General features: G+C 70.7%; 100 protein-coding genes, 1 tRNA gene and 2 pseudogenes. 44 read left to right on the top strand and 59 right to left on the bottom strand.

What is annotated here, in order from left to right; all coding sequences use genetic code 11:
- Positions 1 to 970 (bottom strand): ADP-forming succinate--CoA ligase subunit beta (sucC, locus tag MMF94_RS35445; protein ID WP_241041837.1); only part of this gene is annotated, 970 nt, incomplete at its 3' end.
- A gap of 137 nt (positions 971 to 1,107) precedes the next feature.
- On the opposite strand from sucC, the gene MMF94_RS35450 reads away from it, so the two are divergent.
- Positions 1,108 to 2,499, top strand: coding sequence for an OFA family MFS transporter (locus tag MMF94_RS35450; RefSeq protein ID WP_241041838.1), 1,392 nt, complete (start codon positions 1,108 to 1,110; stop codon positions 2,497 to 2,499).
- 72 nt (positions 2,500 to 2,571) lie between these two features.
- Here the strand turns inward: MMF94_RS35450 and MMF94_RS35455 are convergent, their stop codons facing one another.
- Entirely contained in the window at positions 2,572 to 2,763 is a 192-nt protein-coding gene (locus MMF94_RS35455; protein WP_241041839.1) for a hypothetical protein, read from the bottom strand.
- Between the two features lie 231 nt (positions 2,764 to 2,994).
- Positions 2,995 to 3,735 (bottom strand): GntR family transcriptional regulator, encoded by a 741-nt coding sequence (locus MMF94_RS35460; protein ID WP_241041840.1) that lies wholly within the window; start codon positions 3,733 to 3,735, stop codon positions 2,995 to 2,997.
- A gap of 201 nt (positions 3,736 to 3,936) precedes the next feature.
- Here MMF94_RS35460 and arfB point away from each other — a divergent pair, with 201 nt between their 5' ends.
- The 3 genes from arfB (at position 3,937) to MMF94_RS35475 (ending at position 5,993) form a co-directional block, all read left to right on the top strand.
- Positions 3,937 to 4,365: an alternative ribosome rescue aminoacyl-tRNA hydrolase ArfB gene (gene arfB / locus MMF94_RS35465; RefSeq protein WP_241041841.1), complete on the top strand. Its 429-nt coding sequence runs from the start codon at positions 3,937 to 3,939 to the stop codon at positions 4,363 to 4,365.
- A 168-nt stretch (positions 4,366 to 4,533) separates the two neighbouring features.
- On the top strand, positions 4,534 to 5,055 hold the full coding sequence (locus MMF94_RS35470; protein ID WP_241041842.1) for a phage holin family protein: 522 nt from the start codon (positions 4,534 to 4,536) through the stop codon (positions 5,053 to 5,055).
- Positions 5,056 to 5,060: 5 nt separating this feature from the next.
- Positions 5,061 to 5,993 (top strand): alpha/beta fold hydrolase, encoded by a 933-nt coding sequence (locus MMF94_RS35475; RefSeq protein WP_241041843.1) that lies wholly within the window; start codon positions 5,061 to 5,063, stop codon positions 5,991 to 5,993.
- A 45-nt stretch (positions 5,994 to 6,038) separates the two neighbouring features.
- Here MMF94_RS35475 and MMF94_RS35480 read toward each other — a convergent pair whose 3' ends face one another.
- Positions 6,039 to 7,142 (bottom strand): glycerophosphodiester phosphodiesterase, encoded by a 1,104-nt coding sequence (locus tag MMF94_RS35480; protein ID WP_241041844.1) that lies wholly within the window; start codon positions 7,140 to 7,142, stop codon positions 6,039 to 6,041.
- A 146-nt stretch (positions 7,143 to 7,288) separates the two neighbouring features.
- Here MMF94_RS35480 and purD point away from each other — a divergent pair, with 146 nt between their 5' ends.
- From purD to MMF94_RS35495, 3 genes are all read left to right on the top strand, one after another.
- Positions 7,289 to 8,584 (top strand): phosphoribosylamine--glycine ligase, encoded by a 1,296-nt coding sequence (gene purD / locus MMF94_RS35485; RefSeq protein ID WP_241041845.1) that lies wholly within the window; start codon positions 7,289 to 7,291, stop codon positions 8,582 to 8,584.
- Positions 8,585 to 8,804: 220 nt separating this feature from the next.
- Positions 8,805 to 9,725, top strand: coding sequence for a hypothetical protein (locus MMF94_RS35490; protein WP_241041846.1), 921 nt, complete (start codon positions 8,805 to 8,807; stop codon positions 9,723 to 9,725).
- Positions 9,726 to 9,851: 126 nt separating this feature from the next.
- A complete protein-coding gene (locus tag MMF94_RS35495) occupies positions 9,852 to 10,970 on the top strand; it encodes a pyridoxal phosphate-dependent aminotransferase (protein ID WP_379660557.1) in 1,119 nt (372 codons plus the stop codon).
- Positions 10,971 to 10,978: 8 nt separating this feature from the next.
- Here the strand turns inward: MMF94_RS35495 and MMF94_RS35500 are convergent, their stop codons facing one another.
- Positions 10,979 to 12,118 (bottom strand): threonine aldolase family protein, encoded by a 1,140-nt coding sequence (locus MMF94_RS35500; RefSeq protein ID WP_277398896.1) that lies wholly within the window; start codon positions 12,116 to 12,118, stop codon positions 10,979 to 10,981.
- Between the two features lie 242 nt (positions 12,119 to 12,360).
- Here MMF94_RS35500 and MMF94_RS35505 point away from each other — a divergent pair, with 242 nt between their 5' ends.
- From MMF94_RS35505 to MMF94_RS35530, 6 genes are all read left to right on the top strand, one after another.
- Positions 12,361 to 12,855, top strand: coding sequence for a SigE family RNA polymerase sigma factor (locus MMF94_RS35505; RefSeq protein ID WP_241041924.1), 495 nt, complete (start codon positions 12,361 to 12,363; stop codon positions 12,853 to 12,855).
- 16 nt (positions 12,856 to 12,871) lie between these two features.
- Positions 12,872 to 13,564 (top strand): hypothetical protein, encoded by a 693-nt coding sequence (locus MMF94_RS35510; RefSeq protein ID WP_241041849.1) that lies wholly within the window; start codon positions 12,872 to 12,874, stop codon positions 13,562 to 13,564.
- A gap of 22 nt (positions 13,565 to 13,586) precedes the next feature.
- Complete coding sequence (locus MMF94_RS35515) at positions 13,587 to 14,159, top strand: TetR/AcrR family transcriptional regulator (RefSeq protein ID WP_241041850.1); 573 nt, start codon at positions 13,587 to 13,589, stop codon at positions 14,157 to 14,159.
- A gap of 25 nt (positions 14,160 to 14,184) precedes the next feature.
- Positions 14,185 to 15,603: an adenylosuccinate lyase gene (gene purB, locus MMF94_RS35520; protein ID WP_241041851.1), complete on the top strand. Its 1,419-nt coding sequence runs from the start codon at positions 14,185 to 14,187 to the stop codon at positions 15,601 to 15,603.
- Positions 15,600 to 16,430: a phosphoribosylaminoimidazolesuccinocarboxamide synthase gene (locus tag MMF94_RS35525; RefSeq protein WP_241041852.1), complete on the top strand. Its 831-nt coding sequence runs from the start codon at positions 15,600 to 15,602 to the stop codon at positions 16,428 to 16,430. Before purB ends, MMF94_RS35525 begins: the two co-directional genes overlap by 4 nt.
- 73 nt (positions 16,431 to 16,503) lie before the next feature.
- Positions 16,504 to 17,307, top strand: coding sequence for a DUF2334 domain-containing protein (locus tag MMF94_RS35530; RefSeq protein WP_241041853.1), 804 nt, complete (start codon positions 16,504 to 16,506; stop codon positions 17,305 to 17,307).
- Between the two features lie 6 nt (positions 17,308 to 17,313).
- On the opposite strand, the gene MMF94_RS35535 is transcribed toward MMF94_RS35530, so the two are convergent.
- Both MMF94_RS35535 and MMF94_RS35540 read right to left on the bottom strand, forming a co-directional pair.
- The gene (locus tag MMF94_RS35535; RefSeq protein WP_241041854.1) at positions 17,314 to 17,940 is read right to left on the bottom strand and encodes an MBL fold metallo-hydrolase; all 627 of its coding nucleotides are present in this window, start codon (positions 17,938 to 17,940) and stop codon (positions 17,314 to 17,316) included.
- Between the two features lie 53 nt (positions 17,941 to 17,993).
- Positions 17,994 to 18,986 carry an NAD-dependent epimerase/dehydratase family protein gene (locus MMF94_RS35540; protein ID WP_241041855.1) on the bottom strand — a complete coding sequence of 331 codons (993 nt, stop codon included), beginning with the start codon at positions 18,984 to 18,986 and terminating at the stop codon, positions 17,994 to 17,996.
- 60 nt (positions 18,987 to 19,046) lie between these two features.
- Between MMF94_RS35540 and purS the strand changes: the two genes are divergently transcribed.
- The 5 genes from purS to MMF94_RS35565 all read left to right on the top strand — a co-directional run bounded on the left by purS (position 19,047) and on the right by MMF94_RS35565 (position 23,303).
- Positions 19,047 to 19,280 carry a phosphoribosylformylglycinamidine synthase subunit PurS gene (purS, locus tag MMF94_RS35545; protein ID WP_241041856.1) on the top strand — a complete coding sequence of 78 codons (234 nt, stop codon included), beginning with the start codon at positions 19,047 to 19,049 and terminating at the stop codon, positions 19,278 to 19,280.
- Entirely contained in the window at positions 19,277 to 19,951 is a 675-nt protein-coding gene (gene purQ, locus MMF94_RS35550) for a phosphoribosylformylglycinamidine synthase subunit PurQ (RefSeq protein WP_241041857.1), read from the top strand. The genes purS and purQ overlap by 4 nt, the downstream gene beginning before the upstream one ends.
- A 96-nt stretch (positions 19,952 to 20,047) precedes the next feature.
- Positions 20,048 to 21,286: a PP2C family protein-serine/threonine phosphatase gene (locus tag MMF94_RS35555; RefSeq protein ID WP_241041858.1), complete on the top strand. Its 1,239-nt coding sequence runs from the start codon at positions 20,048 to 20,050 to the stop codon at positions 21,284 to 21,286.
- Positions 21,283 to 22,863, top strand: coding sequence for a sensor histidine kinase (locus MMF94_RS35560; RefSeq protein WP_241041859.1), 1,581 nt, complete (start codon positions 21,283 to 21,285; stop codon positions 22,861 to 22,863). Before MMF94_RS35555 ends, MMF94_RS35560 begins: the two co-directional genes overlap by 4 nt.
- Complete coding sequence (locus MMF94_RS35565; protein ID WP_379660558.1) at positions 22,863 to 23,303, top strand: response regulator; 441 nt, start codon at positions 22,863 to 22,865, stop codon at positions 23,301 to 23,303. Before MMF94_RS35560 ends, MMF94_RS35565 begins: the two co-directional genes overlap by 1 nt.
- Here MMF94_RS35565 and MMF94_RS35570 read toward each other — a convergent pair.
- Entirely contained in the window at positions 23,281 to 24,780 is a 1,500-nt protein-coding gene (locus MMF94_RS35570) for an FAD-dependent monooxygenase (protein WP_241041860.1), read from the bottom strand. The genes MMF94_RS35565 and MMF94_RS35570 overlap by 23 nt on opposite strands.
- Before the next feature lie 83 nt (positions 24,781 to 24,863).
- Here MMF94_RS35570 and MMF94_RS35575 point away from each other — a divergent pair, with 83 nt between their 5' ends.
- The 6 genes from MMF94_RS35575 (at position 24,864) to purM (ending at position 33,488) form a co-directional block, all read left to right on the top strand.
- Complete coding sequence (locus tag MMF94_RS35575) at positions 24,864 to 25,514, top strand: TetR/AcrR family transcriptional regulator (RefSeq protein WP_241041861.1); 651 nt, start codon at positions 24,864 to 24,866, stop codon at positions 25,512 to 25,514.
- Between the two features lie 32 nt (positions 25,515 to 25,546).
- Positions 25,547 to 27,835, top strand: coding sequence for a phosphoribosylformylglycinamidine synthase subunit PurL (gene purL / locus MMF94_RS35580; protein WP_241041862.1), 2,289 nt, complete (start codon positions 25,547 to 25,549; stop codon positions 27,833 to 27,835).
- A gap of 100 nt (positions 27,836 to 27,935) precedes the next feature.
- Positions 27,936 to 28,292 carry a sterol carrier family protein gene (locus tag MMF94_RS35585; protein ID WP_241041863.1) on the top strand — a complete coding sequence of 119 codons (357 nt, stop codon included), beginning with the start codon at positions 27,936 to 27,938 and terminating at the stop codon, positions 28,290 to 28,292.
- Between the two features lie 126 nt (positions 28,293 to 28,418).
- A complete protein-coding gene (locus tag MMF94_RS35590; RefSeq protein ID WP_241041864.1) occupies positions 28,419 to 30,674 on the top strand; it encodes a putative bifunctional diguanylate cyclase/phosphodiesterase in 2,256 nt (751 codons plus the stop codon).
- A gap of 107 nt (positions 30,675 to 30,781) precedes the next feature.
- Positions 30,782 to 32,326 (top strand): amidophosphoribosyltransferase, encoded by a 1,545-nt coding sequence (purF, locus tag MMF94_RS35595; protein WP_241041926.1) that lies wholly within the window; start codon positions 30,782 to 30,784, stop codon positions 32,324 to 32,326.
- A 67-nt stretch (positions 32,327 to 32,393) separates the two neighbouring features.
- Positions 32,394 to 33,488, top strand: coding sequence for a phosphoribosylformylglycinamidine cyclo-ligase (purM, locus tag MMF94_RS35600; RefSeq protein ID WP_241041865.1), 1,095 nt, complete (start codon positions 32,394 to 32,396; stop codon positions 33,486 to 33,488).
- On the opposite strand, the gene MMF94_RS35605 is transcribed toward purM, so the two are convergent.
- Positions 33,463 to 34,218 (bottom strand): NUDIX hydrolase, encoded by a 756-nt coding sequence (locus MMF94_RS35605; protein WP_241041866.1) that lies wholly within the window; start codon positions 34,216 to 34,218, stop codon positions 33,463 to 33,465. The genes purM and MMF94_RS35605 overlap by 26 nt on opposite strands.
- Before the next feature lie 435 nt (positions 34,219 to 34,653).
- Between MMF94_RS35605 and MMF94_RS35610 the strand changes: the two genes are divergently transcribed.
- Positions 34,654 to 36,003 (top strand): FUSC family protein, encoded by a 1,350-nt coding sequence (locus MMF94_RS35610; RefSeq protein ID WP_241041867.1) that lies wholly within the window; start codon positions 34,654 to 34,656, stop codon positions 36,001 to 36,003.
- 56 nt (positions 36,004 to 36,059) lie between these two features.
- Here MMF94_RS35610 and MMF94_RS35615 read toward each other — a convergent pair whose 3' ends face one another.
- From MMF94_RS35615 to MMF94_RS35650, 8 genes are all read right to left on the bottom strand, one after another.
- A complete protein-coding gene (locus MMF94_RS35615) occupies positions 36,060 to 36,422 on the bottom strand; it encodes a GntR family transcriptional regulator (RefSeq protein ID WP_241041868.1) in 363 nt (120 codons plus the stop codon).
- On the bottom strand, positions 36,416 to 37,387 hold the full coding sequence (locus tag MMF94_RS35620) for a DUF1648 domain-containing protein (RefSeq protein ID WP_241041869.1): 972 nt from the start codon (positions 37,385 to 37,387) through the stop codon (positions 36,416 to 36,418). The genes MMF94_RS35615 and MMF94_RS35620 overlap by 7 nt, the downstream gene beginning before the upstream one ends.
- Positions 37,388 to 37,459: 72 nt before the next feature.
- A complete protein-coding gene (locus MMF94_RS35625) occupies positions 37,460 to 38,470 on the bottom strand; it encodes a Gfo/Idh/MocA family protein (RefSeq protein ID WP_241041927.1) in 1,011 nt (336 codons plus the stop codon).
- Between the two features lie 23 nt (positions 38,471 to 38,493).
- Positions 38,494 to 39,270, bottom strand: a complete 777-nt coding sequence (locus MMF94_RS35630; protein ID WP_241041870.1) for an SDR family oxidoreductase — start codon at positions 39,268 to 39,270, stop codon at positions 38,494 to 38,496.
- A complete protein-coding gene (locus tag MMF94_RS35635; protein WP_241041871.1) occupies positions 39,270 to 40,436 on the bottom strand; it encodes a phytanoyl-CoA dioxygenase family protein in 1,167 nt (388 codons plus the stop codon). Before MMF94_RS35635 ends, MMF94_RS35630 begins: the two co-directional genes overlap by 1 nt.
- Before the next feature lie 41 nt (positions 40,437 to 40,477).
- A complete protein-coding gene (locus tag MMF94_RS35640; RefSeq protein ID WP_241041872.1) occupies positions 40,478 to 41,473 on the bottom strand; it encodes a sugar phosphate isomerase/epimerase family protein in 996 nt (331 codons plus the stop codon).
- Positions 41,474 to 41,486: 13 nt separating this feature from the next.
- Positions 41,487 to 42,482, bottom strand: coding sequence for a PDR/VanB family oxidoreductase (locus MMF94_RS35645; protein WP_241041873.1), 996 nt, complete (start codon positions 42,480 to 42,482; stop codon positions 41,487 to 41,489).
- Complete coding sequence (locus MMF94_RS35650; protein WP_241041874.1) at positions 42,479 to 43,717, bottom strand: cytochrome P450; 1,239 nt, start codon at positions 43,715 to 43,717, stop codon at positions 42,479 to 42,481. Before MMF94_RS35650 ends, MMF94_RS35645 begins: the two co-directional genes overlap by 4 nt.
- Before the next feature lie 135 nt (positions 43,718 to 43,852).
- Between MMF94_RS35650 and MMF94_RS35655 the strand changes: the two genes are divergently transcribed.
- Positions 43,853 to 44,833 (top strand): LacI family DNA-binding transcriptional regulator, encoded by a 981-nt coding sequence (locus MMF94_RS35655; protein WP_241041928.1) that lies wholly within the window; start codon positions 43,853 to 43,855, stop codon positions 44,831 to 44,833.
- A 31-nt stretch (positions 44,834 to 44,864) separates the two neighbouring features.
- On the opposite strand, the gene MMF94_RS35660 is transcribed toward MMF94_RS35655, so the two are convergent.
- The 14 genes from MMF94_RS35660 to iolC all read right to left on the bottom strand — a co-directional run bounded on the left by MMF94_RS35660 (position 44,865) and on the right by iolC (position 59,315).
- Positions 44,865 to 45,038, bottom strand: a complete 174-nt coding sequence (locus MMF94_RS35660) for a hypothetical protein (protein WP_241041875.1) — start codon at positions 45,036 to 45,038, stop codon at positions 44,865 to 44,867.
- A 228-nt stretch (positions 45,039 to 45,266) separates the two neighbouring features.
- Entirely contained in the window at positions 45,267 to 46,139 is an 873-nt protein-coding gene (locus MMF94_RS35665; RefSeq protein WP_241041876.1) for a sugar phosphate isomerase/epimerase family protein, read from the bottom strand.
- A complete protein-coding gene (locus MMF94_RS35670; RefSeq protein ID WP_241041877.1) occupies positions 46,136 to 47,182 on the bottom strand; it encodes a Gfo/Idh/MocA family oxidoreductase in 1,047 nt (348 codons plus the stop codon). Before MMF94_RS35670 ends, MMF94_RS35665 begins: the two co-directional genes overlap by 4 nt.
- On the bottom strand, positions 47,179 to 48,048 hold the full coding sequence (locus MMF94_RS35675; protein WP_241041878.1) for a sugar phosphate isomerase/epimerase family protein: 870 nt from the start codon (positions 48,046 to 48,048) through the stop codon (positions 47,179 to 47,181). The genes MMF94_RS35670 and MMF94_RS35675 overlap by 4 nt, the downstream gene beginning before the upstream one ends.
- The gene (locus MMF94_RS35680; protein ID WP_241041879.1) at positions 48,045 to 49,064 is read right to left on the bottom strand and encodes a Gfo/Idh/MocA family oxidoreductase; all 1,020 of its coding nucleotides are present in this window, start codon (positions 49,062 to 49,064) and stop codon (positions 48,045 to 48,047) included. The genes MMF94_RS35675 and MMF94_RS35680 overlap by 4 nt, the downstream gene beginning before the upstream one ends.
- A 34-nt stretch (positions 49,065 to 49,098) precedes the next feature.
- A complete protein-coding gene (locus MMF94_RS35685; RefSeq protein WP_241041880.1) occupies positions 49,099 to 49,914 on the bottom strand; it encodes an ATP-binding cassette domain-containing protein in 816 nt (271 codons plus the stop codon).
- An 8-nt stretch (positions 49,915 to 49,922) separates the two neighbouring features.
- On the bottom strand, positions 49,923 to 50,909 hold the full coding sequence (locus MMF94_RS35690; RefSeq protein ID WP_241041881.1) for an ABC transporter permease: 987 nt from the start codon (positions 50,907 to 50,909) through the stop codon (positions 49,923 to 49,925).
- A 143-nt stretch (positions 50,910 to 51,052) separates the two neighbouring features.
- Positions 51,053 to 52,042, bottom strand: coding sequence for a substrate-binding domain-containing protein (locus tag MMF94_RS35695; protein WP_241041882.1), 990 nt, complete (start codon positions 52,040 to 52,042; stop codon positions 51,053 to 51,055).
- Between the two features lie 48 nt (positions 52,043 to 52,090).
- On the bottom strand, positions 52,091 to 53,014 hold the full coding sequence (locus tag MMF94_RS35700) for a TIM barrel protein (protein WP_241041883.1): 924 nt from the start codon (positions 53,012 to 53,014) through the stop codon (positions 52,091 to 52,093).
- A 2-nt stretch (positions 53,015 to 53,016) separates the two neighbouring features.
- On the bottom strand, positions 53,017 to 54,513 hold the full coding sequence (locus MMF94_RS35705; protein WP_241041884.1) for a CoA-acylating methylmalonate-semialdehyde dehydrogenase: 1,497 nt from the start codon (positions 54,511 to 54,513) through the stop codon (positions 53,017 to 53,019).
- Positions 54,510 to 56,429 carry a 3D-(3,5/4)-trihydroxycyclohexane-1,2-dione acylhydrolase (decyclizing) gene (gene iolD / locus MMF94_RS35710; protein ID WP_241041885.1) on the bottom strand — a complete coding sequence of 640 codons (1,920 nt, stop codon included), beginning with the start codon at positions 56,427 to 56,429 and terminating at the stop codon, positions 54,510 to 54,512. Before iolD ends, MMF94_RS35705 begins: the two co-directional genes overlap by 4 nt.
- Before the next feature lie 85 nt (positions 56,430 to 56,514).
- Entirely contained in the window at positions 56,515 to 57,423 is a 909-nt protein-coding gene (iolB, locus tag MMF94_RS35715) for a 5-deoxy-glucuronate isomerase (RefSeq protein ID WP_379660556.1), read from the bottom strand.
- A gap of 73 nt (positions 57,424 to 57,496) precedes the next feature.
- Positions 57,497 to 58,372, bottom strand: a complete 876-nt coding sequence (locus MMF94_RS35720; RefSeq protein WP_420852483.1) for a Cgl0159 family (beta/alpha)8-fold protein — start codon at positions 58,370 to 58,372, stop codon at positions 57,497 to 57,499.
- Positions 58,365 to 59,315: a 5-dehydro-2-deoxygluconokinase gene (iolC, locus tag MMF94_RS35725; protein WP_241041887.1), complete on the bottom strand. Its 951-nt coding sequence runs from the start codon at positions 59,313 to 59,315 to the stop codon at positions 58,365 to 58,367. The genes MMF94_RS35720 and iolC overlap by 8 nt, the downstream gene beginning before the upstream one ends.
- A 214-nt stretch (positions 59,316 to 59,529) precedes the next feature.
- Between iolC and MMF94_RS35730 the strand changes: the two genes are divergently transcribed.
- On the top strand, positions 59,530 to 60,249 hold the full coding sequence (locus tag MMF94_RS35730) for a GntR family transcriptional regulator (protein ID WP_277398892.1): 720 nt from the start codon (positions 59,530 to 59,532) through the stop codon (positions 60,247 to 60,249).
- 90 nt (positions 60,250 to 60,339) lie between these two features.
- Here the strand turns inward: MMF94_RS35730 and MMF94_RS35735 are convergent, their stop codons facing one another.
- The 4 genes from MMF94_RS35735 to MMF94_RS35750 form a co-directional block, all read right to left on the bottom strand.
- The gene (locus MMF94_RS35735) at positions 60,340 to 60,552 is read right to left on the bottom strand and encodes a DUF3073 domain-containing protein (RefSeq protein ID WP_241041888.1); all 213 of its coding nucleotides are present in this window, start codon (positions 60,550 to 60,552) and stop codon (positions 60,340 to 60,342) included.
- Between the two features lie 225 nt (positions 60,553 to 60,777).
- The gene (locus tag MMF94_RS35740) at positions 60,778 to 61,974 is read right to left on the bottom strand and encodes an MFS transporter (RefSeq protein ID WP_241041889.1); all 1,197 of its coding nucleotides are present in this window, start codon (positions 61,972 to 61,974) and stop codon (positions 60,778 to 60,780) included.
- Positions 61,975 to 62,067: 93 nt separating this feature from the next.
- Entirely contained in the window at positions 62,068 to 63,153 is a 1,086-nt protein-coding gene (ygfZ, locus tag MMF94_RS35745) for a CAF17-like 4Fe-4S cluster assembly/insertion protein YgfZ (protein ID WP_241041890.1), read from the bottom strand.
- On the bottom strand, positions 63,150 to 63,611 hold the full coding sequence (locus MMF94_RS35750; RefSeq protein ID WP_241041891.1) for a Fur family transcriptional regulator: 462 nt from the start codon (positions 63,609 to 63,611) through the stop codon (positions 63,150 to 63,152). Before MMF94_RS35750 ends, ygfZ begins: the two co-directional genes overlap by 4 nt.
- 189 nt (positions 63,612 to 63,800) lie before the next feature.
- Between MMF94_RS35750 and MMF94_RS35755 the strand changes: the two genes are divergently transcribed.
- The gene (locus MMF94_RS35755; RefSeq protein ID WP_241041892.1) at positions 63,801 to 65,216 is read left to right on the top strand and encodes a hypothetical protein; all 1,416 of its coding nucleotides are present in this window, start codon (positions 63,801 to 63,803) and stop codon (positions 65,214 to 65,216) included.
- A 45-nt stretch (positions 65,217 to 65,261) separates the two neighbouring features.
- Entirely contained in the window at positions 65,262 to 66,347 is a 1,086-nt protein-coding gene (locus tag MMF94_RS35760) for a hypothetical protein (protein ID WP_241041893.1), read from the top strand.
- 193 nt (positions 66,348 to 66,540) lie between these two features.
- Here MMF94_RS35760 and MMF94_RS35765 read toward each other — a convergent pair whose 3' ends face one another.
- The 8 genes from MMF94_RS35765 to MMF94_RS35795 all read right to left on the bottom strand — a co-directional run bounded on the left by MMF94_RS35765 (position 66,541) and on the right by MMF94_RS35795 (position 71,339).
- Positions 66,541 to 67,134 carry a heme-binding beta-barrel domain-containing protein gene (locus tag MMF94_RS35765; protein WP_241041931.1) on the bottom strand — a complete coding sequence of 198 codons (594 nt, stop codon included), beginning with the start codon at positions 67,132 to 67,134 and terminating at the stop codon, positions 66,541 to 66,543.
- Between the two features lie 29 nt (positions 67,135 to 67,163).
- Positions 67,164 to 67,295: a hypothetical protein gene (locus MMF94_RS43465; RefSeq protein ID WP_277398893.1), complete on the bottom strand. Its 132-nt coding sequence runs from the start codon at positions 67,293 to 67,295 to the stop codon at positions 67,164 to 67,166.
- Positions 67,296 to 67,406: 111 nt separating this feature from the next.
- Complete coding sequence (locus MMF94_RS35770) at positions 67,407 to 67,706, bottom strand: DUF1416 domain-containing protein (protein WP_241041894.1); 300 nt, start codon at positions 67,704 to 67,706, stop codon at positions 67,407 to 67,409.
- The gene (locus MMF94_RS35775; protein ID WP_241041895.1) at positions 67,706 to 68,545 is read right to left on the bottom strand and encodes a sulfurtransferase; all 840 of its coding nucleotides are present in this window, start codon (positions 68,543 to 68,545) and stop codon (positions 67,706 to 67,708) included. Before MMF94_RS35775 ends, MMF94_RS35770 begins: the two co-directional genes overlap by 1 nt.
- Positions 68,542 to 69,006, bottom strand: coding sequence for a DUF4395 domain-containing protein (locus tag MMF94_RS35780; protein ID WP_241041896.1), 465 nt, complete (start codon positions 69,004 to 69,006; stop codon positions 68,542 to 68,544). The genes MMF94_RS35775 and MMF94_RS35780 overlap by 4 nt, the downstream gene beginning before the upstream one ends.
- Before the next feature lie 182 nt (positions 69,007 to 69,188).
- Positions 69,189 to 69,626, bottom strand: coding sequence for a thioredoxin family protein (locus tag MMF94_RS35785; protein ID WP_241041897.1), 438 nt, complete (start codon positions 69,624 to 69,626; stop codon positions 69,189 to 69,191).
- Positions 69,627 to 69,684: 58 nt separating this feature from the next.
- Positions 69,685 to 70,473: an LmeA family phospholipid-binding protein gene (locus MMF94_RS35790; RefSeq protein ID WP_241041898.1), complete on the bottom strand. Its 789-nt coding sequence runs from the start codon at positions 70,471 to 70,473 to the stop codon at positions 69,685 to 69,687.
- Positions 70,470 to 71,339, bottom strand: coding sequence for an alpha/beta hydrolase family protein (locus MMF94_RS35795; protein WP_241041899.1), 870 nt, complete (start codon positions 71,337 to 71,339; stop codon positions 70,470 to 70,472). The genes MMF94_RS35790 and MMF94_RS35795 overlap by 4 nt, the downstream gene beginning before the upstream one ends.
- A 141-nt stretch (positions 71,340 to 71,480) precedes the next feature.
- Here MMF94_RS35795 and MMF94_RS35800 point away from each other — a divergent pair, with 141 nt between their 5' ends.
- From MMF94_RS35800 to pstB, 6 genes are all read left to right on the top strand, one after another.
- Entirely contained in the window at positions 71,481 to 72,263 is a 783-nt protein-coding gene (locus MMF94_RS35800) for a winged helix-turn-helix transcriptional regulator (protein ID WP_241041900.1), read from the top strand.
- Between the two features lie 58 nt (positions 72,264 to 72,321).
- A complete protein-coding gene (gene mshD, locus MMF94_RS35805) occupies positions 72,322 to 73,227 on the top strand; it encodes a mycothiol synthase (protein ID WP_277398894.1) in 906 nt (301 codons plus the stop codon).
- 243 nt (positions 73,228 to 73,470) lie between these two features.
- Positions 73,471 to 74,580 (top strand): phosphate ABC transporter substrate-binding protein PstS, encoded by a 1,110-nt coding sequence (pstS, locus tag MMF94_RS35810; RefSeq protein WP_379660550.1) that lies wholly within the window; start codon positions 73,471 to 73,473, stop codon positions 74,578 to 74,580.
- Between the two features lie 96 nt (positions 74,581 to 74,676).
- Complete coding sequence (pstC, locus tag MMF94_RS35815) at positions 74,677 to 75,630, top strand: phosphate ABC transporter permease subunit PstC (protein ID WP_241041902.1); 954 nt, start codon at positions 74,677 to 74,679, stop codon at positions 75,628 to 75,630.
- A 92-nt stretch (positions 75,631 to 75,722) separates the two neighbouring features.
- Entirely contained in the window at positions 75,723 to 76,718 is a 996-nt protein-coding gene (pstA, locus tag MMF94_RS35820) for a phosphate ABC transporter permease PstA (protein ID WP_241041933.1), read from the top strand.
- Between the two features lie 11 nt (positions 76,719 to 76,729).
- On the top strand, positions 76,730 to 77,509 hold the full coding sequence (pstB, locus tag MMF94_RS35825; protein WP_241041903.1) for a phosphate ABC transporter ATP-binding protein PstB: 780 nt from the start codon (positions 76,730 to 76,732) through the stop codon (positions 77,507 to 77,509).
- Positions 77,510 to 77,533: 24 nt separating this feature from the next.
- Here the strand turns inward: pstB and phoU (MMF94_RS35830) are convergent, their stop codons facing one another.
- The 5 genes from phoU (MMF94_RS35830) to dusB all read right to left on the bottom strand — a co-directional run bounded on the left by phoU (MMF94_RS35830) (position 77,534) and on the right by dusB (position 84,156).
- A complete protein-coding gene (gene phoU, locus MMF94_RS35830; protein WP_241041904.1) occupies positions 77,534 to 78,193 on the bottom strand; it encodes a phosphate signaling complex protein PhoU in 660 nt (219 codons plus the stop codon).
- Positions 78,194 to 78,252: 59 nt separating this feature from the next.
- The gene (gene phoU, locus MMF94_RS35835; RefSeq protein WP_241041905.1) at positions 78,253 to 78,909 is read right to left on the bottom strand and encodes a phosphate signaling complex protein PhoU; all 657 of its coding nucleotides are present in this window, start codon (positions 78,907 to 78,909) and stop codon (positions 78,253 to 78,255) included.
- Positions 78,910 to 78,983: 74 nt separating this feature from the next.
- Entirely contained in the window at positions 78,984 to 81,482 is a 2,499-nt protein-coding gene (locus tag MMF94_RS35840; RefSeq protein ID WP_241041906.1) for an LCP family protein, read from the bottom strand.
- Positions 81,483 to 82,070: 588 nt separating this feature from the next.
- Positions 82,071 to 82,877, bottom strand: a complete 807-nt coding sequence (locus MMF94_RS35845; RefSeq protein ID WP_379660546.1) for a GGDEF domain-containing protein — start codon at positions 82,875 to 82,877, stop codon at positions 82,071 to 82,073.
- 130 nt (positions 82,878 to 83,007) lie between these two features.
- Positions 83,008 to 84,156, bottom strand: a complete 1,149-nt coding sequence (gene dusB / locus MMF94_RS35850; protein WP_277398895.1) for a tRNA dihydrouridine synthase DusB — start codon at positions 84,154 to 84,156, stop codon at positions 83,008 to 83,010.
- A 215-nt stretch (positions 84,157 to 84,371) separates the two neighbouring features.
- On the opposite strand from dusB, the gene MMF94_RS35855 reads away from it, so the two are divergent.
- A tRNA-Lys gene (locus MMF94_RS35855) sits at positions 84,372 to 84,444 on the top strand.
- Positions 84,445 to 84,586: 142 nt separating this feature from the next.
- Here MMF94_RS35855 and MMF94_RS35860 read toward each other — a convergent pair.
- The 4 genes and pseudogenes from MMF94_RS35860 to MMF94_RS35875 form a co-directional block, all read right to left on the bottom strand.
- Positions 84,587 to 84,777 (bottom strand): annotated as a pseudogene (locus tag MMF94_RS35860) (transposase); the annotation flags it as partial.
- 288 nt (positions 84,778 to 85,065) lie between these two features.
- Complete coding sequence (locus tag MMF94_RS35865; RefSeq protein WP_241041907.1) at positions 85,066 to 86,445, bottom strand: aspartate aminotransferase family protein; 1,380 nt, start codon at positions 86,443 to 86,445, stop codon at positions 85,066 to 85,068.
- Positions 86,446 to 87,479: 1,034 nt separating this feature from the next.
- The gene (locus MMF94_RS35870) at positions 87,480 to 88,562 is read right to left on the bottom strand and encodes a hypothetical protein (protein WP_241041908.1); all 1,083 of its coding nucleotides are present in this window, start codon (positions 88,560 to 88,562) and stop codon (positions 87,480 to 87,482) included.
- A gap of 58 nt (positions 88,563 to 88,620) precedes the next feature.
- Complete coding sequence (locus tag MMF94_RS35875; RefSeq protein WP_241041909.1) at positions 88,621 to 90,810, bottom strand: Hsp70 family protein; 2,190 nt, start codon at positions 90,808 to 90,810, stop codon at positions 88,621 to 88,623.
- Between the two features lie 426 nt (positions 90,811 to 91,236).
- Here MMF94_RS35875 and MMF94_RS35880 point away from each other — a divergent pair, with 426 nt between their 5' ends.
- Both MMF94_RS35880 and MMF94_RS35885 read left to right on the top strand, forming a co-directional pair.
- Entirely contained in the window at positions 91,237 to 95,442 is a 4,206-nt protein-coding gene (locus MMF94_RS35880) for a Pls/PosA family non-ribosomal peptide synthetase (RefSeq protein ID WP_241041910.1), read from the top strand.
- A gap of 1,124 nt (positions 95,443 to 96,566) precedes the next feature.
- Positions 96,567 to 97,412: an enoyl-CoA hydratase/isomerase family protein gene (locus MMF94_RS35885; RefSeq protein WP_241041911.1), complete on the top strand. Its 846-nt coding sequence runs from the start codon at positions 96,567 to 96,569 to the stop codon at positions 97,410 to 97,412.
- Between the two features lie 696 nt (positions 97,413 to 98,108).
- On the opposite strand, the gene MMF94_RS35890 is transcribed toward MMF94_RS35885, so the two are convergent.
- Positions 98,109 to 99,050: a helix-turn-helix domain-containing protein gene (locus MMF94_RS35890; RefSeq protein WP_241041912.1), complete on the bottom strand. Its 942-nt coding sequence runs from the start codon at positions 99,048 to 99,050 to the stop codon at positions 98,109 to 98,111.
- 576 nt (positions 99,051 to 99,626) lie between these two features.
- On the opposite strand from MMF94_RS35890, the gene MMF94_RS35895 reads away from it, so the two are divergent.
- Positions 99,627 to 99,890 carry a hypothetical protein gene (locus MMF94_RS35895; protein ID WP_241041913.1) on the top strand — a complete coding sequence of 88 codons (264 nt, stop codon included), beginning with the start codon at positions 99,627 to 99,629 and terminating at the stop codon, positions 99,888 to 99,890.
- Positions 99,891 to 100,288: 398 nt separating this feature from the next.
- Here MMF94_RS35895 and MMF94_RS35900 read toward each other — a convergent pair whose 3' ends face one another.
- Positions 100,289 to 100,657: a helix-turn-helix domain-containing protein gene (locus tag MMF94_RS35900; protein WP_241041914.1), complete on the bottom strand. Its 369-nt coding sequence runs from the start codon at positions 100,655 to 100,657 to the stop codon at positions 100,289 to 100,291.
- A 221-nt stretch (positions 100,658 to 100,878) separates the two neighbouring features.
- Between MMF94_RS35900 and MMF94_RS35905 the strand changes: the two genes are divergently transcribed.
- From MMF94_RS35905 to MMF94_RS35915, 3 genes are read left to right on the top strand one after another with little or no spacing between them, the layout of a single operon-like run.
- The gene (locus tag MMF94_RS35905) at positions 100,879 to 101,094 is read left to right on the top strand and encodes a hypothetical protein (protein WP_241041915.1); all 216 of its coding nucleotides are present in this window, start codon (positions 100,879 to 100,881) and stop codon (positions 101,092 to 101,094) included.
- 44 nt (positions 101,095 to 101,138) lie between these two features.
- Positions 101,139 to 101,729 carry an RNA polymerase sigma factor gene (locus MMF94_RS35910; RefSeq protein ID WP_241041916.1) on the top strand — a complete coding sequence of 197 codons (591 nt, stop codon included), beginning with the start codon at positions 101,139 to 101,141 and terminating at the stop codon, positions 101,727 to 101,729.
- On the top strand, positions 101,726 to 103,039 hold the full coding sequence (locus MMF94_RS35915; protein ID WP_241041917.1) for a hypothetical protein: 1,314 nt from the start codon (positions 101,726 to 101,728) through the stop codon (positions 103,037 to 103,039). The genes MMF94_RS35910 and MMF94_RS35915 overlap by 4 nt, the downstream gene beginning before the upstream one ends.
- 196 nt (positions 103,040 to 103,235) lie before the next feature.
- Here the strand turns inward: MMF94_RS35915 and MMF94_RS35920 are convergent, their stop codons facing one another.
- On the bottom strand, positions 103,236 to 104,273 hold the full coding sequence (locus MMF94_RS35920) for a hypothetical protein (RefSeq protein ID WP_241041918.1): 1,038 nt from the start codon (positions 104,271 to 104,273) through the stop codon (positions 103,236 to 103,238).
- Between the two features lie 959 nt (positions 104,274 to 105,232).
- On the opposite strand from MMF94_RS35920, the gene MMF94_RS35925 reads away from it, so the two are divergent.
- Positions 105,233 to 106,435: a cytochrome P450 gene (locus tag MMF94_RS35925; RefSeq protein ID WP_241041919.1), complete on the top strand. Its 1,203-nt coding sequence runs from the start codon at positions 105,233 to 105,235 to the stop codon at positions 106,433 to 106,435.
- Positions 106,436 to 106,570: 135 nt separating this feature from the next.
- Here MMF94_RS35925 and MMF94_RS35930 read toward each other — a convergent pair.
- A pseudogene (locus MMF94_RS35930) lies at positions 106,571 to 106,720 on the bottom strand (IS5/IS1182 family transposase); the annotation flags it as partial.
- Positions 106,721 to 106,899: 179 nt separating this feature from the next.
- Here MMF94_RS35930 and MMF94_RS35935 point away from each other — a divergent pair.
- Positions 106,900 to 107,403, top strand: coding sequence for a VOC family protein (locus MMF94_RS35935; RefSeq protein WP_241041920.1), 504 nt, complete (start codon positions 106,900 to 106,902; stop codon positions 107,401 to 107,403).
- A 102-nt stretch (positions 107,404 to 107,505) separates the two neighbouring features.
- On the opposite strand, the gene MMF94_RS35940 is transcribed toward MMF94_RS35935, so the two are convergent.
- From MMF94_RS35940 to MMF94_RS35950, 3 genes are all read right to left on the bottom strand, one after another.
- Positions 107,506 to 108,429 (bottom strand): aminoglycoside phosphotransferase family protein, encoded by a 924-nt coding sequence (locus MMF94_RS35940; RefSeq protein ID WP_241041921.1) that lies wholly within the window; start codon positions 108,427 to 108,429, stop codon positions 107,506 to 107,508.
- Between the two features lie 372 nt (positions 108,430 to 108,801).
- Positions 108,802 to 110,046, bottom strand: coding sequence for an MFS transporter (locus MMF94_RS35945; protein ID WP_241041922.1), 1,245 nt, complete (start codon positions 110,044 to 110,046; stop codon positions 108,802 to 108,804).
- Between the two features lie 293 nt (positions 110,047 to 110,339).
- A partial coding sequence (locus MMF94_RS35950) for a Rossmann-fold NAD(P)-binding domain-containing protein (protein WP_241041923.1) occupies positions 110,340 to 110,691 on the bottom strand: 352 nt, incomplete at its 5' end.

Below are 110,691 nucleotides of genomic sequence, written 5' to 3' on the forward strand. Positions count from 1 at the left end.
CGCAGGCGGTGATGCCACCGAAGACGTTCACGAACACGCTCTTGACGTCCGGGTCGCCCAGGATGACGTCCAGCCCGTCGGCCATCACCTGCGCGGACGCGCCGCCGCCGATGTCGAGGAAGTTGGCCGGCTTCACACCGCCGTGCTTCTCACCGGCGTACGCCACGACGTCCAACGTGGACATCACGAGACCGGCACCGTTACCGATGATCCCGACCTGGCCCTTGTCGAGCTTGACGTAGTTGAGGCCCTTGGCCTTGGCCTTGGCCTCCAGCGGGTTCTCCGTGGTCTGGTCGACGAGCGCCGCGTGGTCGGGGTGGCGGAAGTCGGCGTTCTCGTCGAGCGTGACCTTCCCGTCCAGCGCGATGACCGCGCCGGAGGCGTCGGAGATCAGCGGGTTGACCTCGACGAGAGTGGCGTCCTCCGCCACGAAGGTCTCCCACAGCTTCGCGATGACCTCGGCGGCGGCGCCCGCCACCTCCTGGGGGAACCCGGCCGCGTCGACGATCGCCCGGGCCTTCTCCACGTCGCAGCCGGTGAGCGGGTCGATGGCCACCTTCACGAGCGCGTCGGGGCGCTCCACGGCAAGCTGCTCGATCTCCATGCCGCCCTCGGCGCTCGCCATGGCGAGGAAGGTGCGGTTGGCACGGTCGAGCAGGAACGAGACGTAGTACTCCTGCGCGATCTGGGACGCCTCGGCCACCAGCACGCGGTGCACGGTGTGGCCCTTGATGTCCATGCCCAGGATCGCCGCGGCCTTCTCATTGGCCTCTTCCGGCGTCTTCGCGAGCTTGACACCGCCCGCTTTGCCCCGGCCACCGGTCTTCACCTGGGCCTTGATGACAACGGCGCCCCCGATGCCGCGGGCCACGACTTCGGCCTCATGGGCCGTGATCGCGACAGAGCCGCGGGACACCGGGACGCCATGCCCTTCGAACAAGTCCTTTGCCTGGTGCTCGTAGAGGTCCACGCTGCGGCATCTCCTGTCTGACGGCCTCGTCACGGAGTGGTCGACTGTATGCAGTATGGAACAACTTTGTCCAGGGCTCTTGTGTTCCAGCTCACGTCGTGGTCATTATTTGGCATACAGTATGGAGGGGAGTCGTCATGGGAGCACCAGAACGCACTGCCGCCTTCCAGGAGGTGCGCGACTGGTACGGCCGTCGGTACCGGGTCGGGGAGGACCCGGTGGACCTCATCGGCCGGCCTCGATCATCGGTGCTACGCATGGCCTGGGTCCCGATGGCCGCTGTGGGCGTGCTGCAGTACGGCTACGGTGCGGCGGTCCCGGCCCTGATGGCGCGCAACGGCTGGGGGCTCGTCGGCGCGTTCTGGGTGCTCGCCGTGTGGATCGTGTTCCAGGCGGGCGTCGGCTTCCCCACCGCTTATCTGCGGGAGCGCAGGCGCCTCGACCCGCGCGCGGTGATGATCGCCGGCGCCGCGCTGAGCGCACTGGGCCTCGTGGCCCTGGCCCACACCACCAGCCTGGCCGCCGCGTTGCTCGGCTACTCGGTGCTCGGGGGAACGGGTGCGGGCCTCGTCTACGCGGCGTGCACGTCCGCAGTGGCCAAGTGGTACCCGGAGCGCATGGCCCTGCGGGTCAGCCGGGTGACCGGGGTCTTCGCGTACGGCTCCGTGCCCTTCATCATCGCCGCAGTGGTCGGGCTCCACGCCGGCAACATCACGCCGGTCTTCGACGTGGCGGCGGTCCTGCTGTTCGTGGTGGTGGCGGGCGCCGGCATCTTCTTCCGCGACCCACCGGCCCGCTGGTGGCCCGCGGAGGTCGACCCACGTGCGTGGGGGCTCGGCGCCACCGTCAACCCGGGACGGCGGAAGAACCCGCCTGCGGTGCGCGAGTACTCGGCGATGCAGGCGATGCGCACGCGCGTCATGCCGGTTCTGTACGTGATCCTGCTCGCCGCCGGAGCGGTCTCGTTGTTCAACGCGGCGTTCGTCGTCGTCTTCGCCTCGGGCTTCCCTGCGGGCATCGGTGTGATCGCCCTCGCCGCAGGTGTGCTGGCCGGGGTGAACGGCGCCGGGCGGGCCGTATCGGTGGGGATCTCCGACAAGGTCGGGCGCTGCCGGACGCTCAACGTCGTGCTGCTCGTGCAGGCAGTGGCCCAGACTCTGTTCGCGCTGGCCGCGAGCACGCAGTCCAGCGTCGCGATGGTGCTGGCCGCTGTGCTCGCCGGCATCGGTGGGGGCGGTTTCTACCCGCTGTTCGCCAGCATCGCGAGGGAGTACTTCGGGGAGCAGAGCGCCTTCGAAGTGCACGGCCTCGTCTACAGCGCCAAGGCTCTCGGCGGGCTGCTGGGAGTGGGTCTGGCCGCGATCGCGGTCAGCTCGTGGGGCTTCGCCGTCACGTTCCTCGTGGCAGCGTTCGTGTCGCTCGGAGCAGCCTGGGCCACCGGCGCTCTGCAGCGGCCGGGGCTGCCCAGCACTTTGCCGTCAGCACGGGTGTCGAAGCAGAGCGCGGTCCCCTCGCGCTATGCCACCTGAGGCTACGGCTACCACCCATCCCTGGGCCGGCTCCGTGCGGGGAGCCGCCCAGGGATGGCCGCTGCGCCACGATCAGGAGGCGCGGGAGAACGGGGTGTCGGCGTGCACGGGCCGCTCCGCGCTGCGGAGCGGCTGTCCGTCTGCACCGGCCGCCCGATGGGCCTTCAGTGCGGCGTCCAGCCCGAGGCCGAGCGCCCGGCCATCGGCGTTGAAGCCGCGCGGCATCGTGGATAGCTCGTCGATGATCTTACGGAACGTGCTCATTCGTATCACCTCTGTTACTCAGTGTTCCCATTCCGCGGCCGAGCTATGCGGCCTGGCCACGGCTGCGCCGTCGGTACGGCGAGCAGGTAGGGCGCGGCTCTGCGCGTGAAGGGGCGATCCACGAACCCGGTGCTGGAGCGCGGGGCGGAGTGGATCCGGACGTCGACGAACTGCTGCTGGTCGTCGACGTGAGCCCGTCGGCGTCGACGGGAGAAGGTGTGGTGCTGCGGCCTAGGGCCGGCGACCCGTGATCGGGCGTGCGGGCGATCCGGCGTCAGCGCCGGACTTCTCGAGGTTCTGCTGCTCGAGGTAGGACAGGCGCGTGTGCTCGGTGTGCGCGTGCATGACCTCGCCTGCGCGATCCCCGTCGCCTGCGGCGATCGCGTCGATCAGCGCCGAGTGCTCGGTCCAGCTCTGTGCGCCACGGTGGCGGGCCACGGGCGTGTAGTACCAGCGCACCCTGCGGTCGACCTGGCTCGCGAGCTCGACCAGCACGTCGTTGCGCGAGAGCCGCATGACCGTGGCGTGCAGCTCGGCGTTGAGGGCCACCATGGTGGCGACATCCTCGGCCTCGAGCGCCGCGAATCCCTGGCGGCACAGCTCCCGCAGGTGCTCGACGCCTTCCTCCGTGGCGTGTTGCGCGGCCAGCCGAGCGGACTCGGTCTCCAGCAGCCTGCGTACGGCCAGGAGCTGATCCGCCTCCTCGACGGTCGGCGTGTGGACGTACGCGCCCAGGCCGGGCCGAAGGTCGACCCAACCGTCGTTCTTGAGCCACTGAAGTGCCTCACGCACCGGCTGCCGGGAGACTCCCAGCATCAGCGCGAGCTCACTCTCGACCAGGTGCTGGCCTGGCTGGAGATTCCGGCTGACGATCATGTCCAGAATCGCGCTGTACACGCTCTCGCGGAGCGGGACAGGCCGGGCGATACGTCGTGCACCGGCGGCGTCGGGCTGCGTCTCGGACAGTGACATCGTGGACTCCAGGTGGGACGGTGAGTCGATCCGGTCCCTTGCGGGGGCACTCCTGTCCGGTCGACTGCTTACAGCATACAAAGTGCCGCGGTACTTTGTCGCACTACCGGCGGTGAAGCTCCTCACGACATCCGCCCGATGTGTCCGTTTGGTGAACAGGTGGTGCCTGTCCGGTCGTGAGCACTCAGGCATGCTAACGGTGTGGCTGACGGCGACCTGCCGGTACGTGGATCACTGGTGCTCCCCGAGCGTGAGCTGCACTGGCGGTTCTCCCGTGCGTCCGGGCCGGGTGGCCAGGGTGTGAACACCACAGACTCGCGGGTGGAGCTGTCCTTCGATCTGGCCCGGTCCCCCTCGGTGCCCGAGCCGCTCCGTGAGCGGGCGCTGGGCAGGCTCGCCGCGCGGCTCGTCGACGGGGTGATCACGGTGGTCGCGTCCGAGCAGCGCAGCCAGCTTCGCAACCGTGAGTCCGCACGTGAGCGGCTGGCAGAGATCCTGAGGAAAGCAGTGGCAGCGGATCCGCCGCAGCGCAGGCCGACCCGGCCCACGGCTGGGGCGAAGCGCCGGCGGCTCGACGCGAAGACCCGGCGGGGCGCCGTCAAGCGGCTGCGCGGCCGACCCGAGGAGTGACGTTCGCGGCACCGCTCCCGCGCACCTCGCACCGGTGCCGGTGACAGATCAGACCCGACCGGTGGAGGGCGCGGCGCGCCCGTGCTCCTGGTCGGGCGTTGACCCCGTGACCGTGGAAGGATGGCGGACCGATCACGGACATGCCGAGCAGCACGTGCAGGAGGACCGGTGGCCAGCCCGACCAGCTCCAGCGGCGCGGAGGTTCCGCCCGTGCTGCCTTCGATCCCGCTATCGCGCGAGCCGGTCAAGCCGGCGTCGGAGCAGTCGATCGGCGAACTCGTCCGTGACGCCACCGCCCAGGTCTCCACGCTGGTGCGGGCCGAAGTGGAGCTCGCCCGCGCCGAGGTGACGGCCGAGGTGAAGAAGGGTGTGCAGGGCAGCGTCTTCTTCATCGTCGCGCTGACGATCCTGCTGTTCAGCCTCTTCTTCGCGTTCTTCGCCCTCGCTGAGCTGCTTGCCCTGTGGCTCAACCGCGCCGTCTCGTTCGCGATCGTCTTCGGGATCATGCTCCTCGTCGCCGGACTCTTCGGTCTCTTCGGCTACCTGCGGGTGCGGCGGATCCGCAAGCCGGAACGCACGCTCTCCAGCCTGAAGGAGTCGGCTCAGGTGCTGTCCCAGCGCGGCCGGGGCGAGCCGGACGGAGCCGCGGCGCACGAGCTGAACGGCCGACCGGCCTCCCGAGCACACTGATCGGAGTGCGCAGGGCCGGCCCGGACCCGTCGTCGGTCCGGCTGCCTGGCCCGTGGACCCACCGCGCGGTCTCGGCCAACGGCATCCGGCTTCACGTCGCCGAATGCGACGGGGGCGGCCCGCTGGTGGTGCTGCTGCACGGGTTCCCCGAGTTCTGGTGGTCCTGGCGCCACCAACTCGTCGATCTGGCTGAGCGCGGCTTCCGGGCCGTCGCGATCGATCTGCGTGGCTACGGCGACTCCGACAAGCCGCCCCGCGGCTACGACCTCTGGACCCTCGCAGGCGATGTCGCCGGCCTGATCCGTGCGCTGGGGGAGTCGCGGGCCCATCTCGTGGGGCACGACTGGGGTGGGCTCATCGCCTGGACGGTCACGGCGCTGCACCCGCGGCTCGTGCGATCCCTGGCCGTGCTCGGGGCTCCGCACCCGCTGGCGGTGCGTGCTTCGGTGCTGCGTGACCTCCACGGCCAGGGCCGCGCGAGCGCGAGCTACGCGCTGGGTTTCCAGCTGCCCCGCTGGCCCGAGCGCTCCCTGCGAGCGGACGACGGCGCTCGGGTGGTCCGGATCATGCGCGCCTGGGCGGGCCCGGAGTGGGCGGCCTCGGACGACTTCGCGGCGGCCACCGCGTGCTACCGGCGCGCGATCCAGGTGCCCGGGGTCGTGCACTGCGCGATGGAGTACTACCGCTGGGCCGCGCGCTCGCAGCTGCGGGCCGAGGGACCGCGGTTCGCCGCGGCTGTGGCCCGGCCGACCGCGGTGCCGGTGCTGCAGGTGCACGGCGCGCTGGACCCGTGCCTGCTCGTCCGCACCGCAGCGGCGTCGCGTCGGTGGACCGGCAGCGGGTACGAGATGCGCGTCCAGCCGGCCACCGGCCACTTCCCCCATCAGGAACGGCCGTCGGAGACGACGGCCCTGCTCACCCGTTTCCTGGCGTCCTGAGACCACCCGCCCGGACCGAGCAACGGGCGACCCGCAGGTGGGCCCTTACAGGGCGGCGCGGGCCACCAGCGCCGTGTCGGGGTTGTCGGCGAAGACCCCGTCGACGCCTGCGGCGAAGAACGCCTCGTACTCGGCGAACGCGTTGCCGTAGTCGGCGGCCGACCCGGCGCTGCGCAGGTTGGCCGGGAGGAACTCGTTCTCGTTGCGGAAGGTGTAGACGTGCACCAGCAGGCCCGCCGAGTGCGCGTCCGCGACGAGTGACGTGGGAGCGCCGAGCGTGCCGTCCGCGTGGCGGGCCACGACCATGTCCTTGGCCGGTCCGATGGCATCCGCGTAGGACGCGATCTCGGCGAGCTCTGCCGGGGTCACGAGGTCCGGGAAGGTACGAGGGTCGCCCGCGGCCGCGAGGTCGACCGGCGCGCCGGCGGCCCCCAGCAGCTGAACCAGCGGCACGTGCAGCTCGGCGCTCAACTGCCGCAGGTTGGTGGTCTCGAAGGACTGCACGAACACCGGCGCGTCCTTCCTGTTGAGTCCGGCGTTCTCCAGCGCGGCGACGAGCAGGGGCTCGAGGGCGTGGCCGATGGAGGAGAAATAGGTCGGGTGCTTGGTCTCGGGGTAGACCCCGATCTCCCGGCCGAGCTGGGCGGACAGGCGCTCGCGGAGCTGGAGCACCTCGTCGAACGTCGGGATCTCGAACCGGCCGTCGTAGATCGTGTTCTCCTGGCGGACGGCGGGGAGACGTTCCTTCGCGCGCAGCGTCTTGAGCTCGGCGAGGGTGAAGTCCTCGGTGAACCAGCCGGTTCGCGTGTCGCCGTCGATGGTCCTGGTCACCTTGCGCTCGGCGAACTCAGGGTGGTCGGCGACGTCGGTGGTGCCGCCGATCTCCGACTCGTGACGGGCGACGAGCACGTCGTCAGCGGTGCTGACGAGGTCGGGCTCGATGTAGTCGGCCCCCATCCTCGCAGCGAGCTCGTACGAGGCGAGCGTGTGCTCAGGGCGGTAACCCGACGCGCCGCGGTGCGCGATGACGAGCACCGTGGCCTCGGCGCTGCGGGTGGCCACCTCGGTGACCGGGACGCCGGTAGGGGCGGTTGTCAGGGTCGCAACGGGGGGAGCGGCCGCGGCGGTGCCGCGGACGGACGATGACATGTGCACCCACGATGCACTGTTCGGACGATGCCGCTGCCACCGGGAGGTGACCGGTGCCGGTCGAGTCGGTGAACGGCACATGCAATGCCGCTGGGCGACCGGCGTCCGCGGGATGGGTGTCTCGGCGGGCGTTACGATTCGAAGTCGTGCGCGTCCTGGTAGTGGGGTCCGGTGCTCGTGAGCACGCCATCGTCCTCGCCCTGGCGCAGGACCCGGAAGTCACGGCGCTCGCGTGTGCCCCGGGCAACGCGGGCACTGCTGCCGTGGCCGAGCAGCGCGGGCTCGATGTACAGGATGTGGCGGCGGCCGCGGCGCTGGCGCTCGACTGGCACGCCGATCTGGTCGTCATCGGGCCTGAGATGCCGCTCGTCGCCGGCATCGCCGACGTCGTGCGCGCCGCGGGCATCCCGTGCTTCGGCCCGACCGCGGCCGCCGCCCGCATCGAGGGCTCCAAGAGCTTCGCGAAGGACGTCATGGCGGCGGCCGGCGTGCGCACCGCCACGTCCGAGATCGTGGACACCCCGGCGCATCTGGACGCCGCGCTCGCCCGGTTCACTCCGCCGTACGTCGTGAAGGACGACGGTCTGGCGGCCGGCAAGGGCGTGGTGGTCAGCGCCGACTTCGACGTGGCGCGCGCGCACGCGAGCACGCTGCTCGACAACGGTCACCCGGTGCTGCTGGAGTCGTACCTGGACGGCCCCGAGGTCTCCCTGTTCTGCCTGGTCGACGGGGAGACGGTGGTGCCGCTGCTCCCCGCGCAGGACTTCAAGCGCGTCGGCGACGACGACACCGGCCCGAACACCGGAGGCATGGGTGCGTACGCCCCGCTGCCGTGGGCGTCGCCCGATCTGGTCACGGAGCTCGTCTCCACGATCGTCGCGCCGGTGGCGGCCGAGATGGTGCGCCGGGGCACTCCGTTCAGCGGCCTGCTCTACGCGGGGCTCGCCCTGACCTCCTCGGGCCCGGCGGTGATCGAGTTCAACTGCCGCTTCGGCGACCCGGAGACGCAGGTCGTGCTGCCGCTCCTGCGCACCCCGCTGGCACGGCTGCTGTACGCAACGGCCACTGGTGCACTGGCGTCCCAGCCTCCGCTGCAATGGGCCGACGGTGCGGCGGTCACGGTGGTGGTGGCGGCTGAGGGCTACCCGGGCCTCCCGCGCGCCGGTGACGTGGTCGCAGGAGCAGACGCCGACGGTGTGCTGCACGGCGGTACGCGCCGCCGGGACGACGGGGCGGTGGTGTCGTCGGGCGGGCGGGTGCTGTCCGTCGTGGGTACCGGAACGGATCTTGTGCTGGCCCGCGAGGATGCCTACCGTCGGCTCGAGGGCGTGCACCTCGCCGGCTCCCACCACCGCACCGACATCGCGCTTCGCGCCTCGCGTGGCGATGTCGAGGTTCCGCGCCGGGCCGAGGTTGTCACTCGATCGGGTGATATTGGGTAGCGCTCCTCACTGCACTGTTCCACCTAAAGTGCGTGCTCGGCGGCCGATCGGGGAGCTTCCACCACGTTCGGTCGCCGTTAAGGGCGGCTTGCGTCCGAACGGGTGGCAGTAGAAGGTTCCGCTGCCCGCCAGATTCACATCGTCGTCGCTCCCCGTGATGGCCGAGGTCGTGGGTCTGCTCCGGGTCATCCGTTCGCTCCCCCGAGAACTGAGGACTCGAATGACGAAGAACGCACGTCCGCGACACACCACTCAGAGCCGCGTGTCGCGCATCGCCGGCCGGGCCGCGATCGGTGTTCTGGGCGCGCCGATGGCCCTGCTCGCGATCGCCGGGCCGGCGGGTGCTGCGGAGGCCCACCTGGCCGACGCGGACGACGACACCGCGGACAGCACGGACGCCGGCTTCGACAGCTTCGCGGCCCTCCCCGGCATCGCCACGCCGGACCTCGCCGCGCTGCCCACCGACGGGCTGCCCACCGACGGCCTGGAGCTGCAGGGGATCGACCAGGGCCTGCTCGACCTCGCCAGCGGGGGCGCCGGCGTCGCCGACCTCCCGGCACTGGGTGCCCCGGACCTGAGCGCCCTCCAGCTGAACCTGCCGGCGGCGTACGCCCTGCCGAGCGTCGACGCGCTGCCGGCGCTGCCCGCGCTGCCGAGCACGGACGACCTCACCGCGCTGCCGGGCACCGACCTGCTCGCCGCGCTGCCCGCGCTGCCGAGCACGGACGCGCTTGCGCTTCCGGTCGCGCTGCCGGCCCTCCCGGTCGAGCTGCCCGCGCTGCCGACGAGCACCGACGACGTGGTCGACACCGTGGCCGGCGTGGCAGGCGACGTGACCGGTCTGGCCGACGACGTGACCGCCGACGTGACCGCCTCCCTGCCGCTCGACCTGCCGGTCGATCTGCCGGAGCTCTCCGAGCTGCCGATCTCCGTCGACCTGCCGGTCAACGTCGACCTGCCGGCGCTGCCCGTCCTGGGGGCGCCGAGCGCCGACGACGAGGCGTCCTCCGACGACGAGGCGACGGACGAGGACTCCGACGAGGCGGACGACGCCGACGACGCGGACGAGGCCGACGTGCCCGACGCCAGCGCGATCAGCGACGTGTTCTCGGCCGCCGACCTGGTGTCCAGCCTGATCTGAGCCGTGCTCGACGGCCGTCCTCCCACGGGGGGACGGCCGTCGGCCGCTTAGGCTCGGAGAGTGACCAACCCAGCTACATCAGAGATTCCGATCGCGACGCGTGCCGCTATCCCGGCGTTCCACGTCATGGACGTGCTCGCCGCCGCTGCCGAGCGCCGCCGCACCCACGGTGACGTGGTGGATCTCTCCGCAGGGCAGCCCTCCACCGCTGCTCCTCCTGCCGTGCGCGCAGCCGCCGTGGCCGCGCTGTCCGGCGATGTGCTCGGCTACACCGTCACGCTCGGGATCCCGGAGCTGCGTTCCGCGATCGCAGGTCACTACGCCCGCCGCTACGACCTCGACGTCCCGCCGGAGCAGGTGGTGGTCACCACCGGTTCCTCGGGCGGCTTCCTGCTGGCGTTCCTCTCCGCCTTCGACGCGGGCGACCGCGTGGCCATGGCCCGGCCCGGCTACCCCTGCTACCGCAACATCCTGACGGCGCTGGGTTGCGATGTCGTCGAGTTGCCCTGCGGGCCGGAGACCCGCTACCAGCCGACCGTCGCCATGCTCGAGGAGCTGGACGACCCGGTGCGGGGGCTGGTGGTGGCGAGCCCGGCCAACCCCACGGGCACCGTGCTGGAGCCTGGCGAGCTCGCTGCGCTGGCGGCCTACTGCGAGCGCAACGGGATCCAGCTGGTCAGCGACGAGATCTACCACGGCATCTCCTACGCGGGCGCCCCGGCGACCTCCTCCGCGTGGAGCACGTCGCGCGAGGCGATCATCGTCAACTCCTTCTCGAAGTACTTCTCGATGACGGGGTGGCGGCTGGGCTGGCTGCTCGTGCCCCCGCGGCTGCTGCGTCCCGCCGATCGGCTGGCCGGAAACTTCACCGTCTGCCCGCCGGCACTCGCGCAGCGCGCTGCGCTGGGTGCGTTCGACCCCACCAGCTACGCCGAGTCCGACTCGCACGTGGCCCGCTACGCGGTGAACCGGGGCCTGCTGCTCGACGGCCTGCCGCGGCTCGGGCTCACGCGCCTCGCCCCGGCCGACGGTGCCTTCTACGTGTACGCAGACGTCTCACACCTGACGGCCGACTCCATGGACCTGACGTACCGTCTGCTGGCCGCGACCGGGGTAGCGGTCGCGCCAGGTATCGACTTCGACCCGGTCGACGGCGGGAAGTGGATCCGGCTGTCGTTCGCGGGAGCCACCGACGACATCGCGGAAGCGCTGAGGCGAATGGCCGGGTGGCTCGGCCAGGCCTGATCCGGCTCTCAGTTCCCGGCTTGACCGAGAACCGCGCGTCCGGGGCGGGCGCCCGCTCCACGCCCCGACACGGCCGGCGCGCTGCCGGCTGCCCGTGAGGGCTCGACCGGCCCGATCCGCTCCAGCGCCGCCGTGATGTCGGCGTCGGTCAGGTCGGCGTGGGTCATCAGCCGGACCTGCCCCGACATCGTGGACGCCCGTACGCCCGCCTCCTCGAAACGGCGGATGGTGCCGTCCAGGTCGGCCACGGCCACCAGCACGATGTTGGTCTGGGGCTCGCCGACGAGCCACCCGCGCTCGCGCAGCCCGGCGGCCAGCCGCTTCGCGCGCTCGTGGTCCTCGGCGAGGCGGTCGATCCGGTCGAGCGCCACCAGCCCCGCCGCGGCGAGCACCCCGCCCTGCCGGACGCCGCCGCCGAGCATCTTGCGCAGCCGCCTGGCCTCGGCGATGAACTCGACGGACCCGGCCACCACCGAGCCCACCGGCGCCCCGAGACCCTTGCTCAGGCAGACCTGCACGCTGTCGACGCCGACAGTGAGCGTCCCCGGGGGGACGCCGAGGGCCACCGCCGCGTGCCAGAGCCGGGCCCCGTCGAGGTGGACCCGCAGCTTCGCGCCCCGGGCCGCGGCGACCACCGCGGCGTGCTCCTCGGGTGCGGTGACCGTGCCCCCGGCGGCGTTGTGCGTGTTCTCCAGGCACAGCAGGGTGGTGCGGAGCGTGTAGTAGGGGCCGATCGAACCCGCGGCGCGACGGACCGCGGTGGGCGAGACCTTGCCGGGACCGGCGTCGTACTCCAGCGGGCGCGGCATGCCACCGGCGAGCCAGGCGGCGGTGCCGAGTTCGGCGTCGAGCACGTGCGCGCCGGCAGGGGCGAGGAACGCGTCGCCACGGCCGAGGTGGTGCATCAGGGCGATGAGATTGCCCATGGACCCGCTGGGGGTCCATAGCGCGTCAGCCGCACCGAGCAAGCCCGCCACGCGAACCTCGAGCTCGCGCATCGTGGGGTCACGGTCGAGGACGTCATCACCCACCTCGGCGTCCGCCATTGCGGCCCGCATCTGCTTCGTGGGACGGGTGACGGTGTCGGAGCGGAGGTCGACAGGACGATCGGACGCCGTTGACCGCCGGGCTCGCGATGGAGATCGCACGGCGTCCGATTCAACCAGCAGGCGGCGGGCCGGTCGCGCGTGGGTCACGAATCCATCACAACCCAGGGCCGATCGGGTGAACCGGCACGCGGTCGTGCAACCTCTGGTCCCGTTCCCTACGTCTCTCCGCAGACGGCGACGCAGGGGCGCGCGGCGACACGGGAGGAGGGAACGCCCGGGTGGAAGAGGCCGGCGAGCGGGAGCTCGCCAAAGAAACACCCGAGTCGGCGACATCCGAGCCGGTGACGTTCGAGGAGTACTTCCGCGCGCGCCGGGACGGGGTCCGGCGCACGGCGTACCTGCTGTGCGGCGACTGGCACCGCGCCGACGACCACGCGCAGGCGGCGTTCGTCGCGCTCCACCGCCACTGGCGCCGGATCCGCGACCGCAGCGCCCTCGACGCGTGGATGCGCCGCACTCTCGTGCGTGCCGTGGTCGACGAGTCGCGGCGGCCGTGGCGCCGGGAGCGCTCCACCGCCGAGCCCGCCGACACGGGCGTGCCGTCCGACTCCGACGCGGTGGCCACCCGGCACGTTCTGGTGGACGCCTTGAGGTCGGTGCCGGCGCGCCAGCGCGCCGTACTCGTGCTGCGGTTCCTCGACGGTCTGGACGTGGCGGCCACCGCCGCGGCGCTGGGATGTACGGAGGGCACGGTCAAGAGCCAGACCGCCCACGGGCTCGAGGCCCTGCGTGCGGTGCTCGGCGACTCGCTCGACGACCTGCGGGCGACGGGGTAGGGGGAGAGGTGACGGGATGAGCGACATCGATGACCAGGAGCTGGGTGCACTGTTCCGTGCCGCGGCCTCCGACTCCGGCGCGCCACCGCCGGCGTTCGACCACGACTCGGTGCTGCGTGCCTCCCGGCGTGCAACCACCCGCCGCCGCCTGCTCATGGCGGGTGGCGCGATCGCCGTGTTCGCGCTGGCCGGCGTCGGGGTGGCAGTGGCGCTGCCCGGTTCTCCCGGCAACGGCACCACGGTCGCGGCGCCGATGTCGGCGGGCGACCGGGCCCCTCGGGCCGCCGCGCCACAGGACTCGGCCGGAGCCGCAGAGCGGGCGGCCGAAGGGGTAAGCCCGCTGAGCCCGCCGCTGGGGCCGGGCAACACCGAGTGCGCCGACCGGCAGGACCCCGCGGTGCGGGCGCTCGTCGACCAGGTGCTTCCCGAGGTGGCAGGAGCTCCGGAGGCGGCCACCACCATGGAGTGCCGTCCCGGTGGCGAACGTGGCGTCGCCGTGGAGGCGAGCGAGGGTGAAGCCACCGGGCTGCTGAGCGTGCAATACCTGCCCCCCGGTGTGGAGGCGGCGCTTCCTCCCGGCGCGGTCAGCGAGCCCACCGCCTCGGGCGGCACGGTGATCGTGAGCTCGAGCTCGTCCGAGGTGGGCGCGCCTGCACCGTTCGCGGGCCGGCTCGCGTCCGTGGCGGAGTACCTGGCTCCGCGTCTCTAGAGCGGGGCGAGAGACTTGCGAGATGGGCACCGCCAAGGGTGAGCGGCGGCGGCACGAGCTGGTGACCGCGGCCGCGGCGCTGTTGCGCTCCGGCGGCTTCGACGCCGTGCGGCACCGCGCGGTGGCCGAGCGTGCGGGGCTGCCGCTGGCGTCCACCACCTACTACTTCGCCTCGCTGGACGACCTCGTCACCGCGGCTGTCGACCGCACCAGCCGCGACGAGCTCGCGGAGGGCAGGCAGCAGCTCGACGCGCTCGCCGCAGCGCCCGTCGACACTCCTGCGCTCGTCGAGCTGGTGCTCGATCAGCTGCTCGGCCCGGAGTCGCGCGACGGGGGCCTCGATGCCGTGCTCCTGCGCTACGAGCGGCTGGTCGGTGCGGGAAGGCGCCCGTTCCTGGCGCCGCTCATGCGCGAGCTGCGTGGCGACCTGGACGCATTGCTCGCCGAGATCCTGCTCCGGTGCGGTCACCCACTCGACGACGTGGCGCTGCGCGACCTCGTCTCGCTCGTCGACGGTGCTGTGATCAGCGCTCTGATCGAGGCCGATCCCGACCCGCGGGTGGCCGCCCGCGAGGTGCTGATGCGCGCGCTCTGATGTGGAGCGCCTATCGTTTCTGCACGTGATCCCCAACGTGCTGGCCACTCGTTACGCGAGCCCCGAGCTCGTGCGGCTGTGGTCGCCCGAACACAAGATCGTGCTCGAACGGCGGCTCTGGCTCGCCGTGCTCACCGCGCAGCGCGACCTCGGCATCGATGTCCCCGATTCAGTGCTCGCCGACTACGAGCGCGTGGTCGAGCAGGTGGACCTGGAGTCGATCGCCGCGCGCGAGCGCGTGACACGCCACGACGTGAAGGCCCGGATCGAGGAGTTCGACGCCCTCGCCGGCCACGAGCACGTGCACAAGGGCCTGACCAGCCGGGATCTCACCGAGAACGTCGAGCAGCTGCAGATCCGGCTCTCGCTCGAACACGTCCGCGACCGCACGGTCGCCGTGCTGTCGCGGCTCGCCCGCCGGGCTGCCGAGAACGCCGAGTTGGTGATCGCGGGGCGCAGCCACAACGTCGCGGCGCAGGCCACCACCCTCGGCAAGCGGTTCGCCTCCGCGGCGGACGAGCTCCTCGTCGCCTACGCGCGGCTCGAGGACCTGCGTGCGCGCTACCCGCTCCGTGGCATCAAGGGCCCGATGGGTACCGCCCAGGACATGCTCGACCTCCTGGACGGGGACGCGGACAAGCTCACATCGCTGGAGGAGCGGGTGGCGACCCACCTCGGTTTCTCCGCCGTGCTCACCAGCGTGGGGCAGGTCTATCCGCGCTCGCTCGACTTCGACGTGCTGAGCGCCTTGCTCCAGCTCGCGGCCGCACCGTCGTCGCTCGCCACCACGATCCGGCTGATGGCAGGCGCCGAGCTCGCCACCGAGGGCTTCCAGCCGGGCCAGGTGGGGTCCTCGGCGATGCCGCACAAGATGAACAGCCGCTCCGCCGAGCGGATGAACGGGATGATGGTGCTGCTGCGCGGCTACGCCGGGATGGCGGGCGAGCTGGCCGGGGCGCAGTGGAACGAGGGCGACGTGTCCGACTCGGTCGTGCGCCGCGTCGCCCTGCCCGACGCGTTCTTCGCCATCGACGGGCTGTTCGAGACCACCCTCACGGTGCTCGACGAGTTCGGTGCCTACCCGGCTGTCATCGCCCGCGAGCTGGACCGCTACCTGCCTTTCCTCGCGACCACGGCGGTGCTGATGGCCGCGGTCCGCGCGGGCGTCGGGCGGGAGACCGCCCACGAGGTGATCAAGGAGCACGCCGTCGGCGTCGCGCTGGCGATGCGCGAGAAGGGCCAGACCGACAACGACCTCGTCGCGCGGCTGTCCGCCGACGAGCGGCTCGGCCTGCCCGCCGGGGCGCTCGACGGCCTCCTCGCCGACCCCCTGCGGTTCACCGGTGCTGCCACCGCGCAGGTGCAGGCCGTGGTCGACCGCGTCGCGCAGGTCGCCGACGCCCATCCCGAAGCGGCCGCCTACGTCCCTGGAGCGATCCTGTGAACCTCGTGCACAGCGGCAAGGTCCGGGACGTCTACGCCGACGGTGACGACCTGATCCTCGTGGCGTCCGACCGCCTCTCGATCTACGACGTCGTGCTCCCGACGCCCGTCCCGGACAAGGGCGTACTCCTCACCCAGCTGTCGCTGTGGTGGTTCGACCGCCTCACCGACATCACGCCGAACCACGTCATCTCGGCGTCGGACGTGCCCCCGGAGTTCGTCGGACGGGCCATGCGCTGCCGCAGGCTCTCGATGCTGCCCGTCGAGTGCATCGCGCGCGGCTACCTCGCCGGCCTCGGCCTGCAGGAGTACCAGAAGCACGGAAGCGTCTCCGGGGTGCCGCTGCCGCCCGGGCTGGTCGAGGGCTCGAAGCTGCCGGAGCCGATCTTCACGCCCACCACGAAGGCGCCGGTCGGCGAGCACGACGAGTTCATGACGTTCGAGGACGTCGTCGCCGCTCTCGGAGCGGACACCGCCGCGCGCCTGCGTGACCTGACGCTCGCGGTGTACGCGCGAGGGGCCGACATCGCCGGGCGGAACGGGATCCTCGTCGCCGACACGAAGCTGGAGTTCGGGCTGGATGCGGCGGGGGAGATCGTGCTCGCCGACGAGGTGCTCACGCCCGATTCGTCGCGGTTCTGGCCGGCCGATGCGTGGGAGCCGGGCCGCCCGCAGTTCTCGTTCGACAAGCAGTACGTGCGCGAGTGGTCGTCGTCGCTGGACTGGGACCGCACCCCGCCCGGGCCCGAGGTGCCCACCGAGGTCGTCGCGGCCACGCGCGCCCGATATGTCGAGGTCTACGAACGGATCACCGGCGACGACTGGTGATGGGCGCCGGAGCACCACCCACCCCACACGGCACAGCAAACCGCTGTTCACACCGGCGTGCGTTCATAGCTCCGTGGCAACGCTGACCGCACCTCGTCCGGTCGTGTCGTCCCGCCTGGTCGTCTCGGTGTCCGGGCTGACGCACGAGGCTCCTGAGTCCTTGACCCGTGGCATCGAGTTCGCCGCGGAGCTCGACGCGCGCGCCGTGCCGTTGTCCCAGCTGTTCCGGCCGCGCTCGGCGTCCGGAACGACGGAGGTGGACTCGCCTCTGGTGCGCTGGATGCACGAGCGGCGCGCGGCCGGGGACGCCATCGTGTTGCACGGCTACGACCACACCGCCGAACCGATCGGCTCGTGGCAGTCCTCGGTCCTGCCGCGGGTGCGCCGCCGCGCCGAGTTCGCCGCGCTGCCCCGCCACGAGGCCGGCCTCCGCCTGACGGCGGCCCGTCGCGCTCTCACGGCGCTGGGTCTGCGCACCGACCTGTTCGTCCCGCCGCGCTGGATGGCCTCACCCGGCACGGTCGAGGCCCTCCACGAGCAGGGCTTCTCAGTGCTCGCCGACGAGAACGGCGTGCGCTTCCTGCAGAGTGCCGCGGGCGCCGTGGTGCGGGCCAAGGTGCTCGGGTTCCGGGCTTCGGGGGAGCGCCACCCGCTTGCCGACGACCGGAAGGCCGCGGAGGCGTGGCGCTGCCGGGTGCTCGGCGCGGAGGTCGCGCGGACCGTGCGGCGCGGCGGGCTGGTGCGGATCAACATCCGTGCCAAGGACCTCAAGCGCGAAGCGCGGCGCACAGCGGTGCTGGCGGCGGTGGACGCCGCACTCGAGATGGGCGCCGTCCCCGCCACCTACCGCCTGACGGCGGGGGCACTCGCCGCCTGAGCGCGGTCAGATCGCGGTCGGCGTCTCCCGGTCGAGGACCGTGATCGTGGTCTTCTCGGGGCCGAGCTGCTCGAACAGCCCATAGTGCAACGCGGGGCGGGCGAGCACGGCCTCGTGGATCGGCACCGCCGTGCGCGGCGCCACGGCCCGCAGGTAGTCCACGGCCTCGGACACCTTGAGCCAGGGTGCCCCGGTGGGCAGGAACAGCACGTCGATCGGTGCCGGCGGTGGGGTGAAGGCGTCGCCGGGGTGCAGGTGAGTGCCGTCGATCAGGTAGGCGTTGTTGGGGATCACCGGGATGTCCGGGTGGATCACCGCGTGCTCCCCGCCGAGCACCTCGACCCGGGCCCCGCCCACCTCGAACGACGCCCCCGGCTCCACCACCTCGTGCTCGAACCCGGCGAGCTGCCCGGCCGTGCCGGAGTCGACGATCAGGCGGGCATCGGGGTTGGCCGACAGCAGCGCACCGAGCCGGTCGGTGTCGAGATGGTCGAAGTGCTGGTGCGTGACGAGCACCGCGTCGAGTCCGCCCACCGTTTCGAATCCGGACGAGAACGCCCCGGGGTCGAGGAGGAGTCGCGCGGCGCCGGTGTCGAGCAGGACGCACGAGTGGCCGTAATGGGTTGTCTCCACGGCCGACAGTGTCCCCATCCGTAGCCCGGCGTGCATGGTTCGCCTGCCCGGGGTCAGCTGATCCTGTCGAGGACCTCCGACTCCTCGTCCGGGGTGAGTCCGGCGCGGCGCGGGCGGTCCGGGCCGAGAGCCCGCTCGTGCGCGAGTGCTGCGCGGGCGGTGTCGGCGATCGGACGGCAGTGCAGGCCGGCCGCCGCAGCCGGTGCGGTGTCGCGGGCCAGCATCCCGGCATGCGACGCGGGCAGCCACAGCGGCAGCGACCGCGGCCCGGACCACGGCTGTACCCCGGCCGCTGTGAGCGCTTCCGGCGCGGCGGGGACGCGCTCCAGATCCGTGGCCCCGACGGCGTCGGCGACCTCGTCGAGCACCGCGCCCAGCGTGGAGCGGGGCCCGCTCGCGTCGAAGGTCCCGACGAGGTGCTCCTCCCCGGACCGCACGATCCAGTCGGCGAGGTCGCGCACGTCGACGATCTGGGCGGCCTGCCGGGGATCACCCGGGACGAGCGCCCGGCCGCCCCGCGCGAACCGGTTCGGCCAGTAGCCGAACCGATCGGTGAGGTCGTCCGGGCCGCAGATGAGGCCGGCGCGCACGATCAGCGCCCGATCGCCCGCGAGCTCCCGCACGACGGTCTCCGACGCCGCCTTGACCGGGCCGTACGCGGCTTCGTCGTCGGTGATGGTCTCGTCCGTGCGCGGCTCGACGAGCGTGTCACCGATGCCGTGGCCGGGCGTGGAGCTGTCGGCGTACACGCTGATGCTGGAGACGAAGGTCCAGTGCCCCGCGTTCGCCCCCACGGCGTCGATCGCCGAGCGCACCCACGGCAGCGCCATCCTGGCGACGTCCACGACCGCGTCGAACGCCTCGTCAGCCACGGGCTCGAGCGCGCCGGGAGCGTCGCGGTCCACCACGAGGAGCTTCGCGCCGGGGGGTACGGCACCGGAGGACCCGCGCGCCGCGCACACCACCTCGTGGCCTCTGGCCACGGCCGTGGCCGCCACCGCCCGGGAGAGGAAACGCGTGCCGCCCAGCACCAGCCATCGACCCATGCGAGGAGCCTCACGGACGGCGGCGCAGGGCGGCAATGGTGTTCGCCGTACGCTGATGACGTGGCAAAGGTCGTGGTGGACGTGATGCCGAAGCCGGAGATCCTCGACCCGCAGGGCCAGGCCGTCGCGGGTGCGCTCGCGCGGATGGGCGTGGCCGGGGTGGGGGACGTGCGGCAGGGCAAGCACTTCGAGCTCGAGGTGGATGACTCCATCGACGACGAGACGCTGCACCGCGTGGCGGGCAGCCTGCTGGCCAACCCCGTGATCGAGGACTGGGTGGTGACCAGGGCATGAGGATCGGGGTCATCACCTTCCCCGGCACGCTCGACGACATCGACGCGGCGCGCGCGGTGCGCTACGCGGGTGCTGAGCCCGTCGCGCTGTGGCACGCCGACCGCGACCTGCAGGGTGTCGACGCGGTGATCGTCCCGGGTGGCTTCTCCTACGGCGACTACCTGCGTGCCGGTGCCATCGCCAGCATGGCCCCGATCATGACCGAGGTCGTGGCCGCGGCCGGCCGCGGCACTCCCGTGCTCGGCATCTGCAACGGGTTCCAGATCCTCTGCGAGGCCGGGCTGCTGCCCGGAGCGCTCACGCGGAACTCGGGGCTGCATTTCGTCTGCCGCGATCAGCGGCTGCGGGTCGAGTCCTCCGCCACCGCCTGGACGGGTGCTTTCACCGCGGGCCAGGAGATCCTCGTTCCGCTCAAGTCCGGCGAAGGCCGCTTCGTGGCCGACGCCGCCACCCTGGAGCGGCTCGAGGGCGACGGCCGGGTGGTCTTCCGGTATGCCGGTGCGAACCCCAACGGGGCGATGTCGGCCATCGCAGGCATCAGCTCCGCCGACGGTCGTGTCGTCGGCCTGATGCCCCACCCCGAGCATGCGATCGACACGCTGACCGGTCCGTCACAGGACGGGTTGGCGCTGTTCAGGTCGGTGCTGCAGGGTGCGGCGTCCGCCGCGTGACAGCCCCGGTTGGACGCACCATGAGCGGCGCGATCTAGGCTTTCGGGTCCCGTCAACGCATCACGCTGCGGCGGCCCGCAAGGAGGAGCGCTCGGCATGACCCGAACCGTTCCGGCCGCTCCGCGCCATGTGTTGCTGGTGGAGGACGACCCCGGAGACGTGTTCCTCGTGCGCGAGTTGCTCGACGAAGTGGATCCAGGGCTCGGGGTGACGGTCGCGGAGTCCGTGTCCGAGGTGATCGAGCGTGGCCTGCTCGGGCGCTGCGACTGCGTGCTGCTCGACCTCAACCTCCCCGGCACCGACGGTCTCGACGGACTGCGCCGGATCCTGCGGACCGAGGGCGCCCCGGCCGTCTGCGTCCTCACCGGCCTCGACGACGAACACCTCGGCATCGCGGCCGTCGCGGCCGGTGCCCAGGACTACCTCGTCAAGGGCAAGGTCGACGGGCAGGTGCTGATCCGCGCCGTCCGGTACGCCGTGGAGCGGCGCCGGGCGGAGGCGAGCCTGCTGCGGCTGCGGGAGGAACAGCTCGCGGCAGCGGAGTCGGCTCGCCTCGAACGCGGGCTGCTGCCGTCACCGCTGCTGGCAGGCAGCCCCGTGCGGGCCCGGTCGTTCTACCGGGCGGGCCGCACCCGCTCGTTGATCGGCGGCGACTTCTTCGACGCCGTTCTCGGGCCCACCGGCACGGTGCACGCGATCGTCGGCGACGTCTGCGGCCACGGCCCGGACGAAGCAGCGCTGGGTGCGTTGCTGCGGGTGTCGTGGCGGGCACTCGTGCTGGCCGGCGTGGACGAGCCCCAGGTGCTGCCGAAGCTCCAGCAGCTGCTGGTCAGCGAGCGACACGACCGGTCGCTGTTCACCACGGTGTGCACCGTGGCGTTCCGCATCGACGAGAGTCCGGTCGGCGGGCGGCCGCAGACCGAGGTGCTCGTGCGCCTGGCAGGGCATCCACCACCGATCTCCCTGATCCCGCAGCCGCGGTCGGCGGCCGCGCCGGTCGGTCTGCCTCTGGGCGTGGCCGCCGATGCGACGTGGGAACCTGGGTGCGTCGCGCTCGGCGCCGAATGGGCGCTGCTGCTGCACACCGACGGCCTGATCGAGGGAAGGGGCCCCATCCCCGGCGAGCCGCTGTGGGAGGAGGGGTTGCTCGAGATGCTGGCGCAGGAGCGTGACACCGATCTGGAACAGCTGCCTGCCCGGCTCGTGGAGCGTGCGCACGACCTCAACGCCGGCCCGCTCTCCGACGACATCGCGATCCTGCTGCTCTCGTCGGACACCGCACCGCAGGACGCGCCTCAGGCCGACGCGGCACCGTCCGGTGCGGCGGTGCGATGACCGCGCTCGACCTGACGCCGCCGGACCAACGTGGAGAGGTGCGCCTGGAGCGGCTGGAGGAGGGTGGGCGCCACTGGCCGCTGGGGCGGATCTTCGCCCTCGGTGCGTCGCTGGCGGCGCTCTTCGCCGTGACCGTCGTGATCCTCGGTGGCGTCTCCCTGTGGCGGCTCTCCGAGACGCGGGTCGCGCTGCTCGACTCGGCAGGCCCCGCGTTGATCGCCGCGCAGCAGCTGTCGGGATCGCTGCTCAACCAGGAGACCGGCGTGCGGGGCTACGACCTGGGCCGGCGCCCCGAGTTCCTGCAGCCCTACCAGGACGGGCGCGTCGGCGAGGACGCGATGATCGCCGAGCTGCGCCGCCTCACCGCAGGCGGCCGCCTTCCCGGTCTCGACGCCCAGATCGACGCCGTGGAGCAGGCCGCGCAGAACTGGCGCACCCAGTACGCCGGGGCCGTTCTCACCGGTCCGCCCGGTGCGTCCGACCCGGAGCTGGGACGCGCTCTGTTCGACCAGGTCAGGACGAAGGTCCAGGCGCTGCTCGCCGACGTGCAGGCGAGGCGGGAGGCGGCCAGGCACGGCATCGAGAGCGCCTCGACGTTCCTGCTCGTCGTCGGGGTGGCGATCGCGGCTCTGCTGGCCTCGTTCCTCGTCGCCGCGGCCATCGGGTTGCGGCGGGGGATCATCCGGCCGATCTCGGATCTGGCGACGCAGGTTCGCGAGGTCGTGTCCGAGGACGCCACCCGGTCCGTCCGCGCCGGTGGCCCGCGCGAGATCGTCGGTCTCGGGGCGGACGTCGAGGCGATGCGCCAGCACATCCTGCGTGACCTCGACGAGGCCCAGGCGACCAACCGCCGCCTCGACGAGCAGGCCCAGGAGCTGGAGCGCTCCAACCGTGACCTCGAGCAGTTCGCCTACGTCGCGAGCCACGACCTCCAGGAGCCGCTGCGCAAGGTCTCGAGCTTCTGCCAGCTGCTGCAGCGCCGCTACGGCGGCAAACTCGACGAGCGCGCCGACCAGTACATCGAGTTCGCCGTCGACGGCGCCTCCAGGATGCAGCGGCTGATCAACGATCTGCTGGCGTTCTCCCGGGTGGGCCGTACGACCGAGAACTTCGTCTCCGTCGACCTCGGGGAGCTGGCGGCCACAGCGGCCGCCCAGCTCGAGTCCACCCGCGAGGAGGCGGCAGGCGAGATCGTCATCGGCGAGCTGCCGGTGGTCTCCGGCGACCGGGCCCTGTTGCAGGCCCTGCTGGTGAACCTGCTGGGCAACGGGCTGAAGTTCCACCGCACCGACGTGCCACCGGTCGTCCGCCTGGAGTGCAGGCGCGACGGCGACTTCTGGGAGATCACTGTCAGCGACAACGGCATCGGCATCGAGCCGGAGTACTCCGACAAGGTGTTCGTGATCTTCCAGCGGCTGCACGGCCGTGACGTCTATCCAGGAACCGGCATCGGGCTGGCGCTCGCGAAGAAGATCGTCGAGTTCCACGGCGGCCGGATCGGTCTCGTCGAGACCCCCGGCCCCGGCGCCGCCGTCCGGTTCACCCTTCCCGTGCCTCCTGAGGAGACCCACGAGTGATCGACCCCCAACCCCGGATCATCAACGTTCTGCTGGTCGAGGACGACCCCGGCGACGTGCTGATGACCCGCGAGGCCTTCGAGGAGTACCTGCACAACCGGCTCGACGTGGTGACGGACGGCGCGGCGGCGCTGGCCTACCTGCGACGCGAGGAGCCCTACACCGACGCGCCCCGCCCGGACCTGGTCCTGCTCGACCTGAACCTGCCCCGCCGCGACGGGCGTGAGGTGCTGCAGGAAGTGAAGGCGGACGAGGATCTGCGCCACATCCCGGTGATCGTCCTCACCACCTCCCAGGCGGAGGAGGACGTACTGCGCAGCTACCAGCTCCACGCCAACGCCTACGTCACCAAACCGGTCGACTTCGAGGGCTTCATCGAGGCCATCAAACAGATCGACCACTTCTTCGTGAGCGTGGTCAAGCTCCCGACGGGGAGCTGACCAGCGAGCGCGTGATCGACCCGACGTAACCGTCGGGGCGGACGAGTACCGCGGTGCCGTCCGCCACGTCGTACGCGCTGAACGCGTGCCCCTCGGCGTCCACCACCGCCGAGGCGGTCGCGCGTTCGCCGGGGCGGAGCACGGGGTGCACCGGCATTCCGGGCTCCGCCACCGTCGTATCGGCTGCGGTGGCGCCGAAGGTCAGCAACGTTGCGTGCGGGCCTCGGAACAGGTCGAACAGCCGGATCGCACGGCCGTCGGCATCGACCACAGGTGCGTCGGGGGCCCGATCGCCCGCCCGTAGCCTGCCGGGCTCGGTACGCGTGTCGCGGACCAGCGGGCTGTCCCGATACCCGACGTCGAGCTGGTGGGTCTCGGCGCCGCGACGGTGCGCGTCGGCGTCGCCCGCGACGTGCTTGCGCAGCAACGCGGTGCTGATGCCGAGCACTCTGGCCGCGACGGGCAGGCGCTCGGCTTCGTAGGAGTCGAGCAGCGGGACGGCCTCCGCCTCGGGGCCGCTCAGCGCAGCAGCCAGCTTCCAACCGAGGTTGTAGGCGTCCTGCACGCCTGTGTTGAGGCCCTGCCCGCCGGTGGGCGGGTGGGCGTGGGCAGCGTCGCCCGCGAGGAACACCGTGCCGTCCCGGAACCGGCGCGCCAGCCGCACGTTCGGCCGCCACACCGTGGTCCAGGCCAGCTCCCGCAGCCGCGGGGCCGAGTCCGGGCAGTACCGGTCGAGCACGGCCTGCAGCGTGGCGAGTGACGGTTCGGTGCCGGTCGCGTCGAGCGGGCAGGCGAACTGGAAGAGATCACCACCGGGCAGCGGGGTGAGCGCGACGCCGCTGCGCAGGTCGTGCTCGTCGGAGAACCAGTAGCCACTGCCATGGTCGAGACCATCGGCCCGCACGTCACCGAGCAGCATGCGGATCGACTCGTCGGTGCTGCCCTCGAACGGGATGCCCAGCGTCCTGCGGACGGTGCTCGCTCCGCCGTCGGCGCCCACCAGGTAGCTGGCCCGCACGGTCTCCTGCACGCCGTTGCGCCGGAGGGTGGCGGTCACGCCGTTCTCGTCCTGGGTGAACGTGACGAGCTCGGTGGCGAGATCGACGCGCACGCCCAGCCCGGCGAGCCGGTCGCGCAGGATGCCCTCGGTCCGGTCCTGCCCGAGCATCCACGGATTCGGGTGCGGCACGTCCGGTGTGGGCTCCTGCCAGTCGCTCATCCGCCTCTCGCCGAGGAAGCGCCCGCCCGCGTACGCCCGCATCGACGCCTGCGGGGAGCCGGCGGCCAGCACCGCGTCGAGCACGCCGAGATCGTCGAAGACCTCCAGGGTGCGCGGCTGCAGTCCGTCGCCGCGCGAGCCGACGGCGGGCGTGGCGGCCCGCTCGATGATCCGGGCGCCGACGCCGCGACGGGCCAGCTCGATGGCGAGGGTCAGCCCGGTGGGTCCGGCGCCGGCGATCAGGACCTGTGTGTCCACAACGCCCCCTTGGATGAATCCAAATTCAGTGAATCTTGATTCAGTTTGATCCGCTGCTAGCGTCCGCGTCAAGGAGGTGGGCGATGGGCCGGCCGGTGAGCACGGTCACGGGCCGCAAGGCGAAGGCGGCCGAGACGGAGGCAGCGCTGAAGGCAGCGGCCAAGCGCGTCTTCGCCGAGCGCGGCTACGTCAACACGAAGATCACCGACATCACGGCCGAGGCCGGACGTGCGGCCGGGTCGTTCTACAACCACTTCACCAGCAAGGACGAGCTGCTCGCCGCCTTGCTGAAGGACATGCTGGCCGAGGGCGACGAGGCCGCGGAGCAGCCGGCGCACAACCCCGACTTCACCGACCGGGACGCCGTGCGCTGGCATGTGGCGGCGTACTGGGCGTTCTACCGGCGGCACATCCCCGAGATGGTGGCGCTGCGGCAGGCCGCGATGGCGAACCCGGAGTTCGGCCTGCGGTTGCAGGAGATCCTCGCCGCCGACGGTGCCCATATGGCCGGGCACTTCGAGCACGTGAGGGCCGCAGGCATCCCGCTGCCCGGCGATCCGCGGCTCGTGGTGTCGGCGTTCCAGAGCCTGCTCGAACAGTTCGCCTACACGTGGCTGGTGGCAGGCGGCGACGGCACGGGCCGGCAGGTCGGCGACGACGAGGCGATCGACGTCCTGACCGACTTCATCTATCGCGGGATCGCAGGCACGCCGCCTGCGAACCAGGAGCGGTGAGGCTCCCCGCCGCCCTTACGTACGCTTGAACGGTGACGTCCGCCGCCACCGCGCAGCACACCGACACCGTCCAGAACGCCGCCGACAGCCCCGACCACCCGCAGCCCTACCGTGAACTCGGGCTGAAGGACGACGAGTACGCGCGCATCCGGGAGATCCTGGGCCGTCGGCCCACCGATGCCGAGCTGGCGATGTACGCCGTCATGTGGAGCGAGCACTGCTCCTACAAGTCCTCCAAGGTGCACCTCGCCTACTTCGGCGAGACCACCACCGACGAGATGCGCAAGCGGATGCTCGCGGGGATCGGCGAGAACGCCGGCGTGGTCGACATCGGGGACGGGTGGGCCGTCACCTTCAAGGTCGAGTCGCACAACCACCCGTCGTACGTCGAGCCGTATCAGGGGGCCGCCACGGGCGTCGGCGGGATCGTGCGCGACATCATGGCGATGGGCGCGCGCCCGGTCGCCGTCGCCGACCCGTTGCGTTTCGGCCCGGCCGACGCACCCGACACGGCCCGGGTGCTGCCCGGCGTGGTCGCGGGCGTGGGCGGCTACGGCAACTCGCTCGGCCTGCCGAACATCGGCGGCGAGGTCGTGTTCGACGAGGGCTACCTGGGCAACCCGCTCGTCAACGCGCTCTGCATCGGGGCGATGCGCACCGAGGATCTGCACCTCGCGTTCGCGTCCGGCACGGGCAACAAGATCATCCTGTTCGGCGCCCGCACCGGGCTGGACGGCATCGGCGGCGTCTCCGTGCTCGCCAGCGAGACCTTCTCGGGTGACGAGTCGGCGACCGGACGCAAGAAGCTCCCGTCGGTGCAGGTGGGCGACCCCTTCATGGAGAAGGTGCTCATCGAGTGCTGCCTGGAGCTCTTCCACGCCGGCCTGGTGGTCGGCATCCAGGACCTCGGTGGCGCAGGCCTCTCCTGCGCCACGTCGGAGCTGGCCAGCGCGGGCGACGGCGGGATGCACGTCGACCTGGACGCGGTGCCGCTGCGCGCCACCGGCATGACGCCGGCCGAGATCCTCTCCAGCGAGTCGCAGGAGCGCATGTGCGCCGTCGTGCGGCCGGAGGACGTCGACGCGTTCATGGCGGTGTGCCGCAAGTGGGACGTGCTCGCGAGCGTCATCGGCGAGGTCACCGACGGCGACCGGCTCGTGATCGACTGGCACGGCGAGACCGTGGTGGACGTGCCGCCGCGCACCGTGGCCCACGACGGCCCGGTCTACCGGCGGCCGGTGCAGCGTTCGGCCGTTCAGGACACGCTCGTCGCCGACGTCCCGGACCGGCTGAGCCGACCGGCCTCGCCCGACGCGCTGCGCGCGGAGATCCTCCGGATGGCCGCGAGTCCCAACCTGTGCAGCCGCGGGTGGGTCACCGACCAGTACGACCGCTACGTCCGCGGCAACACCGCCTCCGCCCAGCCCGCCGACGCCGGCATGGTGCGCATCGACGAGGAGACCGGGCGTGGGGTGGCCGTCGCCACCGACTGCAACGCGCGGTTCGTCGCGCTGGATCCGTACGCCGGCGCCCAGCTCGCACTGGCCGAGGCCTACCGCAACGTGGCGACGAGTGGTGCCGTGCCGCTGGCCGTCACGAACTGCCTGAACTTCGGCTCGCCGGAAGATCCGCACGTGATGTGGCAGTTCCAGCAGGCCGTGCGCGGCCTCGCCGACGGCTGCGTCGCGCTGGGCCTGCCCGTCACCGGCGGCAACGTCAGCTTCTACAACCAGACCGGTGAGCGGGCGATCCTGCCCACCCCGGTGGTCGGCGTCCTCGGTGTGATCGACGACGTGGCCCGCCGCGTCCGGTCCGGGTTCACGCGCGAGGGCGACACGGTGCTGCTGTTCGGTGACACCCGCGACGAGCTCGGCGGCAGCGAGTGGGCCAACGTCGTGCACGGTCATCTGGGTGGGCGTCCGCCGGCCGTCGACCTCGCGGCCGAGCAGCGCCTCGCGAGGCTGCTCGCGAGCGCCGCTGACGAAGGGTTGCTCAGCGGTGCGCACGACCTGTCCGACGGTGGTCTCGCACAGGCCCTCGTGGAGGCGTGCCTCGCCGGGGACCAGGGTGCCGCCGTCGAGCTGCCGCCGGCCCTCGACCCGTTCGTCGCGCTGTTCTCGGAGTCGGCCGGCCGGGTGCTCGTGACGGCCGCGCCCGAGCAGATTGACCGGATCCAGGCACTGGCGACCGATATCGGTGTGCCGGTCACCACACTGGGCACCACGGGCGGTGCCGCGCTGTCCGTTGCCGGCCTTCCCGGCCTGGCCCTGTCCGAGCTGCGCACGGCGTGGGAGGCGACCCTGCCGGGTCTTTTCGGCTGACCGGGAAGCTCCCGCATCACAGGACGGCCAACGTTGCGGCGATGTCATTGCGTAAAAGTGACTTTGCTGCAAGGGGGAGTCGGCGGGATAGGTTCGCGGCATGCCGGAGGAGATCGACGACGGCGCCCTCCGAGCCGTGCTGGACTGGCTCGACGGGGGTGCACCACCGGAGCGAGCCGTGCTGCGTGCCGCGGTGAAGGAGAGCCTCACCGCGGTCGCCGGCGCGGCGCCCGGGCGCAGTGTGGAAGTCCGCGTGCCGCCACTCGGCGCAGTGCAGTGCATCGCCGGGCCTAGACACGGACGCGGCAACCCGCCCAATGTGGTGGAGACCGATCCCCGCACCTGGCTGTCGCTCGTGACCGGGAGGCTGACGTGGGAGCAGGCTCTGCAATCCGGAACGCTGCACGCGTCCGGGTCCAGGAGCAGCGAGATCGCATGTTTGCTCCCTCTTTCCTGACCGGGTGTAACACCGCCCTCCCGCTGGGTGAATGCCAACACATGGTGGTGGCGCAAACACAGCCTGATACGGAGAATTGTCCGATCACGGCCAGTGCGGACCGAATGGGCGACGGGAGGTGGCCGCGTGGTGGCACCGCGCAGCCTTCCTGACGCAACCGCTCCCCAGTTCGGCCCGGGTGCGCGAACGGATGCCTACGACCGCGGCCGGATCGACCAGCTCGCCGCCCAGTGGGCCGAGCTCGGACCGGACGGTGGCCCCGGGGTCGCCGCCCGTCTGGCCACGCTGCTGCGCAGGCTGGCGGCCACGCTGCGCGCCGAGCCGTTCTGGCCGCTCGCAGCCAGGGAGATCGGGGCGGAGCTGCTCAGCACCGGGCTCTGCGGTGCGCCGGACCGTCCGGTCTACGTCGAGGACGTGGTGGCCCCGAGCCTGCGCCTGTTGCGGGAGGAGGCGGCCGCCGCGATCGGCGTGCCCGGGGCGGAGGGTGAACGGCGGCTCGTCGACGTGCTCGACGAGCTCCTCGCCGGAGTCATCGGCTCCCTGCAGGAACGCTCCGGCGCCGACCGCAACGGCGCCCACCGCAACGGCAGCGAGATCAACGGCAGCGAGATCAACGGCAGGAACGGTTCGGCCACGGTCGGCACTCGCGCCGACGAGGAGGCCGGCCCGGAGCACGGCTCCACGTCGGCCCGGATCGCGGCCGTCACGGGCCGGCACGTCCACGCGGTGTACGAGCAGTCGACGTTCGGCATGGCGATCATCGGGCTGGACGGCCTCGTCCTCGACATGAACGCGGCGCTGTTCCGGATGTACGGGCAGGAGGGGCCGCTGGATCAGCCGCGGCCGGTGTCCGACTTCGTCCATCCCGACGACGTGCTCGACGTCGTCGAGCGCTTCCAGCGCCTCGTCAACGGCATCCCGGGCGCCGTGCGGATGGAGATGCGGCTCGTCCGTCCCGACTCCGAGGTGGTCTGGGTCCACGTCACCGCCTCGCCCATCGTCGACGACGCCGGGAACCCGTCGCATCTGGTGGCCGTGGTCGAGGACGTCTCCGACCGGCACCGGCTGCGCTCCTGGCTCCAGGACGTCTCCTACCAGGACCAGCTCACCCGGCTGCCGAACCGGACCGTCACCGAGCAATGGCTGAACCGCGCCTTCGCCGACGACGGTCCCGAGCGGGTGGGGATCTGCGTCCTTCTCATCGACGACTTCCACACCGTCGGCGACGACCTGGGCGAGCAGACCGGTGACCGGCTCCTGCTCGCCGTCGCCGGCCGGTTGCAGCTGGCTGCCGACTGCCATCTCGTCACGAGGATCGGGGCGGACGAGTTCGCGGTGCTGGTGGCGGGCCCGGAGAACTGCGCCGACGTCGGACGGCTCGCCGATCGGCTGCAGGCCGCACTGGCGATCCCGTTCAACATCGACGGGCACAACCTGGTGGTGTCGGCCAGCATCGGCGTGGCCGAGTCAGCCACCGTGGGCGGGTCTGCGGCAGAGCTCCTCCGCGGCGCCGACGTCGCCCGCTCGTGGGCGAAGGCGCTCGGGGGTGGGCGCAGGGTGGTGTTCGACCCGGAGCGTGACGCCACCGAGTCGGCCCGGTTCGCGCTCCTGTCCGGGCTCCGCGGCGCGATCGAGCGGGGGGAGTTCCGGCTGGCGTTCCAGCCGCTCGTCCAGCTCGCCGACGGCCGGGTGCGCGGGGCGGAGGCGCTGGTCCGCTGGCAGCACCCCGAGCAGGGCCTCATCGGGCCCAACCGGTTCATCGAGCTGGCCGAGCACAGCGGCGCCATCGTCCCGCTCGGCCGGTGGGTGCTCGAGGAGGCGTGCGGTCAGGCGGCGAGCTGGTGGCGTGACCTCGGCCCCGACGCGCCGTTCGTGAGCGTCAACGTCTCGCCGTTGCAACTGGCCGAGCCAGGGTGGGTCCACGCCGTCACCAGCGCGCTCCGCTCCAGCGGCCTGCCTCCCGGGCTGCTGCAGCTGGAGATCACCGAGCAGGCCGTGCTGGGGGACGAGGACGTCGCCCTCGAGGCGCTCAACGCGCTGCGGGCCGCGGGCGTCCGGCTGGCGCTCGACGACTTCGGCACCGGCTACTCGAGCCTCGCCTGGCTACGCAGGCTCCCGGTGCACGCGCTCAAGATCGACGGCTCGTTCATCGATGGGCTGCGCAACCCGTCGGCCGATCCCACCGACTCCTCGATCGTTCGTGCCCTGGTCGAGATGGCCCACGCACTCGGCCTGGAGGTGACCGCCGAGTGGGTCGAGACGGCGGTTCAGGCCGAACGGCTCGCCGAGCTCGGCTGCGATATCGGGCAGGGCAGATGGTTCGGTGATGCCGGTCCCGGAGTGTGGGTGCCTGAGCTCCTTCGGCGTAGCATCGGGCATTGAGTCGTCGTCTGCGCAAGGAGCGTGTTGTGCCGAGTTCCCCCCGGAACGAGCACCCGACCGAACGCAATCCTCATCCCACCCCCGCCGACGGCGCTGCCCTCGACGTCATCGCGCTCGACCTCCCACCCCGCGAGGAGTGCGGCGTCTTCGGTGTGTGGGCGCCCGGTGAGGATGTCGCCAACCTGACCTACTACGGCCTCTACGCACTGCAGCACCGTGGCCAGGAGGCCGCCGGCATCGCGGTGTCCGACGGCCACCGCATGGTCGTGTTCAAGGACCTCGGGCTCGTCAGCCAGGTGTTCGACGAGCAGGTGCTCTCGTCGCTCAAGGGGCACCTGGCGGTCGGCCACTGCCGTTACTCCACCACCGGCTCCACCACCTGGGAGAACGCCCAGCCCACCTTCCGCACCACCGCCACCGGTAGCGGCATCGCCCTGGGGCACAACGGCAACCTCGTCAACACCGCGGAGCTACGCGACGAGGTGGCCGCATTGCGCGACTCCGCCAAGCCGGACCGCTCGGGCATCCGGTCGAGCACCGACTCGGACATCATGACCGAGCTGCTCGCCGCCACCGCCGCCGACACGGGTGTCGAGGAGGCTGCGATGCGGCTCCTGCCCCGGGTCCGGGGTGCCTTCTCCCTGGTGTTCGCCGACGAGCAGACGCTCTACGCCGCCCGCGACCCCCACGGCGTCCGCCCGCTGGTGCTCGGCCGCCTCGAGCGCGGCTGGGTGGTGGCCAGCGAGACCGCGGCACTGGACATCGTCGGTGCGTCGATCGTGCGTGAGGTCGAGCCGGGCGAGTTGCTGGCCATCGACGCCGACGGGATGCGCAGCTCCCGGTTCGCCGCCCCCGAGCCGAAGGGCTGCGTGTTCGAGTACGTCTACCTGGCGCGGCCCGACACCACGATCTCCGGCCGTTCCGTGCACGCGGCGCGGGTGGAGATCGGCCGGCGTCTCGCCGCCGAGCACCCCGTCGACGCCGACCTCGTGATCCCCGTGCCGGAGTCGGGCACACCGGCCGCGATCGGCTACGCGCAGGGCTCGGGCATCCCGTACGGGCAGGGCCTGGTGAAGAACGCCTACGTGGGGCGCACCTTCATCCAGCCCAGCCAGACCATCCGCCAGCTCGGCATCCGGCTCAAGCTCAACCCGCTGCGCGACGTCATCCGGGGCAAGCGGCTCGTCGTCGTCGACGACTCGATCGTGCGTGGCAACACCCAGCGCGCGCTGGTGCGCATGCTGCGTGAGGCGGGCGCGCTCGAGGTCCACGTGCGGATCGCCTCTCCGCCGGTGCGCTGGCCGTGCTTCTACGGCATCGACTTCGCCACCAGGGCCGAACTGGTGGCCGGTGCGCTGGACACCGAGGGCGTGCGCCGCTCGATCGGCTCCGACAGCCTGGGCTACGTCTCGCTGGAGGGCCTCATCGCCGCCAGTGAGCAGCCGCGCACCCGGCTCTGTTCGGCCTGCTTCGACGGCGAGTACCCGATCCCGCTGCCCGAGGAGGCGCGGCTCGGCAAGCATCTGCTGGAGAAGCTGGTACCTCCGGTTCTCGACGACGAGGTCGACGAGAAGGTGTCCGGCGCCGCTTCGGGCGATGCCGGCCCGCTGTCGGTCGGCTACGGTGCCGCCGACGCACTGCGCCGTCCCTGACCCACCCCATCCGACCTATCCGGGGCGCTTTCAGCCGGCCCCCAGTCACGCCAGGAGCGTTGCGACGATGCCGCCGACCATCTCGGGAGCCGACGGACCGAGAGCCAGCTACGCCGGAGCCGGCGTCGACATCGACGCAGGTGAGCGCGCGGTCGAGGCGCTGCGCCCGTTCGCCGAGAAGGCGAGCAGGCCAGAGGTGATGGGCGGTATCGGCGGTTTCGCGGGGCTGTTCGCGCTGAAGATGGGCCGCTACACCGAACCGGTGCTCGCGGCGTCCACCGACGGCGTCGGCACCAAGATCGCCATTGCGCAGGCGCTCGACAAGCACGACACGATCGGGCTCGACCTCGTGGCGATGGTGGTCGACGACCTCGTCGTGTGCGGCGCCGAACCGCTGTTCCTGCAGGACTACATCGCCGTCGGGCGCCTCGTGCCCGACCAGGTCGCCACCATCGTCAAGGGCATCGCCGAAGGGTGCCAGCAGGCAGGCTGCGCGCTGCTGGGTGGGGAGACCGCCGAGCATCCCGGGCTGATGGAGGACGGCAGCTACGACATCTCCGCCACCGGCGTGGGGATCGTCGAGGCCGACGCGATGCTGCGGCCAGACCGGGTGCGCCCGGGCGACGTGCTCCTCGCGATGGGCTCGTCCGGCCTGCACTCCAACGGCTACTCGCTGGCCCGCCACGTCCTGCTGGAGATCGCCCGGATGCCGCTGGCCGGGCACGTCGAGGAGTTCGGGCACACCCTCGGCGAGGAGCTTCTCGTCCCCACCAGGATCTACGCCCGCGACTGCCTCGCGCTGGCCGCCGAGACGGGCGTGCGCACCTTCGCCCACATCACCGGCGGAGGGCTGGCCCGCAACCTCGCGCGGGTGCTCCCGGCGGGGCTCGACGCAGTGGTGGAGCGCGGCACCTGGACTCCGGCACCGGTGTTCAAGCTGATCGCCTCCCGCGGCCGGGTCGACCGCGCGGAGATGGAGAAGACGTTCAACATGGGCGTCGGGATGGTGGCGGTGGTGCCGGCCGACGACGTCGACCGCGCTCTGGCCGTGCTCACCGCGCGGCACGTCCCCGCGTGGGTGCTGGGCGAGGTGCGGCGTGCGGGCTCCGAGGCGCCTGTCGACGGCCCGGTGCACCTCAAGGGAGACCACCCCCGCTTCTGACGCCCGCGCCGACCGGCTCGGGCCGCCGCTCCTGGGCGGGAACGTGCACGCCACGAGCGGCCGCCGGGATCGGCTCGCGGAGCATCGGCGGGTGCAAGGCCGTGGCGTCGCCGCGCCGGAACAGCTGACCAGGACGGCCGCGGCCGGTGCGCACCTTCTCGCCGGTGGGTAGCAGGAAGCCCGGCGTGGAGGTGACCTTCCGCTGGAAGTTGCGCGGGTCGATCGTGGTGTCCCACACCGCCTCGTACACGCGCCGCAGCTGCGACACCGTGAACTCCGGTGGGCAGAACGACGTGGCCAGCGTCGAGTATTCGAGCTTCGCCCTGGCCCGCTCGACACCGTCGGCCAGGATCCGCGCGTGGTCGAACGCCAGCGGCCCGACGTCGCGGACGGCGTGCCACGCCCCGGACCCGTCCGCAGGCCCGGCGAGACCGGGGAGGAGCGCGAGGTGGCCGACGGTCAGCACCCGGCCTCGCGGGTCGCGGTCGGGGCCGGCATAGCTGCCGAGCTGCTCGAGGTGATGGTGGTCGACGGTCAGTCCCGTCTCCTCCATCAGTTCGCGAGTGGCGGCGTCCAGGAGGTCCTCGTGTGGTCGCACGAATCCACCCGGCAGCGCTGGTTCATCGAGGAACGGTGGTGCCGGACGTTGCACGAGCAGCACACAGAGCCGGTCGTCGCGCACGGTGAGAACCACCAGGTCGACCGCCACCGCGAAAAGGTTGCCACGCATCGGATCTCACCCTGACGAGGAGATGGGCAGATGATCGAACGGGCAGACGCTACAGGTGGCCCCGGAGCGCACGAACGGACGACCTTGCCTTAACAAGCTTATGTATTGACAAGTGATCTTTGACACAGACATCCGGCGCCGGTGCCTCCCTGCTGATCTCGTTCGGTCCCCGGCCGAAGCGTCGGGGATCGTCGTACTCATCACCACTCTGTCGATCGTCTCCGGCCGCCGGTTCGTTCCAGGAGGCGCGCCGTCGTACTCTCGGGAACTCGAGGACGACTTCCGTGCTCTCGACGTGGCCGCGCGGCGCAGGGCCCCGCTCCCACGGCCTGACCAGCGCGGCCGACACCCCGGCCGCTGATCGTCACGGGTGCGCGGGCGGCGTGTGATCCGTGCGCCGGCCACGCTGCCCGTGGCAGGAGCGGGACGACACCGATGACGGAGCCATGGCGCAGTGCGCGATGGATCGGCGCTCCGCGGCGTCTGGCCGACAAGGCGGTCCGCCGGGTCCGGGAGAGCGGTCGCTCGGCACTGGCGCGGGCAGCGCGCCTGACGGGCGCGGCGGTGGCGGCTTTCGTGGCGGCGCAGCTGCTGGGCATGCGGGACCCGCCGCCCCTGATCGCGGCCCTCACAGCCCTCATCGTCGTGCAGGTGACCTTGACCAGCACGCTGATCAGCAGCGTGCAACGGGTGCTCAGCGTCGTGGTCGGTGTGGGTCTCGCGCTGCTCTTCGTCTCGGTGGTCGGGCTGACGTGGTGGAGCCTCGGCGCGATCGTCTCGGTCTCGATCATCGTGGGGCAGCTGCTGCGGCTGGGGCCGCAGCTCATCGAGGTGCCGATCAGCGCGATGCTCGTGCTCGCGGTGGGCTACTCCGCCGGGGCCGAGAACGCCGCCGTCGACCGCACGCTGGAGACGCTCATCGGCTCGGCCGTGGGCGTTCTCGTGAACATCCTCTTCCCGCCCGCCGTGAAGGTGCGGTCGGCAGCGTCGGCCGTGCTGCGCCTCGCCGAGGAGATCGCCGAGGTGCTCGAGAGGTCGGCGGAGGAAATGGAGTCCTCGCTGTCCGTCGACGTCGCCGGTCGCTGGCTGGAGGACGCCCGCCGGCTCAACCGTCACGTGCAGCGGGTCGACGGGGCCCTGGAGCACGTGGAGGAGAGTCGTCAGCTCAACGTGCGGGCGGCGCTGGACACCCGCCCGAGCGCCCCCGCCCTGCGGGGTGGGCTGGACGTCCTCGAGCGCTGTGCGGTGACGATCCGGGGCCTGTTCCGCAGTGCCTACGACACCGCGCGCACGGTCGAGTCGGAACCGGACCGTGCGGACCCGGATCGCGTGGACGCTGACCGTGTTGATGCCGAGGCCCGCCGGCTGTACGCCGATCTGCTGCGCGGGCTGGCCGGCGTCGTGCGGGGCTTCGGGAGGCTGATCTGCGCCGAGTCGACGGGCCAGGGCCCGCACCAGAAGGAGAACGAGCTCGCCGCGGCGTTGCAACGGCTGCACGCGTGCCGCAGCCGCGCGGCCGAGCGGCTCCTGGTCGATCCGGGTAAGGATCGGGTGATATGGGACTTGACCAGCGCCTTCACGCTGGCGGTCGACCGGATGCTGGCTGAGCTCGACGTCGTCGAGCACGCGCGGTTGCGGGAGGAACGGCGCCGCGCCGCCGCCCGGAGGCGGACGGCCCGCGCGATGGGGCGGCTGCGTGACACGAGCCGGCAGCTGGCCGACCGGCCGCGAACGAAACGGAACACCGGCTCCGCGAGTAGAGGCTCCCAGGCCGCGCCTGACTGAGTTCGCACCCGGTGGGCGTCCACGCCGCCCACGCGGCGCGGGTGCTGCGCACCGGTTCAGCCGGTGCTCGTCGTCGCCGCGCGGACCAACTCGACGATCTCCTCGTCGTCCAGGTCGATCCGCCGGGCCGCGAGCACGAGCTCCTTGGTGAGCTCGACGACGGCAGCCCGGCCGGGCAGCACGCCGTCGCGCACGGTGGCGCCACGGCCACGGCGGAGCTCGATCAGTCCCTCGTCACGCAGGCTCTGATACCCCGCCAGCACGGTGTGGATGCTGACCTGCAGCGACGCGGCCAGGTCGCGTGCACCGGGCAGCCGCTCGCCGCCGCGCACGGAGCCGTCCGCGATGCCGCGCCGTATGCAGGCCGCGATCTGGTCCGCGAGCGGCGTGCTCCGGGCAGGGTCCACCCGGATCAGCACGGTCCGCCCTTAGCGTTCGCGACGCCGGCGAGGACGCCCGCCGCGGTCTCCGGGTCATCCACGGTGACGGTGACCTGGCGTCCCGAACGCCGCGTGACCACCAACGCCGGACCGGAGCGGATGATCACGCCGCGACCGCCGGGCACGACCCGGTAGCCCCACCCACCGAACTGCGCGGGAGAGATGTCGGCGACGGTGACGGACGCGACGTCGTCGGCCGGGACCCGTAGCCGTGGCCATCCGATCAGCCCGAGCGCGACGGTGAGCCCGCGCCGGTCGACGGTGACCCGGGCGCGCGCGAGCAACGTGACGGCGACACCGGCGACCAAGGCGCCGATGCCGGCAACCGGGTTGACGGCTATCCCGAGAGCCCCGCCGGCGACCACCAAGGCGGCGCCGACGAGCGGGAACCAGGGCGATCCGACGGTGCGCGACCAGCTGATCTGCTCGGTCGGCCCGATCGTCATGGGGGTGACGGCCTGGGCTTCCTCGCCAGACCCCGGCGTCCTCGGCGCCACCAGCCCGCCGACCGCACCGGCGACCACGGCCGTGAGCAGTCCGAGCGGGAACGTCCACCAGGGCAGCACTGCCTCGGCAGGGTCGGTGAGTCCGAGGTTGGCCACGACGCTGCCGAAGAGGACCACGCCGACGAGACCGGCGGTCGCCCAGGACACGCCGACGAGCCATCGCGCGGTGTCCCACCTCGAGCCGGGGACGTTCCGTGTTCCGCCCTGGTGTGCGACGAGGCCGAACAGCAGTGCCAGCCCCACGGCGAGGACCGCCGCCATCACGATGATGGCGCTCCGGCCTGCGTACCCATCCGCACTGCCCGACCAGCCGAAGTGCGAAGCCATCGGATCGGGCAGGCCGCCGACGGCGGTGGCGAGCAGTGTGATGACCGGTGCGAGGGCGATCAGAGGCGGGATGCCGGCGAGCAGGGCGCGCCGAGTGCGGATGGTGGCCATGGAACAACCCCTTCACTTGTTATGGACAAACTATAACAAGTGAAGCACTCGGGGAAGGGGTCGCGAACGACGTCAACCGGGCAGGCGCCGCACCTCGTCGATCCGGACGGGACGGTGTTCGCGCAGCGACAGGGCGGCGGCCTCGGCGATCCAGACCACCTCCATGGCGTCGTCGACGGTGCAGGGGGAGGGGCGTTCGCCGGCCACGACCTGGGCGAATGCGGCGAGCTCGGCGCGGAAGGCAGCGGCGAGCCGATCCATGAAGAACCCGTGCGGTGGGCCGCTCGGGAACGTCACGCCGGGTTCGGTCGAGCGGAGCGGGAGTCCGTCGTCCAGTCCGGCGGCGACGCTGTCGGCCGAGCCGTGCAACTCCAGCCGCACGTCGTACCCACGGGGGTTGTAGCGGCTGTTCGAGACCAGGGCGAGGGTGGCGTCGTCGAGGGTCAGCACGGTGGCCGCGGTGTCGACGTCCCCGGCTTCGGCGATGAACTGCTCGCCGCGGTTCGAGCCGGTCGCGTACACCTCGACGACCTCCCGGCCGGTGACCCATCGGACGGCGTCGAAGTCGTGCACGGCGCAGTCGCGGAAGATCCCGCCCGAACCGGCGATGTAGGCGGGTGGCGGAGGCGCCGGGTCGAGCGTGGTCGAGCGCACGGTGTGCAGCCATCCGAGCTCGCCGTTCACCACCGCGGCGCGGGCCGCCAGGAATCCGGGGTCGAACCGGCGCGGGTACCCGACCTGCACGGCGACACCGGTCGCCCGCACCCGCTCGGCCACGGCGAGGGCATCGGTGGCGGCCCGGGCTAGGGGCTTCTCGCAGAACGTCGGCAGCCCGGCGTCGACTGCGGCGAGGAGCAGTTCGGGGTGGGCGTCGGTGGCCGCCGCGATCAGCACACCGTCGACGCCGGCGGCGAGCAGCTTGGCGGGCGATTCGACCGCCTCGGCGCCCACGCGCCCGGCGACCTCGGCCGTGACGGCGGGAACGGCATCGGTGACGACGAGCGAGCCGACCCCGGGCAGCTCACTGAGCGTCTGTGCGTGGAACGCGCCGATCCGGCCGAGACCGATCAATCCGAGGCGCAGTGATCCGTTCGATAGCGATCCGTTCAATCCAGTCCTCCGAAGACGTTCTGGTCCCAGTCGATGACGGAGCCGGTGACGACGCCGCTGCGATCGGACAGCAGGAACACCATGAAGTCGGCGATCTCGTCGACCCGTCCGAGCCGGCCCATCGGCAGCCGCTCTCCGGCGCGTTCGCGCCAGTCGTCGCCGGCGGCGTGGAAGGTGCGCTGGGTGTCGTCCTCGCCCTCGGTGTCGGTCCAGCCGATGTCGAGGCCGTTGATCCGGATGCGGTCGAAGCGGTGGGCGTGCGCGGCGTTGCGAGTGAGCCCCGCCAGCCCGGCCTTCGCGGCGACGTAGGGAGCGAGGTAGGGCTGTCCGCCGAGTTCCGACGTCGAGATGACGTTGACGATCGTGCCGGGCGCCGACCGGCCGAGCATGTCGCGCACAGCGGCCTGCATGACGAAGAACGGCCCGCGCAGGTTGACGGCGACGTGCTGGTCGAACAGCTCGGGGGTGGTGTCGACCAGGGTGCCGCGCGATGTCAGCCCGGCCGCGTTGACCAGCGCGTCCACCCGCCCGAACTCGGCGATCACCGCGGCGACCGAAGCCTGTGCCTGCTCGACGTCGGCGACGTCGGCCGGGACGAAGAGCGCCCGGCCGCCCGCCTCCCGAAGCTCGGCCACCAGCTTTTCACCGGGCTCGCGGCGCCTGCCGGACACGGCCACCGTCGCCCCTTCTCGGACGGCGGCCCGGGCCACGCCGGCTCCGACCCCCTGCGTGCCGCCGCTGACCAGCACGACCCGCTCGTCCAGCAGGCCCATCAGGCGGTCCTCCGGCGCTCGGACCAGGCCGCCAGTTCGGCCCGGAAGGTGTCGTCGGCCCAGCGCTGCGCCACCGCCCGCCGGACGAGGTCGGCCTGGCTGAGCGGGGCGAGGCCGTCGACGGGCGGGTCGCGGTCCAGGTTCGTCGGGAACGCGTAGCCCTCCGCCGCCGCGGCGATCGCGTTGCCGGTGGCGTCGGCGCCGCGGATGCGCAGGGTGGGGTAGAGCGCGAGACACATCGCCTCCCGGTCCACGCTCTCCATCGCCCGCCCGAAAGCCGACGAGATCTGCAGCAGGTTGGCCATCCGCCGGACGTCGGCGGACCGGTTGTGTCCGGCGCCGTGGATCACCGCCGGGTTGAAGAACGCGGCGTCACCGGTCGACAGCGGGAGCTGGACGTTGTGGGCCTCGAAGAACATCCGGAAGTCCGGCAGGTTCGTGGCGAGATAGCCCGGCTCGTACTTCTGCGAGTGCGGGAGGTACAGGGTGGGGCCGCTCTCCACCGGCATGTCGGAATGGGCGACGGCGCCCTGCAGCGTGAGCACGGGGGAGAGCCGGTGCACGTGCGCCGGGTACTGCTCGATCGTCGTGCCCGGCAGGAAGCCGAGGTGGTAGTCGCGGTGGCCCACCTGCGCCGTGCCGCCCGGGTTGACCAGATTGATCTGAGAGGTCACCTGGTAGCCGGGGCCCAGCCAGGCTTCTGCGACCAGCGCGAGCACGTCGTTCGCGTAGTAGTCGACGAACACCTCGGGGGCGCGCAGCGCGAGCTTCTCCAGGGCGTTCCACACGCGGTCGTTGGCGCCCGGGGGCGCGAAGTGGTCGCCTGCGACCGTTCCCGCCGCCCGTTGCCCGGCGATCAGCTCCTCGAACACCGCCGTGGCGCGGTCGACGACGCCGCGGTCCGGATAGGCGCCGCGGACGACCACGACCCCGGGCCCGTCGGTGAAGGCGTCGACCAGTTCGGCGCGGACGTCCCAGCGGCCGGCCTCGGTTGCGGCGGCGGTGAGGAGGCCTGCTCCGTCGTAGACCACCACACCCTGCTCGACGGTGGTGGCGTGCGGGTAGCGGCAGGGGTCGGTGGGCTCGCCGACGAGGGCGGCGAGATCCTCGATCCGGCAGTCCTCGACGGTCAGCCGGCCTCGGGTCGCGTGCGTGGTCCTGGGCATCCTCGTCCCTCCTTGCGGGGGCGTCGGTGGTGGTGGCGGGGTCAGTCGCGATCGGAGGCGGTGAGCAGGACCCGCGCCGCGAAGCGCAGCCCATCGAGCCGGTCGAGCTCCTGGTCCTCGTGCTCGATGTTCACGGCCATGTCCGGGTCGATCTTCCCCAGCGCGGCGAGGAAGTCGCTCCAGAAGGCGACGTCGTGGCCGCGCCCGACGGCGACGAAGTCCCACGACGAGCTCGTCGGCCAGCGGCTGAGCGTGTAGCGGCCGCCGAGCGACACGGCTCCCGGCTCGTCGGGTCGCACACGGCCGAACCGGTCGTCGAGCACTCCGTTGATCTTCGCGTGCTCGTTGATGCGGGTGTCCTTCGCCGCGGCGTTCTGGACGAGCCCGCCGAGCGCCCCCAGCGCCGCGATCGGGTCGATCCCCTGCCAGAACAGGTGGCTGGGGTCCATCTCCGCGCCGACGTGCGTCGCGTGGATCTCCTCGGCGAGCCGCACCATCGTGGCCGGGTTGTAGACCAGGTTGTGCGGGTGCATCTCGACGCAGACGATGACGTCGGCGTCGGCGGCGCGCGCCTGGACCGTGCGCCAGTACGGCACGGCCACGTCGTTCCACTGGTGGTCGCGGGCGTCGAGGTAGGCGCTGTCCCACGGCAGCACGGTCCACGACGGCAGCTGCCCCTGCGGGTCGGCCGCCGGGAGCCCCGACATCGTGACGACCCGGCGGACGCCGAGGAGCGCGGCGAGCTCGATCGCGTCGAGGACGTCCTGGCCGTGCTTGTCGCGGACTTCGGGATCGGGATGCAGCGGGTTGCCGTTGCAGTTGAGCACGGTCAGCTCGATCCCGGCCGCGGCGAACTGGCCGAGGTACTCCTCGCGGGCGTCGTGGCTCGATCGGACGGCGGCGATCGGGAGGTGCGGCGCGGGCAGGAAGCCACCGGAGTTGATCTCAGCGCCGTCCAGCTCCAGGTCGCGCAGCACCCCCAGTGCCTCGGTCAGCGGCCTGTCGTGCAGGCAGGCGGTGTACGCACCCAGCTTCATCGGGCGATCCCCTCTAGAGATCCAGCACGAGACGAGGGCAGCGCGACCGGGAGACGCAGATCATCATGCAGTCGTTCACCGCCTGCTCCTCGTCGGTGAGCACGGAGTCACGGTGCTCCGGCTCGCCCGCCAGCACCGCGGTCTCGCAGGTGCCGCACGTGCCTTCGCTGCACGAGGAGAGCACGCCCACCCCGGCCTCCTCGACGACATCGAGGATCGAGCGGTTCGGGGGAATCGTCAACGCGAGGCCGCTGCGGGCCAGTTCGACCTCGAAGGATCCGGAGAGCACGGGCTCGTCCACCGGCTTCGGTGAGAAGCGCTCCACACGCAACGACCCTTCGGGCCAGCTCGCGCAACGCTCCTCGACGGCGGCGAGCAGCGGCTCCGGACCGCAGCAGTAGACGAGGGTGCCGGGCCGGGGGGCACCGAGCAGGCTCTCGAGGTCGAGCAACCCGGTCTCGTCCTGCGGACGCACCGTGACGCGCGGGTCGCCGCCGAGCTCGTCGAGAAACGCCATGGACGTCCGCGTCCGCCCGCCGTAGACCAGCTCCCACTCCGCGCCCGCGGCCTGCGCCGCGGCGACCATGGTGCGGAGCGGGGTGATGCCGATGCCACCCGCGACGAACAGGTACTTCGGCGAGGGCAGGAGCGGGAAGTTGTTGCGCGGGCCTCGCACCCGCACGCGGGAGCCGGGGTGCAGAGCGTCGTGGATGCGCGCCGAGCCGCCGCGCCCGGCGGGCTCGCGGAGGACACCGAGCTGCCACTCGTCGCGGTCGGCGGGGTCGCCGCAGAGCGAGTACTGGCGCACCAGGGTGGCGTCGGGGCCCGGGAGCAGCAGGTCGACGTGCGCGCCCGGCTCCCACGGGGGCAGCGTTGCGCCGTCGGCCTCGCGCAGCGTGAGGACCACGACGCCCTCCGCCGCGATGTGGCGGCCGGCGACGACCGCGTCGAGCTCGTACTCGGGCGCGTCGCCCTCGGTGCGGGGGGCGAGGGTGACGTCCGTGGTCACGTCGTCCTCCCGGTCGGTGTGAACGAGATCGGCAGGTGGTCGAGCACGCGCATGTTCGGTGTGCTGCGGTACAGGTGCATGGGCCCGGAGATCGTGTAGTCGCCGAGCCGTGGGAGCGCGACCTCCAGGGCCACGCGGGCCTCGAGCCGGGCCAGCGGGGCGCCGAGGCATCCGTGCAGGCCCTCGCTGAACGACATGTGCCGCCGCTGGGGACGGGTCACGTCGAAACGGTCCGGGTCCTCGTACTGGCGATCGTCGCGGTTGGCGGAGCCGTAGATCAGGAACACGCGCTCCCCGGCGCGGATCGTGGTGTCGTGCAGGTGCACGTCCCGGGTGGTGGTCCGGCCGGCCACCTGCAGCGGCGCGTCGAAGCGCAGCGCCTCCTCCACGGCCGCGGGGATCAGCGACGGGTCGGCCAGCAGCATGCGGCGTTGGTCCGGGTTCTGGGCGAGCTCGCGGAATGCCGTCGACAGCAGGGCCGCGGTGCTCTCCACACCGGCCATGAACAGCACGAACGCCAGCCCGACGATCTCGGAGTGGCGATCGATCACCGGCGGGGCGAACGGCGCTCCGCCGTGGTCGTCGACGGCCGCCGTGACGAGCGTGCTGAGCAGGTCCTCACGCGGGTTGCGGCGCCGCTCCATGAGAATCTCGGCGAGGTAGTCCTTCGTGTTGTGCAGCGCGTCCCAGGCGACGGGCGTGAGCCGCGGGTCGTCGTTCTCGCGGTCCTTGAGTCCGTGCGACCAGCGCTCGAGGTCGGCGCGGTCGGAGCCGGTGGTGGGCAGTCCGAGCACGTCGAAGAACACCGCGTAGGGGATCGGCCAGGAGAGATCCTGCGCGATGTCGGCCTCGCCGGCATCGGCGAAGCGGTCGACGAGGCCAGTGACGACACGGCGGACGTCGTCCTCCAGCTTGGCGATCGTCCGCGGCAGGAACGTCCGCTGCACGATCCGGCGGAGCTGGTCGTGGCGCGGGTTGTCGATGTCGGGCAGGAAGCCCGGTGCGCTCATGTCCTTCGCGGTGTCGTCGATGTCGATGCCCTCGAACGACAGGAAGGTCTCGTGGTCGCGGGCCGCGGCGCGGACGTCGTCGAAGCGGGAGAGGGCGTGGAAGCCCCACTTCTCGCTGACGTAGACCGGCGCTTTGTCGCGTAGCAGGCGGTAGACCGGCCACGGGTCGGCCTTGAAGGCGGCGGAGTAGGGGTCGTAGACGACCGGAGGGCTGAGTGTCGTCACCGCGGTCCTCCTCGAGGCGGCTCCGGGCGGCAGCTTAAAGCGCTTTAACCCCGAGTACTATGCGATCCGACACCAGGAGCTGTCAAGAGAGCGGGGGTCGTCCTGAGCGTCGCGAATTCGGGTCGCAGGCCCCGGCTGGAGGACGTCGCCGCTGCCGTCGGGCTGTCCACCGCATCGGTATCGCTCGTGCTGCGCGGAGTTCCCGGCCCCAGCGCGCAAACTCGCGAGCGCGTGCTGGAGGCCGCCTCACGCCTGGGCTACCGGCCCGACCGCACCGCGAGCCTGCTGGCCCGCCGGCGCACGCATCTGCTCGGCGTGCCCGTCATGCTGCGCGACGCGTTCCGCGCGGAGCTGGCCGAGGAGGTGCAGCTCGCCGCCGACGAGCGGAGCTACTCCGTTGCGCTCGGTGCCGTCACGCCGGTGCACGACGAGGCCCGCGTGGCCGAAACCCTGCTCGACCTGCGGTGCGAGGCTCTCGTGCTGCTCTCGCCCGAGCTCGACGTCGGCGTGCTCGCGGAACTCGGGGGGCGGATCCCGATGGTGGTCGTGGGCCGCCACATCGAGGCCGCGGGCTTCGACGTGGTGCGTGTGGCCGACGACGAGGGGGTCGGGCAGGCCGTCGACCATCTGGTCGGGCTCGGGCACCGCCACATCGTTCACGTCGATGGTGCCGACGCATCGATGGCCGTCGACCGGCGCACGGGATTCCTCGCCGGTGCCCGCCGCCACCGCCTCGACGCCGCGCAGGTGCTACCCGGTGGCTACGACGAGGCGGCGGGCGCCTCGGCCGCCCGGCTCCTCCTCGCCGAGCCCACGCTCCCGACCGCGGTGATCGCGGCGAACGACCGCAGCGCGATCGGCCTCCTCGACGTCTTCGTGCGGGCAGGCGTGCAGGTGCCGCGCGATGTGTCGGTGGTGGGTTACGACGACGGCGCGCTCGCGCGGCTCGCCCACGTCGACCTCACGACGGTGAGTCAGGAGGCCGGCGTGCAGGCCGTGCACGCCGTGGAGGCTGCTGTCGAACGCCTGGAGGGTCACCGGGCCGGGCCACGGGAGGTCGTGCTCACGCCACGGCTCGTCGTCCGCGGGACGACGGGGCCGCCACGCCGCAGCTGATCCGCTGCTCGGGTGGGGACCAGGTCGCCGACTACTCCGCGGAGCGTGTGGGGTCGACGCGTCCGGCGTCGCGCGAGCGCTTGAGCTCTCGTAGGTGCTCGGCGATGGCCACCTCTACTGCGGCGCGGACCGCAGCGGGTGAGACGTCGGGGTCGATCGCTCGGGCCGCGGCCAGCGAGCGGGCCGAGACGGAAATGTTGATCACTTCGGTAGCTTTCCCGATGGCTGTTGTAGTAACGGGCACCGGCAGGCCCCGCGCTGTAACCCCCCGGCCATCGCCTGGACGGGCACTGATGTGCCGCCGTTGGCAATGGGCCTCCGCAACAAGGTACGCCCTCCGTTCGACCGGTTGTCGCGGGTCCCGCACCCCGACGAAGATCTCGCCCGGTTTGTTCCATATGAGAAGGCTGCGGCGGGGTGCGAGGACCGGTGGTCAGCCCCGGAGCAGGATGCGCAGGTGTTCCAGGCTGGCTCGGACGTCGGTCAGCGGGCCCTCGCCCCGCGGTTCCTCGGTGAGGATCGTGTCCTGCTCGAGGACGTACCAACCGTCGTAGCCGTGGCCGCGCAGGTGTCCGACGATCGCCTCGATGTCGACGTCACCCTGGCCGAGTGGGCGGTACATGCCCTCGCCGACGGCCTCGGTGTAGGTGCGCCTGCCCGACTGCACCTGCCCGGCCAGTCGGGCGTCCACGTCCTTGAGATGGGCGTGGGCGATCCGGTGGGGCGCCTGGCGGGTGAGCTCGGCCGGATCGGTACCGCCGATGAGCAGATGGCCCGTGTCCAGGCACAGCGCGATCGAGGAACCGTCGAGTACCCGCTGCACCTCCTCGCCGTTCTCCACCATCGTGCCGACGTGCGGATGCAGCACCGCGCGAACGCCGTGCTCGGCGGCGAGGTCCGCGAGCCGGTCCAGGTTGGTCAGCAGGGTGAGCCAGCCGGCGTCATCGAGGGTGGGACGGGTGTCGTACCCGTCGAGACCGGAGACGGCCGAGAGCACCAGCACGTCCGACCCGGTCGCCGCGTAGGCCTGCAGCAGCTTCTCGACTTCGGGCACGGGGTCGTGGCCGGCCACATGCAGCAGCAGCGGTGTGAACCCACCGACGGCCTGCAGGTGGTGGCGGGAGAGAACCTCGGCCATCGCGCCCGGCTCGGCCGGGAGGAAGCCGTCGGGTCCCAGCTCCGTGGCGGCCATCCCCACGTCCCGCATCTCCGCGAGCACCCGCGAGGGTGGCAGCTGATACCCCCATCCGGGCACCTCGCACACCCCCCAGGAGATGGGCGCCCCGGCGATCCTCTGGTCAGTCACTTCTGTGGTTCCTCCAGTTCGTACAGCACGCCCTGCGGTGTCCGCTGTGGCTTCACACCGACCGGCAGGCCCGTCTCCCACGACCGTCGTGCCGCCCTGGCCAGGTCGAACGCGGCGAGCGCGTCGTGGCCGGTCACCCGGGGAGCGCCACCGTCGCGCACGCAGCGGCCGAATGCGTCGAGCTCGTCGGTGTAGGCCTCCGGGTAGCGCTCCTCGAAGTCGCGCGGCATCTCGTGGGACGCGAGCCCGGGCGTGCGCCACTCGTAGTGGCGTCGTCTCGGCGCGTCGATCCGGACGGTCGCGGCGCTGCCCATCACCTCGGTGGAGCATTCGTAGCCGTACCGAGCCGAGCGGCTGTTGTCGATCACGCCGAGGGCGCCGTTCTCGAAGCGCAGCACGACGACGGCGGTGTCGATGTCGCCGAGCGCGGCGAACGCGGGGTCGGACGCCGCCCCGTGCGCACTGACCTCCACGACCTCACCCACCAGCCAGCGGGCGACGTCGAGGTCGTGCACGGTGACGTCGACGAAGAACCCGCCCGAGCCGGTGAGGTACGCGGGCGGCGGGGAGGTCATGTCCCGCAACGATGTGCGGAACAAGGTGACCGCGCCCAGCTCACCGGCCTGGATCCGCTGCGCGGCGGCCACCCAGTCGGGGTCGGAACGGCGATGGAACCCCACCTGGAACACCACGCCCGCCCGCGCGACGGCGTCGATCACGGCGAGCGTGGTGTCGCGGTCCAGCGAGATCGGCTTCTCGCAGAAGACGTGCTTGCCCGCCGCGGCGGCGGCCACCGCCAGCTCCGCGTGCGACCCGGTGGAGGTGGCGATCGCCACGGCCTCGACACCCTCGTCGGCCAGCAGCTCGTCGAAGCTCGCCGTCCAGGGCACCTCGAGCTGTTCGGCGAGCTGCCGGGCGACCGTGGTGTCCGCGTCGTACAGGCACGTCAGCCGGGCCGAGGCGCAGCGCGACGCCAGGTTCCGCGCGTGGATCCGTCCCATCCGCCCGAGCCCGGCGAGCCCGACGCCGACGCGGCGGCTCATGCGCCGGCCATGGCGTGGCGGCCCAGGTACTCCTGCACCTTCTCCCGGTTGAAGCGCAGCGACTCGCGCGCCCGCTCCTCCCAGGCGAAGACGCACACCGTCGCGATCCCGTCGAACCCGACCTCGGCGAGCGTGGCGAAGAACAGGTCCCAGTCGACCTCGCCCTGCCCCACGTCGAGATGCTGATGGATCCGTGCCGTCGACCCCGGTGGGTTGACGATGTAGCGCAGCCCGGACGAGCCGGTGTGGTCGAACGTGTCGGCGATGTGCAGCTGGGTGAGCAGCGGCCCGGCGTACCGCATGACGTCGGCGAGGTCGCCGCCCTGGTGGAACGTGTGCGGCGCGCAGTAGAGGAACGAGACGAGCTCGTTGTCGATCCCGCGGATCAGCTCGACCGCGCCCCGCCCGTCCTCCATGAAGTCGTCGGGATGGGGCTCGAGCACGAGCCGCACGCCCTCCTGCTCGAAGATCGGGAGCAGCTCCTCCAGCGAGCGCCAGAACTGCGCCTCGCTCGCCGCCGCCTGTTCGGGGCGCCCGTTGAACTCGGAGTTCATGACGCCGCAGCCGAGGTCGACGGTGATCTGGATGGCCCGGCGCCAGTAGCGCACCGCGGCCTGGCGCTCGTCCTCGTCGGGGCCCGACCATTTGTAGAGCGGCAGCACCGAGGCGATCTCCACGCCGGCGCCCGCGAGCTCCTTGCGGAATGCGGCGATCGTCGCCCGGTCGGCCCGCGGGTGCACGAAGAACGGCAGGAAGTCCGCTCGCGGGGACAGCTCGATGTGCTGGTAGCCGAGCTCCGCCACCAGCGCCGGCAGCTCCAGCAGCGGTGTCCTCCGCAACATGTAGGGGTCGACCGCGAGCTTCACGGTGTGGGCTCCTTGTAGAGGTCCGGGCGCTGGCGCAGCACCACCGGCACGCGCCCGCCGGAGTGCAGCGCAGCCAGGCCCGTCTCGCACCCGACCGTGGCCGCGTAGCCGTCCCACGCGCTGGGGCCGGTGGTTCCCCCGGCCGTGACGGCGTCGATCCAGGCCTGGAACTCGGTGTCGAACGCGCGGGCGAAGCGCTCCCGCCAGTGGCCCGGCACGCGGCCGCTGACCCGTCCGGCGCTCTTGACCAGGGCGCCCGCGCTCTCCGACAGCTCGACGGTGCCGTCCTCGCAGACCACCTCGCCGCGGATGTCGTAGCCGAAGCCCGCGTTCACCATGGCCTCGACGTCCACGAGCACGCCGCTCGCCATCTCCAGCAGCACGAGCAGCGGGTCGTTGAAGCCGGCCGCGGCCTTGCTGCTCACCCGCGGCTTGAACACGGTGATGGCGGCGATCTCGTCGTCGAACATCCACCGTGCGACGTCGATGTCGTGCACGGTGCTGTCGTTGATGATCATGTCGCTGGTGAAGTGCGACGGCACCGACGGGTTGCGGTGCGCGGCGTGCATCAGCAGCGGCAGCCCGATCTCGCCGCTGGTCACCACCTGCTTCATGGCCCGGTACTGCTCGTCGTAGCGCCGCATGAAGCCGACCATGACCATCCGCCGCCCCGCCGCGACCTCGGCGTCGACGATCCGGGCGCAGGCCTCCTCTGTGGTCGCGAGGGGCTTCTCGCAGAAGACCTGCTTGCCCGCTTCGATGCAGGCCAGGACGTACTCCTCGTGCGTCGGGCCCCAGGACGTGACGACCACCGCGTCGACGTCCGGATCGGCGATGAGGTCCTGCCCGGTGGCGTGCAGCGCGGCGCGCGGGAGGTCGTCCGCGACCGTCCGTGCTCGGTCGAGGTCCACGTCGGTGACCGCCGCGACCCGCGCCCCGGACAGGACGTGGGTGAGCCGTCTGATGTGGTCCTGCCCGATCATGCCCACGCCGATGACGCCGACGCCTAGAGTCACGTCGCTTCCTCTCCTGGTGTGTGGGATGCGCTGGCTAGCGCTCGAGCTCGTGGGAGAGCTCGGCGAGCTCCTGCCCGCCCGCCATCTCCGCGGCGAGCTCGTCGAGGGTCACCTCGGCGCGTTTCTTGTCCAGGACGCAGCGACCGAGCTTCAGGATGCAGAAGTGGTCGCCCACCATGAACGCGTGGTGCGGGTTGTGGGTGATGAACACGACGCCGAGGCCTGCGTCGCGAGCCGCGGCCGTGTACTTGAGCACCACTCCCGACTGCTTGACGCCGAGTGCGGCGGTCGGCTCGTCGAGGATGAGCACGCGGGCGCCGAAGTACACGGCGCGCGCGATCGCGACGCATTGGCGCTGGCCGCCCGACAGCGTGCCGATGGGCTGGTTGATGTCCTTGACCGTGATGCCCATCTTCTTGAGCTCGGTGTCGGCGATGTCCCGCATTCCCTTGATGTCCAGCGGGGCGAGCGGGTATTTGCCCTTGCGGATCTCCGAACCGAGGAAGAAGTTCCGCCACACCTCCATCAGCCCGACGACGGCCAGGTCCTGGTAGACGGTGGCGATGCCGTGGTCGAGCGACTCGCGCGGCGAGGTGAAATGCACCTCCGTGCCGTCGACCTTGACCACGCCCTCGGTGTGCGGGTGCAGCCCGGAGATGATCTTGATCAGCGTCGACTTCCCCGCGCCGTTGTCCCCGAGGACGCAGGTCACCTCACCGGCGTTGACCGTCAGGTTGATGTCCTCCAGCGCCCGGATGGCGCCGTAGGCCTTGCCGACGCCTGCCATCTCGACGAGCGGGGTGCCCGCCTTCAGATTCGCTGCCGCGTGCTCGGCGATCGTGTCGGTCATGGCCGCCCTCACTTCCTCGTCAGCGCGTAGTTCTTGACGTACAGGTTCACCAGCACGGCGAGCAGGAGCATCGCGCCGAGGAATGTGTAGAACCAGTTGGGATCGAACCCGGCAAAGACGATGCCCTGGGTCGTCATCCCGAAGATGAAGGCGCCGACGGCCGCGCCGATCACGGATCCGTAGCCACCGGTGAGCAGCGTGCCGCCCACGACCGCGGCGATGATGTAGATGAACTCGTTTCCGATTCCCAGGCCGGACTGCACCGACGAGAAGTTGAACAACAGGTGCATTCCGAGGAACCACCCCAGAACCGCGACCGCCATGAAGAGGCCGATCTTCACCTTGGCCACCGGAACGCCCACCGCGCGAGCGCTCGCCGCGTTGCCACCGGAAGCGAAGATCCAGTTTCCGACGCGCGTCCGCAGCAGCACCCACGTCCCGATGGCGACGAACAGCAACCACCAGAGCACGGTGATCTTGACCGTCATGAACCCGAGGTTGATGTCGGACGCGAAGATCGCGTGCGCCAGTCCGAAACCGTCCAGCTCCGAGACGTTGTCGCTGGCGACCGTGCCGGTCACGGCTTTCGTCACACCGAGGTTGACACCGCGGAGCATGAAGAACGTGGACAGGGTGATCAGGAAGCTCGGGATCCCCGTTCTGATCACCAGGTAGCCGTTGACGAACCCGATGACCAGCGCGACCAGCAGGCTGATGAGTACGCCCGCCCAGACGTTCAGGCTCAGCTGGTAGGTGATGAGAGCGGCCGTCAGTGCGCACGTCACCACGGAGACACCGGCCGAGAGGTCGAACTCGCCGCCGATCATCAGCAGCGCCACACCCACCGCGACGATGCCGATCGTCGAACTCGCGTACAGGACGGTCGCGAAGGACGGGAACGTCCGGAACGGCGGGGCGATCGCGAAGAAGAAGATGAAGATGGCGATCGCCGCCGCCACCGCGCCGATCTCCGGGCGGGTGAGGATGCGCGCCATGAGCGACCGGGTGGGTCGCTGCGCACCGTCTGTACCGGGACTTCTGGGCGGCTCTTTCGTCGCCACTGGGGTCGTCGTCATGGCTGCTCCAGGAGTTGCTGGGCCCAGGGGAGCCGGTCGACCGGCTTCCCCGGGGGACGCGGTCAGCGCGTGTTGTTCTGGGTGTAGGGCAGGATCTGGTCGATGTTGCTCTTGTCGACGAAGGACGGCCCGGTGAGCACCGGCTTGCCGCCGCCGAGGTCGTTGCCGTTGGTCAGCTCGAACCACAGCCCTTCGACAGCCATATAACCCTGCACGTACGGCTGCTGGTCGACCGAGAAGTCGATCTTCCCGTCCTGGATCGCCTTGGCGGCGTCCTGGTTGAGGTCGAACGTGACGAGCTTCGCCGTGTTGCCCGAGTCGGTCTGGGCCTGCATCGCGGCCATCGCGATCGGGGCCCCGAGCGTGACGATGTGGGTGATCGACGGGTCCTGGCTGAGCTTCGCGCCGATCGTCTGCTGCACCGACGGCAGGTCGGCCCCGTTGACCTGCAGGTTTTCCGTGTTCGGGTACGCCTTCTTCACGCCTGCGCATCGCGTCTCGAGCGCGACCGAGCCCTGGGCCTGGATGACGCAGAGGGTCTTGCCGCCGTCGCCCTCCGCGGCGATCCGCTGACCGACCGACTGTCCGGCCAGGTCCTCGTCCGACCCGAAGTACATCTTCGCGCCGGCCTGCTTGTACTGGTCCAGGCCCTGGTTGAACGCGACGACCGGGATGCCGGCGTCGGCCGCCTTCTTCGCCACCGGGATCACCGCGTCGGCGCTGGACAGCGTCACGGCGATGCCGTCGACCTTGCTGTCGATCGCGTTCTGGACGAGCGTGGCCTGCTCGGGGCCCTGCTCGTTGTTCGAGTACTTGAGATCGATGCCGTGCACCCGGGCCGCCTCCTCAGCACCCGCCCGGATCTTGTCCCAGAACGTGTCGCCCGCCTGTTCGTGCGTGATCATCGCGATGGTGTAGGTGCGGCCGCCGGAAGCGCCGCCTGCCTGTTCGGCCTGGTTCCTCGCCCCGCCCTGACTGCTGCACGCCGCCAGGGCGACCCCCAGCGCCGCGAGCACGGCCAGTTGCCGCATGGACTTCCGGGTACTCCTCATCGAGTTTCCTTCCAGTCACAGCCGGCGCCAGCGGCGGCTGAGGATGGGTCAGTAGGGCCACCGCCGGACCGGGCCGAGACCGCAGCCGGCGAAGTACCCGGCCGTGCGGGCGGCGATGGGCAACGGGACGTGCGGCTCCACCGGGTAGAGGTCCTGCTCCACCACGGTGTAGAGATCGGTGTCGAGCGCCGCGAGCGCGTCGAGCAGGGGTGGCATCGCCGGTTCCCCGTGCGGTGGCTCGACCATCACACCGAGTGGCACGGCCTCGGCGAGCGAGAGCTTCTCGGCGCGGACGCGGTCGCGGACAGCCGGATCGACCTGCTTGAGGTGCACGTACAGGATGCGCTCCGGGAACCGCCGGATGATCGCGATGTTGTCGCCGTCGCAGTAGGAGATGTGCCCGGTGTCGAGGCACAGGTTCACGTACTGCGGGTCGGTGTCGGCGAGGAACCGCTCCACCCGCACCTGCGTGTCGACGTGGGTGTCGGCGTGCGGATGGAACACCAGGTCGACGCCGAACTCCTCGTGCAGGAGCCTCCCGAGCTTGTCGTAGCCGGTGGTGAGGTTCTTCCACTGCTCGGGATCGATGTCGCCGGAATCGGTGGCAGCGCCGGTGTGCATGTCGGTGTACTGCTCGGGCAGCAGCACGAGGTGGCGGGCGCCGAGGGCGGTGAGCAGCCGCGACTCCTTGCGGCACGCCTCCACCGCCTCGTCCAGCGCCTCGGCACCGCGGTGCAGCCCGGCGAAGATCGTGCCCCCGCAGAGCGTGAGGTTGCGGGCCTGCAACTCGTCGCGAAGCTGCCCGGGATCCTGCGGCATGAACCCGGACGGGCCGAGCTCGGTGTGGGTGTAGCCCGCCTGTCCGATCTCGTCGAGGTACTGCTTCCAGTCCACCTGGTGTGGATCGGACGGGAACCACACGCCCCACGAGTCGGGGGCGGTGCCGAGAGTCAGCTTGTCGAGGGCAGCCATGATCAGGTCGCCGTCGGGAAGTGGTAGGAGGCGCCGCTGCCCTGCTGCACATGAGGCCACCGCGACGTGATCACCTTCGCCCGCGTGTAGAACGAGACGCCCTCGGGGCCGTGGACGTGCTTGTCGCCGAAGAGCGAGTCCTTCCAGCCGCCGAAGGAGTAGTACGCCATCGGCACGGGGATGGGGACGTTGATACCGATCATCCCGACGTTCACCCCGCGCTGGAACCGCCGGGCCGCCTCTCCACTGGAGGTGAAGATGGCGGTGCCGTTTCCGTACGGGTTGGCGTTGATCAGCGCGATCGCCTCGTCCACGGAGTCGGTGCGCACCACCGAGAGCACCGGGCCGAAGATCTCCTCCCGGTAGACGTCCATGTCGAGCCCGACGTTGTCGATCACCGTCGGGCCCACGAAGAAGCCGTTCTCGTAGCCGGGGACGGTCAGGCCGCGGCCGTCGACGGCGAGCGTGGCTCCCTGGTCGGCTCCGCTGCCGATCAGGCCGACGATCCGGTCGCGGGCCGCCGCTGTGACGACGGGACCCATCTCGCTCTCGGGTGCCCGTCCCGGGCCGACCTTCACGGCGCGGGCCTTCTCGCTCACGGCGGCGACGAGGTCGTCGGCGGCGCCACCGACGGCGACGGCCGCCGAGACGGCCATGCAGCGCTCACCGGCCGACCCGAACGCCGCCGCGACCAGGTGCTCCGCCGCGAAGTCCAGCGGGGCGTCCGGAAGGACCACCGCGTGGTTCTTCGCCCCGCCGAGTGCCTGCACCCGCTTGCCGTTCGCCGACGCGCGCTCGTGGATATAGCGCGCGATCGGCGTCGAGCCGACGAACGACACGGCGGCGACGTCCGGGTGGTCGAGCAGGGCGTCGACGGACTCCTTGTCGCCGTGGACGACGTTGAAGACGCCGTCGGGCAGCCCTGCCTCGGCCCACAGCTCCGCCACCAGCATCGACGCGCTCGGGTCGCGCTCGCTGGGCTTGAGCACGAACGTGTTGCCGCACGCGATCGCCACCGGGTGCATCCACATCGGCACCATCGCCGGGAAGTTGAACGGCGTGATCCCGGCACAGACACCGAGCGGCTGACGGAACGAGAAGACGTCCACGCCGCCGGACACCTGGTCGGAGTACTCGCCCTTGAGCAGCGTGGGGATGCCGCAGGCGAACTCGACGACCTCCAGCCCGCGCTGCACCTCACCCCGGGCGTCGGAGACGACCTTGCCGTGCTCGTCGGAGATGATCTCGGCGAGATCCTGGGTGCGTGCGTTCACCAGTTCGCGGAACGCGAAGAGCACCTTCGTGCGGGTCGAGAGCGACGACTGCGACCACGTCTCGAACGCGGTGGCCGCTGCCGCGACGGCCGTGCTCACGTCGGCCGAGGTCGCCAGCGCCACCTCGCCCTGCTGCTCGCCCGTCGCCGGGTTCCACACCGGGCCGGTGCGGGTGGAGGTGCCGGGCTCCGGCTTGCCACCGATCCAGTGGGTGATGGTCCTCACGACGATCCCTCCTGGGAGCCGGACACGTCGGACGGCCGCAGCAGGGGACGCTGCTCGGCCTTGCGCGCCTCGTAGGTCTTACGTGCTTGCTTCGTGCTGTCGAGCTGGGCGACCTCGGACACCGGAACGTCCCACCAGCTCTCCGAGGACGGGACGGGCGCGAGCGGGTCGGTCTCGATGTGGATCGCCGTGGTGCGGACGGACGCCCGCGAACGCGCCAGCGCGTCGCGGAACTCCTCGATCGTCCGCACCCGGATCACGTCGGCACCGAGGCTCGCCGCGTTGGCGGCGAGGTCGACCGGGAGCACGTCGCCGTCGAGCTGCCCAGTCTGCGGGTTGCGGTAGCGGTACGCGGTGCCGAAGCGCTGCGAGCCCACCGACTCCGAGAGCGAGCCGATCGAGGCGAACCCGTGGTTCTCCACGATGACGAGGTTGAGCTTGATTCCCTCGGACACCGCGGTGACCAGCTCCTGGGACATCATCAGGTAGGAACCGTCGCCGACCAGGGCGAACACCTCACGCTCCGGTGCAGCCATCTTGACCCCGAGCGCTCCGGCGATCTCGTAGCCCATGCAGGAGTAGGCGTATTCGACGTGGTACTGCTTCGAGTCGCGGGCCCGCCAGAGCATCTGCAGGTCGCCGGGCATCGAGCCGGCCGCCTGCACCACGACGTCCCGCGCGTCCATCACCTCGTTGAGCGTGCCGAGCACCTCGGTCTGCGCCGGGAGCGGCTGGTGGCCCAGGTGCGCTGCCTCGTCGACGACCTGGTTCCAGCGCTCGGCATGCTCGCGGTGGGTGGTGGTGTACGCCTCGTCCACGCGGTACCCCTCGACCGCGTCGACGAGTGCGTCCAGCGCCGCTCGCGCGTCGGCCACGACCATCGTGCCGGCGTGCTTCGCCGCGTCGAACGCCGCGACGTTGACGTTGACGAACCGGACGTCCGGGTGCTGGAACGCCGTGCGGGACGCCGTGGTGAAGTCGCTGTAGCGGGTGCCCACGCCGATCACGACGTCGGCCTCGCGGGCCAGTGCGTTGGCCACCGGGGAACCTGTGGACCCGACACCGCCGACGGCCTGCGGGTGGTCCCACAGCAGCGCGCCCTTGCCGGCCTGCGTGTCGGCGACGGGGATGCCGGTGGCCTCGGCGAACCGGCGCAGCGCCTCGGTGGCCTCGCTGTAGTGCACCCCGCCACCCGCGACGAGCAGGGGACGGCGGGCCGAGGAGATGATGTCGGCTGCCCGGGCCAGCGCGGCAGGCTCCGGCACCGGGCGCGGGATGTGCCAGACCCGCTTCGCGAACAGCTCCTCGGGCCAGTCGTGGGCCTCGGCCTGCACGTCCTGCGGCAGCGCGATCGTCACCGCGCCAGTCTCGGCCGGGTCGGTGAGCACCCGCATCGCACCGAGCAGCGCGGACGGGAGCTGCTCCGGGCGCCAGACCCGGTCGAAGAAGCGCGACAGCGGCCGGAACGCGTCGTTCACCGACACGTCGTAGCCGAAGGGCTGCTCCAGCTCCTGCAGCACCGGGCTCGCCACACGCGTCGCGAAGATGTCGGACGGCAGCAGGAGTACCGGGATGCGGTTGGTGGTGGCCAGCGCCGCCCCGGTGAGCATGTTCGTCGACCCCGGCCCGATCGACGCCGTGCAGGCCATCGCTTGGCGCCGGTTGCGCATCCGCGAGTAGCCGACGGCGGAGTGCACCATGCCCTGCTCGTTGCGGGCCAGGTGATAGGGGAGATCGGAGCCCGTGCCGTCACCCTGGGCCGACTCCAGCAGCGCCTGCGCGACGCCGGCCACGTTCCCGTGCCCGAAGATGCCGAAGCAGCCGGGGATCAGCCGCTGCTCGATCCCGTCGCGCTCGCTGTACTGGGCGGCCAGGAACCGGACGAGCGCCTGGGCGACGGTCAACCGAACGGTCATCGCAATCCCTCGCTGCGCTCGGTCAGCCCATAGGGAGACAACACCGCGCGGGGCCGCTGTGTCGATGATTCGCTCGCAAGCTCGCTCATGGGAAGCGCTCCTCGGTGGTCGTCAGCGGGAGCCGGGGGTCGATCTCCTGCTCGTCCCAGGTGCCGCGGATCCAGGCGTGGGCGGGGTCGTCGCAGATCAGCCAGGCCCGTTCCGGGCTCGGCCCGGCCATGACGTTGAGGTAGTAGAGGTCGTAGCCGGGCACGGCCATCGACGGCCCGTGCCAGCCGTGCGGGATGAGCACGGTGTCGCCGCTGCGGACCTCCGCGCACACGTCGATCTCGCGTCCCGGGCCGGACGTGTAGACGCGCTGGTAGGCGATGCCCTCGCCGGCCGGGCCCGGCGCGACCTCGAAGTAGTAGACCTCCTCCAGCGCAGCCTCGCCCTCCCGCTCCTCGTCGTGCTTGTGCGGGGGATAGGACGACCAGTTCGCGGCCGGGGTCAGCACCTCCACCGCGATCAGCTTGTCGGCGTCGAAGGTCTCCGGGTTGCAGAAGTTGTTCACCTGCCGGCTGGCCTGCCCGGCCCCACGCAGCTCGACGGAGACGCCGTCGGCCGGGCCGTAACGGGCGGTCAGCCGGCGGGTCGCGCGGGCCGCGGGGAGCGCGAAACGGCCGCCTGATGCCGAGGAAACGGTCACCTGCGCGTCGCGAGGGACGTAGGCGAAGTCGGTGACTCGTGAGAACACGCTCTCGCGCCCGGCGACCTCGAAGCGCTCACCGTCGCACTCGACCGTGCAGCTCCCCGAGAGCGGGAGGACGACCATCTCGTCCTCGCCGGTGGCGAAGGTGGCGCTCCCGCCCGCCGGCAGTTCGAGCACGCGCAGACTGCTGTAGCCCCAACCGGCGTTCTCCGGGGTGATGACGAGGGAGAACGTGTCGTCGCCTGTCTCGCCCCTGCGGACCAACGGGCCGACGGTGCGGGTCTCGCTCGCAAGTTCGCTCACGTCGCCTCCTCGCTGACGCTCGTCGGCCACGTTCGCGACGCTGCTGTGTCCATTGGTTCGCTCGCAAGCTCGTTCACAGGAGGCTCACCGCCGCATCCACCGCGCCGGCGACATCGTCGTTGGGTGGATAGAGCAGGGAACGCCCGATCACCAGGCCTTGCACCGTGGGGAGGGCCAGCGCCTTGCTCCAGCTCGCGAAGGCGGCGTCCTGGTCCTCGGCCACCTCGCCACCGAGGATCAGCGCGGGCAGTGTGGTCGCGGCCATCGCCCGCTCCATCTCCTCGACGATCGGCACTTTCAGCCACGTGTATGCGGACGTCGTGCCCAGGCCCGCCGCCACGCACGTTGCGCGGATCATGGCCTCGGTCGTGAGCTCGTTGCGGACGCGCCCGTCCACGCGGTGGGAGATGAAGGGCTCGACCATGGCTATCAGGCCGTGCCTCGCCAGCTCGCCGATGGCCTTCGCGCCTGCCTCCAGCGTGGCGGCCGTCGCGGGGTCCGCGGGGTCGATGCGGATGAGCATCTTGCCGCCCTCGAACCCGGTCGCGGTGAGGCTCTTCGCGTCGTAGGCGGTGAAGCGGTCGTCGATCTCGAACGTGGTGCCGGCCAGCCCGCCGCGGTTCATCGACCCGACCACGACCTTGTCGTCGAGGGCGCGGAGCAACAGGAGGTCCTCGAGGATGTCCGGAGTGCCGAGCACCCCGTTCACGCCGGGACGGGACAGCGCGAGGCACAGCCGGTCGAGCAGGTCACGCCGATCGGCCATGGCCAGCGCGCGGCCACCGGCCCGCAGCGCGCCGCGAGCAGGGTGGTCGGCGGCGATCATCATGAGCCTGCCGTGCTCGCCGAGCAGCGAGCCGGGCCTGCGTCGGTGGGCCGCGGCCTCGGCCACGGCCTGTGGCCTGCGCACGCGGCTGTCGATCAGGTCGCGGAGCTGATCCTCACGCACCGATGACCTCCCGGAGCCCGGCTTCGACCTCATCGGTAGTGGGCATGGCGTCGGAACAGGCGAGCCTGCCCGCGACGATCGCACCGGCGGCGTTGCAGAACCGCATCGCCCGCTCGAGATCCCACCGGGAGAGCAGGGCGTGGCACAGCGCGCCACCGAAGGCGTCGCCCGCTCCGAGGCCGTTCACCACCTCCACCGGCATCGGCGGCACCTGCACCTTGGCGGAGCCGTCCGACGCCAGCACACCGGCCGGGCCCTGCTTGACGACGGCGAGCTCGACGCCTGCGTCGTGCAGTGCCTCCGCGGCGGCGTGTGGCTCGCTGACCCCGACCGCGGTCTCGCATTCGTCGAGGTTGCCGACGGCGACCGTCACGTGCGGCAGTGCCTCCTGCATCCACCGGCGGGCCTCCTCCCGGGAGGGCCAGAACATCGGCCGGTAGTCCAGGTCGAGAACGGTGATCCCGCGCCGGTTCCGCTCCCGTAGCGCAGCGAGGGTGGCGCCGCGGCTCGGCTCCTGCGAGAGACCGGTGCCGGTCACCCAGAAGATGTCAGCCGCTCGCACGGCGTCCATGTCGAGCTCGTCGGTGCGGATCTCCAGGTCGGGAGCCTTGGGGAGGCGGTAGAAGTAGAGCGGGAAGTCGTCGGGCGGGAAGATCTCGCAGAACGTCACCGGGGTCGGCAGCTCGGGCACCGCCGTGACGTACCGGTCGTCCACGCCGTAGCCGCGTAGGGCGTCGTGCAGGAACTCTCCGAACGGGTCCTCCCCGGTCCGGGTGATCACCGCGCTGCGTCTGCCGTGGCGGGCCGCTGCGACCGCGACGTTCGACGCGCTTCCCCCGAGGTACTTGCCGAACGTCTGCACCTCGCGCAGTGAAACCCCGATCTGGAGCGGGTAGATGTCCACCCCGATCCGCCCCATGGTGAGCACCTCGAGGGCGCTCATGCGGTCGTTCCCGGCGTATGGCGGTCCCGGCCCCGCGTCGGCCCCGGCGTCATCGTCGCTGTCCTCCCGTTCGGGTTGTGGTCCGGGAGTGACCCGGAACACTCGGACAGATGTACTCTGACCTGCGAAACCTGTCAACACTTTGTCCTGACATAGAGGTCTGAAGGAGTGCTGAGGCGTGGAACGTTCGGCGCCAGTAAGCCTGGTCCCGGAGATGGGTTTGGACCGGACCAGCCCGGTCCCGCTGTACTTCCAGGTGGCGAGCAGGGTGCAGCAACTGATCGAGAGCGGGGAGATGCCGGTCGGCGGCAGGCTGGAGAACGAGGTGGAGCTGGCCGAGCGCCTCGGGGTCTCCCGGCCCACGATCCGCCGGGCAGTGCAGTACCTCGTGGAGCGGGGCGTGCTCGTCCGCAAACGGGGTGCAGGCACGCAGATCGTCCACCCGAAGGTCCGCCGCCCCGTCGAGCTGACGAGCCTCTACGACGACCTCGCCAAGACGGGACAGAAGCCGCGCACCGAGGTGCAGACGCTCCGGGTGGGGCCCGCGCCCGACCACGTGGCGGAGGCACTCGGCCTGGACTGCAACGCCCACGTGACATGGATCGAGCGGTTGCGGTTCGCCGACGGCGAGCCGCTCGCGATCATGCACAACGCCGTGCCGGTGGACGTACTACCGCTGAGCCGCGCCGACCTCGAGAGGCACGGGCTCTACGAGCTGCTGCGGGCAGCGGGGTACGCGCCACGCATGGCTAGCCAGGTGGTGGGGGCGAGAGTCGCCACCACGGCCGAGGCCAGGATGCTCGGCGACGTCAGAGGTGCGCCGCTGCTCACCATGACGCGCACGGCATGGGATGCAAGCGGTCAAGCAGTGGAGTACGGCTCACACATCTACCGCGCGACCCGCTATGCGTTCGAGCTCACGCTCTCGACGTGACGCACTCCCGCTCCGCGTAGCCGTCGTGGCTCGGTCGGGCACATACCGGGTGCTCGACCGAACCACGGACAGGGCCCGAAGGCCCGGCGGTCAGCGGTACCGGCGGCTCGGGGCCTCGTCCTCGTCGTCCGCCTCGGGGGCGTACGGGTCGGCGTAGTCGTCCTCGTCACCACCACCGTTGCGAGGTGCCGCCGTCCCACTCCCGATCTCACGCTGCAGCGCGTCGAGATCCATGGTGGGGGAGCTGTACTTGAGCTCTCGGGCCACCTTCGTCTGCTTGGCCTTGGCTCGTCCGCGCCCCATGGCTGGTCCCCCTTACAACAGGGAAGGGGCGGCCGGATAGCTCGGCGGCCCCATTCACATCTCATCAATGTCCTGGTGACCACCGTACCTTGCGGACGGGCCGGTGTGCGATGTGGCACCGGTTGTGTGATTTCGGACGCTCCATGTCGGCGGGACGCGAAGCGCCACGGATAACCCACGGCATGACGAACGGTGCGATGTTCGCAGGTGGAAGCCGCCGGGCTGCTAGGCGTCGGCGTGGTGGTGCATGACGGGCTCGGCCAGCCGGCGCAGTGTGACGAACGCGGCCAGCGCAGCGGCGCCACCCATCGCCAGCATCACGGGCAGGCCGGCGATCTCGGCGACCAGGCCGCCGAGGGCGGGCGCAGCCGCCGCCCCGACGTAGTTGGCGGTGTTGGACACGGCCATCGCGGTGGCGGCCCGGTCCGGCGGCGCGAGCTCCCCCGCCGCGGTGAAGACCAGGCCGTTCCAGCTGATGGCGGTCGCGGCCGCAGGCACGAGGATTGCGGCCAGCAGCGGCGCCGGGCCCGGTTCCAGCGCCGCGGCCAGGCCGAACCCGACGGCGGACGCCAGCGCGATGATGCGCAGCGGTCCCAGCCTGCTCGCCACCTTGTCCGACCACACGCCGTTGCCCAGCCGGCCCGCCGCCCCCAGTACCTGGGCGAGTGCCAGCAGCCCGCCGGCAAGGCCGAGAGACAGGCCCGCGCCGTCGTGCAGCACCTCGACGAGGAACACCGAGCCGAGGAACTGCGGCACGACGAGCAGTAGCCCACTCAGGCTGAGCCGGAGCAGCCGCCGGTCGGCCATCACGGCCAGGGTGCTCGTGGTCGGGCGGGTGCCACGGGCGGGTCGTCCGGGCGGTTCGCGCACCCAGATCGCCACCGCCACCGCGGCGACGAGACACGTGAGGGCGAGAGCCACGAACACCGCGGGAATGCCCCACACGCGCGAGATCGGGGGCAGCGAGACCGCGGCGAGCGCCGTGCCGATGGGCACCGACGTCTGCCGGACGGCCATGGCCATGCCCCGGCGCGCGGTCGGGAACCAGGTGAGCACCGCCCGGCCGCTGGCGGCGTTCACGCTCGCGCCGGACGCCCCCGCGAGGAGGAGGAGCACGCCGGCGACGACCGGGTTGCTCGCGAGGGCCGTGCCACCCAGTGCAGCGGCAGAGCCGAGCAGTCCGATGGTCATCACACCGCGCTCGCCGAACCGGTCGGCTGCGCCGCCCCATGTGATCAGGGTGAGGACGAGACCGACCGAGATCGCGCCGATCAGCGCGCCGACGCCCGCCAGGCCGAGCCCGAAGTGGTCACGAAGGGCGGGGGTGACGGCGGAGAGACCGAGGAAGTAGGTGGCTGTGGCGGCCTGCGCGACGGTTCCCACCGCGAGCACCACCCATCGGTACCCGCTGTCCGTCCCCACGCGATCCGACCGTACGCGGGCGTCCCGCTGGTCAGGAGATCTTTCCCATGGGGTGGACTGTGGGACGCGGCACCGAGCGCAGGTCCGCCCTGGTCAGCCTCGCAGTCCGCTTCTGATCTGGGCCGCGCGCCCGGGTGGGGGCGTGTCGTCCTCCGGCGGCACCGAGGTGGGGTCGATCGCGGCCGGTGCGATCCGGTCGTCGACCCCGGCCACCAGTTCGGCGTCCACCGGAACCGACCGTTTGACCAGGGCCAGCGCCACCGGGCCGAGCTCGTGGTGCAGCACAACCGTGCCCGCCCTGCCGACCGGCCGGCCGTCGCGCACCACCGGGTCGCCGGGCATTGGCAGGCGCTCGTCACCCCCGTCGAGGTGCAGCAACACGAGCCGACGCGGTGGGCGGCCGAGGTTCGCCACCCGCGCGACCGTCTCCTGGCCGCGGTAGCAGCCCTTCGTCAGGTGCACGGCCGAGCCGATCCAGCCCACCTCGTGGGGGATGGTGCGGTCGTCGGTGTCGACGTGCAGCCGGGGTCGCAGGGCCTCCACGCGCAGCGCCTCGAACGCCATGGTGCCCGCCGGTCGCGCACCGGCGGCCACGAGCCGCTCCCACCATGTGGACAGAGCGTCCCGCGGAACGAGCAGGTCCGCCGCGTCGGTGCCCGGCCACGGCATCCGTCGCATCACGCCCCCGTCGGGCAGTGCCAGCGCGCCGTGTGTCTCCGGAACGTCGACTCCCGCCGCCGCCAGCACGTCGGCCGTGGCCGGTCCGACGACACTGAGAACCGCCAGCTCGTCGGTGGCGTCGCGAGGCTCGACCTTCGACCAGAACACCATCTTCTGGAGGTAGGCGAGCAATTCGGGGACGTCGCCGGGCTCGGTGTCGAGGTAGACGGTGTCGCGGGTGTGCGCGACCACCATGTGGTGCAGCACGCGCCCGTTGATGTCGAGCACGAGCGCCTCGGTGCCGGTGTCGGCGGGCAGTTCGCTCACGTGCTGGGTGAGCAGCAGGTGCAGCCAGCTCAGCCGGTCCTCGCCCGTCACGGCGATGACGCCGCGGTGCCCACGGTCGACCACAGCGGCTGTTCGGGCCATGGCCCGCTGCTCTGCCAGCGGATCGCCGCGGTGGGCGGGAACCTGGGGGTCGGAGTCGGCGCCGGGAAGCGTCTCCTCGTGCGCGTTCATGACAGCTCCGAAGATGTGGGACGGCAGTCACTGCAGGTGCCGGACAGGGCGATGTGCGAGGCGTCGAGCTCGAAACCGATCTCGCTGCGCAACCGGTTCGCGAGGTCGTCCATCAGGTCGGTGGCGGCTTCGGTGACCGTGCCGCAGGAGTGGCAGACCAGGTGGACGTGCTCGTGTTCCTGCTCGGAGTAGGTGGGTGCGCCGTGGCCGAGGTGCGTGTGCCGCACCAGCCCGATGCGCTCCATCAGATCCAGCGTGCGATAGATCGTGGTGATGTTGACCGCGGGCGCGGCCCGCTGGACCTGCGCACAGATCTGCTCCGGCGTGGCGTGCCCGAGCTCACGTACGGCGTCGAGCACCAGTTGCCGTTGCGGGGTCATTCGGAGGCCACGCTGGTGGAGTGTCCGGCGTAGCGCCGATGATCCGCCGGCGGGATCGAGCATCGACGGGGTGTCCATCAACTTGATGGTAGGCCGTCGGCGGCGTCGTGGTTTCGGACACCGCGCACTGTCGCGCCCGAACCGCCCACCCGGGGAGAGTCTCCGCTCCCGGTATACTCCGTAGGGGTGAACGGACAAGTCTGACCGCGACCATCTACCTACCCTCGGCGAAATGCAGGGTGACCATACGCTCGGGAGGGGCCGACGATGACGACTGACGCGGGAGCGCCTGGCGCCCCACGGTTCGATGTCGTCCTTCGCGGTTACGACCGCCGGCAGGTGGACGAGCACGTGGCCCGTCTGCAGCGCGTCATCGCCAGGATGCGGGCCGACCTGGAACTGGCGCGCAGCCAGCCTCTCCCGGTCGTTGCGCAGCAGGGTGGCGGCCACCCTGGGCCCGGCCAGCAGGCTCCGCCCGGTGCGCGGCCGCGCCCCACGCCGCGGCCACGGCCCGGCGGGCCCGTGCCGCCCGGCGAGTCGCCGGACATGATCGGCAGTTTCACCGATCGCATGCAGAGCATCCTGCAGGCCGCCGAGGACGAGGCCGCGGAGATCCGCAAGAAGGCCCACGCCGCCGCGCGCGCCGAGCAGGAGACCGTCCGGGCACAGCTCGCCGACATGGTCCGCCAGCGCGACGCCGTGCTCGCCGAGCTCACCCGCATGCGTGGCCAGCTCGAAGGCCTGCTCGCGGCGCCCACCGCCCGGATCACCCTCCCACCCCGTGAGGGAGCCCCGTCCCCTGCGGCCCGGCAGCGCGACGGCTCCGGCGCGCCCAAGCCAGGTCCGGCGCCGGCGTCTTCCACGGGCGGCCCGGCCTCCAGTGCCCGCCCCGCCTCTCCGCCGCCTGCCCCGGCCGGCCGCAGCGCCGGTGCGTCGCAGGCCGACGGCGGCCCCGCACGTCCCACTCAGGGTGGTCCGTCCCGTCCGCCCGCCGCACCGGCCCGGAGCGGGTCGGCGGCTCCGGGTGGTACGGGCGGGGGTGAGCCTTCGGCCAACCGGCCGGCGACCCGCCCCGACGCCCCTGCGAGCCCCAAGGCCGAGCCGGCCGCCGCGCAGAGCGACTCGCGCAGCCCGTCGCCCGCGGCCGCGCGCGGCGAGTCCGGCGCGAACACATCCTCCGGTGCCGATCGCGGTTCCTCGTCCTCTCCGTCGCAGGGCAAGACCGCGGCACACCGCCTGCCGACCGGCGGCTATCAGGCGGTCGTGTCGTCCGTCGAGCAGTCCGGATCGATGCGTCCCAGCACCGAGCCCGAGCCGGAACCGGGCGACCTGTTCCGTCCGGTCGCCGGCCGTCCTGGCGACGAACAGCAGGCTTCGGAACGCACCACCGCGGTGCCGCAAGTCCGCCCTCCCGAGAAGTCCGGCACGGCTCCGGTCACCGACGGTCAGGGGCGCACTAACGTCCCTGTGGACTCAACCGTCAAGGTGAATTCGGTTCGCCCTCCGGGGGCCCAGGACGCGGGGCGATTCGGCTCCCCGCCAGGGGCACCTCCAAACCGTGGTGAGCAGAAGAACCCACGGTCGGACGAGGCCAAGGACGGCCTGCGCGGTGATGGAGGCCCCGGTGGAGCGGGTAGTCCGGATCGCTCAGGACGATCTCCGTCGGCGTCACGCACCGGCTGACAACGATTGCGCACAGTGACCCGGTAAGGACTACCGTGCGCAGTCATGCAACTGCCCATGGCAAACGGGCTGGTCCCGGCGGGTGTGGCCGTGATGGTGGCCGTCGCGATCATCCTGCTGATCCTGGTCGCGCTGCGCCGCAGACGCCCCTTCGGCGCCGCGCCCCTGAGACACCCGAGCCTGAACGGCTGGCCCGGCGCCACCGCGCACCGCGCCGTCCGCTCCGAGCCGTCGCTGATGCCCCCGTCGTTCCTCGACCGGCCGAGCCGTCAGGAGCCGGCGCCCCTCTTCGTGGCACCGGCATTCGCGGCGGCGGAGGTCGCCGCGGCCACGGCTGCGCAAGCGGCGCAGCAGGCCACGACGGTGGCGGGAGGGCGACCCGATGCGCTGACGCCGTCGGACACCTTCACCCGAACCCCGGGCACTGACACCGTCGCTCGTCCGGCGGACCGGCCGTCGGGCGAGGCATCCGCCGTCGTCGGACTGGGCGCGGTCGGAGCGGACGCCCCGGACCTCGTCACCGGGCTGGACGGCCTCGACGGCATCGACACCGTCGGTCGCAAGACCTGGAAGCCGGCCAACGGCCAGGATCCGGCCGGGCGCACGGATGCGGGCCGACGGTCCTCCCCGGCCGACACTGCAGGGTCCGGCCGCTCGGTGGCCGCGGCGGTCGCGCAGGCGTTCGCCGTGCGAGCCGCGGCGGCCAAGCGCAACGGGATCGAGCATCGCAGCGGGATCGACGACAAGATCAACGGGACCGACCAAGGCAACCGGATCGACCAGCGGTTGGGCAGCGTGGACCGGGGCTCGACCCCGTCGGATCCCGGGCCCGCGGATGCGTCGACACCGCCCCAGCCGCCGCCCCCGCCTGCGCCGTCCGCCCCGCCCGCCCTGGCTCAGCCGTCCTTTGCGCGCGCCGACGCACGGGACAGGCTGCTCGCCGTGCTCCTCGACGATCCGGCACGAGCGGTCGGTGCCGCCGCCGAGCTGGAAGCGTGCCGTACCCAGCTCCAGGATGTGCTGCAGCGGCTGGCCGGCAGCGGCCTGCGTCCGGAGCAGCTCGCCCGGCTCGCCGGCCTCCCGGTCGACGAGGTGCGTGCCCTGGTGACGCCCGCTTCGCCTATGAACTAGTGCCGAGGAAACGAGGTCGTCTTACCCGCCTCCGACGACAGCGCAGCCCAGGCGGCGCCTCGCGGCGTTGTCGTCGGCGCCGATCCAACAGCGGTATCCGCCTTGCGATTGCCCGGGTGCGGGTGTCCCGCAGGGACACTGTCGCCTGGACACCGGATCCGGGCAAGGAACCCCGTTTCCGCGACACTAGGGCTCACCCCGCGATGCGGCTCAGCCGGGCCGAGAGGTGCGGCTGCAGCGGCTGTCCTTCCATCGCTCGCTCGTCGACGTAGGCGAGGTCGCCGCCCTCGACGAGCCCGTACAGCCGGTGCGAGGCCGACACCTCCTTGGCGGAGGCCGTGCGCACCACCGCGTCGGTCTCGATCTCCCAGGACGTCAGGTTGCGGGCGCGGCCGTAGAAGATCTCGCTGATCCCCGTGGCGTGTGTGATGAGCACCTCGAGCTCGCCGTCCGGCTGTGGCCGCCAGAAGCCGACCTCTCGCGCCGCGGGCCGCAGCACCTCGCCGTCCGGTCCCAGCAGCCACGCCCTCGCCTCGTAGGACACGAACGGGCGCCCGTCGTGGGCGAAGACGAGCTGCTGCCCGTAGGTGAACGGCCCGTCGATCGTCGGATAGACGACTTCGCCGGCACCGCGCCACACGCCGATCAGCGGGAGCAGGCCGAGGCACTGTTCGTGCAGGTCGGGGCCTTCTCGCAGGTTGGCCGTGTCGTCCGGGACCGGTAGGTCCTCGAACCGCGGCCGGTTGCGGCGAGGGGAGTCGGGGGCGGCGTTGGCCGGCCCGGAGATCGTCTGTGGGGACTCGGCGTCCGGTCCTGTCACGGGCCGACCTCCCTGCTGATGTCCGGGGTACCCGGCTCCGTCGTGAAGAGCCGCCGGAGCAGGTAGCCGGTGAACCCGATGATGCCGGCGCTCGCCGCGATCAGCAGGCCGGAGAAGAACCAGTTCACGGGCGGGCAGCCTAGTGCGTGCGACGCCGGCGGGCTGGGCCCGCCATACGGGAAGAGCCCCGAGCCGCGAACGAGTCGCGTGCACGGGGCTCTTCCCGATGCTCGGTGGCCCTACGCCACGGCCACCTCGGCCTGGTGCAGTCCGGGCCCGTCGGCGCTGATCACGGTCTCGCCGTTGCCCGAGCGGGACAGCGCGCGCAGCGTCCACGTGCCCGGTGCCGCGAAGAACCGGAAGCTCCCGCTGGCGGAGGCGACGACCTCCGCGGTGAACTCGCCGGAGGCGTCGAGGAGCCGGACGAACGCGCCGCCGACCGGCTGGCCCTCGGCCAGCACACGCCCGGTGAGCACGGTCTCCTTGGTCAGGTCGGTGCCCGGCGGGAGGGCGACGGCCTGGTCAGGTGCTCCGCACATCAGCGACCCGCCCCCAGCTCGATCGGCACGCCGATGAGCGAGCCGTACTCGGTCCAGCTGCCGTCGTAGTTCTTGACGTCGCCGTAGCCGAGCAGTTCGTGCAGCACGACCCACGTGTGGGAGCTGCGCTCGCCGATGCGGCAGTAGGCGATCGTCGAGCGGCTCTCGTCGTAGCCGGCGTCGCCGTAGAGCTTCTTGAGCTCGTCGTCGGACTTGAAGGTGCCGTCCTCGTTGGCCGCCTTGCTCCACGGGATGTTGATCGCGGAGGGGATGTGGCCGGGCCGCTGGGACTGCTCCTGCGGCAGGTGTGCCGGGGCGAGGATCTTGCCGGAGAACTCGTCGGGCGAGCGCACGTCGATCAGGTTCTTGCCACCGATCGCCTCGACCACCTCGTCGCGGAAGGCGCGGATCGAGTTGTCCGGCTCCTGGGCGGTGTAGCTGGTGGCGGTGCGCTCGGTGACGTCGGAGGTGAGCGGGCGCCCGTCGAGCTCCCACTTCTTGCGCCCGCCGTCGAGCAGCTTCACGTTCTGGTGGCCGTAGAGCTTGAACTGCCAGTAGGCGTAGGCGGCGAACCAGTTGTTGTTGCCGCCGTAGAGCACGACGGTGTCGTCGTTGCCGACACCCTTGGCGGACAGCAGCTGCTCGAACTGCTCCTTGTTGACGATGTCGCGGCGCACCGGGTCCTGGAGCTCGCTCGTCCAGTTGACCTTGATTGCGCCCGGCAGGTGCCCACCGTCGTAGGCGGTGGTGTCCTCGTCCACCTCGAGGAAGACGATCCCATCGGTACCGAGGTTCTTCTCGGCCCAGTCTGCTGTGACCAGGACGTCCTGGCGGCTCATGCGGTGGCTCCCTGTTGGTTGTTCTTCCGGAAACGGGCGATCAGGCCGTACATCTCGCAGCCCAGGCAGAAGCCGAAGGCGGCGTTGAGGAAGGCAGCGGCCAGCGCGAATGCGGTGGCGATGACGCCGAGCGCGGTGAGGTTCGCGAAGTACCCCGCGGCGCCGACGACGGCGAACACGAGCCCGACGGTCTGGGAGAACCGCACCGGAGCGGCCTCCTCCTTCTCCGTGGGCGCGCCGAGACGCGGCGCTACGAGCGTGCGGAACACCACCGAGTACGGCGCGAACCGGAGACCGGCGACCGAGCCGAGTGCGAACACCAGTGCCTGAGCGGCGAGCAGCCAGCCGCTGCCGCTGACGAGCACCAGTGCGAGCACGACGGTGGTGAGCGCCGCCGAGAATCGGACACCGCGCGGATCGACCGGCGGGTCGCGGCGCGCGGGGATGGCGGATGTGGACAAGAATGCTCCTGAGGACGGTGCGAATGAACGCGTATCTCAGGAGGTGCGACAGAGGCAGCTCCCGACGCGGCACAGGTCAACTGCGCGTCGTCGGGTCAGCGGCCAGCACACGGACGCGAGGGTAGCCGAGGTCGGCCACTTTCGGCAGCTGCGCTCCGAGGACGAAAGCAAAGGTCCGGACATTACGCCGGAGAAGCACCGGCGAGGCCGGGCGCGATCGCGGCTTCCAGCTCCGGCAGCCGCGGCACGCCCGAGACGCGCAGCAGCTCGGACCCGTCGGGTCCGAAGGCCACCACCGTGGGAGTCCGCATCACCGAGAGTTCGCGGGCGACGTCCGGCCGCTCGGCGACGTCGATCTCGCGGTGTACCACGCCGGGGCGGCGGGAGCAGAGCTCGGTCAGCAGCGCGGCCGTCTGCCGGCACGGGCTGCAGACGGGCGAGGACAGCTGCAGCAGGAGCACCCGGTCCGAACCGCTTGAGGCGGCCCCGGCCAGCGCCCACCCGCCGGCGGCGCTGCCACCGGTGCGCAACCGCCCGTTGCGGAAACGCAGCACCAGGCCCACCGCCGTAGCGAGCCCGAGCGTGGCCACGAGCGCCCAGACTCCTGCAGCGTCGATCACGTCCGTCTCCAACACGGCAGTGGTGCTCGTTACTCCCCGAAAGGAGCGTTGCCGACCCTCAGGAGGACGCCGGGGCGCCGCCGGCGCCGAGGGTGAGGTCCTTGGCCTCGCCGCTGATCTCCAGCGTCCCGTTGTCCGCCTTGAGCGACGTCGGGGTGATCTGCAGGGGCAGCGAGCCGGGATCGATGCGCACGGTGAACAGCTGCTGCAGCGTGCGCTGCTGGGCCTGCGGGAGCGGCTTCTGGTCCTCGCCGAGCCGGATGTCGCGCGGGATGATCTCCGCCTGGCCGGACTCGAGCTGCAGGACCGCGATCACCGACACGTCCTCCTTCTGGCCGAGGAACGTGGCGGTGCCCGAGAACCGTGCGGCGTGGTCGGGGTCGAGATCCGCGAGCGACGCGTCGCCGCCGTCGTCGACGACCTGCTCCAGCGCCTCGTCGTCGAGCGTGTCGATGCGCAGGTCCTTGATGCCGGGAAGAAGGCGTTGCACGTCGGTGGCCGACACACGCACGGTGCCCTCCGCCTCGCTCACGCGCAGCGTCTTCGGGCCGGAGCCCAGGATCATCGACAGCGGCGCCTCGACGTCGCGCAGCTGCGCGGAGACGTCGAGCTCCTGCAGCTCCCCGAGGTGGATACGGGTCGCGTCGACGTCGATGCTGCGGTAGTGGCCGGACACCGCCTGCGTGAGGAACGGGAAGCCGTTGATACGCACGGACGGGTCGTCCGCGAGCCCGATCTGTTCCCGCATCTGCCGCGACACGGCCGACTCGGCGAGCGCGGCGGATCCGTAGTCGACGGCCACGAGCAACCCGACCAGCACGAGCAGCCCGATGACGACCCGCCTCATCCGACCTCCGACCCTGGTGCCCGGCGTTCTGCCGGGGTGCGGGGTCCGACCGTAGAGCCGTCGCTCCTGGTGAGTTCGCCCGGGCTGCCTGTTCTCGCCGCGGCGAGCGCCCATCGGGCGATCCGCGCCGCGAGCTCGGGGCCGGTGCCGCTCTCACCGTGGCCCGCGCCGGGCTCGGTCCACAGCTGTGCGTGACCGCCGGAAGCCGCTGTCAGGGCCTGCGCGTGCGCGGCCGAGAAGTACCGGTCACCGGTGAAGTGCACCAGTAGCAGCGGCACGGGCGCGACGTCGGCGACGACCTCCACAGGGGACGGCGGGACCACCTCCCACGACGAGTCGAGGCGCACGCCGAGGAGGCGCGCGACGGCCCGCCCGTGCGGCTGTTCCAGCAGCCAGTGCACGCGCCGCATCGCCGGTGTCTCCCGGGAGTACCAGCGGGCGGGGCCGCTGACCGCGACGACCGCGTCGGGCCGCGAGGTCCCCGTGACCGTGGCATGCCGCAGCGCTACGGCGGCACCCAGGGAGAAGCCGGCCGTCGCGACTCGCGAGTAGCCGGCGGCGCGGGCCCACCTGACCGCCGCGTCGAGGTCGAGCAGTTCGCTGTCGCCGACGGTGCTGCGGCCTCCGGACCGCCCGTGTCCCCGCATGTCCACGGCCACCACGGGGGCGTCGAGGCTCAGGGCCGCGAGCACTGGCCGGGTGGAGGAATGGCGGGTGTGGTGGGTGAATCCGTGGCACACCGCGATCGCCGTGTCTCCTCCCGGACCCGGGAGATGGATGCCGGAGAGACGTACACCGTCGGCACTGGTCACGTCCACCGCATGCGGCGTGACCTCCGCCGCGCTGCTCGTGCCATCGGCCCTCACCCGGTTATCCTGCATCGATCCGCGTGGTGTGTTCCGACCGGGTCGCGCGGGTGTGAACGGTGCGTCAAAGGCGCCCGCCGTGAACGGTCGAGCGGCGCCGCACCGGGCGCCTCGACTTCCGGTGTGGAAAGGAGGCACCACGTGGAACTCCTTCTGCTGACCGCCGATCCCGATCCCGGGGCCGTGCTGCCGGCTCTCACCCTGCTCCCCCACGGGGTCCGCACGGCAGCGCCCGAGGTGGCCGCGCTCCTCGACGCCGGCCCGCACGACGCAGTGCTCGTGGATGCGCGCACCGACCTCGTTGCCGCCCGCAGTCTGTGCCGGCTGCTGGGCAGCACCGGCATGGACGTCCCGGTCGTCGCGGTGCTCACCGAGGGCGGGCTGGTAGCGGTCTCCGGGGAGTGGGTCGTCGACGAGATCCTGCTGCCCGGCGCCGGTCCCGCCGAGGTGGACGCCCGCCTGCGGCTGCTCAAGTCGCGTCCCGGCGGCGACAACGGCCGCGAGGGTGGAGCGCTGGTGCTCGGCGAGCTGGTCATCGACGAGGCCACCTACGCGGCGCGTCTGCGCGGCCGGCTCCTCGAGCTCACCTACAAGGAGTTCGAGCTGCTCAAGTACCTCGCGCAGCACGCCGGACGGGTCTTCACCCGCGCGCAGCTCCTGCAGGAGGTGTGGGGCTACGACTTCTTCGGGGGCACGCGCACCGTCGACGTCCACGTGCGGCGCCTGCGGGCGAAGCTCGGCACGGAGCACGAGCAGATGATCGGCACCGTGCGCAACGTCGGCTACAAGTTCGTCCGGCCCAGCCGTGGTGCGCTGAGCGCGGCGTCCACGGTCAGCGTCGTCGAGGACGACGGTGGCAGCGACGACGCAGAGGAGAGCGACCAGGTCCCGGGCCGGGTGTCGGGTGTCGCCGGCATGGCGTGATCATCGCGGGGCCGCGAGCCCCACCGCGGCGGTGGTCTCAGGGGTAGCGTCGGGCGACATGACCGAGCTGTCGTGGCATGCCGGATTGACCGGGTCGGAGATCAATGAGGTCACCGCCCTCGTCACCGCCGCCATGGACGCCGACGGCGTCGCGCCGCTGGGCGAGCACGTGCTCCTGCACCTGTCCGACGACTCCACCGTCCACCTGCTCGCTCGCGACGGGCACGGTCAGGTCGTCGGGTTCGCGCACCTCGACCCGGCGGGCGCGGACGACACGGAGACCGGCGGCGTCGCCGAACTGACCGTGCATCCCCACCACCGCCGCGGGGGACTGGGCACCCGCATCGTCGAGGCGCTGCTGGAGCGCACCGGGGGCCACCTGCGCGTGTGGGCCCACGGTCAGCTTCCCGGCGCGGTGGCCGTCGCCGAGCGTCTCGGGTTCAGCCCGGCGCGGACCTTGTGGCAGATGAGCCGCAGCCTGCTCACCCCGCTCGCCGCGCTGACGTTCCCTGACGACGTGCGGGTGCGCCCGTTCGTGGTCGGTGCCGACGAGGCCGAGTTCCTGCGCGTCAACAACGCGGCGTTCGACTGGCACCCCGAGCAGGGCGGCTGGGACGTGGAGCAGGTCAAGGTGCGCGAGGCCGAGCCCTGGTTCGATCCCGCGGGGTTCCTGCTGGCCGTCGACGAGTCCGACCGGCTGCTCGGCTACCACTGGACGAAGGTGCACGGGCCGGGAGAGCACGGACCGGAACCGATCGGTGAGGTGTACGTGCTCGGCGTGGATCCCGCGGCGTGGGGCAGGCGGCTCGGTGAGGCGCTCACCCTGGCCGGGCTCCACCATCTGCGCGACCGCGGCCTGACCCGGGTGATGCTCTACGTCGAGGCCGACAACACGGCCGCGGTGCGGGTCTACGAGCGCCTCGGTTTCGCCGTCTCGAACACCGATGTTTCTTACGCGCGGTGACAATCGTTCACCCTCTGGCAACCAAGGCGGCACTGCGGCCGATCACATTGGTGCAGGTCACGACTAGATCACGGCGCGGTTCTTGAGAGAGTCATGACCTAGCGCCTATCTGCTGTTCATTTCCCGTTTACCTGAACGGGGGAGTGCGTCCACTCCGCTTCCTTACCGTCGCCTCGTGCGGCCACCCCGAGCCGCGCGTGCCCGGTCACGGGAACTCATGACGGAGGAACTCAGGTGAAGACCGTGCGGCACGGCTCGCGTGCCCGAATCGCCGCGGTGGGCATTGCCGCCAGCGGCGCCATGCTGATCGCCGGCTGTGGAGCCGCCAACGAGTCGGCTCCGTCGGGTGGTGCTGGTGCGTCGGCTGCGCAGAGCGTCTCCGGAACGATCGCCGGTGCCGGCGCCAGCTCGCAGCAGGCCGCCCAGGAAGCGTGGATCGCCACGTTCACGGGCCAGAACGCCGACGCGAACATCACGTACGACCCCAGCGGATCCGGTGCGGGACGTACCCAGTTCCTCGGTGGCGGTGTCGCGTTCGCCGGTAGCGACGCCTACCTCAAGCCCGAGGAGATCACCCAGGCCAACACGCGTTGCAAGAGCGACGTCGTCGAGGTGCCGGCCTACGTCTCGCCGATCGCGGTGATCTACAACGTCCCGGGCGTCACCAACCTGCAGCTCGCCCCGGCCACGATCGCGCAGATCTTCGACCGGAAGATCAGCAAGTGGAACGACCCGGCGATCGCCGCCGACAACCCCGGCGCCTCGCTGCCCGACCTGGCGATCACGCCGGTCAACCGCTCGGACAAGTCCGGCACCACGCAGAACTTCGCTGACTACCTGAAGGTGGCCGCCGCCTCGTCGTGGCCGTACGACGTCAGCGATAGCTGGCCCGTGCAGGGCGGGGAGGCCGCCCAGGGCACCTCGGGTGTCGTCGGCGCGGTGAAGGCCGGCAACGGCTCGATCGGTTACGCCGACGAGAGCCAGGCTCGCGACATCAGCCAGGTCAAGGTGAAGGTGGGCTCGGAGTACGTCGGCGCCAGCCCCGAGGCCGCCGCCGCCGTGCTCGAGGCCTCTCCGCGGGTCGAGGGCCAGGGCCCGTCCGTCTTCGCCTACAAGCTCGCCCGCGACACCACCGCGTCGGGCACCTACCCGATCGTGCTCGTGTCCTACCTCCTGGCCTGCTCGAAGTACCCGGACGCCCCCACGGCGGACCTCGTGAAGGCCTACCTGAGCTACGTGGTCGGCGCTGACGGCCAGTCCCTCGCCGCCGACAAGGCCGGGGCCGCTCCGCTCAGCGACTCCCTCCGCAGCCAGATCACCCCGGCAATCAACGCCATCGCCGCGGGATCTTGAGCCGTACATCACATAGCCGACAGGACCGGGTGATTGTCACCATGACAGCCACCCGGTCCTGTCGGTGTTCCTTGCACCACCCGCAGAGGGGATGCCGTGACCACAACAACTGAGAAGGTCACTCCGAAGGCGCCGCCCAAGCCGGTGCTGCAGTTGGGTGACCGCATTTTCGCCGGCTCCGCGAAGGGGGCCGGAATCCTGATCCTTGTGGTGCTGGCCGGGGTCGCCGCATTCCTGATCCTGCAGGCCATGCCCGCGATCGTCGCGTCACCCGCCGACCTGCCGGGCGGGAAGACCCTCGTCGCTTACATCGGCCCGCTGGTGTTCGGCACGATCCTCGCCGCGCTGATCGCGCTCGTACTGGCCACGCCGCTGGCCGTCGCGATCGCGCTGTTCATCACGCACTACGCACCGCGCAGGCTCGCACAAGGCCTCGGTTACCTGATCGACCTGCTCGCCGCGGTGCCCAGCATCGTCTACGGCCTGTGGGGTGTGGCCGTACTCGCGCCCGCCACGATCGGTGTGTCCACCTGGCTCAACACCTACCTCGGGTGGATCCCCTTCTTCGCCGGCCCGGTGTCGGTCACGGGCCGCACGATGCTGGTGGTCGGCGTCACGCTCGCGGTGATGATCCTGCCGATCATCACCGCGGTGGCTCGCGAGGTCTTCCTGCAGACGCCCAAGCTGCACGAGGAGGCGGCGCTCGCGCTGGGCGCCACCCGCTGGGAGATGATCCGGATGGCTGTTCTGCCGTTCGGCCGGTCGGGGATCATCAGCGGCTCGATGCTCGGTCTCGGGCGTGCGCTCGGCGAGACGATGGCGGTGGCGATCATCCTGTCCGCCTCCGGCGCCGTCACGTTCAACCTGATCAGCTCGGACAACCCGTCGACGATCGCCGGCAACATCGCGCTGCAGTTCCCCGACTCCACGGGGCTGGCCGTCAACACGCTCATCGCGTCCGGCCTCGTGCTGTTCGTGATCACCCTGCTGGTCAACGCGCTCGCCCGCTACATCATCAACCGTCGTCGTGAGTTCTCGGGGGCCAACTGATGTCGATCGACACCGAGCGCTCACAGGGCTCGCAGGCCACGAAGGCTCCTGCGCAGGCACCGTCACTGGTCAGCGCGGAGCTGCCCCGATGGATGCCGTGGGCGGTGCTGGGTGGGTCGTTGGTCGTCATCGGCGCCCTGCTCGCGGCCACCGGCGCGTTCAGCATCGGCGGCCTGCTCGTCGCGTCGGCTGTCGTGTACGCCATCGCCACCTACGTGATCTCCCGTGTCGTGGAGGGCAGGCGCAAGGCCACCGACCGCCTCGTCACGATCGTCGTGACGGTGGCGTTCCTCATCGCACTGACCCCGCTGGTCTCGGTCGTGATCACGGTGGTCGGCAACGGCCTGGCCCGCTTCGACGCCGAGTTCTTCAACTCGTCCATGCGCGGTGTGATCGGCGCAGGTGGCGGCGGCTACCACGCCATCGTCGGCACGCTGCTCATCACGGCGCTGGCCGCGGTCATGTCGATTCCCGTCGGCCTGCTCACCGCCGTCTACCTCGTGGAGTACGGCAAGGGCAGGCTCGCACGGGCCATCACGTTCTTCGTCGACGTCATGACCGGCATCCCGTCGATCGTGGCAGGCCTGTTCGCGTTCGCGCTGTTCGCGCTCTTCTTCGGCCCCGGTATCCGGCTCGGCTTCGGTGGGTCGGTGGCCCTGAGCGTGCTCATGATCCCGGTGGTGGTGCGGGCCACCGAGGAGATGCTCAAGATCGTGCCGAACGAGCTCCGGGAGGCCGCGTACGCACTCGGCACCCCGAAGTGGCGCACGATCATGAAGGTGGTGATCCCCACCTCGATCGCCGGCATCGCGTCCGGTGTCACCCTCGCGATCGCCCGTGTCATCGGTGAGACGGCGCCGTTGCTGATCATCGCCGGCCTGACCACCGCCCTCAACTTCAACCCGTTCGAGGGCCGGATGGCCACGCTGCCGGTGTTCGCCTACACCTCGTACGCGGCACCCGGTGTCCCGCGCGAGCCGTACCTGGACCGGGCCTGGACCGCTGCCCTCGTCCTGATCATCATCGTGCTGGTGCTCAACCTCGTGGCGCGGCTGATTGCCCGGCTGTTCGCCCCCAAGACCCGATAAGAGGTACGACAGTGGGCAAAGCGATCGACGCCAAGAACCTGAACATCTACTACGGCTCCTTCCTCGCCGTCGAGGGCGTCTCGATGTCCATCCGTCCGCAGACGGTCACTGCGCTGATCGGCCCGTCGGGCTGCGGCAAGTCGACCTTCCTGCGGTCGATCAACCGGATGCACGAGGTCATCCCGGGCGCCCGTGTCGAGGGCAGCCTGGAACTCGACGGCAAGGACCTCTACGGCCCCGGGATCGACCCGGTGGGCGTGCGCCGGCAGATCGGGATGGTCTTCCAGCGGCCCAACCCGTTCCCCACGATGTCGATCTACGACAACGTCATCGCGGGCCAGCGCCTGAACAGCAAGAAGATGAAGAAGGAAGCCACCGACGCGCTCGTCGAGCAGTCGCTGCGCGGCGCGAACCTGTGGAACGAGGTCAAGGACCGCCTCGACAAGCCGGGTTCGGGCCTGTCGGGTGGTCAGCAGCAGCGCCTGTGCATCGCGCGCGCCATCGCGGTGCAGCCGGACGTTCTGCTCATGGACGAGCCGTGCTCGGCGCTCGACCCGATCTCGACGCTCGCGATCGAGGATCTGATCAACGAGCTGAAGACCGAGTACACGATCGTCATCGTCACGCACAACATGCAGCAGGCCGCCCGGGTCAGCGACTTCACCGGGTTCTTCAACATCGAGGGCACCGGCAAGCCGGGGCACCTGGTGGAGATGGACGAGACGAAGACGATCTTCTCGCAGCCCAGGCAGAAGGCCACGGAGGACTACGTCTCGGGTCGCTTCGGCTGATTCCGGCCCGGGAACCGGACGCGCTCAGATCGGGATCGCGTCCGGTTCCTCGCCGGTCACGGCATAGACGGTGTGGTTGGCCACCACCACAGCGTGGTCGGCGAAGCGTTCGTAGTAGCGCGCGAGCAGCGTGATGTCGACGGCTGCGGGCACACCGTGCGGCCAGGACGGATCCATGAGCACCGTGAACATGTGCCGGTGCAGCTTGTCCATCGCGTCGTCGTCGGCGTCGAGCTCCACAGCCAGGATCACGTTGCGCGACCGAGCCACCTGTGCCGCCTTGAGAGCGAGCTGCACCGCGAGCGCACCCATCTGCGTGAAGTCCTCGCGGACCTCGGGCGGCAGTACGGGGCGTGGGTGGCGCATGCTGACCACCTGGGCGACGTGCAGCGCGAGGTCACCCATCCGCTCGACGTCACCGGCTGCGCGGATCGCCGACACCACGGCGCGCAGGTCGCCGGCGACCGGCGAGTGGAACAGCAGCGCGTCCGTGGCGACATCCTCGATCTGGGCCCGCATCGCGTCGATCCGGGCGTCGCCCGCAATCACCTGTTCAGCGAGGCGCACGCGACCGTCGAGCATCGCCGTGGTGGCCCGGTTCAACGCTCCGGCTGCAGCTGTGCACATCTCTCCGAGCAGGTCAGCGAGCTCATGCAGCTGCTGAGGGAGCGGCACGGGCGGCATGAGCGAAGGGTAGGGCCTATCGGGCGGATCGGACGTGAACGAGTGATGAAGGGCGCCTGTCAGACCGCGAGGGGGCCGGGCATCCGGCCCGTGACCACGTACACGATCCGGCGTGCGACGGCCACTGCGTGGTCGGCGTACCGCTCGTAGAAGCGGGCCAGGAGCGTGATGTCGACGGCCGGACCGACGCCGTGGCTCCAGTGGCGGTCCATGAGCACCGTGAAGATGTGGCGGTGCAGGTCGTCCATCGCGTCGTCGTCGGTCTCGAGTTCCGCGGCGGCGCCCAGATCACGGGTGCGGATCACGTCGCCTGCCTTCAGTGCCAGCGCAACCCCGACGCGCCCCATCTCCGCGAAGTACGGTGCGACCTCTGCCGGAAGCACCGGGAGCGGATGGCGGCGGCGTGCGGCCTGGGCCACGTGCAGCGCTAGGTCGCCCATGCGTTCGATGTCGCCCGCTCCGTGGATGGCCGAGACCACGATCCGCAGATCGGTGGCCACGGGCGCTTGTAGAGCGAGCAGCGCGAACGCCCTCTCCTCAGCGGCTGCCCGCATCTCGTCGACCCGGATGTCGTCGGAGATGACCTCCTCGGCGAGCTGGAGATCGCACTCGAGCAGGGAACGGGTGGCCTTGCTCATCGCGTCCGCCACCTGGTTGCACATGTCGGCCAGAGCGTCAGCCAACTCGTCCAGCTGCTCCTGGTAAGCGTCACGCATATAGGCAGGGTAGAGCTGAGTCGGACATTCGGCGCGGTGGGCAGATGAATCAATGGTGAACACAGCTCGCACTGTCACGAACAAGTTGCGGTTTCTGCGGTGACGGGCGGGCCGTCTGCCTGCAGAGCAATGGGTTCGGCCGGAGCGCGGACCACGTCGTCGAACGATCGGCCCAGCACGAGTTGCAACACGCCGGTGGTGCCCGGGTCGGGCACCGGCGTCGCCGATGGGACGGTGCTCGCGAGCAACGCGGCTGCGGCGGCCTGGTCGGGGGAGAACCGGATGACTGTCTGCGGCGTCGGCTGATCGGCGTTGCCGACCTCACCCACCCCGAAGCCGAGCGACCCCAACGTCTCGCCGACCTTGCCCGCGAGCCCGGCCTTGTCCGACGCGTTCAGCACGTCGACCTCGAGGTCGCCCGGCGCCGGCCCGCCGGGGACTCCGTGTGGGTCACCTTCCTGCTCGGGCAGGGGTGAGTCCTCACGGACGGCGGTGAACAGCTTCGCGGCATCGGTGTCGCGGAGCACGGGACGGTCCGGGTTGTTCGGGTCGGTGGTCGTGGGCACGGCCGCGAACGCGACCCCCTCGGCGTCCAGCTTCTGCAGGGACGCCGACAGCGCCAGCACCTCATCGAGCCCGGCGCCGTCGGTGACGACGGCGTTGCCGAGTGCGGGGCGCAGGGCGGAGAGCCGCGAGATGTCGAGCAGGCCCGTTCCGGAGACGGCCTTCTCCAGCACGGAGGCGAGCAACTGCTGCTGGCGCTCGATCCGTCCGTAGTCCGACGGGGGGTCACCCTGCACATCGGCGGCACGCGCGAAGTCGGCGGCGCGCACACCCGAGAGCGTCGTGGAGCCCGTGTTCGGCACGACCGGACCGAGCGTGCCGTCGACCACCGGCCTCGTGACGCAGACGTTCGCCCCGCCCACTGCGTCGGCCATCGTGCCGAGGGCGGCCAGGTCGACGCCGACGTACTTCGTGATCGCAAGGCCGGTCAACTGCTGCACGACCCGGGTGACGCAGCGGGGCCCACCGACGTCCAGAGCCGAGAGCAGCTGCGTTCTGGCTTCGGCACGCACGGTCTCGTCGAGGTAGGACGCCGACCCGCCGTCCCATCGCTCGCACGGCGGGCGGTTGATCTCCAGGTCGTTCGGCACCGACAACACGACCATGGGGCCGCCGCCGGCAGGGATGTGGGCGACCGTGACGGTGTCGGCGCCTGCCGGGGCTGCTTCGGGCGCCCCGGGAGCGGCAGGGGCCGCGGTGTCGCCGTCCGACGCGACGATCAGCACGTTCTCGTCACCCTGCTGAGAAGCGGCGTCGACAACCGAGCTCGACTCGGGATCGAGGGCAGCGGCGTTGCGGATCGAGGTCTCGAGCCAGCCCTTCGCGCCCCAGCCCGCGGTGGTTGCCGCGAACACGAGCAGGGCAGCCGCTGCACCGAGCACCCTGCCCGCCGTGATGCGCACACGGCGCCTCGGCGCGGTCGTCTCGGCGGCCGCGGAGCCCTCGCGGGCCGGGAGGTTGAGACCGGCGTGGGCGGCGGTGAGTCGCGTCAGCGTCTCGTCGATGTGTGTCGCACGGTTCGCGGCGGCGGACTCCCGCTCCGAGCGCCGCGTCAGCTCGGCCTGCTCGCTGCGGTCGGGTGCCTGACTCGAGCCGGAGGCGCGGACGCGAGTGGTCGCCTCCGCCGGTGGTTGAGCCTGGCTGCGGCCGGAGTCGGAGACGGACGCGTCGCCGGTGGGCTTGGCGGCGCGGACGCGAGTGGTGGCCTCGGGCGCCGGGGGCTGCGGGACGCGAGGCACCGGATGGGAGATGGGCCCGGCAGGGTCAGCGGCGGGGCGCGGCGGGGTGGCGCGGACGCGGGTGGTGGCCTCGGGCGCGGCTGCCGGAGGTGGGGGGCGGTGTGGCCCGGGGTTGGAGACGGGGGCGCCCGCATCGGCGGTCGGACGGGTGGCGCGGACGCGGGTGGTGGCCTCGGGAGCGGCTGCCGGGGGCTGTGGGACGCGAGGCACCGGGTGGGAGATGGGCCCGGCAGGGTCAGCGGGCGGACGGGTGGCGCGGACGCGCGTGGTCGCTTCGGGCGGGGCCGCCGGGGGCTGGGCGTGGCGACGTCCGGAGGGGGCGACCGGGGCGTCCGGTTCAGGGACGGAGCGCGAGCCCGTGGCGGGTGCGCGAGTGGCCTCCGGTGGGGCTGCTGGGGGCCGGGCGCGGCGGCGTCCGGATTCGGGGATGGGCGTGTCGGCACCGGAGCGTGGGGCGGCCGCCCGGACGCGGGTGGTGGCCTCGGGGGTAGCAGCCGGGGGCTGGGCACGCCTGCCGCCGGAGTCGGCGATGGGGCCGGGTGTGTCGGGGGCTGCCCGCCTGCGGGTGCTCGCGTCGGGTGCGGGGGGTTGGGCGTAGCGGCGGCCGGAGTCGGAGACGGGGCCGGCTGCGTCGAAGGCGCTCTGGACGCCTGGCCGATCGGGCGCGCTCCGGCGGCGCCTCGGGGCGTCGCCTGCCGGGGCGTCGGGACGCACCGGCTCGCGAGCGGCTCGTGGCGGTGCCGGGGCAGGCGGTGCCGGGGGCGGCGGCATGCTCCGACCCGCGTCGATGGCTGAGTGGCGTCCTGAGTCGGACGTGCGGCCACCGTGCCGTGGCGCCGCTTGCTCGGGGTCCAGCGCGCGGCGGCCGGAGTCGGGTCGAGTGGCCGGGGGCGAGGCGTATCCGGCGCCGCCGGCCTCGGCCGCCTTCCTGCGAGCCGCTCGGCCTCCCGATGAACGGGAACCGCTGGTGGGCGGAGGAGCGGGTTGGGCTGCAGCCGCCTCGCGTTCCTCCTCGGCGCGCCTGCGGGCGGCTCGGCTCCCTGGCGCGACCGGGGCAGCCGGGGGAGCGTCCTCCTCGGGAGCGGAGCCGAGCAGTCCGTATCGCGAAAGGACGTCGTCGGGCGTCTCCGGCTCCGGGGCTCGGCGACGTCCTCCCGACGGGGTCTCGGGGGCGCGCCTGCGGCCGCCGGATGTGGGGGAGCGCCGAGCACGGTCCGGACCGTCCTCCACGCCACCTCCCGCCACGAACAAAGGGCGGGCACGGGTGGTCACCCGGTCCCGCCCCCCTTGATGTCAGCGGAGCGAGCTTACGTAGAAGGACCGGTTCGATCACAAGCGGGTGTCGGCGAGCGTGCCCCTCTAGCGCAGTGAGCGGCGTCCGGCCGCCTGACCTGCGAGACACACGGTTCCGTTCCTTTCGTCCCGATATGCGACGGCGTTGCGGCCGGCGTGCTTGGCGCCGTACAGCAGAGCGTCCGCCATGCCGACGAGCCGCTCGAACCCGCTGACCGGACCCGAGGTGTGGGCGACGCCGATACTGACCGTCACGCGGAGATCCCGGTGCAGCTCGTGCCAGGGGTGGCGGTCGATGCGGTGGCGTGCGGCCTCGCAGATCCGCACGACGTCCACCAGGTCGCGACCGGGGAACACGAGAGCGAACTCCTCGCCGCCGTAGCGAGCGCAGAACGCGCCATCGGGCAGGCCCGCGTCGAGCTCCGTGACGAGCCGCTGGAGCACGCGATCACCGAACGGGTGGCCGTACGTGTCGTTGACCTGCTTGAAGTGGTCGACGTCCACGAGAGCGACGCAGATGCCGGCCGTCCTGGTCTGGTCCTCGAGCAGCGCGACGAGGCGTTCGTCGAGGTAGCGGCGGTTGTAGCTGGCGGTGAGGGCATCCCGGCGGCTCTGCTCGCGGGCCTCGGCGTGCTCACGGCGGAGCCGGTCGAGCTCGTCGGGGAGGCGCTGGCCGTGCATGAGTCGGATGGCGGTGCGCAGGTGCTCGTAGGCCTGCTCCCAGCGTCCGGCGTCGGCGAGTTCTTCCGCGATCGCGGTGTGCCGGGCCGCTGTGGAGGCCGTGGTGGTGACGGGCTCCGCCCGAGCCGGCGCCTCCTGGGGCGGCACCTCGCCACGCGTCCCCGAGTGCGCAGCTGTACGTACCGTTACCACCGCTCACCTCCTGTTGCTGGTGGTGTCGACGGGACGCCTGGTGCTCTTGAGGTGGCCGCACCCGTTCGCGGGGTGATCCACCCGACCGGGCCGTTAGCTGTCCGTGATCATGTCACTACCCGTCGGCACGTCAGCCGCCGGAGTGCTCCAGCTCCGCCCCGAGCGGGACCGATGGATCCTCGGGGTCATCCAGCCAGTGTTCGGGCAGCACCACGCGTCCCGGCGAGCCCTGGCGTCCGCGCGGCCCATCGGCGTCGGCCGGGAACTCCTGGTGCGGGTCGAGCTGTCCGAGCAGCTCGTCGAGCTCGTCCAGGCTGGCGACCAGGCCGAGCCTGCGGCGCAGCTCGGAGCCGACCGGGAAGCCCTTGAGGTACCACGCGATGTGCTTGCGCATGTCACGGATGCCCTTGTCGACGCCCATGTGCTGCTGCAGGAGCACGGCGTGGCGGCGCATGGTGGCGGCCACCTGCCCGAGCGCCGGGGGAGCGGGCAGCGGGCGTCCGGCGAAGGCCGCTTCGAGGTCGCCGAACAGCCACGGGCGGCCCAGGCACCCGCGTCCGACGACCACGCCGTCGCACCCCGTGGCCGCCACCATCGCGATGGCGTCGGCGGCGCAGAAGATGTCGCCGTTGCCGAGCACGGGCAGCTCGGCGGGCAGCGACTCACGGAGCCGGGCGATTGCGGACCAGTCGGCCGTGCCGGAGTAGCGCTGCGCGGCGGTGCGGGCGTGCAACGCAACGGCAGCCACGCCGGCGTCGGCCGCGAGCCGTCCCGCGTCGAGGTAGGTGCGGTGCTCGTCGTTGATGCCGATGCGCATCTTGACCGTCACCGGGATCCGGCCGGCGTTGTCGACGGCGGCGCGCACGATCGCCTCGAACAGCCGGCGCTTGTACGGCAGCGCCGCGCCACCACCGCGGCGGGTGACCTTGGGTACCGGGCACCCGAAGTTCAGGTCCACGTGATCGGCGAGGTCGCGCTCGGCGACGATCCGGACGGCGGCCCCGACCGTCGCGGGATCCACCCCGTAGATCTGCATGGACCGCGGCTGCTCGTCCGGATCCATCGCGATCATGCGGAAGGTCAGCGGGTTGTTCTCCACCAGCCCGCGCGACGTGATCATCTCGCAGACGTAGAAGCCCGCGCCCTGCTCACGGCACAAGCGCCGAAAGCCCGCGTTCGTGATGCCGGCCATCGGCGCCAGCACCACGGGGGTGTCGGACGCGTACGGGCCGATGCGCAGCGGCTTCGGGCGCGTGGACGCGACAGTGGGGGCACTCACGCTGTCCGATTGTCCTCGCCGTCGGAACCACACGGTGAAGCAGGCGGCGGGGAGGCCGGCGAGAATGGGACGTGTGGCGCGGATGGGACGAGACTGGCGCTTGACGTGCAGTGACGACGATCTCCCCGGGCGTACCACGACCGAGTGAGTGCACGGGTCGAGATGCGGGGGTCGTAGTCTGGTGCGGCTGTCGTGCCCTGCGGGAGCGGCGGCAGGGGCCTCTAGCTCAATCGGCAGAGCAGCGGACTTTTAATCCGCGGGTTCAGGGTTCGATCCCCTGGGGGCCCACGTTTGTCCTGCGAGAACGTTGGGACGCACTGGAAGATCTACTGATCTGGCCACTCTGGCTGCCGGAATCTCGCACCACGAGTGATCCCATGCGGGGTGCGATTGAGTTCGAGGTCGGTCCACGAGGTCTGACGCTTGCGACCGTCTCGTCGACGACCAACACCGCCTCGGCGTCGCCGAGGTGGCTGCTGACGTGATCACGCAGATCATCACGGGCTCCGTCGGTGTCCCACACCGCCCGGTGAGCAGGTGTTGCATGTCGTGTGGATCGGTGTCGCCGGCGTGCTCGGCGATCGTCCAACAGTTCTTGCGCGGCAGGTCAGCGAGCAGCCCCGCGCCACTGTCGAGGTACACGATCACGAAATCGGCGCTCAACCGGTGCACATCCGCGCTCCCTCGACGACGTTGTCCGTCCCGGTGGCCGAGGCGAGGTCGGGCGTGACGTCGTAGGAGAGCGCGACCCGGGCGCTCCGCCCATAGGCTGCTCTCGTAGCCCGAAACCGTCGGCCCCCGGCCGCCCCCTGCGCCGGTCCGTTTCCGGTGCAGGAGGCGATGAGGGCGAGTACAGCCACGAGAGCAGCAACGCCCAGCGAGACCTGGGCGTGCGACCCTCGGGTGGCCTCATGCGGCGAGCGTCTCCTTACCGATGGAGGCGTCCTTGATCACACGGGTCAGGATGGCGAGAGCGATGTCCATGACCTCGGCGGTGACGTTGAGCGGCGGCAGCATGCGCACCACGCAGTCGTCGCGGCCGCCGAGTTCGAGGATGAGCCCGGCCCGCAGCGCCCGCTCCTGCACTTCTTCCGCCAGCCGGCCGGCGGTGCGGCCGTCGCCCGGTGCGACGAGCTCGACCCCCCACATCAGGCCGAGTCCCCGGACCTCGCGGACTGCGGGGTTGGCGCTCAGCGGTTCGAGGGCGCGGGCGACCTGCTCGCCTCGTGCCCGCACGTTGTCGAGCAGGTAGTCCCGGCGGACCAACTCGATGGCCTTGGCGCCTGCGGCGAAGGCGAGCTGGTTGCCGCGGAAGGTTCCGGTGTGCGCTCCCGGGGCCCAGACGTCGAGGTCCTGGTTGTAGATGATGACGGCGATGGGCAGGCCCATGCCGCTGAGTGCCTTCGAGGCCACGATGATGTCCGGCTCGATGTCGTACTGCTCGAAGGCGAACCAGGTTCCGGTGCGGCCGCCGCCGGTCTGCACCTCGTCGATGATCAGCGGGATGCCCAGGTCCCGGGTCAGTTTCCGCACCCGCTGCGCGAATAGCAGGGTGGCGGGGTTGACGCCGCCCTCGCCCTGCACCAGCTCCATGATCACCGCAGCCGGCAGCGGGATGCCGCCGTTGGGGTCGGTCAGCGCCTCCTCCAGCAGCGCAGCGCAGGTCGCGTCCCAGGTGGTCGGGTCGATGCCGTCGGGGACGCCGCCGGTGGGGTAGGGGAAGAAGTGCACGCCGGGCACGCCGTTGGCGATGGGGGTCTTGGTGGAGAGGCTGCCGGTCACGGCCATGCCGGCGTGGGTCGTGCCGTGGAACCCGCCCCGGAACGCGATGATGTCGCCGCGACCGGTAGCGGTCTTGGCCAGCTTGATCGCCGCGTCCACGGCATTGGCTCCGGTCGGGCCACAGAAGTGAATCTTCATGTGGTCCCGCATCGGTTCGGGCAGCATGGATAGCTGGGCCTCGGTGAAGGCGTCCTTGGCCGGCGAGGGCATATCGAGGCCATGGGTGAAAACGGACATCTGCCGCGTCGCGGCCTCCACAAGCTCGGGGTGGTTGTGTCCGAATGAGAGCACGCCGGCGCCGGCGAGGAAGTCGATGAACACATTGCCGTCGAGGTCACGGATGTAGCTGCCCTGGGCCTCGGCGACGGCGAACGGGAAGTGCCGTGGGTAGACGCGGGCGGCCGACTCGTAGCGTTCCTGGCGGGCGAGCAGTTCGGCGGAGCGCGGGCCCGGCAGCGACGTCGTCACTTGCGGCTGCCCAGAGGCTGACCAAGCTGTGGTGGACATGTGATCTCCCTTCAGTCAAATGAACAAGACCCTGGTGAACCAGGGACTGGGACCGGGCAGACTGCGGCTGGCATCGGCGCGGGAGCCGCCCCGCCCGGTACCGGGGTGGTCACGGGCTTCGGGCACCACGTAGAAGCCGCCCGGAGCCACGGAGAAGCTGCCAGCGTCAGCACTGGGGCCGGCGGCTAAGACGGGTCCCCACCTCTGCGAGTCGAGCTGCCGCTATGAGACAAAAACGCTCTTCGTGGCCACCCGGCTCGCAAATTTCATCGGTTCATCTTCTCCTTCTGCACGTAATCGGTTCATTCGCTTTCCACGTGACTGGTCAGGTACTCCGCTGTGATGGTCGCAGGCACGGAGAGCCGGGCCCGCAAGTAGAGAGGAGCCTCGACGTTGCCCGGATACATGGCCCGGGCCCAAGTTTCGCCGCGTTACAAATCACCCCGTTCGGGTGTATTAGAGGCGATTGACTGAATTGATGGAACCCGGCTTCACCGGAAAGAGCAGGCAGGGCCTACGCGACTTCTGGAACCTGTGGCACGACGCCTTCTCCGACAGCGCGTGACGACCAAGCCGGTGGTGGCCGAGGGCCCACGATCGCCCAGGCGTCGACGTTCCAGGGCACCCACACCGGCTCGCTGACGACCCGCGGCGGTACCCGGGTTGCGACCCGGCGCCAGGCGAGCGCCGCGTTCGTGATGATGCGCGGAGCGTGCCGTCCCGACGGGCCTTGTACCTCGACCAAGTCGACCTGCTCGGGATCGTACGGGGCGCGGCGGGCGGCAGCCGACCCGCTGATCCGCACCCGGCCTTGCAGGCGCAAGACCGCCACAGACCCGCAACGACGTGACCGGGCGGCAGCGGCAAGGCCTGCCGCTATTCCTGGACCATCCCGCTGCCGCCGACATGGCCAATCAGTGAACACGACATGTCGGGCCATTGTGCCCGTAGTGCAGTGCACCCCAGCCAAGCAGATGTGCGATCTCTCTGACGTCGACAGGCGGCGCCCAGCCAATGGTCAGTACCACATCGAGCTACCGCTGGATTTTTTCACCAGTGGGGGAAATGGCGAACCAGGTGCCATCGACGCCCTGGCCGTTCGCGTCGCCCGGGTTGTGGTCGCCGCTGTAGTAGTACATCGGCCAGCCGCCCAGGGTGACCTGGCGAGTGCCATCCTCTCGATTGAGGATGCCGACCCGGGCGGTGGCCACGCCGTCGACGAAGATCCGGCCGCCCTGCTGAACCAGCACCGGCTCCCACGTCTGCACGCAGGCTCCAGTGCAGTTCGACTTCGGCGGCTTGGCCGTGTCCTTGTCGAACCGGTACATGGTACGGCCCACCGCGTTGTGCACGATCGGGTTCAGTCCACCGGCCGAACCTGCGGCCAGCTGCACCCATTTCATTGCGGCCGGGCTGTTGCTCGGGCCCTGGTAGAAGTCTCCGGTGTTGGGTGCGGCGTTGTTCTGTTGTGCGGTGCCGGGCGTGTAGGTCAGCCCCGACTGCTGGTCGGTATCGGTCTGCGAGAGAACGGCCTTGGAGCCGTCGGGCGCGATGGCGAACCAGGTGCCGTCGACGCCCTGGCCGTTGATATCACCGGCCTTGGAATCGCCACTGAAAAGGTACATCGGCCAGCCGTTCAGCGTCGCCTGATCGGTGCCGTCGGTGCGCTTCACCGACCCGATCAACGTATCGTCCACCCCTTCGACGAACACCTTGGCGCTGCCCTCGACCAGCAGCGGGAGCCACTTCTGTGCGCAGTCTCCGTCGCAGTTCGACTTCGGCGGGTTTGCGGTGTCCTTGTCGAACCGGTAGACGGTCCGCCCAGTAGCGTTGACCACCGCCGGGTTGAGCGGGCCCGCTGTGGCCGCGGTGAGCTGTATCCACGCCCTCGCCGGCGGATCGGTGCGCGATCCAGTATAAAAGTCGCCGGTGTCAGTCGACGCATTGTTCTGTTGCGCGGTTCCGCTGATCAGCTGCAATTGCACAGCCGAGGTGGCCCCAGCCGCTTGCGGCTGCGCCGGGGCGCCGGCCACGTCCGACCCGTTCCGGGCGAAGAAGAAGACCCCGGCGACGACGACGAGCAGGACGATAATTGTGACCCCGCGTTTCAGACTCACCTCAGGGCGCCTTTCGAAATCGAAGCCATAATGATGAACACCAAGTAGGTTTTTCGGATCAGTCGGTCAGATCAAGTGACGTCAGTGTGCTGCTCGTCAGATTGGTCACATATGCCCGCGATCCGTCGGGCAGCACACTGATACTGGTCGGCGTCTGCGCGGTGGGCACCGTCGCGGTGACCTTGCCGGTTGCGGGATCGATGGTGGAGACGGTGTTGTCTCCGTCGTTCACCACGTAAAGAAATCGGCCGTCCGCCGCCCAGGCGAGCGCCTGTGGATGTTGACCAACCGGGATTGTGGTGGTCACGGTGTCCGTGCCGGCGTCGAGCAGGGTGACCGAGTTGCCGTTGAAGTTGGCGACAGCCAGCAGCGGCTGCCGCGGGTTCACCGCGACGGCATTCGGGGCGGCCCCGACCGGGACCTGGCCGGTGATCTTGCCGGAGGCAGGGTCCAGGACGCTGATCAGGTTGGCGCCGCGATTGACGACGTACGCCTTACGCCCGTCGACGGACAGCTCTACCCAGCTCGGGTCCGGCTGGACCGGGGTCTGTCCGGTCACCTGCAACGAAACGGTATCGATCGTCCACACACTCTCCGGGTTGTGCACCGGCACGATCAGCCTCCGGGAGTCCGCGGTGACTGCCAGCCGGTATGGCTGACCAGCCACCGGAATCTGCCCGAGCACCTGGTTCGTGCTGGTGTCCAGCACCGCGATCTCAGAGCCAGAGCCGGAGACGTCGAAGATGCTGACGTAAAGCCGGGTGCCATCCGGAGAGAAGGTCAGGAACTGGGGTGGGCCATCGGGAATCGGCACTGTGGCCAGGTTCGTGTTGGTCGTGGTGTCCAGCACGTTGAGTTCCTTGGCGTCGCCGTTGGCCACGTAGAGCAGTCGCCCATTGGGGGAGACAGCGGCGAACCCCGGGGTGTCACCGGCTGGGAGTGGGCTGCCGGCCGTCGGGATCGGCACGCTGGCCAGCGGCGGAGTTTTCGAGATCGGGGCCGTCGCAGCGGCCGCCTGGACATCGGAACCCGCCCCGGAGCCCACGATGCGCGGGACGGCGAACACCGCGCCGCCAATTGCTGCCAGCACCACCGCCGCCGCCACGGCGGCGGGCCAGCGCCTTGGCCGGGTCGACCCGCCGGTTCTGCCCCGTTCCGGCGAGTCGGCTTTCTTGCCGCCCTTCGCGGCAGTGTCGGTGCTGCGCTGGGTGAGCGCCTGCTCACCCCTCTGGGCCCTGGCCACGACGGCCGCGCCCAGCGCCACCGCGTACTTCGGATGCGTGTCCACCACGGTCGGCCGGCCCAGCGCCTCGGACACCATCCGCGCCACCAGCGGGATCCGCGACGATCCGCCGACGAGCAACACTCCGCTCAGATCTGCTGGCGTGACCTGAGCCGATGCCAGCGCCCGGGTCAGCGCCGTGATGCTCGACTCGATCGGGACCTTGATCATGTCCTCGAACTCGGCGCGGGTCAGTCGGACCTCGAACTGCCGGCCGGGCAGGAATACCGGGATGACGGTCTCGGTGTCCCGGGAAAGCGTCTCCTTGGCCAGCACGCAGTCCTGCCGCAGCCGGTCCAGCGCCACGGCCGCCTGGGGGTCCCGTCGGTCCAGCGCGTCCAGCGCCCCGCCCCCGACGACGTTGACGTGGGAGAGGATCGCCTCGTCGAAGTCGATGCCGCCGAGCCGCTCGATCCCCTCCGGCATGCCGAGGATCTCCACCCCGGCCGGGCCGCTGCGCAGCACGGTCGCGTCGAACGTCCCGCCGCCGAGGTCGTACACGGCCACCAACTCACCGTCGGCGAGCCGTCGGGATGACGCGTAGTGGGCGGCCGCCCCCTCCGGCTCCGTGATCAACCCGACGTCGGTCAGCCCGATCATCCCGGGCACCTCTTCGAGAAGACCTCGGCGAAACGGGCCCCAGTTCGCAGGGTGGGTCAGCACTACGCGGCCCGGCGGCTCACCCTCGGTCTCGGTCACCTTACGGATCACGTCACCCAGAACCGCACCGATCAGTTCACTGACCGTGTATTCGGTGCCGGCTAACATTACCGGAGTCGGGTCACCGAGCCGCCGCTTGAATTCCCGCACGACCCGTTCCGGGTTGCTGACCGCGCGCCTGTTCGCGGCATCTCCGGAAATCAGTTGCCCGTCGTCAGCCCGGTAAACGACGGACGGTGTCACCACCGACCTGTCGCCCAGGGTGAACATCTCCGCCTGGTTCGGCCGCGCCACTGCCGCGGCCACGAATGTGGTGCCTAGATCGACGCCAAGATCGTACGTCACGCCATCCGTCCCCTGAGCCCCCCGCGGAGATCACTCGCCGACCCCCCACCTGCACGATCAACCGCCGCACGCACAGTCTTCCCGTCTTGACCGGGACAAAAGGCGTAAGAAGTTGTTGCGAAGCTTAGCAGCATGCATAACCGCAAGATCGCGGGAGTGCAACACGCACGATGAGCAGCAAAGCATTGTTTCCATGTGTGAAACACTCAATTCGGACAAGATCGACAAACCGTGCAGGCTCGCATCAAGAGATGTCGTTGAGCTGCCCCAATTCCTTCTTGGGGGACTTCTGGACTACGCTCACCACCCGCTTCCCACGCATACGTCATAAAGATGCCTGACGTTTGACGTACCGATATAGAGTTGTGACCTCCGTGGAGATGGATCGTGACCGACACCGGGCGCACCGAAACGCCATCCATCGACCAGCTCGTCCTGGTCGCGAAGGACGCTCCGCATGGCTGGCGCAACAGCCGGGGCGAACGTCTGGACCTGCTGTTCGAGGAACGCTGCGACTACATGAGCAGCTATGGCGGCGCGGACCGGCTCGCGGTGGACACCGGAGACGTCCAACTGACCTATGACGAGCTGGACCGCCAGGCCAACCAGCTCGCCCGCTACCTGCGAGCCCGCGGGGTGAGCCCCGGAGACCGGGTCGCGCTGCTGTTCGACCAACCGGTCAGCTCGTACATCGGCATGCTGGCGGTGCTCAAGGTGAACGCCGCGTACGTGCCGCTGGACGTAGGCTTCCCCAGCGACCGGATGGCATACATCGTCTCCGACGCGCACGTCAGCCTGGTGCTGTCGCTGTCCGGGGTGGCCGAGCGCGTCCCGGACGTGCTGAAGCTGGGCGCTCCGGTGGTGTACGTCGACCAGATCGCGCAGTTGCTGGCCGAGCAGGACTCCCGCCGGCTGCTGGACGTCGAGCGCGGCGCCACCACCGCTGACCTCGCCTACATCATCTACACCTCCGGGTCCACCGGCCGCCCCAAGGGCGTGGCGATCGACCATCCCAGCATCTGCAACTTCGTGCGTGTGGCCGGCGAGGTCTACGGAGTGCGTCCGAGCGACCGGATGTACCAGGGCCTGACCATCGCGTTCGACTTCTCCGTCGAGGAAATCTGGGTGTCCTGGGCGTCCGGCGCCACGCTGGTGCCGAAACCAGCCGGAGTGAACCTGCTCGGCGCCGACCTGCACGATTTCCTCACCCGCAACCGGGTCACCGCGATGTGCGTGGTGCCCACGCTGCTGGCGACCATCGAGGACGAGCTGCCGCTGCTGCGCTTCCTGCTGGTCTCCGGGGAGGCATGCCCGCAGGACCTGATCACCCGCTGGTGGACACCGCAACGGCGGTTCCTCAATGTGTACGGCCCCACCGAGGCGACCGTGACTGCGACATGGACGGAACTGCACCCCGGGAAGCCGGTGACCATCGGCGTGCCGCTGCCCACCTACGTCACCGTGATCCTCGACGTGGACAACCCGTACCACGCGCTGCCGCACGGCGAGACCGGTGAGATCGGCATCGCCGGCATCGGCCTCGCACTGGGCTACCTGAACAACCCGGAAAAAACTGAGAAGGCGTTCATCAACGACTTCCTCGACATCCCGGCCAACCCGTCCAAGCGCATCTACCGCACCGGTGACCTCGGCCGGGTCAACGCCGACGGCGAGATCGAGTACCTGGGCCGCATCGACCTGCAGGTCAAGATCCGCGGTTACCGCATCGAGCTGACCGAGATCGAGTCGGTACTGCTCGAGGTGCCCGGCGTGGCCGGTGCGGTGGTCAACACGTACGAGCCGACGCCGGGCAACGTGGAGCTGGTCGGCTACTACAAGCTGCGCGCCGACACCTCATCGATCGACCAGAACGAGATCTTCGCGCTTCTGCGCGAGCGGCTACCCAAGTACATGGTGCCGGCCTACCTCGAGCAGATCGACGAGATCCCGATGACCACCAGCGACAAGGCCGACCGCAAGGCGCTGCCGCCGCCCGGGCAGCGAGCCAGCCGGATGCCCGCCCGCGAAGTGGTTGTGGCCAGCAACGAGACCGAGCGGCTACTCACCGAGACGCTGGCGTCGGTGCTCGGCCAGGACACCATCTCGGTGGACGCCGACCTGTTCGACGAGATCGGTGCCAGCTCGCTCGCGCTGACCCAGTTCTCCACCGCGCTGCGCAAGAAGCACGGACTGCCCCGGATCACCATCAAGGAGATGTACGAGGCGCGCACCCTCCGTGATCTGGCCACGCTGCTCGGGGCCGGCCAGCCAGGGGCGGGCGACTCCGGCACTGACGAGCGGGGGCCGGCGGCCCCACCGGCACCGGTGGTCACCGGGAGCAGCGTGCGCTTCGCGCTGACCGGAGTGGCCCAGCTGGTCCTCTACCTGGCCATGGCGCTGCTGGTCGGCTGGGTGCCGGAGCTCGGCTACGAATGGGTGTCGGGTACACCGGACCTGTTGGTCGGCTTCGGCCGTGCGATCGCCTTCTCCGCGGCCTCGTTCGTCGGGTTCGCCGCGCTGCCGATCCTCGTCAAGAACCTACTGATAGACCGGTGGAAAGCCACCGAGATTCCGCTGTGGAGCCTCGGCTATCTGCGGTTCTGGCTGGTCAAGACACTCATCCAGGTCAATCCCGTCGTACTGTTGCCCGGCCCGGTCTACCAGTTCTACCTCCGGCTGCTAGGTGTCAAGATCGGCAAGAATGTGCTGATCCTGTCCCGGTCGGTGCCGGTGGCCACCGACCTGATCACCATCGGGGACGGCACGGTGATCGAGAAGGACTGCATGTTCTCCGGATACCACGCCGAAGCCGGCGTGCTGCGGTTCGGCCCGGTCACCCTGGGCCGAGACGTGTTCGTCGGTGAGAAGACCGTGCTGGACATCAACACCGCGCTGGGTGATGGCGCGCAGCTCGGGCATTCCTCCGCGCTGCTCCCTGGCCAGTCGGTGCCGGCCGGAGCGAGCTGGCACGGGTCACCGGCGGAACCCTGCACGACGAACTACCGCACCGTCTCGTCGCTGCCGGCCAGCTCGGCGCGTAAGGCCGGATACGTCCTCGTGCAGCTGCTCGGCGGGGTGCTGCTGGCCTCGGCGCTGCTCACCGGGCTGGTCGCGCTGCTGACGCGGGTGCCGGTGCTGGCCGCGATCCAGACGAGCGGCAGCACGCTGCTGCAGAACCCGAGCTTCTACCTGATCACGCTGGCGGTCGGCGTCGTACTGTTCCTGATCGCGCTGGCCGCCGGTCTGATGGTCATGTTCACCGTGCCACCGCTGCTCAACCGCCTGATCACGCCGGAGCGCGACTATCCGCTCTACGGGGCCCACTACATGGTCCAGCAGTTGATCACGAGGCTGACCAACTCACGGTTCGCGATGTTGATGCTCGGCGACAGCTCGTTCATCATCGGCTACCTTCGCGACCTGGGGTACGACCTGGACCGGGTGGTGCAGACGGGCTCCAACTTCGGCACCCAGCTGGTCCACGACTCGCCGTTCCTCAGCCGGGTGGGTAGCGGGACGATCATCTCCGACGGGTTGTCGTTGATGAACGCCCAGTACTCGAACACCTCGTTCCGGATGCGCGAGGTGCGTATCGCGGAGAACAACTTCTTCGGCAACGACATCGCGTTCCCGGCCGACGCGAAGGTGGGTAACAACGTTCTCCTGGCCACCAAGGTGATGGTGCCGGTGGACGGCCCGGTACGGGAGAACACCGGGCTGCTCGGCTCGCCGCCGTTCGAGATCCCACGTTCGGTGTCCTCCGAGTCCATGGCAGCTCCCGAGTACGCGTTCCTGTCGGACCCGGCACAGGTGGCTAGGCGGCTGGCCGCGAAGAACCGGCACAACGCCGGCACCATCGCCACCGTGGTGCTGCTGCGCGCGCTGGGCTTCGCGTTCGCGCTGGTATTCGGAGTGGTCGGGCTGACCCTGCTCGACGCCGACACAGGGTTCGGGATTGACGGTGCGCTGGTCGTGGTCGCGGTCGTGGTGGTGAACACGGTGTACTCGGCGTTGTTGGAACGCGGGGCGCTCGGCTTCCGCCGGCTTCGGCCCCGGTTCTGCTCGATTTACGACCATTACTTCTGGACTCACGAGCGGCTCTGGAAGGTCTACATCCGTCCGATCTTCGCCGGGACTCCCTTCCAGGGGATGATCTGGCGGCTCGCGGGTGTCCGGATGGGACGGCGGGTGTTCGACGACGGCTGCGCGATGCCGGAGAAGTCACTGGTCACGGTCGGGGACGACGCCGTCCTGAACGCCGGGAGCGTGATCCAGTGTCACTCCCTGGAGGACGGCTTCTTCAAGTCCGACTACACCGCGATCGGCGCGGGCGCGACCATCGGCGTCAAGGCGTTCGTGCATTACGGCGTGCAGATGGGCGACGGCGCGGTGCTCGGAGCGGACGCGTTCGTGCTCAAGGGTGAGGAGATCGAGGCCGGATCGCGCTGGCGCGGCAACCCGGCCGCGGAGGCCCGCACACCGGTACCCACCGCACCACCGACCACTCCCGCCGCCCAGTCACGCGTGCTGCTGCCGGCCTCGGCCAAGGCGAACACCGCCGCGCCGATTGCCGCCACCAGCAAAGGCCGCTAGCCGGCTCGAACTTGGACGCACCACTTTCGCGTAGGCGTCCGGGACCTGAAGAAAGCCAACGAGATTCTTTCAGGTCCCGGACTTCACGTTCCAGGTCTTTGATCTACTGCCGTTCGGCCGAGGTCGGTCCCGGCCCCGGCTGGGCATCGATCTGCGCCTGCACCGTCCATGGACGCAGCGACTCGACGCCCCGCCCGCCTTCGGCCCGATCGCCTCGCAGGCCGCTTACACCGACCGGTACTCGTCGAGATGGTCGAGCACCATCTTCACAGCTCGAGCACGCTGCTCGGGCGGGTAGCGCTTGGACATGATCCGCATCCCCTCGAGGAGGGAAGCAGCATCAAAGCCGCGGCGGTTCAGGTCCACGTAAGGTCAGTGGTGTAAGCACTACGGTCATCTTGTAAGCGTAGGTCGTCGGTTCGATTGGACTTCCGTCGAAGTCTCAGCGTGGTGCTGCTCGTGGTGCGAAGTTGAGTGATCCAGGGAGACCAGACGTGGCCCACGAGGTCCCGCGCGCAACTGTTGATGCAGGTAGTCGCCCCGTGAGGCGGCACGCCGCCACCTTTTAATCCGCGGGTTCAGGGTTCGATCCCCTGGGGGCCCACCAGCTGTGACCAGCGCCTTTGCTGGCCTGGCTCTAGCGGGAGCCGAGCGCGTGACACGGCTTCGAAGGGGGGCCGGTCGGCCCCTGAGCTTCGCGGGCCTCACTCAGCGTCAAGGGTCGTTGCGCGATCGCCTGCGGCGACGGCAGGCGGCCGCCCTTGACGTCGAGCCTCCACGGCCGTGACGGTCGCTCCTGGGGTGGCGGGGGACAGCACCCCGCCACCCCAGGGGGACGGGGCAGACAGCCCTGCTTCTTGTCGATGGCGCCGAGCACGGGTGCACCCGTGATGAATCAGAAACCGGACCGTGTCGCCATCACCGCCTTGTCCGCGTTGGGAAGCCTGTTTCGGGCACCACGGCGGGGACTACCTCGTGCAGCCGGACTGGGCCAACCACTGGCGCACCGCGGTGGAAACCCACGCGCAGAATCACGACGTACGCTCGCTTGCAAGTGAGGGCGGCAGACACCACCGGACCCCCGAGTAACGCCGATCCGGACGATCCCGGCGAGACGAGGAATCGTGAGCGACGAGAGCCTGATCACGACCGTGTTGGACCGCGGGGTGGCGACCGTGACGATCGACGCGCCGCCGATCAACGTCATGAGCCGTGAGCTTTTTCGCGAGCTTCGACGGTTTTGCACCTGGGTGTCGACGCAGAACGACGTCCGCGTGGTGGTGTTCCGAAGCGCCGACCCCGAGTTCTTCATAGCGCATTTCGACGTCGAGCTCCTGCTGGAGCTATCCGCGAGCGAGGAGCCCATCTCTGCGGGGACCGAGCTCAGCCTGTTCCAACAGATGTGCGAACGGCTGCGCACCATGCCGAAGGTGACAATTGCCGAGATCGGGGGACGGGTCGGGGGCGGGGGAAGCGAGTTCAGCGCTTCCTGCGACATGCGCTTCGGCGCTATCGGCCGCACGGTCGTCAATCAGATGGAGGTCGCACTCGGCATCCTCCCCGGCGGCTCGGGCACTCAGCGCCTCCCTCGGCTGATCGGGCGCGGCCGGGCGATGGAGATGATCCTCGGAGCCCGAGACCTCGACGCAGAGACGGCTGAGCGGTGGGGATATCTGAACGCGGCCGTCGAGCCGGACCAGCTCCGCGAGCACGTCGACATCCTGGCGCACAGCATCGCGAGCCATCCCGTCGACGCCCTCGTGCGGGCCAAGCGGTCGGTCCTCAACGCCGAAGAACTCCCGCTGCGCGAGGGGTTGATCGAGGAGGCCCGGCTGTTCGAGGAACTCCTGCAAACCGACGCCGCGCGAGCCGCCATGACCGCGTTCCTGCAGATGGGCGGCCAGACGCGGGACGGTGAGGTGCAACTCGGTTCGCTTCTCGACCGACTCCGGTCGGCCTTCGACCCGTGAGGCCCGCCGTCGACCACGTGACCGCACACGGTCCCGACGCACCGGGGTGATATCAGAAGGGAATCGAATGGCTTCACCTGAAGTCGGTCGGTTTGCGGGACCGCATGAGGATCGAGGGTGCGAGTACCGCCTCGAAGAGATGGAGCATTGGATGACGCAGATGCGAAGATCCGTCCGATAGGCATTCTGCGCGGGTGTCGAAGGGGATGTCGCACGCGCACTACCAGTTCCATTTCGCACTTTTTCGAGCGGGCGGCGCCGCTGTCCCGCAACGCCACCTCTGCATACTGTGGAAACCTGCGCGTGGTACGTGATGAGCGGCGTGCCCGATTCGGACCGGCAAGCCGCGTCGCACGTAAGTAGCACTGGGTCCGGGTGGGCGATCGTGACGCAACTGAAGTGCGGGCAATCCACACGATTGCCGGGATCCTGGACGGATTGCCCGATCAATCCCGCTATGCCGACCTTCGTGCAGTACCCCGGTGCCACTGCCGCGGCGAGCAGGGGCCGGGCCACGTGTGCAGCCCGGCCCCACCCCTCGGGCCGAGGATCAACGCCGAGGCGCTCGGTGATCGGTTCCCCGACTCGGTTCGCATCGGCCCGTCTTCTCGTCGGCCGTGCAAACAGTCGACCAACCCAGGACCCTTGGCCGGTATAACGATTCATCACCGGCACCATGCGTTTTCTGCAGCACGGTCACAGGAGCAGTCCGGGGCGAAGGTGCTCACGCCGCCAACTGGCCGGCGTCGTTCCGTACTGCCGTCGGAACGCCCGGTCGAACGTACTGAGGTCGCGGAACCCGACCGCAGCCGCGACTCTCGACACCCCACACAGGGCGTACCTCGGGTCGGACAGCATCATGTGCGCCGCGAGCAGCCGCTGTTCGCGGAGGTACGCACCGGGCGTGGTCCCGATCTGCTCGAACAAGGTGTACGCGCGACGGACCGACACATGGTGCCGCCGCGCCAGCTCGCCGACCTGCAAGTTCGGGTCGGCCAGGTGTTCGCGCACGTGCGTCAGCATCATATCGAGCAACACCGCCGCGGAGCCATCGCTGCCCGGTACCGAGGGGGTGACGTCCCTCAGCGCCATGGCGAGTAGTTCGATCGCGGCACGCCCGGCGTCCAGCCGCTGCCGCATGGTGAGCTCGTCGGCAATCTTGAACAGCCGACCGAGGTAACCGGACAACATTCGCATGGCCGGGGCTGTGGGGTCCATGCTGCGTGCACACGCCTCGGTGATCTCGGCGGTCCGGAGCGGGAGCAGCTCGCGGGAGAATCGCAAACTGATGCGCTGGGTATCGGTCGACGAGGCCCGCTCGTAGCTGCTACGCGCCTCGGTGAGTATTCCGGCACCGGCCGCAAGCTCGGCGAAGCGGTCGTGCTGACGGACGCGGACATGGCCGTCGATGTATATGCAGAACAGGAGCAGGTTGTCGGGCGACGCTTCCGTTGCCATTCGGCCGGTTCGGACCGCGGAAATACGCCCCATATGCGACCGAGAGAGTGTCTGGGTCTCGCCCAGCTCCTGAATGGCCGCCCGTCCGCGGAAGCCGGGTCCCGCCTTGACAGTTACCGGGAAGAAGATCTCACGGGCGCGGTCTTCCAACTCCTCACCGGAGTACTCGAGGATCTGCACGGCTCAAGGCTCCCTCCGGCCATCCGCCCAGGTAGAAGCTGCGAGCGCGCTTCGTCCCACCCGGAGGCTGTTGTCGTGACGAGCAGGGACTGGGTGCCGGTCAGCCTCGCCCGTCAAATCAAGGATGACGTCGAGCGCGTCCCTCACGCTCTTGGTCATCTACTTAAAGTGTCGGCAACCAGCCGGAACGGAGGTGCCGGCCTGTTCCCAGGCGTCATAGCACGGCGCGGGAGCTGGGCGGTGTGGCGTCCTTGGGTAGCCGGGACGCGAGCATAACCGGCCGTACCAGCACCAACGCTCACGAAGTCATACGAATCCGAACGAGTAGTCATCAACCGACCTTCCCTGTAGATGTAGCGTTCCTCAGTCTTGGAAGTTTATAGGGCATTGTTGTTCCCCGCTCTTGCTGCTGGAGCAGTCTCGTGGCTGGCGGGCGATCGGAACTGACCAGTCTGCGATGGCTGCCAGGAAACTGCAGCTGCTTCCATGTAGATCGGCCCGCCTTCATCTCCACCCGCCACTCTTGCCAGTGCAACTCGACCGGATCGCCGCGGCCGTCCACCAGGGACCGAACCGATGAGCGTCGTCGACGAAACCGCCGGGACGACGATCCCGCTCTTCGGCGACGCCATCCCCAGCGGCCGCATCGACGGCAGTGACATTGCCGAACAAAACACCGACCCCGGCTGGTTCGAAGGAACATTGAGTGCCATCGCGGAGATGGCACGCACCGGTGAGCGATTCCAGGCTGCCGACGTGAAAGAACGCTTCGGCCTCGAAGAGCCAGACCACCATGGCGCTGGGGCGCAGCCTTCGCCGCCGCACACCGCGAGGGACTGATCCGTAAGGTCGGTGCCGCGCCGAGCCGCAGGCGGACCGTCAACAAGAGCCTGACATCGGTCTGGGTCGGCGTGGATGACACGCTCCCGCCCACAAAGGCAGCCGCGTGACCCCACCGGCAACGACCTCCGCCGGGCCGAGACCCTGGGTTCGGGAACGGTCCAAAACCGAAACCGCGCGGGCGGGCGCGTTGCCGATCAGTCGTGTGACACACGGTCCAACCAGTCGGCAATCCCCGCGAGAGGACTTGGTGTCACCAACTCCAAGAATCGAGTTCGGTGATCGGCCCCCAACGCGGTTCGCATCTGCCTGACCCCTCGCGCAGACGGTCGACCAGCCCATTGCCCTCAGCGTGCACAGCGATTCCAGTTCGGAACCATGAACTTCCTGCAGCACGGTCACGGGATTGGTCCGGAGCGACGGTGCTCACGCCGCCAACTGGCTGGCGTCGTTCCGTACTGCCGCCGGAACGCCCGTTCGAAAGTGCTGAGGTCGAGGATCCCGACCGCAGCGGCGATGCTCGATATCGCGAGACGGTCGTATCTCGGGTCGGACAGCATCGCCTGTGCCGCGAGTAGCCGTTGCTCGTGCAGGTAGGCACCGGGGGTGGTCCCGATCCGTTTGAACAGGGTGTACGCGTGGCGGACCGATATGTGGTGCCGCCGCGCCAGCTCCTCGACCCGCAGTTCTGGGTCGGCCAGGTGTTCGCGGACGTGCGATCGCATCATGTCGAGCAACACGGCCGCGGAGCCGTCCCCGCCCGGCACCGAGGGGACGACGTCCCGCAGCGCCGGGCCGGGCCACAAACGAGCAGCCGCCCCAGCACCTCTGCTCTGTGTGGTGTCGAGCCATCCTCTTTAATCCGCGGGTTCAGGGTTCGATCCCCTGGGGGACCACCGCCTCTGACGTGGCATTTCAGCCGCGCCTACAGCTGCGTGTGCCTGGTCATGGGGTCAAACGTCGTGCGAACCCTCATGCGCTCCTGGTCGTGACGGCACAGCGCAGGCGTCAGAAGCGGCCACGGGGCAGCATCGAGGAGCTGCCGAGTGGATCTCTGCGGGTCTCCGTCTACACCGGCATCGACGCGGTCACGAAGCGGCGCCACTACCTGTCCGGGCTGCGCCGTCGCCCTTGGATGATCCGCGGCGGAAGTCTCGAGGTCCCGCCGGCGGCGGGGCGTGGGACGCGGGTGTCGTGTTCGTGACGAATCGGCCGGAACGCGATGATCGATGCCGGCCACTACGGGGCATGAGCACGCGAGAGGGAGTGGGGTGGGTGGGCACCGCACTCCCCGAGGACGATGAGTTGTGGGCCGCCGCGCAGGGCGGCGACCGTGACGCCTTCACCACGCTGTACCACCGGCACGTCGACGCGGTCTGGCGCCAGGCTCATCACCTCACCGGTTCGAGCGCGATGGCCGAGGACGTCCTCGCCGCCACGTTCCTCACGGCGTGGCGACGCCGGGCGGAGGTCCGGTTCACCGCGGACTCGGCCCTGCCGTGGCTGCTCGCGGTGGCCGGTAACGAGGCCCGCACCGAACGGCGGCGGTCGATGCGCCATCAACGCCTCTTCCGCCGTCTCGGGGCGGCGCCGGTGGTTCGCGACCACTCCGACTCCGTCGCGGCCTCCGTCGACGGCCACCGCAGCCTGCACCGCGTGCTCGCCGCCCTGGAGCGCCTTCCGGCGGCCCAGCGCGAGGTCGTCGAGCTGTGCATCGTCGCCGACCTCGCCCAGTCCGACGCCGCCCGCGCGCTCGGCATCCCCGAGGCGACGGTGCGCTCCCGTATCCACCGCGCCCGAGCCCGGCTCCGCGCACTGCTGCCCGAGGAGACCCGATGAACGAGCTCGAGCTGCCGCCCGCCCCGGCGTTGCCCGCCGACGTCCGGGAGCGGGTGCTGCACCGCGTGCTGCACCGGATGGACGCCGCCCCCGCTGCGGCCCCTCGCAGGCGCACCTCGTTCCTCGCCGCTGCCGCCGCGGTTGTGGTGGCGATCGCGGCGACGACGGTCACGGCCGTCACCGGATTCGGGGCGGACGACCCCGCCGGTCTCGACCGGCTCCCGCCCGCCACCGTGACCGACGGCGGTCCCGGCACTGCACCGGGCGAGGACCCCGGCGGGGACCCGTTCGCCGGCGTCGAGCTGCCGCCGCCGAGCGGTCAACCGGCCACGGACCTGGCGCTGGCCCGGTGTGCGGCCGCTGTTGTGCACAGCGGCCGGGCCGGTGAGTACCCGTCGACGCGCGAGTGGCGATCGACCCTGCACATGGGAGTCGGTGCGGTCGAGAGCGACCTCGAGATCAACGACTCGTTCGCCTGCCTCGTGTCGCCGGGATCGGTGGCGGTGTCGGGGTTGACCGGCACGCCTGCCGGCGAGGTCCAAGTCGTGCGGATGTCCGCGGGACAGCTGGTGGTGCTCAATCCCGACGGGCGCGAGTTCGCGATCGGGCTTCCCGGTAAGATGCTGATCAGCGAGGACCGGGTCACCTTCGTCGACATCTATTCCGGGGAGACTCCGGATCAGATGCGGCTCACCGACGCCGGCGGCTACGACGGACCCGTCCCGGAACCGGTACAGGCGCTCGTCGTCGCCGACCGGGACCTGCCGGAGCGGCCCGACACCCCGGAGGGGCGGTACCTGGACGAGTGCTTCGAGGGGCTCCCGACGCACGCGCACGTGAATGACCGCCTGTGGATCCCGGTGGGGTGGCACGACGTCGGAGGAGCCGCGCCGCCCGCGCTGGTAGCGCGGATCGGGGACCTCGCCGCCGGCTTCTGTATGACCGACGCCGTATACGGCGGCAGGGCCTTCGCCGAGGCACCGCTGCATCCGGACCACCGCAGCGGCCTGGCCAGTCCTGTCGTCTTCCACCGCGGCGAGGGCAGCGCGGTCCTGATGGCCGTCTCACCGGACGTGACCCGCGTCGAGATCGCCGCGGTGCCGGCGCTGCAGCATGAGCCGACGCCAGACAGCGCGGCTCCGCCGCAACAGGAGCCGGTCGCCGAGGCAGGCTGCACGATTCTCGACCGGCTCGCCATGTGCACGATCGACAGCCAACCGCGGGAGACGAGCCGGCAGGCGAGGGTTCAGGTGGTGGTCACCGCGTACACCGCAGACAGTCCGGCGGGCGTCGAGGTCTACCGGAACTGAGCGGATGCCGCACGGAACTGGAGTCGATGCTGAAGGTCCACTCACGTTTCCGACCGCGTCGTCTTTCACGATCACTTCGTCGAGGATGCGCTCCACCTGCCGTCGGATCGCGTTGATCACCGCCGGTGGTCACGCCACCTACGACCTCGGCCTGTGATCGGTGGCAACGGCTCGATCCGCGCCCAGGCCTCGTCGGTCAGATCGGAAGGGTGCCGATCATCGGCGAGCCGATCCGGACCGCGAGCGGGACCGAACCGCCGACCGGCGGGACGGGCGCGGCGTCGACAGCGAGCACGGTGCCGGCGACGACGCCGAGGAAGTCCGCCCGGGCCAGCCGGGCGTCCTCGATCTTGGCGGCGATCTCGGACCGGACGTCCGGGGCGAGGAAGGTGAGTCCGCGCGGGAACGTGTCGGCGAGCGTCTCGTCGCCATTGATGTCGAAGTTTGCGGTGACGATCCGGTCGCCGCGCAGCGACACCCGGAACTCGTCGTTGAACTCACGGTGGCAGACCGTCTGCGGTGGATAGAAACATTGGTAACCGGACTCCTGCAGGTCGCCGACCGCCTCGCTCATCCGGCCGCCGTAGTGTCCCGAGTCGGACGGCCAGCGATCGACCACCGCGTCGCGGCCGGCGACGATCAGCTCGTACGCGCTGGACATCGTGTAGTCGGCGTGATCATCACGCCAGGCGCGGGTGAAGGCACCTTCGATCGGCTGTCCACGCTCTGCCCGGTCGCGCCGTTCCCGCTGGTACTGCTGGATCTCGGTGCCGATCCGATCCACGGCGTCCGGCCACAAGGCGCCCAGGGCCGCCACGGCGAATCGGGTCACGCGGTCGGCGTCGAACTCCTCGGTCCGGTCCGGCTCGGCGTACACGGGAGGACTCGGTTTCGGGATCCAGGCCCAGGCGAGCCGGTCGTCGCGATCGAGCAGGAACTGCGCCACCCAAGGATCGTCGGCGTTGCGGTTTCGGCACCACACGGCCCGGCCGTCGGCGTTGCTCCGGATCTGGACGCAGAACGCGCCGGCCGCGACGAGCGCAGCGGTCAGCGTCGTCGCCGTACCGGGCGGGACCGGCCGGGCCTCGCTGTCCTCGCCGACCGGATCCTCCGGCCGGTACGTGCCCGGCGGCGGGAGATACGCGATCGGTTCTTGTGGGGTGCACGACGCGGTCATGATCAACGTCACCAGGATGAACATGGACGAGACGACCCGCCCCGCCGGTCCGCGCATCAAATCCTCGTTCTGTCGACGACGGGCGGTCGAGGATAGCCGCGGCCCGCGCGTCCTGGTCGGGGCGTCGAGCCCAACAGCTTCGCCCACCTACGACGGCGTCGCGGAGACCGCGATCCACGTTGGTCCGCGTACGGGCGTGGGTCACTCGTGGTGCGAAGCGCAGTCGTCCCAAGTGATCAGGCGCGGTTCGCGAGGTGCGGCGCGAAACTGTTGATGCAGGTAGTGGCCCTGTGAGGCAGGATGCCGCCACATTTAATCCGCCGGTTCAGGGTTCGATCCCTTGGAGCCCACCACGCGTGACCCCGCTGTATGCCTGGCGCGGCATGTGCGAGTTTCAAGATCATGAGACGCGCCAATGGGACGGCCCGGTAGCGCCGTATCGCCCTCGACGAGGAGACGGTCGGGCTCCTGCGTGAGCACCGGACGCGCTGTGCGGTCCATGCGGAGGCGGGGGCGCCGAATTGCCCACGGACGCCTATGCGTTCTCGCTCTCGCCTGACGGGTCGACCCTTCTGCTCCGCTGCCACCGTCCAGACCAGCCGCACCTCTCCCCACTTCTGCCTGGCCGACCCGGGCGGCCACTTCCGTTTCGTCCACTGGTGTGAGCGGCCTCCGATAACTGCCTCCACCATTTCCCATTTGTATGTACTGGGTCGAGAGTTTGGTGGCGTCCACGGCAGGGGCAGGCGAGAAGACTTCTCGCTGAAAGATTATCGAATGGCGTTGTCGACCGTGGCATCCGTAAGCTCGAGACCGTCCAGGAACCGGCATCCCCGTGCTCTCCTCCCGCCAGGAAGGCACCGGCGAGACCGCCGTCCTCACCGGAGACGTCGACCACCGCGCCTCCCTGCTCACCGACGCGGAGAAGGGCACGATGTTCAACTGCGTCGCGCGCCGCATGCCCCGAATTCGTGCTCGACCTCTGAGCACCCACCATCGAACGGGAGTCCGTCACGATGACCACCACGCAGAACGTGCCCGCCCTGGACGACGACCCCTTCGGCACCGAGATCCTCACCGACCCGTACGAGTTCCACCGGCGCCTGCGCGACGCCGGGCCGGTGGTGCGCCTGCCACGGTATGACAGCCTCGTGGCGATGGGCCGGCACGCGGAGGTCAGAGCCACCCTCACCGACTGGGAGAGGTTCGTGTCGGGCCGCGGGGCAGGCCTGTCGGACTTCGCCCGGGAGAAGCCGTGGCGCCCGCCCAGCCCCATCCTGGAGGCCGACCCGCCGGACCACACGGCGGTGCGCACCGTGCTGAACACGGTGCTCTCGCCACGCGCGGTGCGCGGGATGCGGGAGAGGTTCGCGCCGTTCGCCGAGGAACTGGCCGACGCCCTCGTGGCACGGGGTCGTTTTGACGCGGTCACCGACCTCGCCGAGGTCTATCCGCTGCGGGTGTTCCCGGATGCCTTCGGGCTCCCGGCCGAGGGCAGGCGGAACCTGCTGCGCTACGGCGAGCTGGCGACCAACGCCCTCGGCCCGCGCAACCAGCTGTTGCTCGACGCGTTCGAGGTGGCAGCCGCGGCCCAGGAGTGGGTGCGCGCCCACTGCGAGCGCGACAAGCTCGCACCCCAGAGCCTCGGGGCGCAGATCTGGGCGGCCGCGGACCGCGGGGAGATCTCCCACGAACAGGCTCCGCTGGTCGTGCGCTCGGTGCTCTCGGCGGGCTTCGACCCCGTCGTGATCGGCCTGGGCAACGCGCTGTACGCGCTGGCCCGCCACCCCCAGCAGTGGGCCGCGCTGCACGCCGACCCCGCGCTCACGAAGTTCGCCTTCGACGAGGCGCTGCGCTGGGAGTCGCCGTTCCAGACCTTCTTCCGCACCACCAGCGTCGATGTCGAGGTCGCCGGCACCACCATCCCGAAGGACACGAAGGTCCTGCTCTTCCTCGGCTCGGCCAACCGCGACTCTCGCCACTGGGGCGAGGACGCCGAGGAACTCGACATCCACCGCTCCACGAGAGGGCACGTCGTGTTCGGCAGGGGAATCCATCAGTGCGTCGGCCAGTTGATAGCCCGGCTCGAGGCCGAACTCGTCCTCAGCGCGCTCACCCGCCGCGCTGCCCGCTTGGAGCTCGACGGCGACCCTGTACCCAAGCTCAACAACGTGCTGCGAGGGTGGGCGAGCATCCCGGTACGCGTCACCCCGGCCTGACGGCACCCATCCCCACGAGCTCGCGACGGGCGTGGTGGGCGCCGCAGACACACGCAACGCGGCCACCACGTCGAGCGCGGCCGACCCGGGCGGCCGGGTGCCGTCGAGGAACCAGCGCAACACCATGATCGCCTACCGGTAGAAGCCCAGTGCCCGCCGACCACGCCGGGTCCCGCGCCGGGCACGCTCGCCGGCGAGCAGGCCAGACACGAACGCAACGGTGGGCTCCCCGATCGGGAGCGCAGCGGTATAGGTGACAAGATCGGGCACGCGGGACCTCGGTATTCAAGTCAATCTTTAGGCGAACCGACTCTTCTACCGGGGTCCCGCACCCACCCTTGATCACCTCCGCGCCGTCGGCATGTCGCGTTGTATTCCTGTTGTGACCGCCTCCTCGCCGGATGTCCTTCGGGCGCAGTCACAACGGTCAGTAACTGACCGGAAGGCCTGTCAGAGTTTGGGCCATGGACAACGAGATCCTGCTCCCTGCTCAATCCATTCCCGGCGCAGACGCCGTGCTCAACCCGTTCGTGATCGTGGACGACGCCGCCGGCCTGATCACCTTCGTATCCGAGGTCTTCGGCGTCTCCGAGACGGCCGAGGCCAGAACTCCAATGCCAGACGGCAAGCTGATCCATGCCGAGCTCAGGCTTGGCGCTGTCGTTCTGATGGTGGCCGACCGGCTCGACGGATGGCCGTCACGACCTGGACTGCTCCAGGTATGGGTCCGGGACGTGGCGGCGGTGGCGGAGCGAGCCACCGCCCGAGGCGCCACCACGGTCACCGAACCGACGCCGTTCTACGGTGAGACGACGCTCGGCCGGATCCTTGATCCCTGGCAGAACATCTGGTGGCTGTGGGCACCCGCGCCGGGCCAGCCGGATCCGGTACCCCACTGGGAAGGCGGTTCGAACGTTATTTTCTCCACGCTGGACCAGGTGCTGCGGTCACTAGCGACGCGAAGCTGACTTCTCGGGTCGCGGCCTACGGAAGGTCCGCTTGAACGTCGGTACGGCCGGTTACTCATGAAGAGCCGGGGCTGGGTGAAACAGTCGGAGTATTCCGCCGATCTACTCGTGGAATCGGGTCAGACGCTCGCTCAGGACCCGGTCGAGCGCCGCCCGTCCCGCCGGACCCCACGCCGGCTTGCCGCCGGGCAGGCCGCGGTCCCCGTTCTGGCCCATCAGCATCAGGAAGAGGCTCTTCAGCGCGGCCAGCCCACGGGCGCGCCGGACCGTCGCCTCGTCAGCGTCCGCGTACACGGCGAAGAAGCGGGCGGCCGCGCCCGCAGGCAGCAGCACCCAGGCGGCCGCCAGGTCCGACGCCGGGTCGCCGACGAACAGGTCGCCGAAGTCGACAACGCCCGCCAGCGTCCCGTCCGCGACGACGACGTTCGCGGGATGCAGGTCGCCGTGCACCCACACCGGCGGACCCTCCCATGCGGGGGCCGCGACGGCGTCGTCCCAGACGGCCCGGACGTCGGCGGCGTCGGAGCCGATCGCGTCAGCGTCGACGGAGTCGAAGAACTGGTCGAAGCCGTCCGTGCAGTCCTTGGGATGCGCGCCGCGGCCCGTGTCAATCGGTGCGTCGGCGGGCGCTGCCACATGCAGCGCACGGAGGAACGCCGCCAGGGTGCCGGCCGCGTGCTCGCCGCGGGTGATCGACCCGTGGTCCAGCGGCAGGCCCGGCACCCACGTCATGATCGTCCACATCTTGGGGAAACGCTCGGAGGGCGCACCACGCCGCACCGGGACGGGGATCGGCAGCGGCAGGCGTGGGGCGAGCAGCGGCAGCCACCGGCGCTCCTTGAGCTGATGATCGGGGTCGGTTTCCATGCGCTGGATCCGCACGGCCAGCTCGTCCCCGAGGCGCCACATCTGGTTGCCCCAGCCGCCCTCCACCTCGCGGAGGGGCAGCTCGGCCAGGTCAGGATGCTGGTCCCGCAGCAGGTCGCGGATGAGACCGGCGGTGATCTCCGTCTCGATCTCGGTCACGCGGCGAAACCATACTGGGTTCGACCATGACAACGCTGTCCGACCGTTCCGACGTGCGATCGATGCGCCGGCTCCAGGACCTGCGACAACTCCCCGCTCGGAGCGGTGCGATCCGCGACGTCGTCCAACGGACGGGACCCGGCGTGCGAGACCAACTCCCGCCATGATGAGTCAACCGTTTAAGTCGTGACCGATAGAGGGCTACCAGCGGTAGTGTGCTCCGCTGGAATTCTCCAGCAGTCCGATATGTGTTCTGTAATTGAGGACGCTGAGTTCGTGTGGGCGGTGAGGGGCGCGATCGCGCTCCTGGAAGAGCTGGTCCTGTTTCGGACCGCGTCGCTCGGCCTCCACGGTGTGGAACTGGCGCGGCCGCTACGGCGCCGCGGAACCGGGACGTCGGCGCAGCTCCCCGAAGACCAGCGGCACGAACAGGACGCACAGCACGGCGATGACCACGGCGACCCACTGAGAGGCGACCTCCAGGCCGTGTTGTGCCGCGAGCAGCCCGAGCCCGATCACCGGAGCGCCGAGACCGAGGTAGCTCACCACGTAGTAGGTGCTCGTGACCGCGCCACGCTCGGACGGCGGGGTGGTCTCGGTGATCTCCCGCAGCGCCCCGGAGTACACGAGCCCGTGCCCCACTCCGGTGCACAACATGGCGGGCACCGTGACGACCTCGCCTGCACCCATGTCCGCGAGCACGAGCAGAACCAGACCGAGGGCCAGTGCGCCCAGCCCCCAGGCCTGTGCCGGCAGTGGGCGCAACCGCCGGAACGTCAGCTGCGCCGCGCCGGAGGTGCCGATCATGAGGGCCAGCGCACTGGCCGTGAGTGCCAGGTTGGTGGTGCCGAGCAGGTCACCGACCAACGACGGCAGCACCGCGGAGAACGCTCCGAGCACACCCCAGGCCAGGAACGACGAGGCGCTCGCCACGAGGAAGGTGCGACGGACATCCGCCGGGACACCGAGGCGGGCCGGGCGCCACCGACCGCCGGCGGCAGCTGCTCGTCCCGGCGCCGCGCACACCACCGCCACCAGCGCGACCACCACCGTCGCCGCGTGCACGACGAACGACAGCTGCAGTGGTGCCGGTGCGTACTGAGCCAGGAGCCCGCCGAGCAACGGCCCCACCGCCAGACCGAAGGTGATGCACGCTGTTGCGGTCATGGCCACCCGCCGGTGGCCCCGCGCGGGGTCACCGGGCACGATCCGCCCGACGCTGTCAGCCAGGGTCGCCTGGGCGGCCGCGGTGGCCGCCCCCATGCCGAATCCCTGGGCAAGGCGGGCCGCGAACAGCCAGCCGACACCCTGTGCCGAGGCGAACAGCGCGTCGCCGGCAAGGAACGCGAGGAGCCCGACGATCATCGGCACACGCCTGCCCACCACGTCGGAGAGCGGTCCGAACACCAGCAGGCAGGGCAGGATCACCGCGACCGCGACGGCGTAGAGCAGGGTCTGCGTCAGTGCGGAGAAACCCATATCGGCGCGAAACGTTCCGTATAGAGCGCTGGGCAGATTGTTGCCGACGTACAGCACGGCCAGGGCCACCGCTCCCGCCATGAACGCCGGTGATGCCCATGCCGCGCGCGGAGCGGTGTGACGAGTCCCGTCGAGCATAGGAGCAGCGTAGACAGCAGACTTGCGTCTCGCCAGCCAGATGATGCCGGTGTGGAGTGCTCCCTCCCACAGCTCAGATGTGAGATCGGCGTGAACAGGTCATGCGGGTCCGGTCGCGGCCTGCCGCCGCGTCGGGACAGGCTGCGGCACGCTGCGGCGGTTGCTCGCGAAGCTGCGCGGCGAAGTGGTGCAGAACGGCACGCGCACCTCGAGCCCCACCGCCAGGGACGCTCCCCGGGACGGAGAGGTCGAGCTTGGTGACCAGACCCGGGTCGATCAGCCGCTGGGCGATCTCAGGGGGCGGGTACGAAGCGGGAGCCGCTGGTTTCGAAGGCGGAGAGGTTCTCGCGTACGTATTGTTCGACCGACAGCGGCGGCTGCCCACCCAGCTTCGCGATGTTGTCGTTGGTGCCGGCGAACACGCCGTTCTGGTAGTCGACGGCGACGTTGCTGAGGTGCTGGACGAGGTGCTCGTCGTGCCCGCGCTCGCGCATCGCCGTGGCGAATTCCTCGATGCTGATCGGCTCGTAGTGCACCGGGATGCCGAGGACACCGGACATGGTCTCGACGATCTCGTGGTGGTTCTGCTCGACGGGGCCGTGCAGGGTGTAGACGGCGTGGTCGTGCGGTTCGGGGTCGAGCAGC

The sequence above is a fragment of the Pseudonocardia alaniniphila genome, from assembly GCF_022524485.1.
In the GTDB taxonomy this organism is placed as follows: domain Bacteria; phylum Actinomycetota; class Actinomycetes; order Mycobacteriales; family Pseudonocardiaceae; genus Pseudonocardia; species Pseudonocardia alaniniphila.

Coding starts and splice junctions, on each gene's coding strand:
- MMF94_RS35450 (WP_241041838.1), top strand. CDS start 1,108: ATGGGAGCACCAGAACGCACTGCCGCCTTCCAGGAGGTGCGCGACTGG.
- MMF94_RS35455 (WP_241041839.1), bottom strand. CDS start 2,763: ATGAGCACGTTCCGTAAGATCATCGACGAGCTATCCACGATGCCGCGC.
- MMF94_RS35460 (WP_241041840.1), bottom strand. CDS start 3,735: ATGTCACTGTCCGAGACGCAGCCCGACGCCGCCGGTGCACGACGTATC.
- MMF94_RS35480 (WP_241041844.1), bottom strand. CDS start 7,142: ATGTCATCGTCCGTCCGCGGCACCGCCGCGGCCGCTCCCCCCGTTGCG.
- MMF94_RS35490 (WP_241041846.1), top strand. CDS start 8,805: ATGACGAAGAACGCACGTCCGCGACACACCACTCAGAGCCGCGTGTCG.
- MMF94_RS35495 (WP_379660557.1), top strand. CDS start 9,852: ATGGACGTGCTCGCCGCCGCTGCCGAGCGCCGCCGCACCCACGGTGAC.
- MMF94_RS35510 (WP_241041849.1), top strand. CDS start 12,872: ATGAGCGACATCGATGACCAGGAGCTGGGTGCACTGTTCCGTGCCGCG.
- MMF94_RS35515 (WP_241041850.1), top strand. CDS start 13,587: ATGGGCACCGCCAAGGGTGAGCGGCGGCGGCACGAGCTGGTGACCGCG.
- MMF94_RS35540 (WP_241041855.1), bottom strand. CDS start 18,986: ATGGGTCGATGGCTGGTGCTGGGCGGCACGCGTTTCCTCTCCCGGGCG.
- purQ (WP_241041857.1), top strand. CDS start 19,277: ATGAGGATCGGGGTCATCACCTTCCCCGGCACGCTCGACGACATCGAC.
- MMF94_RS35555 (WP_241041858.1), top strand. CDS start 20,048: ATGACCCGAACCGTTCCGGCCGCTCCGCGCCATGTGTTGCTGGTGGAG.
- MMF94_RS35560 (WP_241041859.1), top strand. CDS start 21,283: ATGACCGCGCTCGACCTGACGCCGCCGGACCAACGTGGAGAGGTGCGC.
- MMF94_RS35575 (WP_241041861.1), top strand. CDS start 24,864: ATGGGCCGGCCGGTGAGCACGGTCACGGGCCGCAAGGCGAAGGCGGCC.
- MMF94_RS35585 (WP_241041863.1), top strand. CDS start 27,936: ATGCCGGAGGAGATCGACGACGGCGCCCTCCGAGCCGTGCTGGACTGG.
- purM (WP_241041865.1), top strand. CDS start 32,394: ATGCCGCCGACCATCTCGGGAGCCGACGGACCGAGAGCCAGCTACGCC.
- MMF94_RS35605 (WP_241041866.1), bottom strand. CDS start 34,218: ATGCGTGGCAACCTTTTCGCGGTGGCGGTCGACCTGGTGGTTCTCACC.
- MMF94_RS35610 (WP_241041867.1), top strand. CDS start 34,654: ATGACGGAGCCATGGCGCAGTGCGCGATGGATCGGCGCTCCGCGGCGT.
- MMF94_RS35620 (WP_241041869.1), bottom strand. CDS start 37,387: ATGGCCACCATCCGCACTCGGCGCGCCCTGCTCGCCGGCATCCCGCCT.
- MMF94_RS35630 (WP_241041870.1), bottom strand. CDS start 39,270: ATGGGCCTGCTGGACGAGCGGGTCGTGCTGGTCAGCGGCGGCACGCAG.
- MMF94_RS35635 (WP_241041871.1), bottom strand. CDS start 40,436: ATGCCCAGGACCACGCACGCGACCCGAGGCCGGCTGACCGTCGAGGAC.
- MMF94_RS35640 (WP_241041872.1), bottom strand. CDS start 41,473: ATGAAGCTGGGTGCGTACACCGCCTGCCTGCACGACAGGCCGCTGACC.
- MMF94_RS35670 (WP_241041877.1), bottom strand. CDS start 47,182: ATGAGCCGCCGCGTCGGCGTCGGGCTCGCCGGGCTCGGGCGGATGGGA.
- MMF94_RS35685 (WP_241041880.1), bottom strand. CDS start 49,914: ATGACCGACACGATCGCCGAGCACGCGGCAGCGAATCTGAAGGCGGGC.
- MMF94_RS35690 (WP_241041881.1), bottom strand. CDS start 50,909: ATGGCGCGCATCCTCACCCGCCCGGAGATCGGCGCGGTGGCGGCGGCG.
- MMF94_RS35695 (WP_241041882.1), bottom strand. CDS start 52,042: ATGAGGAGTACCCGGAAGTCCATGCGGCAACTGGCCGTGCTCGCGGCG.
- MMF94_RS35700 (WP_241041883.1), bottom strand. CDS start 53,014: ATGGCTGCCCTCGACAAGCTGACTCTCGGCACCGCCCCCGACTCGTGG.
- iolD (WP_241041885.1), bottom strand. CDS start 56,429: ATGACCGTTCGGTTGACCGTCGCCCAGGCGCTCGTCCGGTTCCTGGCC.
- iolC (WP_241041887.1), bottom strand. CDS start 59,315: ATGAGCGCCCTCGAGGTGCTCACCATGGGGCGGATCGGGGTGGACATC.
- MMF94_RS35730 (WP_277398892.1), top strand. CDS start 59,530: ATGGGTTTGGACCGGACCAGCCCGGTCCCGCTGTACTTCCAGGTGGCG.
- MMF94_RS35735 (WP_241041888.1), bottom strand. CDS start 60,552: ATGGGGCGCGGACGAGCCAAGGCCAAGCAGACGAAGGTGGCCCGAGAG.
- ygfZ (WP_241041890.1), bottom strand. CDS start 63,153: ATGAACGCGCACGAGGAGACGCTTCCCGGCGCCGACTCCGACCCCCAG.
- MMF94_RS35750 (WP_241041891.1), bottom strand. CDS start 63,611: ATGGACACCCCGTCGATGCTCGATCCCGCCGGCGGATCATCGGCGCTA.
- MMF94_RS35755 (WP_241041892.1), top strand. CDS start 63,801: ATGACGACTGACGCGGGAGCGCCTGGCGCCCCACGGTTCGATGTCGTC.
- MMF94_RS35760 (WP_241041893.1), top strand. CDS start 65,262: ATGCAACTGCCCATGGCAAACGGGCTGGTCCCGGCGGGTGTGGCCGTG.
- MMF94_RS35770 (WP_241041894.1), bottom strand. CDS start 67,706: ATGTGCGGAGCACCTGACCAGGCCGTCGCCCTCCCGCCGGGCACCGAC.
- MMF94_RS35775 (WP_241041895.1), bottom strand. CDS start 68,545: ATGAGCCGCCAGGACGTCCTGGTCACAGCAGACTGGGCCGAGAAGAAC.
- MMF94_RS35790 (WP_241041898.1), bottom strand. CDS start 70,473: ATGAGGCGGGTCGTCATCGGGCTGCTCGTGCTGGTCGGGTTGCTCGTG.
- mshD (WP_277398894.1), top strand. CDS start 72,322: ATGACCGAGCTGTCGTGGCATGCCGGATTGACCGGGTCGGAGATCAAT.
- pstA (WP_241041933.1), top strand. CDS start 75,723: ATGCCGTGGGCGGTGCTGGGTGGGTCGTTGGTCGTCATCGGCGCCCTG.
- phoU (WP_241041904.1), bottom strand. CDS start 78,193: ATGCCGCCCGTGCCGCTCCCTCAGCAGCTGCATGAGCTCGCTGACCTG.
- phoU (WP_241041905.1), bottom strand. CDS start 78,909: ATGCGTGACGCTTACCAGGAGCAGCTGGACGAGTTGGCTGACGCTCTG.
- MMF94_RS35840 (WP_241041906.1), bottom strand. CDS start 81,482: ATGCCGCCGCCCCCGGCACCGCCTGCCCCGGCACCGCCACGAGCCGCT.
- MMF94_RS35865 (WP_241041907.1), bottom strand. CDS start 86,445: ATGTCCACCACAGCTTGGTCAGCCTCTGGGCAGCCGCAAGTGACGACG.
- MMF94_RS35895 (WP_241041913.1), top strand. CDS start 99,627: ATGAGCGTCGTCGACGAAACCGCCGGGACGACGATCCCGCTCTTCGGC.
- MMF94_RS35910 (WP_241041916.1), top strand. CDS start 101,139: ATGAGCACGCGAGAGGGAGTGGGGTGGGTGGGCACCGCACTCCCCGAG.
- MMF94_RS35915 (WP_241041917.1), top strand. CDS start 101,726: ATGAACGAGCTCGAGCTGCCGCCCGCCCCGGCGTTGCCCGCCGACGTC.
- MMF94_RS35920 (WP_241041918.1), bottom strand. CDS start 104,273: ATGCGCGGACCGGCGGGGCGGGTCGTCTCGTCCATGTTCATCCTGGTG.
- MMF94_RS35925 (WP_241041919.1), top strand. CDS start 105,233: ATGACCACCACGCAGAACGTGCCCGCCCTGGACGACGACCCCTTCGGC.
- MMF94_RS35935 (WP_241041920.1), top strand. CDS start 106,900: ATGGACAACGAGATCCTGCTCCCTGCTCAATCCATTCCCGGCGCAGAC.
- MMF94_RS35945 (WP_241041922.1), bottom strand. CDS start 110,046: ATGCTCGACGGGACTCGTCACACCGCTCCGCGCGCGGCATGGGCATCA.